Below are 113446 nucleotides of genomic sequence, written 5' to 3' on the forward strand. Positions count from 1 at the left end.
GTCAAGCCCGAGGATGACGGCGTTTGGAGGGCGGATAGCGTACCTGCGCGGGAAGCGCTCCGGTATGCCCGCGTCTTCCACCCCCTAGATGTTGTGGTGTTCGGCGGCGCGGCCTAGAAGGGAGCGCCGTTTCCGCCTTCAGCCTTCGGGATGCCTGCCTGTGACCGCCTTCACCCACGACTCCTACTTCTCCAAGAGCCTCGCCGACGCCGATCCGGCGATCTTCAAGGGCATCCAGGGCGAGCTTGGCCGCCAGAAGGAGCAGATTGAGCTGATCGCTTCGGAAAACATCGTCTCTCAGGCGGTGCTGGACGCGCAGGGTTCGGTCCTGACCAACAAATACGCCGAGGGCTATCCGGGCCGTCGCTACTATGGCGGCTGCGAATTCGTCGACATCACGGAAGATCTGGCCCGCGAGCGCGCCAAGGAGCTGTTCGGCGCCGCCTTCGTCAACGTCCAGCCCCACTCGGGCGCCCAGGCCAACCAGGCGGTCTTCTTCTCCCTGCTTCAGCCGGGCGACACCTTCCTGGGCATGGACCTGGCCTGCGGCGGGCACCTGACGCACGGCTCGCCCGCCAACCAGTCGGGCAAGTGGTTCCGTCCCGTCACCTATAAGGTGAACGAAGACGACCATCTGATTGATTATGATCACGTCGCCGAGATGGCCCAGAAGGAGAAGCCCAAGCTGATCCTGGCCGGCGCCTCGGCCTACAGCCGCCACATCGATTTCAAGCGCTTCCGCGAGATCGCGGATTCGGTCGGCGCCTATCTGATGGTCGACATGGCCCACTACGCCGGTCTGATCGCCGGCGGCGTCTATCCCGACCCGATCCCGCACGCCCACGTCGTCACCACCACGACGCACAAGACCCTGCGCGGCCCGCGCGGCGGCATGATCCTGTCCAACGACCTGGACCTGGGCAAGAAGATCAACTCGGCCGTCTTCCCCGGCCTGCAGGGCGGGCCGCTGGAGCACGTCATCGCCGCCAAGGCCGTGGCCTTCGGCGAGGCGCTGAAGCCCGAGTTCAAGCTCTACGCCCAGCAGGTCGTGAAGAACGCCCAGGCGCTGGCCGCCGTTCTGGTCGAGCGCGGCCTGGCCATCGTCTCGGGCGGCACGGACAGCCACCTGATGCTGGTCGATCTGCGTCCCAAGGGCGTGACCGGCAAGGCCACCGAGCATGAGCTCGAAAAGGCGCTGATGACCTGCAACAAGAACGGCGTGCCGTTCGACACCGCGCCCTTCACCGTCACCTCGGGCGTCCGTCTGGGCACGCCGGCGGGCACCACGCGCGGCTTCGGCGAGGAAGAGTTCAAGCAGATCGGTCACTGGATCGCCGACGTCGTCTCTTCGATGAACGGCGGCGACGAAGCCGATCCGGCCGTGGTCGCGGGTGTCGCCGCCCAGGTGCGCGAACTGACCGCGCGCTTCCCGATCTATCGCTAAGAGGCCCATCGGATGAAGTGCCCCTTCTGCGGAAACGCCGATACTCAGGTGAAGGACAGCCGCCCGTCTGATGACGGCGCGGCCATCCGGCGCCGTCGGTCCTGCCCGCAGTGCAACGGGCGCTTCACCACCTTCGAGCGGGTGCAGCTGCGCGAACTGGTCATCCTGAAACGGAACGGCCGCCGCACCCCCTTCGACCGGGACAAGCTGGAACGCTCGCTGGGCATCGCCCTGCGTAAACGCCCGGTCCAGCCCGATCAGGTCGAGCTGCTGGTCAGCCGCATCGTGCGTCAACTGGAAAGCCTGGGCGAGACCGAGATCCCGTCGCACATCGTCGGCGACTTCATCATGAAGGCGCTGAAGTCGGTCGATGAAGTGGCTTATGTCCGCTACGCTTCGGTCTACAAGGACTTCCGCCACACCAGCGACTTCGCCAAATTCCTCGGCGACGAGGGCTTCGACGAGACCAAGTCCGGCCAGGACTGATGCGCCCGCGCGTCACCCTTAAGCTGGCGACCTCTCTGGACGGCCGCATCGCCACGGCCACGGGCGAAAGCCAGTGGATCACCGGGCCGGAGGCGCGCCTTCAGGGCCACCGCCTGCGCGCGGCGCATGACGCCATCCTGGTCGGCGTCGAGACGGTGCTGGCCGATGATCCCGAACTGACAGTGCGCCTTCCTGATTACGAAGGTCCGCATCCTCTCAGGGTCGTCCTCGACAGCCGCTTGCGGACCCCCGTGATGGCCAAGGTCGCATCCGGCAACACCCTGATCTTCACAACAGCCCAACCCCGCGCCATCGGCCAGGCCGAGGTCGTCGCCGCCGCCGCCGATGACGGCCGTCCCGCCGTTTCCGCCGTCCTTGACGCGCTGACCGCCCGCAACATCGGCTCCATCCTGATCGAGGGCGGGGGCCGCGTCGCCGCCTCCTTCATCCAGGCGGGCGCGGTGGACGCGATCGAGTGGTTCCGCGCGCCGATGCTGCTGGGCGGGGAAGGGCGGCCCTGCATCGCCTCCCTGGCGCTTGCAAAGCTGGCCGACGCCCCCAAGTTCCGTCGTCTGGGCGTCGAGCCTGTTGGAGACGATCTGTGGGAACGCTACGCCCGCGACTGACGCCTCCTCTGGCGCGATTTCAGACGAATTAGACTAATTAGACTCTGTTTTTTGGGTCCGAAGGGACCGGAGCTTTCATGTTCACCGGCATCGTCACCGACATCGGCCGCGTCCGCAGCGTCCGTGAAACCAACCGCGACCGTCGCTATGAGGTCGAGACCGTGTGGGACACGGCGACCATCGACCTGGGCGCCTCCATCAGCCACGCGGGCTGCTGCCTGACCGTTACGGAGAAGGGGGAGGGCTGGTTCGCCGTCGAGGTCTCGGGCGAGACCCTGTCCAAGACCAAGCTGGGCGACTGGCGCGAGAACACCCGCGTCAACCTGGAGCGCGCCGCCAAACTCGGCGATGAACTGGGTGGACATATCGTCTCGGGCCACGTCGACGGTCTGGGCGAGGTCATGTCCATCACCCCCGAGGGCGGATCGCACCGCATCGTGATCGAGGCGCCCGCGCCCCTGCACAGATTCATCGCCCCAAAGGGCTCAATCACGGTCGATGGGGTTTCCCTGACGGTGAATGGGGTGCATGAGCGCCGCTTCGACGTGAACATCATCCCGCACACGTGGGATGCGACCACCCTCGGCGGCCTAAAGGTCGGCGAAAGGGTCAATCTGGAGATCGACATGCTGGCGCGTTACCTCGCGCGGTGGCAGGAGACCGCATGATGAAACTGGCCGTCCACAATACCGATAGCCCGATCAGCTCGATCGAGGACATTATCGAGGACGCCCGCAACGGCCGCCCCTACATCCTGGTGGACGCCGAGGATCGCGAGAACGAGGGCGACATCGTCATTCCGGCCCAGTTCGCCACGCCGGACCAGATCAATTTCATGATCCGCTATGCGCGGGGCCTGGTCTGCCTGGCCCTGACGTCCGAGCGCGCCAAGCAGCTGCGCCTGCCGCCGATGGCCGCCGAGAACCGCGAGAGCATGGGCACGGCCTTCACCATCTCGATCGAGGCCAAGGAAGGCGTGACGACCGGCATCTCGGCCGCCGATCGCGCCCATACGGTCCAGGTGGCGGCTGATCCGTCGCGCACGGCTGACGACATCGTCTCGCCGGGCCACATCTTCCCCCTGGTCGCGCGCGACGGCGGCGTCCTTGTCCGCACCGGCCACACCGAGGCGGCCGTCGATATCAGCCGCATGGCCGGCCTGATCCCGGCCGGGGTGATCTGCGAGATCATCAAGGACGACGGCGAGATGGCGCGGATGCCCGACCTGATCGCCTTCGCCCAGATGCACGGGCTGAAGATCGGCACCATCGCCGACCTGATCGCCTATCGCCGCCGCACCGAGCGCTTTGTCGAGCGCGTGATGGAGACGCCGTTCGAAAGCGTCCACGGCGGCGCGTTCAAGCTGATCCTGTACCGCAACACCATCGAGGGCGCGGAGCATGTCGCCCTGGTGCGCGGCGACATCGACCCGACCAAGCCGACCGTCGTGCGGATGCACCAGGTCGACTTCGCCGCTGATCTGCTGGGCCATGTCGAGGCCCGCCAGGACTATATTCCGAAGGCGATGCAGGCGCTGGCGGCCCAAGACGGGCCGGGCGTCGTCGTCTTCCTGCGCGATCCCGACCTGCATGGTCTGGCCGAGCGGCTGGGCGGCGTCGCCAAGCCCGCGGCCGTGGATCGTTCTCTGAAAGCCTATGGCGTCGGGGCGCAGATTCTGCTCGACCTCGGCGTCAAAGACATGATCGTGATGAGTTCGACGCGACCCAATCCGACGGCGCTTGAAGGCTACGGCCTGCGCATCGTCGGCTGGCGCGACATGGACGGAGAAGACCAATCTTGAACGACCCCACTCGCGTCCTCATCGTCGAGGCGCGCTTCTACGACGAACTGGCCGACGCCCTTCTGGAAGGGGCGAAGGACGCCCTGCGCGCGCAAGGCGTTCAGTATGACGTCGTGACCGTGCCCGGCGCCCTGGAAGTGCCGACCGTGATCGCCATGGCCGAGGAGGCCGGACGCTATCCGACCGCGCCGCGCTATGACGGCTATGTCGCCCTGGGCTGCATCATCCGCGGCGAGACCTATCATTTTGAGATCGTCTCGGATCAGTCGGCCGCCGGCATCACCCAACTGGGCCTCAAGGGCCTGGCCATCGGCAACGGCATCCTGACGACCGAGGACGAGGATCAGGCCTGGGCCCGCGCCCGCCTCAGCGAGGGCGACAAGGGCGGCTTCGCGGCCCGCGCCTGCCTGGACCTGATCGCCATCCGCAAGCGCCTGCGCGGAGGACTGGCTTCGTGAGCGAACCGACCAACACCACCCCGGCCACCGTCGCCGAAGTCATGGCTCAACTGGCTGAGGCTGACAAAGCCCGCGCTGAGCCCCAGCTGACCAGCCGTCAGCGTCGCGCCCGCACGGTCGCCCGTCTGGCTGCTGTTCAGGCCTTGTATCAGATGGAGCTGGCGGGCGAGGGCGTCGACAGCGTCGTGCGCGAGTTCCGCAATCACCGCTTCGACGCCGACATCGACGGCGCCCCCCTGGCCGAGGCGGACGAGGACTGGTTCGCCGCCGTCGTGCACGGCGTGGTCGAAGACCAGCGCGCGGTGGACGAGGCGGTCAAGGCGCGCCTGGCCTCCAACTGGCGGCTGGAGCGTCTGGACGCGACCCTGCGCGCCCTGCTGCGCTGCGGCGCGTGGGAGCTGAAGCACAAGCCCGACGTGCCGCGTGAAATCGTGATCGACGAATACGTCGAGCTGGCCAAGGCCTTCTTCGACGATGCGGAGGCGAAGTTCGTGAACGCGGCGCTTGACGGCGTGGCGCGTGATGCCCGCGATTGACGTCGCAGGCGAATTCGAGACCATCCAGCGGCTGCTGAAGCCGCTGGCGCACCCGGAATGGGCGCGGGGGCTGGCCGACGATGTGGCCGCGCTGCCCTCGCGTCCGGGGCACGACCTCATCCTGACCAAGGATGCGATCGTCGAGGGCGTCCACTTCCTGCCCGACGACCCGCTGGAAACGGTGGCGCAGAAGCTTTTGCGCGTGAACCTGTCCGACCTGGCCGCCAAGGGGGCCGAGCCGTTCGGCTATCTGCTGGCCTGCCACTGGTCCCCGCGCTGCGGCTGGCCCGAGCGCGAGGCCTTCGTCGCCGGGCTGCGGCGCGATCAGGCCATCTTCGACATTTCCCTGCTGGGCGGCGACACGGTGAAGACGCCGGGGCCGGCCAGCTTCTCGGCCACCCTGCTGGGCTGGGCGCCGTCGGGCGCAGCGGTCAGCCGGGCCGGGGCGCGGCCGGGCGATCTGGTCTTCGTCACCGGCACGATCGGCGACGGCTGGCTGGGCCTTCAGGCCGCTCAGGCGACGTTGAGCCTGGAGCCCGAGCGCATGGACGCGCTGGAGGCCGCCTATCGCACGCCTATGCCGCGCGTGGAGTTCGCACCCGTCGTTCTGGGGCTGGCGACCGCCAGCGCCGATGTCTCCGACGGCCTTCTGGCCGACGCCGCCCATATCGCCGAGGCCAGCGGCGTCTGCCTCGCGATCGACCTGGAGCGGCTGCCCATGTCGGCGGCGGCGCAGGCCTGGTTCGAGGGGCGCGTCGATCCGCAGGCGGCGCTGGAGCTGCTGGCCAGCGGCGGCGACGACTATGAGATTCTGCTGACCGTCCCGGCGGGCGCCGAAAACGCCCTGCGCCGTGAGGCCGAGCGCCGCCATCTGCGTCTGACCTGCGTCGGCCGGGTGGCCGAGGGCAGGGGGCTGTCGCCGCGCTATCTGGGCCAGGTCATCACCCCGACCCGCACGGGCTGGACCCACGGCTGAGGGCAACGGAATCCTAACGGGAGCAGGCCAGATTGCCATCATGAACCGCCGCGCCCTGATCCTCGCCGTCGCCGGCGCCGCCCTGTCGGGGACGGCCGCAGCAGCCTCGCCATCGGCGGAGACGCCCGCTCAGCCGGCGAGCATCAACCTGACCGGCGTCGGCCTACCGATCATCGTGGGCGGCCGGGTCCGGAACTACATCTTCGTGGTGCTGAAGCTGCATCTGGGTGAAGGCCACGCGCTGGATGCGGTAAAGGCCAAGGAGCCCTATCTGCGCGACGCGCTTGTCCGCGCCGGGCACCGCACGCCCTTCGTCCTGGCCGACGACTGGACCCAGTTGGACACCGCAGCCATGAGCGCCAGCCTGATCCGCTCGGCCGATACGCTGATCGGCAAGGGCGCTATCGCCCGCGTCGAGGTCGTCAGCCAGGCTGCGCGCCGCCGTACGGGCCTGCGCAGCGGCTGACCCGCCCGCTGAAGAGCAGTGTTGCGCCACGTCCCGGCATTTGGCACGATTTAGCCGCAATTCCCGAGGGGCGTGAATTTGCGTCCGTAAGCGCACGGGGGGACCGGAAGGCGGCCGAGAGGCGACAACGCCCGTAGCGCAGCCCATGGATCCGCGCGCCCAGTTGCATAGGGCTTGGAAACGCCATGACGTCATATCTTTGGCTGGTCATCGCGGCCGGCGCTTTGGGGGTGCTTTACGGCGCCGTCCAGACCGCCGCCCTGATGAAGGCCGACAGTGGTAATGAACGGATGCGTGAGATCGCCGCGGCGATCCAGGAAGGGGCATCCGCCTATCTGAAGCGTCAGTACACAACGATTGGCATTGTAGGGGTCGTGATCTTGGTCGCGGCCTATTTTCTTATCGGAACCTGGGCGGCGCTCGGCTTCCTGATCGGCGCGGTCCTGTCGGGCGCGGCGGGCTATGCGGGGATGCTGATCTCCGTGCGCGCCAACGTCCGCACGGCCCAGGCCGCGTCGCAGAGCCTATCCAAGGGTCTGGACCTGGCCTTCCGCTCGGGCGCCATCACCGGCATGTTCGTGGCGGGCGGCGCGCTTCTGGGCGTGTCCGGCTACTACGCCTTCATGACGCAGGGTCTGGGCCACGCCTCGACCAGCCGCGAGGTCATCGACGGCCTGGTGGCGCTGGGCTTCGGCGCCTCGTTGATCTCCATCTTCGCGCGACTGGGCGGCGGCATCTTCACCAAGGGGGCTGACGTCGGCGGCGACATGGTGGGCAAGGTCGAGGCGGGCATCCCTGAGGACGACCCTCGCAACGCCGCCACCATCGCGGACAATGTGGGCGACAATGTCGGCGACTGCGCCGGCATGGCCGCTGACCTGTTCGAGACCTATGCCGTCACCACGGTGGCGACCATGGTGCTGGCGGCCATCTTCTTCCGCAACCAGCCCTATGTGGACGTACTGATGCTGCTGCCTCTGGCGATCTGCGGCGTCTGCATCGTGACCTCGATCATCGGGACGTTCTTCGTCCGTCTGGGCAAGAGCGGCAACATCATGGGGGCCCTATATCAGGGGCTGATCGTGACCGGCCTGCTGTCATTGGTCGCCGTCTGGTGGGTGATCAACACCTTGTTGCCGGGCGCGGTCGAGACCTCAGGCGGCCTGCTGATCCAGCCCATGAACCTGTTCTGGGCGGGCGCTGTGGGTCTGGTGGTGACGGCGGCCATCGTGGTGATCACCGAATACTACACCGGCACGGGCTTCCGGCCGGTGAAGTCGGTGGCCAACGCCTCGGTCTCCGGGCACGGCACCAACGTCATCCAGGGCCTGGCCATGTCGCTGGAGGCCACGGCGCTTCCGGCCCTGACCATCATCGTCGGCATTGTCGCGGCCTATCAACTGGCGGGCCTGTTCGGCATCGCCATCGCCACCACCACCATGCTGGGCGTGGCGGGGATGATCGTGGCGCTGGACGCCTTCGGCCCGGTCACCGACAACGCGGGCGGCATCGCCGAAATGGCGGGCCTGCCGCCGGAAGTCCGCGTTTCGACCGACGCTCTGGACGCCGTGGGCAACACCACCAAGGCCGTGACCAAGGGCTACGCCATCGGTTCGGCGGGCCTGGGGGCGCTGGTTCTGTTCGCCGCCTATGTGGAGGACTTGAAGTTCTTCGCGGCCGAGGCGGCGCCGGGCAGCTTCTTCTACGGTCTGGGGACGGTCGCGTTTGATCTATCCAACCCCTATGTCGTGGTCGGGCTGTTGTTCGGCGGCTTGCTGCCCTTCCTGTTCGGAGGGCTGGCGATGACGGCGGTGGGGCGCGCAGCCGAGGCTGTCGTGGCCGAGGTCCGGCGTCAGTTCCGCGAAAACCCCGGCATCATGACGTTCGAGACCAAGCCGGAATACGGACGGGCCGTCGACATCCTGACCAGCGCGGCCATCCGCGAAATGATCGTGCCGTCGCTGCTGCCGGTGCTGTCGCCGATCGTCCTGTTCGTCGTCATCCTGTTCATCCAGCCGGACAAGGCCAACGCCTTCGCCGCCCTGGGGGCCATGCTGATGGGGGTGATCGTGACGGGCCTGTTCGTCGCCATCTCCATGACGTCGGGCGGCGGCGCCTGGGACAACGCCAAGAAGGTGATCGAGGAAGGCTTCACCGACAAGAACGGCGTGGTTCACGGCAAGGGGTCCGAAGCGCACAAGGCCGCCGTCACCGGCGACACTGTGGGCGATCCCTACAAGGACACCTCCGGTCCGGCGGTGAACCCGATGATCAAGATCACCAACATCGTCGCGCTTCTGCTGCTGGCGGTGTTGGCGAGCGGCAAGATCGTCTGACCGCGCGTCGCTGAAACTGAAAACGCCCCGGAGATCGCTCTCCGGGGCGTTATCTTTTTTGCGCCTATGCTCGCGACACGGTCGCTCGCGGCTTGAGGGCTTGTTTGCGCCCTACGTTCGCGACGCGGTCGCTCACGACTTGTGAGCGCCTGTTTGTAGGGGCCGTTAGTCCGGGCGGCGCTGGCCGGGGACATCGTCCTCGGTGCGCGGCAGTTGGCCGCGGCCGACGTTGCCGAGCAGCTGTTCGAGGATGGTCAGCTGGCGGCCGCGGGTCGGGGTCTCGCGGCGCTCCATGGCGATCTGGCGGCCATCTTCCAGGCCCAGATTACGAACAGAGGCGACCTTGCCGTCGGCTTCGCTGAAGGTGATCTCCGTCACGGTCCGCTGCGACACTTGGGGCTTGTTATAGGTGTAGCGCTGCGTTGTCTGGGTCAGGTAGTACCAGACGTTCTCCGACTCGAAGGTCGAGGTCGTGGACGGCGTCCCCAGCTTGGTCAGCACGGTTTCGCGGGTATCCACCCCGGACTGGATATCCTGGGGTTTGGCGTCCACCGCTTGGAAGCCTTGGGTGGCGACAACCGGCGCACAGGCGCCCGCAGCAGCAGCGAGCGAGGCGGCGATGATGAGCGACGTAAAACGGGGCATCGGCGATGGGCCTCTAGAAACAAGGTCTTTGACCTAACCGTCGCTGCGTCCTAGTGCAACGGCGCGGCGGAAAAGGGGCCGTAAAACCTATGTTCAAAACACTCTTCAAGCGACAGTTGCAAGACCGTCAGGTTCAGGCTCTGTACGCCCTGGCGGTCGAACAGGCGCGTCAGCCGGATTTCTACACCCATTTGGGCGTGGCGGACCGTATTGACGCGCGATTCGAACTTTACACCCTGCACGTGCTGCTGCTGTTCGTTCGGCTGAAGCAGGAGGGCGAGCGCGGCGCCGATTTTGCGCAAAAGCTGTTCGACGCCTACGTCTCATCGCTCGACAATGTTCTGCGCGAGCTCGGCGTGGGCGACGTTTCAGTGGGCAAAAAGATGCGCAAACTGGGCGAGGCCCTGTATGGCCGCATGAGCGCCTACGAGAAGGCGCTGAGGGCAGGGGACCGCGACAGCCTGCAAGCTTCGATCGCCCGTAACGTCTTCGAGAGCGAGGATGCCGCCGTCGGCGAAGCTCTTACCCGCTACGCCGTTGAGTCGCATGATCGGCTGACGCGCCAATCTTCGGCTGCCGTGGAAAAGGCGCCGGATTGGGCGAAGATCGCCGCATGACCATCCCCGCGATTCCCTACAGCGACCCCATCCGCCTGCATCAGATCGGCGCCGCCCTGACACGACGTCTGGAGCCCGACGTCGAAAGCCGCAGCCGTATCGCTCGCGCACTTGACCTGAAGTCGCTCGATCGATTCGTCGCTGATATCGAGATCGTTCCCACGGTTTCTGGATGGCGGATGTCAGGCCGCGTTCAGGCCGACGCCGTGCAGTCCTGCGTGCTAACGCTGGAGCCCCTGTCGGTGGCGATCAATGAACATTTTACCGTCAACCTGACCGAGACGCCGCCAGACGCGCCTGCAGACGAAGACGGCGAGATCGACCTGGAACTGGACGACAACTCGCCGGACGTGGTGGAGAACGGCCAGATCGACCTGGGCCAATACGCCGTGGAGCAACTGTCCCTGCACCTGGACCCTTACCCCCGCAAGGACGGCGCGGTTTTTGAACAGCCGCCAGAACCCGGTGAAATCTCGCCCTTCGGCGTGTTGAAAGCGCTGAAGCGGGCGGACGACGTCGACAAGAGTTGACCTAAGGTCGCTCAGGCGTCATCCACGGTGCGACATTTTCGTCCGACCGTCCTAAACTGAAGCGCCGCGGCAAGACGGCGACGGAGTCGATTTCACTTGGCATCACCGATACTGATCTCGCTCGACGCCATGGGCGGGGACCATGGGCCTTCCGTCGTGGTCGGCGGCGTGAAAGACTACATCGCCCGCTATGGCGGCGAAGGCGTGCGCTTCCAACTGCATGGCGACGAGGCCGCGATCCGCGTCGAAGTCGCGCGCAACGGACTGGCGTCCGGCGTCTGCGAGATCCGCCACACCGACAAGGTCGTCGGCATGGACGAGAAGCCCGCCCAGGCCATGCGCCGCGGCAAGGGCTCCAGTCTGTGGAACGCTGTCGAAACGGTTAAGCTCGGCGAGGCGCAGGCCGCGGTTTCAGCCGGCAACACCGGCGCCCTGATGGCCATTTCCAAGCTGTTGCTACGCATGGCCGTAGAGGGGCTGGAGCGGCCCGCCATCGTCGCCAGTTGGCCGACCAAGCGCGGATTCACCGCCGTTCTGGACGTTGGCGCCAACATCGGCAGCGATGCACGCCAGTTGCTCGAATTCGCCATCATGGGCGAGGCCTTCCAATCGGCTGTTCACGGCGTCGCCAGGCCCACCGTCGGCATCCTGAACGTCGGTTCCGAAGAAATGAAGGGCCATGACGAGGTGCGCGAAGCGCACGCCGTTCTGCGCACAGACGCCGTGCCCGTAAACTATAAGGGGTTTGTCGAAGGACACGACATTGCAGCCGGAACCGTGGATGTTGTCGTCACCGACGGCTTCACCGGCAACGTCGCCCTGAAGACGGCCGAGGGCACTGCGCGCTTCATCTCGGGCCTGTTGAAGGAGGCGCTGACCTCCGGGCCTCTGGCCAAGATGGGCGCCCTGATCGCCATGCCTGCGCTGAAGAAGATGGCGCGCCGGATTGACCCCAGCAGCGTCAACGGCGGTCCGTTGCTCGGCTTGAACGGGATCGTCGTCAAAAGCCACGGCGGAGCCACGGCTGAAGGTTATGGCAACGCCATCCGTGTGGCTGTCGATCTGGCCCGAAGCGACTATCTGACCAAGGTCAGCGCCAACTTCGCGCGTCTGTCGGCCGTCCTGGACAAGGGCGACTCCGCGTCCGACGAGGCCCAAATCGGAGAAGTCCAGCCGTGAGCATCATCCGCAGCGTCGTCACCGGGGTAGGATCATTCCTGCCCGAACAGGTCGTCACCAACGCCGACCTGACCAAGATCGTCGACACCTCCGACGAATGGATTGTCGAACGCACCGGCATCCGTCAGCGCCACAAGGCCCGCGACGACGAGCCGACCAGCGATCTGGCGGTCAAGGCCGCCGAGCGCGCCCTGGCGGACGCGGGCAAGACGGCGGCCGATGTCGATCTGATCATCGTCGCCACGACTACGCCAGACCAGACCTTCCCCGCGACGGCCGCCATCGTCCAGCGCAAGCTGGGCGCGCCGGTGGGCATCGCCTTCGACGTTCAGGCGGTCTGCTCGGGCTTCGTCTACGCCATGAGCGTGGCGGACGGCTTCGTCGCACGTGGTCAGGCCAAATGCGCCCTGGTCATCGGCGCCGAGGAAATGACCCGGCTGATGGACTGGACCGACCGCACGACCTGCGTCCTGTTCGGCGACGGCGCCGGCGCCTTCGTGCTGGAGCCGGGCGAGGGGCAGGGGACCAAGGATGATCGCGGCGTGCTGGGCTTCGCCCTGCGCTGCGAGGGCGCCAAGGCCGACATGCTCTATGTTGATGGCGGCCCGGCCACGACCGGCACGGTCGGCCATCTGCGGATGCTGGGCAATCAGGTCTTCCGCCACGCCGTGGTGAACATCGCCGAGGCCATCACCGCCGCGGCCGAGGTCGCGGGCGTCGATATCCCCGAGATCGACTGGTTCGTGCCCCATCAGGCTAACCAGCGCATCATCAAGGGCGTGGGAGATCGCCTGGGTCTGGACGAGGACAAGGTCATCTCGACCGTGGCCATGCACGCCAACACCTCGGCCGCCTCCATTCCCCTGGCGATGGACGTCGCGATCAAGGACGGGCGGATCAAGAAGGGCGATCTGGTGCTGGTCGAAGCCATGGGCGGCGGCCTGACGTGGGGCGCCTGCGCTTTCCGATTCTAGGTTCGCATTGAGGGCTTTGATTTTCTGTCATTTTGCCCTTCAATGCCCCGCCATTGGAAAGCGGGGAGATGTCAGTGTCCCAGACCCTTACTCGGGCTGATCTGTGCGAAGCCGTTCACGAGGAAGTCGGCCTGTCGCGCCAGGAATGTTCCGGCATGGTTGAACGGACGCTTGAACTGATCGTCGAGTCGCTTGAACGGAGCGAGACCGTCAAACTGTCTGGCTTCGGCGTCTTTCAGGTGCGCGAAAAACGCGCGCGTATGGGACGCAACCCCAAGACCGGGGAACCCGCCGCCATCAACCCCCGCCGCGTCATCAGCTTCCGGGCCTCCCAGATCATGAAGGGCCGGGTGCACGACGCCGTCGTAGAGACCTGAGTTCATTGGCCAAAAGCCCTAGCGCCTTTCGTACTATCTCCGAAGCCGCCGAAGAAGTCGGCGCGCCTCAGCACGTCCTGCGTTTCTGGGAGACGAAGTTCGATTTCATCGCTCCGGTGAAGCGCGCGGGCGGGCGGCGTTTTTACCGTCCTGACGACATTATGGTGCTGAAGGCCGTTCGTCGCCTGCTGCATGACGAGGGCCTGACGATCCGTGGCGTGCAGCGCTTGGTAAAGGATCAGGGGCTGACGCGCGTCGCGGCCTATGGGGATCCGACCGCCAGCCTCGAAATCGATTCGGGCCTACGAGCGGAAACTGCGGCTTCCGGCGCGACGCAGACCATCGACCACAACCGTCTGGTGCAGGTTTTGGCCGACTTGGAAGCGGCTCGCGCACGTCTGGAAGGTGTTCTTCGTCTTTAGGACGGAAGTTGTTGTCGATAATGCGTTTTAGGGTTTGCGGAGCGCGAAACCCCCGTCTATACGGAGCGCCTTCGGAGCGTGGCGCAGCCTGGTAGCGCACTTGACTGGGGGTCAAGGGGTCGCAGGTTCGAATCCTGTCGCTCCGACCATTTCAGGTTCTCGGACTTGATTTGCGAACTTGACGGGCGGCTTCGCAACAGCGAGGCCGCCCGTTCCGTATCTACTCCTCAAGCCATCCCGCTAGTCTTCCGTCTCGTCCGTTTGAAGCAGGCGGATCGCCATCGCGATCATGACGATGATGTGGACCGTTTCCAGCACGCGCTGCGCCGCGCCGTGCCAGAGAAAATCGGGTGAAACCAGTACGAAACTGAGCGCGGCGACGACCGCGCATGTTGCAAGCAGGGGGAATAGTCCAGACCAGCCTGCGAGATAACGCAGGCCCAACGCGAGAAAGAACAACCCGACGACGCCGCTAAAATACCCCAGCCCTCCGAATAGATCGTGCAGCAGTTGACTGGCGCTAGGCGCATCGCGTGCGCACTCGAGCTCACAGGGAAAGACGCCGGCGCCGAGCAAGCCAATTCCATTGGCGACCAACAGAAGAAAGCCGGCCGCTCTTCCTGGCGAGAATGGCACAACCGTCAGGCACAGCAGCCAGAAGCTGATCAGCAGTACGCTGCTGCCGACAATGCGACATTGACGATGACTGCGTTAGGCGCGCCATAAGCGCCCAGCTCGCTGATATGCTGACTCGGCGAATTGTAACCGGGGTAGCCGAATGGGGCGATCACGATGACGGCCGCCAACACGCACACATAGGTGATCGCGAATCCTGCGGTTATGCGCTTCAACTTCATCCCTCCGGTCACGCATGGATTCTCTAGCGTGGCGCGTGACGCTTCAAAGGCCAAAGGGCCGAAAGGCGTCATGGCGGCGCCGAACTGCAGACCATATATTTCGCAGACTGCACAGGTTCGCAAACTGTTGCAGTCATAAATTGCTGAATTAACACCCAAAATAATGCAATATGAGAGAAACGGCCGTTGCACCCGGCGACAGCGCTTCTGTTGCAAACCCCAACGCGCTCGGGGCGGCGGCAGAGGCGCGATGGGCACGAAAACACTAGACGTAGATAGGTTGTGGATAAACGCCAGAAGCGAAGACGGATGTCCGTTTCTGACTCGAAGCGGAAGTTCGAAGCGTCCTGCTATTGAGTACGGCGTCCGATCGGCCGTCATCTAAGGCGTTTTGATTCGTGATCACCTCGTTAAAGAAGCTGGCAGTCCGGCGGCGCGGATTTTCCGGGATCTGCTATGGCCCACCTTCGCTCGTTCGGACTTCCGTCGACCCTGCCGCAATCGACAAGTGTCCTCTCGCGGTGATCACCGGCTCTCGAAGTGCTATCCTCCGGCGAGAGCCAAGATGATTTTCGACCCGGGTGATCTAGCCGAGTCACTCCGCAAGAGACGCCCTCTCCGAATCGTTCGAATAACGATGTAACGAGAGAGAGGGGGCTGGGTCGGGGATGGAAGACTATAATCCGCTGACGGTGGCAGAATACGCTGCGGACGCTGCGCGAACGGATCGCGGGGTCGAGGGCCAGTCGTTGGCGTTTCCGCTTCTTGGGCTTGCGGGGGAGGTGGGAAGCCTCCTTAGCGAGCTGAAGAAAAAGCAGCGCGATCCGGCCTCCTATCGAAGCCATTCCGATGCCGTCACCGAAGAGCTGGGTGATGTCCTGTGGTATCTCGCGGCGGTGGCGCGACGCGGCGGTGTGGCCCTCAGCGCGGTCGCGGCCCATCTCTATCGGCGAGACGCAGAGTGGACCGGCCTCGATGATCCGCGCCTAACTTTCGAGGCGCTTCAGCCTCATCCGATTGCGCCCGGCGGCGAGCCGACGGTCAACTTCGAAGAGACCCTGCTCGATCTCGCTTCGGATGTCGGCCTCCTGATCGGGGATTTTCAGGCCGGCCGCCTCGAGGCGGATAAGGGACTCTTGCCTGTGCATCTGGCGGCCATCCTGACCCGGCTATTGCGGGCGTCGCGCGAAGCGCGTCTGACCCTAGAGGTGGCGGCGGTTAAGAACACCTACAAGATTTTTGACCGATGGCCGGAGACGCGGGATTACCCGGAGGCTTTCGACGCAGACGTGGACCCGGACGAGCAACTACCGCGTAGTCTTGAAGTGGAGGTCTACGAGAAGCGGGTGGGAGACAAGGACTATGTCTTCCAGCGCTGCAACGCACTGTTCATAGGCGATCGCCTGACCGACAATGCGCTGGAGCCGGATGACTACCGGTTTCATGACGTCTTCCACTATGCGTTTGTTGCCGTTCTTGGGTGGTCGCCGGTGACGAGGGCTTTGATGCGGTTGAAGCGCAAGAGCCAGCCGCAGATCGACGACGCGGAAGATGGCGCCCGCGCCATCCTCATTGAGGAGGGTGTCTCCACCTGGATCTTTGGCCAGGCACAGCGACTGAACTATTTCGAGGGGGTGGAGATCGGGAAGCTGCCCCTGGATCTGCTCAAACAGATTAAGCAGTTCGTGGCCGGCTACGAGGCCGATCGCCTCCCGCTGTGGCTCTGGGAGGAGGCGATCCTTCAGGGCTACACAGCCTTCCGATATCTGCGGGAGCACCGCCGCGGCCGGGTAATTCTGGATTTCAAGACTCGGTCTTTACGTGTAGAGGCCCTCGCATCATGACGCCCGCCGCCTTTGTCGATGCGCTCCAGAGCGCCTCCCTTCCCAATGTATTCAACCCCTGGCGCGACCAGTGCGCCGTCTGCGACCGGGCCGACGCCCCATCGCTCCGCCGCGATAACCTGCGCCTTTTCCTGGAGCGGGCCATCGATGTGGATGATGCCACCATGTGGATCGGGCGAGACCTCGGTTACCGGGGCGGCCGTCGGACCGGCGTGCCCCTCACTGATGAAGTCCACCTCGCCTCGGCGTCGGCCCTAATGGGCGATATCACCTTGGTCAGGGCCACCGAAGGACCTGTTGTCGCCGAGCGGACTGCCGCGGTCGTCTGGAGCGTCCTGCGGCGGGTGCAACGCCCTATCGTGCTCTGGAACGTCTTCCCCTTCCATCCGCATTTCGCGGAAGACCCGATGTCGAACCGCCCACACACCCGCGCCGAGCGGGCGGCCACATGGCCGTTGCTGGAAGCCCTGATCGATATGGTGCAACCGGCTCGGATCGTGGCCATCGGGCGTGACGCTAGTCAGGCCTTGGCGGATCTCGGCGTAGCGTCAGACGCGGTGCGCCACCCCAGCTATGGCGGGCAGGCGGAGTTCGTGGCGGGCATGCACGCATTGTACGAAGTGACTGAGACCCAACTCAGTTTCGCTGGGCTGGAGCCACCCTCAGTCCTAAACTAGGGCGTCGCAAGCCTCCAGCATGGTCTTGATGGCGGATCGCGGCGCGGTTTGCTTGGCGTCATTTTTGGGCTGATCGATGGTCGCGTGAGATGACACGACGGTCAGCGCGCCGACCTCAAGCTCCGCTTCATTGGCCACGAAAGCCATCAGCCGTCCCAAGCCGATCAGGTTTCCCAGAAGCTTCTCGATATAATAATGATTGCGGTACATCACGGTTAGATGCAGCCGGTCGCCGTCGGTGCTCCGCTCGGGCTTGAAGCTGGCGTGGCTCAGGCACTGGCCGCCGTAGGGCGAACGGTCGACATCGCGCAGAGGATCGAAGACTGAGAGCTCGAACTTGTTGAGCGCCTTGACCGACGGATCCTTGAGGCGGCCGATAATGTCGGCCAGCTGGTTAAATGCGACGCCTCCGCCAGGACGCGGAAGATTGATCATCCGCTCGAAATAGTAGCCGGACCAGCGATCTCCGCCGCGCGCGGCGGCGGGAAGAACTCGAGTGGTGAAACGGTCGTAGAAGGCCGGTGAGCCGTGTCGGCGATGCAGGGCCGCAGGAAATAGGGTATTGGCCACCGTCTCGATCGGCTTGGCGTCCCACTGCCGCAGGAAGTTGTCCACGATGGCGACCGCAGGGTCGGCGAGGGTGGAGCGCACGAGGGGATCAGCGACGTCTATGATGACGTTCTGGGCCTCGTGACCAGGACGATCGTCGACTGCCTGGACTGCCGCTCGCCAAGCGCTGACGCAATCAGGCTGCGGCGGAATGGGGAGATACATGATTGTCCTCTTCGAGAAGCGCGAACCCATAGAGACGAGGCTCGACGTATGACTGGGTCAGCCAAGCGTGGCCGGCGACACCCCAACCGAGGCCCCAGCTGTTTCGCACGAGGATCGCGGGATTGTTGTCGATCTCGCCATGGCCGACTGCCAACACGGCATGGCCCAGCGCCGGATCTCCGACTTCGCCGGGCTTCGGCCGCACAACGCCCTCGACGTCCGGTCGGTAGAAGCTGGCGGACAGCCTTAGCAGGATCAGCGCCGGCCGTCCGGCATGGATGGCGTCGATGATTGCCGCCCAGTCGAAGGGCAGAGCCTGTCCCTTGCGGGTGAACCAAGCGCCGCCTGTCGGCGGCGCGCTCCAGTCGTCGTTCACAGGGGGCGTTGGGACATAGGGCCAATCGTCCTCGGCGGGCTGGCCATCCTCGCGCAGGGCGTCCAGCATGAAGCCCAGACCTGCGCCAGTAGAGGGCGGTCGGCCCGCGCGCTTCTGGGCATGATGGAAGGCTGCCTCGCAGGACAGGGGAGTCCAGCCCGGGCGCATTGCCGCGTGAAGATCGGTGGCCGCGAAGGCCAGGCAGGTCGGGCGCTGGCCTTGGTCGCGGGCCGGTCCCAAGCGACCGCGCAGGTCGGTCTGTACGTCCACGGTCGACATCCTACGCCGCCGCCAGCCAACGGCGGCGTTCGGCGCGGGAGAGACCTGACGCCTCCGGTCCGGAGAGGTCGAAGGTGACGGCGAGGGCAGCGATGGGCGGTTCCTGCAGCCAGGGGCGGCTTTGGCGCAGATCGAGTGCGCCCTCGACGTCCTCACCGTCGGGACCCGCCAGAACCTCGCGCTCGACGGGGGCACCTACACTGTCGTGGGAGCCGGGAAGGCGCGTGTCGCGCAATACGACCAGACCGCTGGCATGAAGGGTATCGAAATCCCAGAGGTAACCGGCCGATCCCAGTTCTTCGACACGGATGACGAACAGGTCCTTGCGGCTGCCGTCGATCCTTCCGCCCTGATCCTTTTCCGTCAGAAGCCAGACGTCGCCGTGGTAGGACGGCGGCGTGAAGTCGCCGAGAAGGTCGATCTTCAAGGCTCGAGGTTTGGTCGCCAAAACGGTCTGGCGCCGGGCGGGGTCAAGCAGGTCGTAGAGCTCCAGGGTGCGCGTCATGGCCTCGAAGCTCACACCTAGGCGAAGCGCCAGCTGATAGACCACCTGCGGTCGGGCGAGATCGGCGGCCCGCCAGCCCTGACGGGCGCAGTGGGCGGTAATTAGCCAGCGGGGCATCAGAAGGGCGGCGGCGAAGGCGTCCGCCTCGGTTTCTTGGAAGCCGGGGCTGAGGTCGCGGCCGGGCGCACGTCGCAGAATCTGGTCCTCGTCGTCGAGGCTGGGCTGGTGACCCAAGGTCGAATGGCCGAGCTCATGTGCGGCTGTGAAGCGTTGGATACTGAGAGGACGCTCGGTGGTGATCATGATCCCTGGAATGGGGACGTTGACGAAGGCCCCCAGCAGCCCGTCCAGGGGGCGAACCATCAGGGGGGTGTCGAGCGCCGCGATCAGATCAAACACATCGACCGCGCCTGGCTTGGCTTCCAGCTGAGCTCGGAGGTCGAACCGGCGATGCAGCCGGCCGGCGGCCGCCACACCGTTTCGGACAGCCTCCTGATAGGTCCGCGCCATCCGTCAGTCCGTCTTCTTGGCGCGCGCCAGCAGAAACTCGGTGAACCGACCCAGTTCCTCCCGGTCTCTTTGCGACAGATCGGCCGCCTGGCGCGCCAGATGGGCCACGTCGGGCGGAAGATCGGGCGGCCCCTCGATCCCGGTCAGATAGCCAACCGATTGTCGGTACAGACGCGCAAGGCGGGTGAGTTCGATAGCCTCCACGCGCCGCTGGCCGCTTTCGATCCCAGTCAGGGCTGTGCGGGGCAGTTTGAGATGGGCCGCCACCTCTTCCTGCTTCAGCCCGAGATATTCCCTCGCCTCGCGAAGCCGTTCCCCCAGACTGCGCCGAGCCTGTTCATCATCGCCGGTCATGCGCCGGCCGGGTGAGTTTTCTTCCAAGCCGCTTCAAGCTTGGGCATCATGTGGTCAAGCGCGGCCTGAATGGAATCGTAGCCGCCGGTCTTGACGATATTCTTCGGCTCGAACCCGAGAATGTCTTCCAGCGCTAGGGTGACGTCGACGACCGTCAGGGAGTCCAGGCGGATCTTCGTGGTGAGGAGGGCACCCGGTGTGGCGGGGGGTGGCACGTCCTGCAGCGCAAGCTCGCTTTCCGCTAAAGATGTGAGTTCCGCCAGCAGGCAGGCGCTCACGTCCTTGACTGGAAAAGGCTTGATCTCCGGCTTTTCCTTGATCTGCATCACGGCCGATCCTCCAACATTCGATCAATGTAATGTCAGAATATCGAACATTCAACCCCTGCGTCTGGCCAGCCATCAACACCGGGGCTCTGGCAGGACACCTGCCGATGAGGCCCGATCAGGACGATCCGGCAAAAAATCTCCTGACGCATGGTCCAGTGTACAAACTTCGCCGCCAGTCGCTTCAGGGACGCTCGCAGCGAACGTTGATATGTTCAGTCTAAGGAGATGGCTTGAGGACGGGCGGCCCGGAACTGGGGCCACGCCTGCAGAAGCACCTTGATCGCCGACCGGAAGAAGAGGAGGGCGATCACGCCGCCGACCAGGATGTCAGGCCAGCCGGCGCTGAACAGATGCACGCCTCCGGCGGCGACGATGACGCCGGTATTGGCGATCACGTCGTTGCGCGAACACTCGAAGGTGCTGGACAGGTTCACGTCCCGGTTCCGGTGGCGATAGAGCAGCGCCAGGCAGACGAGATTGGCGACGAGGGCGATCACCCCGAACAGGCCCATGGTTGCAGCGGTCGGAGTGACGTCGCCCGCCACCTTGCGGACGACCTCCACGAAGACCCAGACGCCGAAGGCGGCGATGACGCCCGCCTTGACCAAGGCGGCGCCAGTGCGCCACCGCAGACTCCGGTTCAGGGCGTAGAGGCTCAGGCCGTAGACCAAGGCGTCGCCGAGCATGTCGATCGAATCAGCCATCAGGGCGGTGGACTGCGCGACGAGGCCGGCGCCGAATTCGGCGAAGAACATGACCAGGTTGATCGCCAGAACCAGGATCAGGACACGACGCACGTCGGCATGGGCGCCGAGGGCGGCGATCTCGTCCCCTTTGGCCGAACAACAGTCGTCGCCCGCGAAATGGGCAGTCGGCGCCGGTTCAGCCTGGTTGGTCGAGCCGCAGGCGGTCGGTCCAGAACAACAGTACTGGGCGTCTGTGGGGGCGGGAGAGGGTGGCCGGCTCGAGCAGACGGCCTTCTCCGGCGCATCGGAAGAGGGCTTTGCGAAGGATGGGCAGCAGTCGGACATGAGGAACCAGGGTTGCGAATAGGGTTCGCCGACCGATATGCGACCTATAGCGGGTATAGGTTCAAGGGCATGGCCGAGAATTTCTCCATTGGCGATCTGGGGCGGCGCACGGGGTGCAAGGTGGTCACCATCCGTTATTATGAGCGGATCGGCGTCCTCGAGGCACCCCGTCGTGGCGAAGGCGGTCATCGCATCTATGGCCAGGACCATCTGAACCGGCTCGCCTTTGTGCGGCGCGCGCGAGATCTCGGCTTCTCCCTGGATGCTGTCCGAAGCCTGTTGAGCCTGTCAGGAGAGCCCACCTCTGCACCTTGCGGGGCGGCCGACGCCGTCGCCACGGAGCATCTTGCAGAGGTGCGCGCCAAGATCATGGACCTGCGTCGGCTGGAGGACACCCTCGTCTCTGTCCTGGATCGCTGCGGCCGGACGACCGTCGAGGACTGTCGGGTGCTGGACGCCCTACGTGAGACGCCTCAGCCAGAGGACGCCGTCTCGGCGCCTTGAGCATGACCTGAGGGACCGGAGGCTTCGCTTGGGCGCGAAGCGCCGGCGTCGCCGTGAGCCTCGCCGGGCGGGCCGTGATAGTGGCGTAAAGGATTCAGGTCGTCGCGCACGGCGTAGAGAAAGCCGGAGCCTCCAAGCCAGAGCAGGCTGAACAGAAGGGTCAGGGCTAGGCCCGGACGGGCGCGTGGAGCGAGCCGCAGACCGGCCAGGGCAAGGAGGGGAAGGCCGACGCCGTATACCACGTGCACCGGCCATCCGAGCGTGCTGAAGCAGAAGATGGCGAAGGTGAGAACAGCGCCGGCGCTCACCAAGCTCGCCGTCAGGACAGCGAGCCCGTCAAGAAGCGGGTTCGGCCGGGGCGGCGGAGGGCGTCTGCCGCGACGCTTGCCGGGCCGGCCTTCCTTCCATCGAACGGTGCGCGCCATGTCAGGCGCCGCTCTCCGGCGCAGGCGGAGTTTCGCGTCGCGCCAGCCAGAGGCGCATTCGAAGGATTTCCGTGTCGCGCGCCCGGATGAGGTCCTGGGCCAGCCCACGAGCGTCCTTGTCGGAGCCGTGCTGCAACTGGATCCGGGCCAGGGCGATCTCGCCCTCATGATGAGCGATCATGGCGCGCATGAAGTCGACGTCGGCGTCGCCGGTCCAGCGAATGTCAGTGGCCTGGTGAAGACGTTCATTGGCCTCCTTGAAAGAGCGGGTCGAGGCCGCGTCTCCCGGGGCGTCGGCATGGCCGGCGTGCTCGTCGATCGGCTGGACGGCCGCAGCCGCCGGACGATCGGGCGGGGATTGACGCGACATCATGCCGAACAGAAAGGCTGCAGCCGCCAGGAAGGCTGCGACGAGGGTGAGCCAGCTAAGGCGTTTCATGGGCTTTATCCCGGATAGGATGCGGGCGCCTGGCGATCGCGGTAGGCGAGCAGGCGCAGGGCGTTGAACACCACTAAGAGGGTGGAGCCTTCGTGCAGGGCGACGGCCGGGCCGATGCCGAGACCGAGGATGGTGGCTGGCACGAGGAAGGCGACCACGCCGAGGCTGACGAACAGGTTCTGGCGGATGACGGTTCGGGTGCGACGGCTCAGGCCGACCGTGAAGGGAAGATTGGACAGATCATCGGCCATGAGGGCCACGTCGGCGGTTTCCAGAGCGACGTCGGAGCCCGCCGCGCCCATGGCCACGCCGACCGTGGCCGTGGCCATGGCGGGGGCGTCGTTGACCCCGTCGCCGACCATGGCGACCTTGGTCTCGGCGCGGAGGCGCTTGATCGCCTCGACCTTGTCGTCCGGCATGAGGTCGCCCCAGGCCTCCGTCAGGCCGACCTGGCCGGCGATGGCTTCGGCCGCCTTCTGGTGGTCACCCGAGATCATGATCATGCGCCGGACGCCCAGGGCTCTCAGTCTTGTCAGGGCGTCGCGCGCGGCCGCACGCGGCGTGTCCAACAGGCCGATCACGCCGAGATCGCGTTCGCCCTGGCGCACCACCATCAGGGTGCGGCCCTGGGCGCGGAGGCGATCGACCGCCTCGGTCGCCTGGACGCTCAGAACCGGCACGCCGTCCGATCCGAACATCTCGGGCTTGCCGATCTGGACCGTGACGCCCTCGAGCTCGGCGGCGACGCCCTTGCCGGTCAGGCTCTGCAGGCTTGAAGCGGCAGGGACGGCGGCGCCGTCGAGACGCGCCGCGCCGTCCCGGGCGATGGCTTCAGCCAAGGGGTGATCGCTGAGCCGTTCCACGGCGACCGCCACCGTCAGCAGGGCGCGTTCGTCGGCGCCGTCGACGGGGATAACGTCGGTGATCCGCGGGCGGCCTTCCGTCAGGGTACCGGTCTTGTCGAAGGCGATGGCGTCGACGGCGCCGAGGCTCTCAAGCGGCGCGCCGCCCTTGATCAGGACGCCGGCGCGAGCGGCGCGGGCGACGCCCGACAGGACGGCGCTCGGCGTGGCGATAGCCAGGGCGCAGGGGCTGGCGGCCACCAGGACCGCCATGGCGCGGTAGAAGCTGTCGCGGAAGGGTTCGTCGACCACCACCCAGGCGAAGAGCAGGATGAAGGCCAGGCCCAGGACGAGAGGGACGAAGACGCGCTCAAACCGGTCGGTGAACCTTTGTGTGGGCGACTTCTGGGTCTCCGCCTCGCTGACCATGCGCACGACCTTGGCCAAGGTGGTGTCGCTGGACTTGCGGGTGGTCTCGATCTCGATGGCGCCGGCGCCGTTGATCGTCCCGGCGAAAACGGCGGATGCGGCGAGGATGGAGGCGGGGCGGGCCCGGGCCTCGGCGAGATCATCGACCGGCTGCTTGTCGACCGGCATGCTCTCCCCAGTGACGGGGGCCTGATTGATGCTGGTGGCCCCCTTGATGACGAAGCCGTCGGCGGGCAGGCGTTCATTGGGCCTGACCACCACCACCTCGCCGACTTCAAGCGCCTCGACCGGTATCTCGATCACCTCGCCGTCACGCCGCACCCTGGCGGTGCGCGGGGCGAGTTCCGCCAAGGCCTCGATGGCGCGCTTGGCCCGGCCCATGGCGTAGTGCTCCAGGGCGTGGCCGAGGCTGAAGAGAAAGAGGAGCAGGGCGCCTTCCGCCCAGGCGCCGAGCGCCGCCGCCCCCGCCGCCGCCACCAGCATCAGGGTGTCGATCTCGAAGCGCTTGCGCCTGAGGTTGTCGATCGCTTCGCGCACGGTGAAGAAGCCGCCCAGGCCGTAAGCGCTGAGGAAGAGCGCGAGCGGGATCCAGCCCGGCAGGCCCGACGCCAGTTTTTCCAGGGCGAAGCCGAGGCCCAGGGTGCCGCCGGCGGCAAGGGCGAAGATCAGTTCGGTGTTGGCGCCGAAAATCCCTCCGTGGGCGTGATCATGGTCGGCGTGATCCTCCTTCCCGGGATCGTGGTCGTGGCCGGCGTGGTCGTCTGCGGCGTGTTCAGCCCTGGCCGGGAAGGGCTGGGGGGAGAAGGTCAGGCCGTGGCCGGCGAGCGTCTTGATCAGCTGGTCGCGGGTGATCCGGTTCTGGTCGAACTCGACGCGGACCGCGCCGGCGGCGTCGAGGCCGACCTCAAGGAGGCCGGGCTCCGCCTTGAGGTCGGCCTCGAGCGAACGGGCGTGCCGCGCATGGCGCACGCCTTGGGTCCAGCCGACCAGGTGGCCGAAGCGACGGCTGATCTCGACCCCGGCCTGGAGCGCCTTGCGGCGCACCTCGTCCGGCGACAGGAGTTCGGCGTCGTAGTGCAGGCAGAGCTGGGGCCCGGTCGGGGATTCCGTGACGTGGATCTGGGACAGGCCGGGCGCGCCGGTCAGGCGTTTGACGAGGCGCTCGACGCAGGCGTCCAAGGCGTCGGGCGCTTCGGGGAGAAGGACCGGTATGTCGAGTCTGACGGTGCTAGGCATGCTTGAACTCCTCGGATGCGGAAGAGGGGGCTGAAGGCGAGGGGGCGCGTGACTCGGCCTGGACGTCGCGCTCGTGCGAAGCGAGGCGAACGGCGGCGCCCGCAAGGAAGGCGAGGGCCGCAAGAAGCGCCGCGAGAGAGGTCACAAGACGCTGGCGTTCCATGCTCCGTCTCAGGGCAGTTGGAAGATGACGCTGAACCAGCCGAACTGTTGCAGGCCTTCCAGCAATTCGAACAGGGGCAGGGCGAGAAGAAAGACCAGGCCGTCTCTCAGGGTGCGAAGGAAGAAGGCGGGTCGGACGGTGAGTTCCGCCTCATCGCGCCACAGACGGAGATCCGGAAGGAAACGCGGCGTCCGGAGGCGGTACCGTTCATAGGTCGCGCCAAAGGCGCCGGCGAGGAAGCGCTCCTCCCTTTCGACGACCGCCCGGAAGACCCCCCAGCAGGCCAGGGCGAACACAAGGCCGATGGTCAGGCTGCCCGACATGGCGCCGACGCCGAAGGCGCCGATGAAGCTGAAGACGTAGAGCGGATTGCGACAGAGGGAATAGGGGCCGTTCGAGACGATCTCCTGTTTCTTGCGACCGCCGATGTAGAGGGAGCACCAGGCGCGGCCAAAGATGCAGATCATGATGGCGATAAGGCCGAGGTGTTCGACGGGGTGTTCAAATTCGGGGCGGGCCCTGACCAGGGGCGTCCATGCCAGGAGAGCGAAAAGGCCCGCCAGGATGAAGAGCTTGCGCCATTTCTGGACGCCCTGGATGTCGATCGGGACGGCGGTGCCGTCACGCCCGTGTTGTTCGGGAAGATTCACGAGATTGCTCCTTCAACTGCGACGCTGCGTGCGTCGCGGAGGATGTCCATTCCGCCCTTGAAGGCGATGCCGGCGACGATCAGGCCTACCGCCAGATCCGGCCAGGCCTGATCCATGACCATGACCAGTCCGCCGGCGACGAGGATGCCCCCGTTCGAGGCGAAGTCATTGAAGCTGAAGGTTCGCGCCGCCCGCAGGTTGACGTCGTCGCCGTCTTGACGCCTGAGCAAGGCGAGGCAGATCAGGTTCACGGCCGCCGCGATGACGGCCAGGCCCATCATGGTCCAGCCGACCGGTTCGGTCCCGACGATCCAGCGCCGTCCGACGTCCAGCAGGACGCCGGCGGCGAAGATCAGCAGCATGATCCCCGACAACCGGGCGGCGCGGGTTTTCCAGATCATCGCCCGACCGACGGCCAGGAAGCTGATCAGATAGACCGCGGCGTCGGAGCCGTTGTCGAGCGCGTTGGCGAGGAGGGCGCTGGAGTCGGCGAACAGGCCGCCGACTCCGAGACCCACGAACAGGAGGACGTTGAGCGCCAGCACGACGAGAAGCGTGCGACGTTGAAGCATCTCCTGTTCCTGGGATCCGCCCATCAGTCCTCGATCCCTTCTGCCTTGCGATGACGGACCGCCTTGGCGGCGAAGGTCGGCAGGACCAGCAGCGTCAGGGCCGTGGCCGTCAGAAGGCCGCCGATGACCACGGTGGCCAAGGGTTTCTGGACGTCAGCGCCGGCTCCCGAAGCGATCGCCATGGGAATGAAGCCGACGATGGCCACCAGGGCTGTGGTCAGGACCGCGCGCAGGCGGCTGAAGGCGCCGAAGAGGGCGGCGTCGTGCGGGTTCTGTCCCGTCTGAAGCCGCTCTCGAATGGCCTGCATCAGCACCAGACCGTTCAGGGTCGCGACGCCCGACACGGCGATAAAGCCGACCGCCGCCGAGACCGAGAAGGGCATGCCCCTGAGCAGGAGGGCGAGCGCCCCGCCGACCAGCGCCAGAGGCACGCAGGCGAACACCAGCCCTGCCTCCGCGAAGGATCCCAAGGCCATAAACAGCAGGATGCCGATCAGGACGAAGACCACAGGGATGACCAGGCCCAGCCGCTGTTCGGCCCGCTTCAGGTTCTCGAACTGCCCGCCCCATTTGAGCGAATAGCCGGTCGGAAGCTTGACCTGGGCGCCGACCCTGTCCTGGGCGTCCCCGACGAAGCCGCCCAGATCGCGGCCGCGCACATTGGCCTGGACCACCATGCGGCGGCTGCCGTCGTTGCGACTGATCTGGTTCTGACCCTCGGCCACCTGGATGCGGGCGACCGAGGACAGGGGCACCGTCAGGCCGGTCGAGGTCGTGACCGGCAGGGCGGCGAGGGCGGCGGGATCGTTCCGCTGGGCGTCGTCCAGACGGACCACGACGTCGAAACGGCGGTCGCCCTCGAAGATCTGCCCCGCCTCGGCGCCGCCGACAGCGGCCGAGACCGCTTCCGACACGTCCGCAGCCGCCAGGCCGTAGTTGGCCGCCGCGAAGCGGTCGACGCTGACCGTCAGGGTCGGCAGACCTGACGCCTGCTCCACGCGAACGTCCGCCGCGCCCGGTGTGGCGCGCAGCGCGTTGGCCACTTGGTCGGCCGTCGCCTGGAGCTGGGCGAAGTCGTCGCCATAGACCATGACGGCCAGATCGGTGCGGACCCCCGAGATCAGCTCGTTGAAGCGCAGCTCGATCGGCTGGCTGAACTCGAAGCTGTTGCCCAGCTGGGTCGAGGCGGCCTTTTCGATGCGGGCGATCAACTCCTCCTTCGGCAGTTTCGGATCAGGCCATTCCTTGCGGTTCTTCAGCACGATGACGGCGTCGGAGATGTTCGCCGGCATGGGGTCGACCGCCGCCTCCGCGGTCCCCGTTCGGGAGAACATGGTCTTGACCTCGGGTTGGGCCTTGATGACACGCTCCAGCGCCATCTGCATGGCTAGGGATTGCTCCAGCGAGGCCGAGGGCACGCGCAGGGCCTGCATGGCGATGTCGCCTTCGTCCAGGGTCGGGATGAACTCCCGGCCGAGCGTGGTGAAGGCGACGCCGCCGATCACGAGGGCGCCGACTGCGGCGGCGAGGACCACCTTGGGGCGATCGACGGCCGCACGGATGGCCGGTTCGATCCAGCGGCGCGCGTGGCGCAGCAGGAAGGTTTCATGCTCCAGGGCTTCTCCCTTGTCATCGACATGGACGGTCTTGGGTTCGCGCACGAGCAGGGCCGTCATGGCCGGGACGAAGGTGAAGGAGAAGATGAAGGCACCGACCAGGGCCAGCATGACCGTGGCGCCCATCGGGATGAAGGTCTTGCCCTCGACCCCTTCCAGCATCAGCAGGGGGGTGAAGACCAGCAGGATGATCAGCTGGCCGAAGGCGGCGGGCTTGACCATCTGGCGCGCGGCGCTGGCGGCGACGCCCAGACGTTCGTGGCGGGTCAGGGCGCGGCCCACATCCGCTCGGCGCTGGCTGAGCATGAGCAGGGTGTTCTCGACCACCACCACGGCGCCGTCGACCAGCAGGCCGAAATCGAGGGCGCCGAGGCTCATCAGGTTTCCGCTGATGCCGAAACGGTTCATGCCGATGACCGCGAAGAGGAAGCTGATCGGGATCATCAGGGCCGTGATGGTCGCCGCGCGGATGTTCCCCAGCAGCAGGAACAGCACGACGATGACCAGCAGCGCCCCTTCGGTCAGGTTCTTGGCCACCGTCTTGATGGTGGAGTTGACCAGGGCGCTGCGGTTCAGCACGGGTTCGGCCACGATGTCGGGCGGCAGGCTGGCGCCCACCTCCTGGAGCCGGTCCGCAGCCGACTGGGCCACGGTGCGGCTGTTTTCGCCCGCCAGCATCAGGGCCGTGCCGATGACCGCCTCATGGCCGTCGCGGCTGGCCCCGCCCAGACGCGGCGCCTGGCCGATCTCGACCACGGCCACGTCGGCGACGCGGACGACCAGGCCGTTGCGGTTGACCACGGGGGCCTGGGCCAGATCTTCGATGGTCTGGGCCAGGGCGTCGGTGCGGACGGTCAAGGCTTCGCCCGCCCGTTGCACATAGCCGGCCCCCGCCTGGTTGTTGGCACGGTCCAGGGCCTGGATCAGGTCGTTGAGGCCCAGGCCGTAGCCGGCCAGGCGCGCGGGGTCAGGACGGACAGCGTATTCCTTCACATACCCGCCGTTGACGTCCACGCCCGCCAGGCCCTTGGCCGTGCGCATGCGCGGCGCGATGATCCAGTCCTGCACGGTGCGAAGATAGGTCGCCCTCGCCTGGGGGGTCGCCAGCCGCTCGCCGTCGGGCGTCAGATAGGCCCCGTCGGGCTGCCAGCCGGGCTGGCCGACCCGCGCCTTTTTGGCGTCGAAAGGCTTGAAGTCGACCGTCCACATCAGGACCTCGCCCAAACCCGTAGTGATCGGGGCCAGACCGGGTTCGACGCCCTCGGGCAGGTTTTCGCGGGCTTGGGCCATCCGTTCGGCCACCTGCTGGCGGGCGAAATAGATGTCGGTCTGGTCGGTGAAGATGACCGTCACCTGGCTGAAACCGTTGCGGGTCAGGGAGCGGGTTGATTGCAGGCCGGGAATGCCGGCCATGGCCGTTTCCAGCGGATAGGTGACCTGGCGCTCCATCTGTTCGGGGGCCAGGGCCGGGGCCACGGTGTTGATCTGCACCTGGCGGTTGGTGATGTCGGGCACGGCGTCAATCGGCAGCTTAGTCAGCTGGAACAGGCCCCAGGCCGCGACCAGCGTCGTGGCGAGGACGATGAACCAGCGGAAGCGGACGGACGCCTCGATAATGGCTTTGAACATTGTCGCTCCCCCTAGTGGCCGTGCTCGGCTTCGCCCTTGGCCAGTTCGGCCTTGAGCAGGAAGGCGTTGGTCGAGGCGACGCGTTCGGCTCCGGTCAGGCCGCGCAGGATCTCGGTGGAGCCCCCGGCCTGACGGCCCGCGAGGACGGGCTGTGCGCGGAAGCCGTGATCATTCTGGACGAAGACCACGGTGGCGCCGTCGACTGTCTGCACCGCTTCGGACGGCACGGTCAGGGCGCCGCCGGCAGGATTTCCGGTGACCACGGCGCCGGTGACGGGCGAACCCGCCGGCGGCAGGCCGCCGCCGTCCGGACGGGCGCGGATCACGGTCGCGCCGCTGTCCTGCAAGCCGGCGTCGGCCGCGACCCCGACCACCAGGGCGTCGAACTCGCCCTGTGGGCCGGTGACGCGCATGTGTGAGCCGACACGGACCTGGGCCGCCAGTTGCGGCGGGGCGTTGAAGACGAGTTCGACGCGGGCCGGATTGGTCACCTCGGCGACCACACCGCCCTGGGCCACGAAGCCGCCCGGGCCCACCTGGACGTTGGTGACGACGCCCGAGATGGGGCTGACCACGCTCATCCGGCCCGAGGCGTTGGGCGAGCCGGCGGCCGTCGCCCGCGCCCGCGCGGCGCGGGCCATGGCCTCGGCGCTGGCGGCCTGGGCCTGGGAGGCCTCGACCTCCTGACGGGCGACAACGCCCTGGTCGGCCAGGTTGCGGTTGCGCTGGAAGGCCTGGCGGGCCGCCGTCGCCGCCGCCGAGGCGGCGTCGATATCGGCGCGCAGGGCGGCGCCTTCGCCGCTGACGAGGCTGGCCAGGGGCTGGCCCGCGCGGACCGCCTGACCGGGCGCCACCAGCACCCGCTCGACGGTGCCGCCGACCACGGCGCCGACCGCGGCGCGCGCGTCCGTCATGGCCTCGACCCGGCCGGACAGGCGCGTCTCGCCGCCGCCGCCGCGGGACACCGCCACGACGGAGATGCCGGCCGCCTTGAGCTGTTCGGCGCTGAGCTCGACCACGCCTTCCGGGGTCTCGCCTTCGTTGGCGTGGCCCGCTTCGCCCTCGGCCTGGTCCGCGGCCTTCGGCGGAGCGGCTTTTTCCGCCTGCGTCGCCGTCGGCTTCTGCAGGGTCATATAGAGCCCGCCGCCGCCCAGAAGGACCAGGGCGGCGACGCCGCCGATCAACAGGGTCTTGTTGGATGTCTTGAGGCGCATCAGGAGTTTCCTTGGAACGGGGCGCGGCCTTCCAGGCGCGCCAAATCGATTTCGGCGCGGACGCGCGAGAGGCGAGCGTCGACGGCGGCGGAGCGGGCGTTGATCAGGGCGGTGCGGCTGACGCGCAATTCGAGCTGGGAGATGCGTCCGGCGTCTGCGCCGAGCCGCGACAGGCGGTAGGCTTCTTCGGCCGCCTTCACCCCTGCGTCGGCCGCCGAGACACGGCTCCCGGAAGAGGCGAGGCGGGCCGTCGCGGCCGACCGGTCTGCATTGGCGTCCTGCCGCGCCTGGAGGACGCGGGCCTCGGCGGCGCGGAACTCGGCTCGGGCCGCATCAATATTGCCGCGGTTCCTGTTAAACAGGGGCAGGGGTAGGCTGAGGCCGACGGTCAAGGCGGTCTCGTCCTCCAGGCCGTACCGGGTCACGCCGACGCTGGCGGTGACGTCTGGTCGGCCGTTGATGCGCTCGACCTCGATGCGGCGCTCGGCGGCCGTGGCCTCCGATTCCGCCACCCGAACCGTCGGGGCGCTGTCGACCGGAGTCGGTTGGACGCTGACTGCGGCGTCGAGCAGGCTGGCCTCGATCGAGGTGGCCGGAGCGGGCAGCATGGCGACAGCAGTCAGTCGGGCGAGGGCGGCCTGGCGTTCGGCCTGGGCTTCGTCCAGGCGGGCCCGGGCGGCGGCGGCTTCGCTCTCGGCCTGGACCCCGCGCAGGAGAGGCTCGCGTCCTTCCTCGACAAGGGCCAGGGCGGCGCGCGCGTCCGCCAGGGCCAGGGAAAGACCTTCCTCGGCCAGTTGGGTCCGGCGCTGGGCCGCTTCGGCCTCGGCGTAGGTCAGGGCCAGTCGGCCGCCGGCGTCAATGAGGGTCAGGTCGCGACGAAGAGCCGCTGATCCTGCTTCGGCCCGGGCGACGTTCACTCGCGCCGGCCTGCGCCCCCACAGTTCGAGATCCTGGCTGAAGGAGAGGCTGAGATCAGCCGCGCCGAAACCAGAGTAGGGACCAGAGCCGCCGACATTCTCGGCGGTGAGGGAAAGATTGGGATTGGGCCGAACGCGGGCCTGTCGAACACGGGCCTCGGCGGCGTCGACCAGGGCGACCGCTTCGGATGCGGCCGGCGTCTGATCCAGGCGGGCAAGGAGTTCGGCATAGGCGGGCGCAGGCTCGGCCCAGGCCGGCCCGGCCGCAAGGGCGGCGAGCACGACCAGCGAGCAGCCGGCCGCGAGGCGCGGCCGACGACGAATTGTCGGAGACATGTTTGGACTTCCAGAATTGATTCAGAAGGAGGGCGCGCGAAGGCGCAGTCTTCTGATCAGGCTCTGGGAGGGCGCTTGAGGCCGTTGGGGGCGAAGGACACGGTCGTGTCGTCGCCGGGGATCAAGCGCGGGGCAGGCGCATGCGGCGCCGTCACGTCGACTTCAGGGATGGCGTGACGCTCGCTGGCCGTATGGTGGCAATGGCCGTGTGCGCAGGCCCCAGGTTCGGTGCCCTGGCCGTCATGCGTATCGCCGGGATGAGCATCGAGCACCTGCTCGAGAGCGGGGATCTCGGGGGCGCAGGCTGCGGCATCGGTCGCCGGAATCACGGCGAAGACGGCGATGACCAAGGTCAGCGCCGCAAAAATTTTCGCCAATCTGATTATCGACCGAGACATCAGGGCGTAGCTAACGGTGTCAGGCAACCATGGCAATCTGTTATAAGGTTCGCTTTGGAGCCGACTTATCTTGTTCGATACCTACGCATGAACAACCTCGGGCTGGGCAAGGCCCCAGCACAGCCCGTTCCAGTCTTCAACCGCGCTGAAATCCAAATCCAGACGGCTTGGCTGTGCCTTAAGCCCTGGTCGAATCATCCGCAGATCATTTCTGGCAGCGGTTATTAACGATGCTAGGACGCCAATCCCTGACAGGCGAGTGCGTCGGCTACCTTATTTACGGAAGTATCAACCTTCTCTTGTTGGTGCAGCTTTGAACGTGATCCGAAGCCCAGCCGCTTTCCATAGAGTAACGACTGTAACGAATGGTGGACTTCGCTTGCCGGAGAGGAGTCCTATAACTCTCTGTGGCGTCAACCCTGCTGCTTTCGCTACATCCCCCAGCAACCCAAACTCCTCTAAGTCCTCGATAAAACACAGCAGTGCGGCGCTTGGATCTTCTGAGGCAAGAGCTGCGTTCATTCGCGCGGCCATGTGAAGCTGAACGTCGTGAACCGGCGTCATTACAGGTTCTTATATGCTTCGGTGTCGATATCTTCATGCCACTCGCTGAAAGCTGCAAAAGGATCACCTCCGCGTGGTTGATGTGCAGGTTTCGAACCGGCGCGTCTAGGAACGCTGTTCTGATCGGCTTTTGAAGCCCCTTCAGTCTCGGATGCCGTTGAGGCCCGGCGCCCGGTCGTTGCCTTGCTTCGACCCGCCATCGTTACATCCCTAGGGGAAACGCTCCGCCGATTGGCGATCATGACGACTTTGGTAGCAAACTGCCGTGCGGCCTCGGAGATCGGCTCGTTCATGAATTTACCCGTGCTCGCGGCCTGCGAAGCCAACGCCAGAAATGCAGCATCCAACGCCTGGCTATTGCGAAACGCATCGCCCCCCAAATGGCGCATCAGCGAGTACTGGAATCCTGCAATCTCGAAATACATACCGAATATCCGTCCGCGCCCTGGATCCGTACGCAAATAGCCTAGTGGTAGTTGGGGCGGCGGCATGGGAGGACCTCCGCTAGCGAGATTACTAACTATGACGTCATGATGCTGGCCGGTGATTTGGCTGAGCGCTTCGATCCGTTCAGCTAGCTCGGGCGATGGCGTGAATTGTATGGCGGCCACATCGATCGGGATGGCCAACCATGTTGGGGATGGTGCGACTAGCTCGACTGCGGCGCGCATCGAGACTAGGTCCGCAACGTACTGGGGCAGCGAGATACCCTCATTACGCGCCATCGCAGACAATTCACCACAGGCCGAATTGGCCACCAGAACCGTCCAGGCTGGGGAGGTGTCGGCTTCAGAACCCGGAGCATCAGTGAGGACCATGGAATGCTACTTAACGTCTGTCGACGTAAAGTCATCATCCATCGACGTTCCCGCTCATGTCAGAGGGGAGAGGAGAGGGGCTTCGCAATATCGTAGCGGCTAACGTGCGCCGCTTGCGTCGCGCCAAGCAGCTAAGCCAGGAAGACTTGGGCGCGGCGTCGAACCTCCACAGAACCTATGTGGGCTCTGTCGAGCGATCAGAGCGCAATTTGTCGATCGACAGCATTGGCGCTTTGGCAGACGGCTTGGGCGTCGAAGCCTGGGTTCTGTTGCAGCCCCAATCTGACGATATGGCCGACGGAAGTTGAGCAACTTCGGCAGACGGAACTCCGCCCAACTCGCGTAGCTGCTTGAAGGCTTCGCTATAGACAGGGAAGTGCTCCTGCCATGCGGCGGCTCCCCCGAGGCGACCGATGGCGAGCAATGATGCCCGAAGCCCGGCAATGAGCAACTTGTTCTGATCCTCCAAGTCCCGGACACGGGCCTCGGCGGCGCTCAATCTTGCCGCGGTTACAAGTGGTCCAGACTTGCTTAGCTTTGAGGCGTGAACCCTCACCGCATTCTGCCGACGCCGGGCTTCTTCAACGGCATTCTTCAGCATTGAAGGCCTCGAAAGCGATGACGCAAAGGGGAAGTGACTTTGGGCCTTACGCGACACCGCGTTGAAGGTGATGGTCTCGTCGAGCAGAATCATCTCTTCGAGAATGCGGGCCAGCTCAACCTGCTTTGGATGTGGGGGCTTATTCATTCAGGTGGCAAATAGCGACTGTTAGAGCTAGGGAATACCTTCTCGCCAGGAGCTGCGTCCAACGCCGCATTCACTCCAGCGAGCCGTGATTCCGCATGCTGCATCTGTGTTTGAAAATGAGGGGCGCGGCTCTCAGTTTGCCTCAGCCTATCGATATGCACCTCAAATCGGCGCTTCAACGTCTGCAAGTTGTCCTGTTCCGCTGCCGCATCGGTCCGAACCAAGTGCGAGCAGCTATTGAAACACTCGAGATGCTTCAAACACGGACTGGCAGCGAAGCTATTAAGGCAAAATCCGTAAGGTGTAATATGTAGAGATCCAGCTTCAGCATTAAGGTATTCAAATGCCGCTTCATCGCCCATGATGGTTTGAAGCTCCAGAAACCGCTTAACGACAGGGCCCTGGATCTTTCTACTGCGTATCAGATCGAATGCCTTGCGCGCTTTCGGGCCTAACATTTCGTCCGCCAGACGTGACTGTCCCGGCTCCATCTCCTCGAGGCGTTCAGATACAGACCGATGGTCATAAGTGTAGCTCTGAGCCACCGAAGTGCGATTGAAGCGCTTCGTAATGATGGTGTCAGCCACGCCCAACTTGAACATTTCAGTGGTCTGAAAATGTCGCAACGAATGAGGGTTTACTGAGAACGATCTAGCCTGCTCGCTCTTGCCGTACTTTTTGAATATGAGGCCCGGATTCTTCCCGCCCAACTGTAGCTCTAGGTCTGCTTTGTCTGCCCTTTTGACCGAAAAATACCGGTCGATATCGACAATCGCATCGTACTTTTCTTCCGCGATGATCTTTCCAGGGAGCAGAAAAAGGAAAGCGTCGCTACGCAGATCTTTCTCGCCGAACTGCACTACCCTCTCGTCTGGCAATTTAAGTTGAAGATGATCGCGTGCGTAAACTTCCATGTCGCCTGCGCGAATATAAACACCTCGTCCGTCATTCCTCTCCCTCAGAGCGAAACTAAATAGTTCTCCTCGGCTGCGTCGGAGAATCGGTCTTTGCAACGCAGCTTCCATGCGACGGAAATATTCCCGGACCTGCTTGTGTTCTCCGCTCTGGTGAACGTGGTGGTCTTGATGATCGCGCATTTCGTTCAAAATTGCGGGATCATAGTTGGAGCGATATTTTGAGCGCAGGTCTGCTGGGATAGGCTCCTGGGACGTCTGCATAATACCAGACATTCGGCGATAAGCTTCAGCCCACGGGAGAAGATCGTCGTTAGACAGTCCGACAAAAAGCCGTTGTTCGGCGTGTTGGCGCTGCAACATGAGCCTTTGTGGCGCCGTTGCGCGAAGGACGGCTGCTACAGATTCTCGCACAATAGGAGCGAGCAGGCTCGGCGCGTGATGCAGAGCTTCGACGAATTCTTGTCCCGGTCCATCCTGATGCTGCTTCTCAGCAAAATGAAGCAAGCCGGTCCCTGGCTCCGGTGGGCCGTATATGCGCGGATGGGGCGGGGTGTCATTCCTGTTCACGAGTGTTTTTTCGGGCAGGAGAATTAACTCTCCAACTCTAAATCCAGTTACAATAAGTAACCTTGCTTGATGGAATCGAATGAAATCTGAAGTGGTGCGCGGAGTTTCGCTGAACACAATCCGAACTAGTTCCGCCAAATCTTCCTGTTCAGGAAGTTTGTCCTCAAAATGACGAATGCTTAGTTTTGATCTAAGGGAGTCAGGCCTCTTCGTGTCAATCTGACGCCGCGCCACCTGAACGAGCTTGGCCTCCTGTTCTTGAACGAGCGCCTTATCCGGATAGGCGGAACAATATTGGGCCAGAGGTCGGCGTTCGGCTAACTGAAAAGCATCAAACCAGCCCGATATCATCCCCTTTAACAAGCGAGCCCACTGCCCCGAAGTGCTCGCCATGAGCCCAACATTGTAGGCCAAACGCACCTGATCGGAGGTTATTTGCGAGGGCGATGCTGACCCTACGCAGCCAGCAAGAAGGCGGAAGGGGTTGCCTAGGTTAGAGATCCCGTTGCGGGGCTTGTTTCGCTTTACGAAAAGATCGTGCAGCAAAAGCGCCTTGTAGAGTTCGATCCAATCACGTCCCATGACGGCAGGCATAACCTCACCAGACAGCGTTTGGAGCGCCGCCGCACCCGACCCGAGAGTTCCGAATGTCGAGAGGAATGCGCGCTCTCCAGCGCCATGCTTCGCCGCAGCGCGCAAGTCCCACCAGCTCTCGCGAGGGATGCGCCCGTCCTCCAGATCGTATGGAACCTCCCAGTCCAACTGATGATCGATTGCAATCTGCTGCGCGCGAAGGATGAAAGAGTCCAGTTCAGACGGCATGTGATGCATTAGCACTCGCCATCCCGACGACCTCTTCTATGGCTTCGAGCGTGACACGGAGTTGCATCATCGCCGGACTAACGCGATCGATAAGTTGTGGTTGGTCAAATGAGCGCACGACATCCCGCATTTCGACCAGCAATGTTGCGTGCACTTCGGGCTCAGCCACAGGGAGAAACTTGTGGCAGGTATAGCAAGCTAGGACTGGGTTCCTCTGGCATGACGATTGCCCTGCTTGGCAGGCGCCGATCCCCGAAATCGGGACGCCATGAGGCATCCCTGAAACCTGCTGATCAAGTGGCCTTGAGAGAAGCTGTGCGGCCGAAATCATGTCGCCACGGGCCGCAGCAGCGACGCCTCGATATGTGGGCGAATAGCCCAACGCCATATTCACCAGTTTGGCCTGGTTCTGAGACGCTGCAAAATACACTTGGGCGGCTGTCGTATCTGTATGCCCAAGAAAATCGCTCAGAGACTCGTGTGAAATCCCAGCGTCGACAAGGCGTTGAGCGCTGGTGTGCCGAAGGGATTGGCTTGAGTAGCTGGTCCCTGTGATTTCCAGCAATGCGTCGGCGATCAAAGTGCCGATTCGCTCTGGTGCTACGCCAAAGAACTTGGCCTCATCAGCCGGACGGCAGGCAATCCATCGCCGGAGGATCGGTACCCAACTCGGCTGCATTCGCCGCGTCACCAACCTACCGACTTTCTGACCGCGCTGCTTCAGCAGCTCGACACGTATATGCAACGCGTCGTCGCTGTGAAAAGTAAAGTCAGACATCTCGAGCGATGCAATTTGAGTGCGCCGAAGACCGAACTGGAATGACAGGGCCAAAATGGCCGCAACCCGAATTCGATCTGAGTCCGCATTGTCTAGGTTACGAACCGTTTGGTCGATAAATTCTACTATCTGGCTTTGCGAAGCGGTGGGAAGAAAACTCGAGGCGTCTCGCACGCCCGCATATTTATCTAGATCGTGTCCAGGAAGCGCGCGAACAAAATCCAAATCGGCGGGATGCCAACGTCCAATTTCCCAAGCACACGCGAAACGTATCGCAGATCTTATCGCAACAGCGTCATGCCTAGATAGTTGATCTCGGAACTGGTCGATCCAGAGTTTTTGAAACTCGTTAGGGGTCGAAGTCGCAATCGCAAACACTATCGCGTGAAGCTTTCCTTCATCGCGCAAAGCTATATAGCGATGACCGTAGTTCATTACGGTTGCAACCGAACCTTCAGTTAACCTGTCAGCTAAATGCGCCCGGATAAACTGATCGATCCATGGGTGATCAAAGCTCAATCTGAGGTTTCTAATACCTCCATTAATGTGCAGTGACCACTCGCTCAGAGCGGGCTGCTTAAGCGTCACATCTTTGCGGCCGTAACGATCCCTGTACCTGACCAGGGGCGGCATGGCCGGCAAAGCAGGGAGGGGAGGGGGCTGTTGATCGAGCGGAAAAAGTGAATACTGCACCACTAGCTCCACACTCCGCTTCGCAACGCTGCCAGAGTGTCATCGAAACTTTCGTTCCACATCTTTGCGTAGCGTGGCTCGAAGAATGCGCGAGCATAGTGAAATGGCATTTCTGAACCTGGAGCCCACCCCATAAAGGGGCGAATCCTGCGCCCTATTTCCTCAAACTCCATCCCGCTATCCGAAAATCGTTGATACCTGACTACAGCTGCTGTGTGTCGAAGCGAGTGGGGCGAGAGTTGGTCATTAGCTCGCGCGGCCAAGGCATTGCGCGCCTGAGCAGAAAGACTCCGTTTGATCTTCAGGAATATCTCATTGAGAGACTGCTTGGATATCGGAGCCCCTTCCTGCGAAGAGAATAGGTACCCGTGCGCCGGGTCACCGCGATAATGAACGATATAGTTGTCAATCGCGGCTGTAAGTGCTCTCGACAGCGGCAGGTCGCGGCTTGCCCAATGGTTCTTCAGTTGTGGTGAACTGGATCGCCGATCTTCGTACTCTGGCGGGCGAATACTGACCCAAAAGACCTGTTCCCCCGTGCGAAAATCGAACTCATTCTGAAGGCTATCGGGTGTAAGAAGAAGCAATTCACTGCGACGCAAGCCAAGCTGGAATAGCATTAGGGCTATGGCATAGTTCCGCCACCGATTTGTCTCGGTGCGAAACGGATTTCTCTCGCTGTCGGGATTCACTATGTCAAACACATCTTCCAAGACAATGGCAGGCAAGGATTTTACTTGGAGCGATGCGGTCGCTGCTTTTGGCTGGGCGCGTAGCTGCGAATAGGAGCGCTGAAGACGCTGCAGGTCCTTCGATAGATCTCGAGGATCGGCCCCGTTAATCATGCTCAGGACACCGAACACGAAGCGCCTTTGGAGCGCCCATCGCTTCTCCGGTACCGCTCGAGACTGATGACCTATCAAGGCAGACGAGAGTACGCGTTGGATAGCGCTAAGATCCGCAGCAACCAGCGCTTGATCGAGGTCGACTGGCGGGATCAGGCGTTCGGCATCATGATAGAGCTGGGATATAGCTAAGGCATGTTTTTCGCGCGTTGCGATGGCCTGGTGGGCGTTGAGAAAATCAAGCCATATCGTTGCAGCATAGCGAGGTAGTCCGAGCGCATCGGTGCATACCGGACCGCGCAAGGATGCTGGGATCAAACTCATACGCAAAAACACACAACCAACCGTAGCTGTAGTAGCTTCAGCAGGATTAGATGGGAATGATCAAGGGCATACGTGTCGAATGGAGCCCGCCCAAACCCAAGCTGCTGCGCTGTTTGAATGGCTGCGCAGCTTGGGCTTGAGCTCGTGTTGCAACGGAAACGAACTTGGTCGGCCTTCGCATAATATATCTTAGGCGATAAATGCCAGTTCTCGCCCTAAAGGTCATCCACACCTGCCTCGGCCGCCGCATGGGCTTCTTCCTTCAACCAGGCGACAAAGGTTCGCGCGGCCGTCGTGGCGCCGCTGCGCTTGATCAGAACGTAGTATGCGAAGTCCGTGGTCAAGGCGCCGTCGGCGAATGGCGCGACCAGTCGACCCGCAGCCAGGTCGTCCGCCACGAAGGCGTACGGCGCCAAGGCGACGCCTTGACCGTGAGCAGCGGCTTCGATGGCCAGGGCCGTCTGGTCGAAGCGTGGTCCCGCCTGGGCGTCGATGTCGGTCAGATCGCGCGCCTTCAGCCAGGCGCCCCAGTCCGGTCGCGGCTCCTCCCATTCGCTGGGTCGCAAATGAATCAGCACGTGGTGCGCCAGGTCAGCGGGCTTTCGCAAAGGCTGGCGACCAACCAGCAGCCCCGGCGCGCAAACCGGCGTTACATCAGCGTTCAGCAAACGTTCCGATCGAACGCCGGGATAGTCGCCACGTCCATAGCGAACCGCCACATCGACACGGCCGCCGCTGACATCCGCCAGGCGCATATCGGCCGACATCCACACTTCGATCTCAGGATGGGCGGCGGAGAAGCGCGCGATGCGCGGCGCCAGCCACTTGGCTGCGAACGATGGAGGGACGCTGACCGCCAGGGCATGACGACGGTCCGGTCGATACAGCAGATCCCCTGCCCGTTTCAGGTGATCGAATCCGTCGCGCAGAAGCGGATAGAGTTCCGCTCCCAGGTCGGTCAGGGCGATCTGACGCCCTTCGCGATGAAACAGAGGCGCGCCGGCGTGCTGCTCCAGAATGCGTATCTGCTGACTGATGGCGCCTGGCGTGACCGACAATTCCTCGGCGGCGCGGGTGATGTTCAGTCGCCGAGCCGCCGCCTCGAAGGCCTTCAGCGCGTTCAACGGCGGGATGCGGCTTTCCAGCGCGGTCTCGGACTTGCAGCGGGTCATCAGCTCAGCCATTCCGGTGTCGGCAGGTTGCGGGCGGCCAGGAATGCCGGATCATAGATCTTGCTGCCATATCGTTGACCGGAGTCGCACAGTACGGTCACAATGGTGCGGCCAGGACCGATTTCGCGCGCCAGCCGCATCGCCCCGGCGATGTTGACCCCGCTGGACGGCCCCAGCGACAGTCCCTCTTCCTTCACCAGATCGAACAGGATGGGCAGGAACTCGGCGTCCTCGATGCGATAGGCGTGATCGACTGACAGCCCCTGCAGATTGCCCGTAATGCGATTGACGCCGATGCCTTCGGCGATCGAACCGCCCTCGCCTTTCAACACGCCTTCGGTGAACCAGCTGTAGAGGGAGGCGCCGGGCACGTCGGCCAGACCGATGCGAACATCCGGATTACGCTCGCGCAAATAGGCGCCCGTCCCGGCCAGGGTGCCGCCAGATCCAACGGCGCAGATGAAGCCGTCAATACCCCCCTCGGTCTGTCGCCAGATTTCCGGGCCGGTGGCTTCATAGTGAGCCAAGCGGTTGGCCTGATTGTCAAACTGGTCAGCGTAGAAGGCGCCGTTCGGCTCGCTTTCGTTCAGTTCTTCTGCGAGGCGGCGCGAGAAGTGAACGAAGTGGTTGGGGCTGGCGAAAGGCGCAGGGTCGACCTCGATCAGGCGGGCGCCGTGCAGGCGGACGGCGCGTTTCTTCTCTTCCGTCTGGGTGCGGGGCATGACGATGACGACCGGATGACCCAGCGCCGCGCCGACCAGCGCGAGGCCGATGCCGGTGTTGCCCGCCGTGCCCTCGACGATCGTCCCGCCGGGCTTCAGCGCGCCCGAGGCGCGCGCCGCGCGGATGATGCTGAGCGCGGCGCGATCCTTGATCGAGCCGCCCACGTTCAGAAACTCGGCCTTGCCCAGGATTTCACAGCCCGTGGCCTCAGAGGCGCGTTTCAGGCGCACCAAGGGCGTGTTGCCGATCAGGCCAAGGACATCAGGCGCGACAATCATGAAAAATCCGAACCATGGGGAGAAGCGACCCTCTTAGCCACAGTTCAGATTTTCTAACAACCGCCCTAGATGTGGATCACGCGGCCATAGGCGTCGAGAGCCGCCTCGTGCATGGCCTCGGACATGGTCGGGTGCGGATAGACGATGCCGTGGATGTCTTCCTCGGTCGCTTCCATGGTGATGGCGGTGACGTAACCCTGGATCATCTCGGTGACGTCGGCGCCGATCATGTGGGCGCCGATCAGGGCGCCGGTCTTGGCGTCGAAAATGACCTTGACGAAGCCTTCGGTCTCGCCCGCCGCGATGGCCTTGCCGTTCACCTTGAAGGGGAAGCGGCCGATCTTGACCTCGCGGCCCTCGGCCTTGGCGCCCTGCTCCGTCACCCCGACCGAGGCGACCTGCGGCTGGGCGTAGGTGCAGCCGGCGATGGGCGAGTTCACGTTCGGCGTCTTGTAGCCGGCGATGTGTTCGGCGGCGTGGATGCCTTCGTGCGAGGCCTTGTGCGCCAGCCAGGGCGCGCCGGCGCAGTCGCCGATGGCGTACAGGCCCTTCACATTGGTCTGGCAGTGGCTGTCGGTCTTGATGTGGCCGCGGTCCAGTTCGACGCCCAGCGCCTCCAGACCGATGCCGTCGGTGTTGGCGGTGATGCCGACGGCCGAGATGCATACCTCGGCCTCCAGGCTTTCAGCCTTGCCGTTGACTTCAAGATCGACCTTCACACCCTTGGAATCCTTGGAGACCTTCGTCACCTTGGCGCCGAGCTTGAACTTGATGCCGCGCTTCTCGAAGCCCTTCTGAGCAGCCTTGGAAACCTCTTCGTCCTCGACCGGCATGACGCGATCGACAGCTTCGACGACCGTCACCTCGGCGCCCAGGGCGCGGTAGAAGCTGGCGAATTCAATGCCGATGGCGCCTGAGCCAATGACCACGAAGGTCTTGGGCAGTTTCTTCGGCGCCAGGGCGTCGCGATAGGCCCAGATCTTGTCGCCGTCGGCCTCAAGCCCGATCTGCGGCAGGGCGCGTGCGCGGGCGCCGACGGCCAGCATGACCGTCTTGGCCTCAATGGTGCGCATACCGCCGGCCTTCAGATCCACGACGACCTTGGGCGCAGCGGCGCCTTTCTCAAGCTTGGCCGAACCTTCGATGACCTCGATCTTGTTCTTCTTCATCAGGAAGCCGACGCCCTGATTCAGCTGCTTGGCCACGCCGCGCGAGCGCTGGATGATGGCGTCGAAGTCGAACGTGGCGCCCGAGGCGGACAGGCCATAGTCCTTCAGGTGCGACAAGCTCTCGAACTTCTCGCCCGACTTCAGCAGGGCCTTGGTCGGGATGCAGCCCCAGTTCAGGCAGATGCCGCCCAGGTTCTCGCGCTCGACGATGGCGACCTTCAGGCCCAGTTGGCTGGCGCGGATGGCCGCGACGTAACCGCCGGGGCCCGAGCCGATGACGACGAGATCGAATTCAGCAGCCATGATCAGATCAACTTCTCGATGTCGGCCTTGATGGCCTCAGGTTCAGTCTGGGGCGAATAGCGCGCGACGACGCGGCCTTCGCGGTCGGTCAGGAACTTGGTGAAGTTCCATTTGATGGCTTGGGAGCCGAGGAATCCGCGCTTCTGCCGGGATAGCCACGCATAGAGGGGATGGCGGTTCGGTCCGTTGACCTCGATCTTGTCGAACAAGGGGAAGGTCACGTCGAAGCTGCTGGCGCAGAAGGCGGCGATTTCCGACGCCCTGCCCGGCTCCTGCTGACCGAACTGGTTACAGGGGAAACCCAGAACCTCGAACGGCGCATCGGCGAAGTCGCGGTGCAGCTTCTCGAGCCCGTCATATTGACCGGTGAAGCCGCACTTTGACGCCGTATTGACGATCAGCAAGGCCTGGCCACGAAAGCGGTCCAGCGACACGTCTGCGCCATCAATGGCCCGGGCGGAGAAGTCATAGACCGAGGTCATGACTTCACCCTCCCCCGCTTTTTTCAGCACATGATCTCATCCGAAAACCGCTGACACTTTTCGGGATCATGTGACTAGGCCAGCATCGCCACGGGATCTTCGATCAGCGGCTTGAATGCCTGCAGGAAGCGGGCGCCCGTCGCACCGTCGACCACGCGGTGATCGCAGGTCAGGGTCACGGTCATGACCGTGGCCACGGCCAGTTGCCCGTCCTTGACGACCGGACGTTGCTCGCCTGCGCCCACGCTCATGATGCAGCCCTGCGGCTCATTGATGATCGAGCTGAACGACTTGATGCCGAACATGCCCAGGTTGGACACCGAGAAGGTGCCGCCCTGGAACTCTTCGGGCTTCAGCTTGCGCTCGCGGGCGCGCTTGGCCAGATCCTTGGACTCGGTTGCTATCTGCGCCAAGCCCTTGGTCTCGGCCTTGCGGATGATCGGGGTGATCAGGCCGCCCTCGATCGCCACCGCCATGGAGACGTCGGCTTTGTGGTGCATGGCGATGCCTTCAGGGGTGTAGGAGGCGTTCGCCTCCGGCACCATCTTCAGAGCGAGCGCAGCGGCCTTGATGACAAAGTCGTTCACCGAGACCTTGATGCCCTGCGGCTCCAGCATCTTGTTCACCTTGGCGCGAACAGCCATCAGCTGGTCGATCTCGCAGTCGATGAAAAGCGGGAAGTGCGGCACGTTCTGGATGCTGTCGACCATGCGACGCGCCACGGCCTTCTTCATCCCGTCCAGCGGGATCAGGTCGTAGCTGCCGTCCGGAATGCCCATCTGGGCGAGAGACAGAACCTTGCGCGGCTCGGCGGCTGTGGCCGGGGCGGCAGAAGCGGTCGAGACGGCCGGCTTGGCGCCGCCCTTGCCAGCGGCTTCCACGTCGCGCTTGACGATACGGCCGTGCGGGCCGGTGCCGGTGATGCTCTTCAGGTCCAGGCCGGCCTGGGCGGCCAGGCGGCGCGCCAACGGCGAAGCGAAGATGCGGCCGCCGTCGTCCGATTTCGGTGCAGCAGGAGCGGCCGCCGCCACAGCCTTCGGAGCCTCTTCTGCCTTGGGCGCTTCGGCCTTCGGCGTGTCAGCCGGGGCGTCAGCCTTCTTCGGCGCGGGCGCTACGGCGTCGCCGGACAGGCGGGCGATCGGCGTATTGACCTTCACGCCCTCGGCGCCTTCCGGCACGAGGATTTCCAGCACTTCGCCTTCGTCCACGGCTTCGACTTCCATCGTCGCCTTGTCGGTTTCGATCTCGGCGATGACGTCGCCGGCCGAGACGGTATCGCCGACCTTGACGTGCCACTTGGCCAGGACGCCCTCTTCCATCGTCGGAGACAGGGCGGGCATCAGGATATCGGTCATCAGGCGTTCCCCGCTTGCGGTGAAACCGGCTCGGCGACGGTGCGAACGTTATCCGCCTTGATCACCTCGCTGAGCCCTTGAAGGATGCGGTCGTAGGCGGCCTTTTCATTGTGACCATGGCGCACGGCGTAGCCATGCGCCATGTGACGCGCCGCATAGGCCAGCAGTTCACCAAACTTGCTGGGATCAGCGAAAGCAGGCTTCACCGACATCACCGGCTCATTCTTCGACCACCACATGCGCAACAACTCTATTGCGTTCTCGTCTGCGGCGACGCTGTCCGGTACGGCCAGCTCAAACTCTGCGGACTCGCTCACGCCATCACCTTCTTCACAGCGGCGACGATCTTGTCGACGCCCGGCAGGGACAGGGCTTCCAGGTTGGCGGCGTAGGGCAGCGGCACGTCTTCCTGGTGCACGCGCACCGGCGGGGCGTCCAGGTAGTCGAAAGCGTGTTCAATCACGCGAGCGACCACTTCGGCGCCGACGCCCATCGGCCCCCAGCCCTCTTCGGCCGAGACCAGACGGTTGGTCTTCTTGACGCTCGCGACGATCGTTTCGTGATCCAGCGGACGCAGGGTGCGCAGGTCGACGACTTCGGCCGAGATGCCTTCTTCAGCCAGCTTTTCGGCGGCTTGAAGAGCGAAACCGACCATGCGGCTGTGCGCCGTGATGGTGACGTCCGTACCTTCACGGCGAACCTTGGCCTTGCCGATCGGCACGACGTAGTCCTCAACGTCCGGCACGTCGAACTCGTGGCCGTACATCATCTCGTGCTCGAGGAAGACGACCGGGTTCGGATCACGGATGGCGGCCTTCAGCAGGCCCTTCGCATCGGCGGCGTCATAGGGGGCGATGACCTTCAGACCCGGCACCTGAGCGTACCAGGCCGAATAGTCCTGGCTGTGCTGGGCGGCCACGCGGGCGGCGGCGCCGTTCGGGCCGCGGAACACGATCGGACAACGGATCTGGCCGCCCGACATGTACAGCGTCTTGGCCGCCGAGTTGATCACGTGGTCGATCGCCTGCATGCCGAAGTTCCACGTCATGAACTCGACGATGGGCTTCAGGCCCGCCATGGCGGCGCCGACGCCCAGGCCGGCGAAGCCGTGCTCGGTGATAGGGGTGTCGACTACGCGACGGTCGCCGAACTCCTGAAGTAGGTCGCGGCTGACCTTGTAGGCGCCCTGATACTGGGCGACTTCCTCGCCCATCAGGAAGACGGCCTCGTCGCGGCGCATTTCCTCGGCCATGGCGTCGCGCAGGGCGTCGCGAATGGTGGTCTTCACCAGCTTGGCGTCAGCGGGGATTTCCGGGTCGCGCAGTTCGACCTTAGGCTGAGCCGGAGCCGCGGCGGCCGTGACGGCGACAGGCGCTTCCGCTTCGACGGCGGTCATCGGTTCGGCGGCCTTGGGTGCGGGCGCAGCGGCGCCGTCTTCACCCGCCAGACGTGCGATCGGCGTGTTGACCTTCACGTTCTCAGCGCCTTCCGGCACCAGGATTTCCAGCACTTCGCCTTCATCGACGGCTTCGACTTCCATCGTCGCCTTGTCGGTCTCGATCTCAGCGATCACCTGGCCGGCCGACACGACGTCGCCCGCCTTGATGTGCCACTTGGTCAGCGTGCCCTCTTCCATCGTGGGGGACAGCGCCGGCATCAGAATGTCCGTCACGTATCAGGCCTCCACGTAGACGTCGGTGTAGAGCTCGGACGGATCCGGCTCAGGGCTCTCTTGAGCGAACTGCACGGCTTCGGCCACGATGGCCTTCACTTCGTTGTCGATCGCCTTCAGCTCGTCCTCGGTCGCCTTGGCGGCGGCGAGCAGCATCTTCAGGTGGTCGATCGGATCGCGGGTCTTCTTGACCTCGTCCACCTCTTCCTTCGTCCGGTATTTTGCAGGGTCGGACATGGAGTGGCCACGATAGCGGTAGGTCTTCACTTCGAGAATATAGGGGCCTTCGCCGGCACGGGCGCGGGCCACGGCGCGGGCGGCGGCGTCACGCACGGCCAGCACGTCCATGCCGTCGACCTGTTCGCCTGGAATGCCGAAGCTGGCGCCGCGCTGATACAGTTCGGTCGTGGACGACGAGCGTTCGATGCTCGTGCCCATGGCGTACTGGTTGTTCTCGATGATGTAGATGGCCGGCAGCTTCCACAGCTGGGCCATGTTGAAGCTCTCGTAAACCTGACCCTGGTTCGAGGCGCCGTCGCCGAAATAGACGAAGCTGACCGAGTCGTCGCCGCGGTACTTGCCCGCGAAAGCCAGGCCCGTGCCCAACGCCACTTGGGCGCCGACGATGCCGTGACCGCCGTAGAATCCGGTCGGCACGTCGAACATGTGCATCGACCCGCCCTTGCCCTTGGACGACCCGCCGATGCGGCCCGTCAGCTCGGCCATGACTTCCTTCGGGTCCATGCCCGCGACCAGCATGTGGCCGTGGTCGCGATAGCCCGTGATGATCTTGTCGTAGCCCTGCTTGACGCTCTCTTGAATGCCGACGGCCACGGCTTCCTGACCGATGTACAGGTGGCAGAAGCCCCCGATCAGGCCCATGCCGTACAGTTGACCCGCGCGCTCTTCAAAGCGGCGGATGAGGATCATCTCGCGATAGAAACGCAGCAGGTCTTCCTTGGAAGCCTGAGGCGTGTTCGGAATCTTGTCGCCCGTGCTGGGCGAGGTTTTCTGAGCGGCGGCTTTCGCCATCCGGCATCTCCCGGCTTACACCCCTGTTTCAGGGACTCTTATCGTTACAGAAAGGGGCTTTAGCAGCCTTCGTTCCCGAAACGCAAAGCGGCCAGCCAGGCTGTAACAATAGTTCAGGAGGCGCGTGTCGCGTCAGGGTTGTGGCCAGCGGGACCATTCAGCCGCACCACATAGTCGCGCGGGTCGGCGAAGCCGATCACCGCCCTCGCCCGCTCTTCCAGCAGATCCTTCGACAGGCTCTCTGTACGCAGATAGCGGACGCGGACTTCCAGATCCTGGCGCTGTTCGGCCAGACGGCTCAGTTGCGTCTGACGTTGCGCCAGCAAAGCGTCGCGTTCACCGCCACTTAGCAGGCCGCGTTCACCCGTCAGGGCTTGCACGCCCAGATAGACGATCAGCAGGAACAACAGGACGGACGGCAGGTAAGGCTTCATCTGCTCGGGCACGACGGACGCTCCTTCTGAGCGCGCATAAACACAGTGACCTATCAGTGACCGAAAATGCCTAACGAACTGTAGCTTGGCCGTAATTGCGAACGCCGCCCCCGAGGTTCGGAGGCGGCGCCCAGCACATCTTTGTGATGCGGCTTATTTCAGCAGCATGCCGTCGCCGAAATAGGCGGCCTGGTCACCCAGCATCTCTTCGATGCGCAGCAGCTGGTTGTACTTGGCCGTCCGGTCCGAACGGGCCAGCGAGCCGGTCTTGATCTGACCGCAGTTGGTGGCCACGGCCAGGTCGGCGATGGTGGAGTCCTCAGTCTCGCCCGAACGGTGCGACATGACGGCGGTGTAGCCCGCACGGTGCGCCATATCGACGGCGTCCAGGGTCTCGGACAGGGTGCCGATCTGGTTGACCTTGATCAGGATGGAGTTCGCCAGGCCTTCGCCGATGCCGGCGGCCAGACGACGCGGGTTGGTCACGAACAGGTCGTCGCCGACCAGCTGGACGCGGTCGCCCAAGCGATCCGTCAGCAGCTTCCAGCCGTCGAAATCATCCTCGGCGCAGCCGTCCTCGATCGAGACGATCGGGAAGCGTTCGACCAGGTCGGCCAGGTAGTTGACCATGCCCTCGGCGTCGAAGGACTTGCCCTCGCCCGCCAATTCATACTTGCCGTTCTTGAAGAACTCGGTCGAGGCGACGTCCAGCGCCAGGTGGAAATCCTCGCCCGCCAGGTAGCCGGCCGCCTGGCCCGCTTTGGTGATGAAGGTCAGGGCTTCGTCAGCCGAGGCCAGGTTCGGGGCGAAGCCGCCCTCGTCGCCGACGTTGGTGTTGTGACCGGCGTCTTTCAGCGCCTTCTTCAGGGCGTGGAAGATCTCGGCGCCCATGCGCAGGCCGTCCGAGAAGTTCTCGGCGCCCGTCGGCATGATCATGAATTCCTGAATGTCGATCGGGTTATCGGCGTGGGCGCCGCCGTTGATGATGTTCATCATCGGCGTCGGCAGGATGCGGGCCGAGACGCCGCCAATGTAGCGGTGGAGCGGCAGGCCGGCCGAGATGGCGCTGGCCTTGGCCACGGCGAGCGAGACGCCCAGCATGGCGTTGGCGCCCAGGCGCGACTTGTTCTCGGTGCCGTCCAGCTCGATCAGGGCCTCGTCGATGCGGCGCTGGTCTTCTGCGTCCATGCCGGACAGGGCGTCGAAGATCTCGCCGTTAACCGCGTCGACCGCCTTCTCGACACCCTTGCCGCCCCACATGTCCTTGTCGCCGTCACGCAGTTCGACGGCTTCGTGCGCGCCGGTCGAGGCGCCCGACGGCACCGCCGCGCGGCCGAAGCTGCCGTCTTCCAGGATCACGTCCACTTCGACCGTCGGATTGCCCCGGCTGTCGAGAATCTGGCGGGCGACGATGTCGACGATGTCGGTCATGAAAGACACTCTGTAGTGAATGGTAGGAGTTGTTCGAGGCGTTTAGCCCGAGCGTGCGGAATCTCCAACCGCCGCTCCGCGATCAGGAGCATCCCTCGACATACTGGATGCTGGGGCCGCCCGCATGGATGAAGGCGACCTTGCCGTCCTGACCGATCTCGAAGCGCAGGCCGCGCGCCGCCGGGTCCATGACGTGAGTGTTCTGCGGGCGGTCCGCCCCCGGCCAGATGGTGACATAGGCGGCCGGCGCATCCTGATATTTGTGCGGCGTGACCTCGGCGGCGGCGTAGTTGGTCTTCAGCCGCTCGCCGTCATAGCCGACGCCGACACCGTCCTCTGTCTTGACGACCGATCCCTTGATGGCGGTCAGGCGCGTCAAGACGCCCTTCTCCATCATGACCAGAACCCCCTTGGGGCCACGCGGCGGCTGATACTGGCGACACTCCGAAAATTCTGCGTCGGCGACGTTCGCAGGCGGCGGGCCTACGGCGGCGTCCACTTCGGCCTGCATCATGCCGATCCTCAACGGGCCATACCCCTGTGGCGTCAGCGCATCCGTTGCGACAGCCGGTGTCGACGACGCAAAGCCGACCGCTTCGGGAGACTGAGCCGCAGGCGCATTGGCGGACTCTGGGGCGTTGCAGGCCGCCAGGGCCATCATGGCGACTGAACTGAGGACGGCGTTTCGGATCATGGGGACGCTCCAGCTTCGGTTTCGCCACACATAACGCACGAAAACGGCGCGCGAAGACATCGCGCGCCGTTAAAACTCTCGTCCGGCAAGGCCGGTCACACCTTGAAGACTTAGTCTTCCTTGGGCGTCAGAACCTGGCGACCGCGGTACATGCCGGTCTTCAGGTCGACGTGGTGCGGACGACGCAGTTCGCCGGTGTCCTTGTCTTCGACATAGGTGTTGGCGCCCAGGGCGTCATGAGCACGACGCATGTTGCGACGCGAGGGGGATACTTTGCGCTTCGGAACGGCCATGTCCGTCTCAATCTCTAAGTCGGTGCGCCGGTGAAGACGCGAAAACAACAGCGGCGGCCCCCCGATAAGAGCCGCCACGCGAGGGCGGGCTTATGCATGAAGACGCAACCGATTTCAAGGGCGGCGGCGCACACGGATGCAATAGTCGTCAAACCCTTGCGGTAAGGCTTTCCGCCACAGCCTCGCCGATGGCCAGCGAACTGGTCAGGCCGGGACTTTCGATGCCGAACAGGGCCATCAGCCCCTCCATCCCGTGATTCGCGGCGCCGTGAAGCTGGAAGTCCGGCTGCGGCTCGCCCGGCCCATGCAGCTTGGGCCGAATGCCGGCGTAGTCGGGCGTCAGCCGCTCGACCGTCACGCCGGGCCAGAAACGGCGGATATAGCGCGCGAACTCTTCCGCCTTGGCCGGATCAACCGAATAGTCCTCGGCCTCGACGTAGGCCAGGTCGGGGCCGAACACGCCCTGCCCGCCCAGATCCTTGCGGTAATGGGTGCCCAGCGCGCCGGGAATCGGCGGCGGATAGATCAGACGGTTGAACGGCGCTGCCCCCGTCAGGCGGAAGTAGATTCCCTTGCCCAGATGGCGCGCCAGAATATCGACGGCCGGATAGCCTTCGATTCGCGCCGCAACGTCCTGAGACGACAACCCCGGCGCCGTGACCAGCAGGCGGCTGGTCAGGGTCATCGCCTCCTCGCCGCCCACGCGAATCGAAAAACCTCCGCCCGGCAGGGCCTCCGCTCCTTCGAACGGCGCCGAGATGACGACCGAGCCGCCCGCATCCTCGATCTCGCCCTGAAGGGCCAGCATGTAGCCGTGGCTGTCGAACACTCCGCTCTCGGGCGACAGGATGGCGGCGTGGGCGTTCAGCTCCGGCTCCAGCGCCCGCGCCTGGGCGCCGGTCAGGTGCTCCAGATTTTCGACGCCGTTGGTCGTAGCCTGCTCGAAGATGGCCTCGATACGTTCGACCTCGGCTTCCTCGGTCGCCACGACCAACTTGCCACACTTCCAATGGTCGACCTTGCGGCTTTCCAAGAAGTCATAGAGGGTGCGTCGCCCCTCGACGCAGAACTTCGCCTTCAGCGAGCCGGTCGGATAGTAGAGCCCGCCGTGGATCACCTCGGAATTGCGCGAGGAGACGCCCTGGCCGATGTGCGGCTCCTTCTCCAGCACCAGCACCGTCAGGCCACGCCGCGACAGCGCCCGGCCGCAGGCCAGCCCCACAGCCCCCGCGCCCACGACCGTCGCATCGAAGTCGAAAGGCGCGCCCATGGTCCTACCTCTTGCCGTAGAGAGCCTTGGCCCGGCTCTCGAAACACTGGATCAGCTTGTCGACCGCCCGGTCGAAGTTCGCCTGAAGCATCATGTCCAGCATGCGCGACTTGAAGGCGAAGTCGATGGAGAATTCCAGGCGCGTTCCCTGCGGATGCGGATGAAACTCCCAGCGGTTCTTCAGATGCTTGAACGGCCCGCGGATCAGGCCGACCTCGACCTTGGGCGCGTGCACGTCATGACGCACCCAGGTCGCGAACTTCTCGGTCAGGAAGGCGAAGCCGACGCCTGCCTCCGCATCCAGCAGGTGCACGCCCGGCGCCTCGTCCCGCACGTTCCAGACGCGCATGGAGGTGATCCACGGCACGAAGTCGGGATAGGCGCGCACGTCCGCCACCATGGCAGCGAGTTGTTCCGGCGCATAGGGCAGGATGCGCGTTACGCGATGGACGGCCAAGGGTTCAGCGGCCGTTCCAGGACGACAACTGGGCCTCGCGCGCCGCCCGCAACCGGGCGAAGTCGTCGCCCGCGTGGTGCGACGATCGCGTCAGCGGGGACGACGACACCGTCAGGAAGCCCTTGGCCCGGGCGATCGCCTCATAGGCCTTGAACTCTTCGGGGGTGACGAAGCGGTCGATGGCAGCGTGCTTGCGCGTCGGCTGCAGATACTGGCCGATGGTGATGAAGTCGACGCCGGCGGAGCGCATGTCGTCCATCACCTGCATGACCTCTTCCTTGGTCTCGCCCAGGCCGACCATGATACCGGACTTGGTGAATTGGTTCGGGTCACGCTCCTTGACCATCTGCAGCAGACGCAAGCTGTGGAAGTAGCGGGCGCCGGGGCGGATCTTCAGATAGAGGCGCGGAACCGTCTCGAGGTTGTGATTGAAGACGTCGGGCGTGGCGTCGATCATCACCTCAGCCGCGCCATCCTTGCGCAGGAAGTCGGGCGTCAAAATCTCGATGGTGGTGTTCGGCGCCTGGATGCGAATCTGGCGCACCACTTCGGCGAAGTGGGCGGCGCCGCCATCCGACACGTCGTCGCGGTCCACCGAGGTGATGACGACGTGGTTCAGCCCCATCTGGGCTACGGCCAGACCGACCTTGCCCGGCTCTTCCGGGTCCAGCGGCTGCGGCAAGCCGGTCTTCACGTTGCAGAAGGCGCAGGCCCGCGTGCAGGTGTCGCCCATGATCATCAGGGTCGCGTGCTTCTGGCTCCAGCACTCGCCGATGTTCGGGCAGGCCGCTTCCTCGCAGACCGTCACCAGCCCCTTGGAGCGGACGATGTCCTTGGTCGCATTGTACTGGCCCGAGCCGGGCGCCTTCACGCGCAGCCAGTCAGGCTTCTTCAGCACCGCCGATTCCGGGCGGTTCTGCTTTTCCGGGTGACGAAGCTCGGACGGCTTCTTCTGCAGGGTGTCGATCAGCGTGACCATCGCCGGCGGTCTGGCTCCTGTTTATGAAGGCGGCCCAATTCTTGAGGCTATGTCGGCTTTCCGATGTACAAAGGCAAGGCACAGACGGTTTCAGTCCGACAACAGAACGCCATCACGCGACGTTACGCATCTTTTCAAGGCGACCTTACGTCACTAGGTTCCGGCCTCTTGTAACCGAGAGGGCCGTCTGAGAGCCCTCCGAAGGAGGACGTGCTTGCTGCGGGCAGCCCTGGACCCCAAGGTCTATGAAGAGACCCTGTTCGACGCGCTGATCGATGCGCGCGCCCGCTACGGCGACAAGGAGATTCTGGAAGACCAGGATCGCCACCCCCTAACCTACACGGGCCTGATCCGCGCCGCCTTCGTGCTGGGCCGCAAGATCGCCAAACTGACCCAACCGGGCGAGCGCGTCGGCGTGCTGCTGCCGTCCAGCGCGGGCGTGGTGGTGACCTTCTTCGCCCTGCACGCCTTCGGGCGCGTGCCCGTCATGCTGAACTTCACCTCAGGCGAGGCCAATTTGAAGGCTGCGCTGAAAACAGCGGGCGTGAAGAAGATCCTGTCGGCCAAGCGCTTCGTCACCCAGGCCAAGCTGGACGATCTGATGGAGGCCCTGGGCGAGGTTTCCGAGATCGTCTGGCTGGACGACATCCGGAAGAGCATCGGCTTCGCCGACAAGATGTTCGGCCTCAGCGCCGGCATCGCCCCCAAGCGGTTCCGCGTGAAGACCGATCCGGATTCGGCGGGCGTGGTCCTGTTCACCTCGGGCAGCTTCGGCGCGCCCAAGGGGGTGGTGCTCAGTCAGAAGAACCTGGTCGCCAATGCGCGCCAGGTGGCGGCGCACATCGACCTGGATCCCGATTGGGTCATGTTCAATCCGCTGCCGACCTTCCACTGCTTCGGCCTGACCGGCGGGGTGCTGCTGCCTCTGTTGCAAGGTTTGAAGGCGTTCGAATATCCGTCGCCGCTGCACGCCAAGCAGATCACCGACCTGCTGCCCCAGGTGAAGGCGTCGATCCTGTTCGCGACCGACACCTTCCTGAACCAGTACGCCCGCGTGGCCGAACCGGGCGACTTCGCCACCCTGCAGTTCGCCGTGGCGGGCGCGGAGAAGGTCCGCGACGAAACGCGCCAGATGTTCAACACCAAGTTCGGCGGCGTCGAACTGCTGGAAGGCTATGGCGCCACCGAGGCGGCGCCCGTGGTGGCGGTGAACCATCCCGACCGCAACCGGCCGGGCACGGTGGGCCAGATCCTGCCGGGCATGGAATACCGGATCGAACCGGTCGAGGGCATCGAGGTCGGCGGTCGCCTTTACCTGCGCGGGCCGAACGTGATGGAAGGCTATATCTCGCCGAACGACCCCGACAATCTGGAGCCGCTGGCCGGCGGCTGGCACGACACCGGCGACATCGTCGATATCGACGCCGAGGGCTACATCACCATTCTGGGGCGGGCGAAGCGCTTCGCCAAGATCGGCGGTGAGATGGTGTCTCTGACGGCGGTCGAGGGCATGGCCGGCGGCGTCTGGCCGACCGGTCACCACGCCGTCGTCGCCGTGCCCGACAGCAAGAAGGGCGAGCGTCTGGTCCTGGTCACAGACGTCGCAGGCGCCGAAAGCGCCCGTCTGACGGAGTGGGCCCGCGACAACGGCGCGCCCGAACTGGCCGTGCCGAAGAAGATCATCAAGGTCGAGACCATCCCGGTCCTGGGCACCGGCAAGACCGACTATGTGACCATCCAGAAGATGGTTGAGGATGAACTGAAGCGCGCCTGACAAGGCGCTTGCCGTTCGGCGCAAGTGTCATAACCTCGGCCGTCCAGCTCCGTTCGCGGGGCGCCACGGCTGAGGAGACTTCATGGCCCGACGTTCGACATCCCTGGCCAATTGGGAACCGCATTTTCTCAGCATCCTGAGAATTGTCTCCGGCCTGCTGCTGCTCCAGCACGGCGCGCAGAAAATCCTGGGCTTCCCGCCAGGCGGGCGCGGCGGCGTGGTCGATCTGTCGACGCTAGCGGGCTGGTCCGGCCCGATCGAACTGGTCGGCGGCGTTCTGCTGGTGCTGGGCCTGTTCAGCCGCCCGACTGCCTTCATCCTGTCGGGCTTCACCGCCGCGGCCTATTGGATGGTCCACGCGCCGCAGAGCCCCTACCCCATCAACAACGGCGGGGAGCTGGCGGCCCTCTACTGCTTCGTCTTCCTGTATCTGGTCTTCGCCGGGCCGGGGCCGTGGTCGCTGGACAACGCCCTGCGCGGCAGCCGTCGCTAAGAGACGTGAGGCGGCGTCCGGTCAGCCGATCCGGACGCCCGTCATCGAGATCGAACCGCCCTCGATCACATCGTTGAAGAAGCTCAAGGGCTCGTCCGGCGTCTGTTGGGCGGCGACATAGAGCAGCGGCAGATAATGTTCGTCCGTCGGCACGCTGAGTTGCGCCTGCTCGGCCAGGTGGATCCAGTCGATCAGGGCGTCATGGTCGCCCGCCGTAAAGGCGCGCTTGACCGCCTCGTTGAAGTCGACGGCCCAATCATAGGGCTCGCCGCCCGCCCGTTTCCACGTCCGCAGATTGTGCACGAAGTCACCTGAACCGGCGACGATGACGCCTTCCTCCCGCAAGGGGCGCATGCGCTTGGCCAGTTCGTAGTGGGCGCGGGCGTCGATGGTGCGATCCAGCGACAACTGCACCACGGGCACGTCGGCGTCCGGCCAGACATGGGCCAGCACGGACCAGGTTCCGTGATCCAGTCCCCACTGCGTCGTCTCGACGGCGCCGGTCAGCTCCGCCACCCGGTTCGCCAGCGAAGGCGAGCCGGGCGCGGGATACTGCATGGCGTGAAGTTCAGGCGGGAAACCTCCGAAATCATGGATGGTTTCCGGCTGCTCCTGCGCCGTCACGCCCAGCCCGCGCGTCTCCCAGTGGGCCGAGACCATGACGACGCCTTTCGGCTTGCCGATCTCCTCTCCCAGCGCGCGCCAGGCGTCCGCGAAGGGACCGCCCAGGGCGTTCATGGGGGAGCCGTGACCAAAGAAGAGTGCGGGCTGGCGCATGATCTTAACCGTGAAGTTTCTTGGCGATCTCAGCGATATGCTTGCCCTGGAAGCGGGCGCCGTCCAGTTCGGTTTCGCTGGGCATCCGCGAGCCGTCCGGGGCCGAGATGGTTGTGGCGCCGTAAGGCGAGCCGCCCGTGATCTCGTCCAGACGCATCTGACCGGCGAAGGCGTAGGGCAGGCCCGCGACCACCATGCCGTGGTGCAGGAAGTAGTTGTGCAGACCGGCGAAAGTCGTCTCCTGGCCGCCGTGCTGAGTGGCCGAGCCGGTGAAGGCGCCGCCGACCTTGCCCAGCAGCGTCCCTTGCGCCCACAGGCCGCCGGTCTGATCCAGGAAGGCGCGCATCTGCGAGGCGGCCGTGCCGAAGCGGGTGCCGGCGCCGATGATGATGGCGTCATAGTTCGCCAGATCGGCCACGACGGCGACCGGCGCGGCCTGATCCATCTTGTAGCCCGAGTTGCGGGCCAGATCTTCCGGCACGGTTTCCGGCACACGCTTGATGTCCACCACGGCCCCTTCGACCTGGCGCGCGCCTTCGGCGACGGCCTCGGCCATGCGTTCGATGTGGCCGTAGGTCGAGTGGTAAAGGACGAGAATCTTGGGCATCACGGCTCCGGTTGAATCTGAAACGATGCATACGGTAACTGCATCAGTATCTGATTTAGCGTCATGCTGCGGCGCCGCAAGCCCCTCCTCTCAAAAATCCGACAACCCGATGGGACAAACCCGCGCGTAGAAGGCGGGATCAGCTGGAACCCGTGCGCCCCGTGACTGCAAAAAGCGGTGCTCGACCACCATGGCCTGCTGTTCGATGTTCAGGGCGATCCAATCGCAGCGCTCATCCACTGGATAGGCGTAGGCGCCCGGTCCGTCGCCCGCTTTCAGCTTTCCGGTCAGCAGGTTGACGCCGTTCTGAGCCTGCCAGACGTGAACCAGTTCGTGAATGAAGACGGCCTGGCTCCGCAGCGGCGCCTGCGACAAATCCGGCGCTAGGCTCGCCTTGGGCCAGACGATCCAGTCGCGCCCAAACCAGCGCCCCGGCACGAAGGCGCGGTCGAACGGCCAGGGCGAGCCCAGAAAGCGGATGTCGTCCAGCTGCAGGTCGCGCCCGAACACCTCGCGCGCCAGCGCCGCCTCGCCATACGCCAGCGGTCGGATCATCGACCGACCCACTCCCAGTGCCAGGGCTCATAGACGTAGGGCACGAAGCCGAACCGCCCGGCGTTCTTGACCAGCCAACGATAGGTCGGGGTCTGGCTCATATGGCGACGGCTGTGAACGTCGGTGGAATCGACCCCCATGCCCTGCAGGTGGCCGACATACAGATCGACCGCCGTCCCCGTCCGGTGCGGTGAACAGACGGCGCGGCGCAGGCCGTCGCAATTGCCGTCGCGCGCGCATCGCGCCGCGTCAGCCTCGGGATCGCGGAAGGAGGAGAAGACCCGCAGCAGTTCCGGCTCGGCGGCGATCTCAGGAACTTCGGCGCGGGCCGCCGCCGCCATGGCGCGATAGGCGTCGAGCACGTCGCGACGCAGCAGGCGCGTCAGGCGCTCGGCGTGCTCCTCGCCCGTCGTCAGATAGGCCAGGTCGCCGACGGGCGGCGGATCGGGGCATTCTCCCCTCACTCGCGCCATGACGAATGGCCGCCGCTCCTGCCACAGGCCGCGCAGCACCTGGAAGGTCGCCTGATCGAACCGCCCGCTGGCCGTCAGCCCATACCGTCCCTGAAACGCCGCCAGGGCCTCTGCGAAACCCGCCGACGTCGGATCGCAGGGCGAGCCCACCTCTTGCTGCATCAGCGGCACATAGGCTTCCCAACCCAGTTCCGAAGGCCCAAACGGCGTCCACTCCAAGGCGTAGAGCGATATGGCGTTCGCCTCGGCCGTGTCGTCCCATGCGCCCGGCGCGCGGTCGCAGATCTGGGCCGTCGGAACCGGCTCCGGCGCCTCAGCGCGCGCCTGCCCGGCTAGGGCGACGGCGGTCAGGGCGGCGAAGAGAGAGGCGGACGCTTTCCACATGATCGCAACAGGCCTCAGGATGAGAGTCGCCGCAACCCCTTCCGCCGGTCTTCGCGCCTGCGTCGAAAACCTGCATGGTGACGGTTGCGGCCGACTCGCGCCGCGATCGGGCCGTGACCGCATGACCGCAACCGCCGCGCCTTCATCCGCCATCGCCGCGCCCGACGCGCCGCGCCGGTCCAACGCCATCCTGGCCGCCTTCTCAGGCCCGTGCCTGCCGTTGGCGGCCTTCGGCGTGGCGCTGCCCGTCACCTTGCCAGAGTTCTACGCCACCCATGTCGGCATAGAGATGGGCATGGTCGCCGCCGTCTTCATGGCCGTGCGGCTGATCGACATCCTGTTCGATCCCTTCATCGGCTGGGGCATGGACAAGACGCGCACGCGCCTGGGCCGCTATCGCCCGTGGATGGCCGTGGCGACGCCGATCCTGATGCTGGCGGCGCTGATGATGTTCGTGACGGTCCAGCCGGGCGCCGGGCCGGTCTATCTGTTCGCCTGGCTGCTGGTCCTCTACCTCGGCTTCTCCATGGGGACGTTGGGCCAACTGGGTTGGGCCGCCGTCCTGGCGCCGCAGTATGACCAGCGCAGCCGGGTCTACGGCTGGTGGCAGGTGTTCAACATCATCGGCGTGATCCTGATTCTGATCCTGCCGACCATCGTGGTGAAGACGGGTATCGGCGATTACGCCGACGGCGTGCGGATCATGGGCTGGGCCATCATCATCGCCCTGCCGCTGACCATCGGTCTGGCCATGATCGTCGTGCCTGAGCCCGTCAACGCCGGCGCCGCGCCGCATGGAGGCCCCAGCGCCTACCTGGCCCTGTTCAAGATGAAGACGGTGCGCAAGCTGCTGATCGCCGACCTGCTGCTGGGCATCGCGCCGGGCATCACGGGGTCGCTGCTGTTCTTCTTCTTCGGTCAAATCAAGGGCTACGACCACACCCAGGCGTCGCTGTTCATGCTGATCTACTTCATGGCGGGCCTGGTCGGGGCGCCCATCTGGGCCTGGCTGGCGACCAAGATCGGCAAGGACCGCGCCCTGGCCGCGGCCAGCCTGATCTTCGCCGTCTTCTATGTCGGCGCGACCCTGGTTCCCGGCGGCAACTTCGCCCTGACGGCGGTCGCCATGTTCATCGCCGGCCTGCCCTATGCGGCGGGCCTGTTCCTGCTGCGCGCCATGATGGCGGACGCGGGCGACGAGGTGCGGCTGGAGACGGGCGTGGACCGCACCGGCCTGATGTTCTCCATCCTGTCGGCCACGACCAAGATGGGTCACGTCTTCGCCCTGATCCCCTACGCCATCCTGCCTTTGGTCGGGTTCAAGGCCCTGCCCGGGCCGGAGGGGAACAGCGAGTTCTCGCTACTGATCCTGCAGATCCTGTTCATCGCCGTGCCGGGCCTGCTATTGGCGGCCACCGCCTGGGTGCTGAAGGGCTATCCCCTGACGCCGCAGCGGCATGATGAAATCCGCGCCGCCCTGGCGCAAAGAGACGCCGGACACGCCTGAATGACCCACCCCGTCGACCGCCTGAAGGACATCATGGTTCGCCTGCGCGATCCGAACGGCGGCTGTCCCTGGGACGTGGAGCAAACCTTCCAGACCATCGCTCCCTATACGATCGAGGAAGCCTATGAGGTCGCCGACGCCATCGAGCGCGGCGACATGGACGAGCTGAGGGTCGAGCTGGGCGACCTGCTGTTCCAGGTCGTCTTCCACTCGCGCATGGCTGAGGAAGCTGGTCATTTCCGCCTGGAAGACGTGGCCGAGGCCATGGCCGACAAGCTGGTTCGCCGCCACCCGCACGTTTTCGGCGACGAGGCCGCCAAGGCCAGCGGTCCCGCCCAGAAGGCGCGCTGGGAAGACATCAAGGCCGCCGAGCGCAAGGCCAAGGAACAGCATGGCGTTCTGGACGACGTCCCGGTCGGCCTCCCCGCCCTGACCCGCGCGGCCAAGCTGACCAAGCGCGCGGGCCGCGTCGGCTTCGACTGGCCCTCGACCGACGAGGTCTTCGACAAGCTGGCCGAAGAGGTCGAGGAACTGCGCGTCGAGATCGCCGCCGGCGACAAGGACAAGGCCCGCGAGGAGTTGGGCGACCTGCTGTTCGTCGTCGCCAACCTGGCCCGCAAGCTGGAGGTCGAGCCGGAGGACGCCCTGCGCGCCGCCAACGCCAAATTCGTGCGCCGCTTCGAATTCATCGAGGCCGAACTGAAGAAGGACGGCCGCACGCCGGAACAGTCCGACCTGCCCGAGATGGACGCCCTGTGGGACGCCGCCAAGGCGGCCGAGCGAGCGTGAACCGGGGGCCGTTCGACCTCATCATCTTCGACTACGACGGGGTTATCGCCGACAGCGAGCTGTTGAATAATGCGGTGATGGCCGAACTGCTCAGCGAAATCGGCCTGCCGACCACGCTGGACGACGCCCTGGCGACCTATCTGGGCAAGCGCTGGCTGGACTGCGAGCCGATCATTTCGGAACGACTGGGCGCGCCCTGCCCGCCCGGCGTTCAGGCCGAGTGGACCCGTCGCTGTCATGACCGCGCCCGACGCGACCTGACGGCCGTCGCGGGGTTCGACGCCTTCCTGGCCGGACGCAACGAGCGGCGCTGCATCGCCTCGTCCAGCCCGCCCGACTGGATCGAACTGGGCCTACGCCATTTCGGCGCTCATAACGTCTTCGCCGGACCGATCTTCAGCGCCGCAGTCCACGTCAGCCGGGGCAAGCCGCATCCGGACCTGTTCCTGTACGCCGCTGAGGCCATGAAGGCCGCGCCGGAACGCACCCTGGTGATCGAGGACAGCCCTACCGGCGTCCTGGCCGGATCCGCAGCGGGCATGACGGTCGTCGGCCTGTGCGCGGGCGGTCATATCCGCGGCGATCACCCTCAGCGTCTGAAACAGGCCGGGGCGCATCAGGTGTTCGGAAGTTACGCCGACCTGGCCGCCTGGATCGCCTCGACGGCCTAGGCGTAGCGCAATTCCTGCAGGTCGATTTCGCGGATCAGCTTGCGCGCCGTCTCTTCGTCGATCAGCCGCTGCCGGCCCAGACGCACCAGTTCCTCACGCTCCGCCGCTAGGCCGGTCAGGCGCAGGCGGCGCTCGATCTCGTCGGCGCGGCGGGCCTGGACCACGGCGTCGGCCTCCATGCTCGCGCGCATGTCGATGCGGTGGCGATAGACCTCCATCACCCGCGTCGCCGTCTCAGCATAGAAGTCCGGGTCCAGCTTGCCTTCGGCCATGGCGTGCTGAGCGTCTTCGATGGCGCGGATCGCGGCCCACGCGGCGGCGACGCGGGATCGGTTCTCCTCGGCCTGATGATCGTCCTCGGGCGGAAGCTGCACGCCTTTCAGCAGGCGCGGCAGGGCGACCGTCGCCAGCACCAGGGAAACGATGATCACCCCCGCCGCCAAGAAGATCGCCAGATTTCGCGCCGGCATGGCCGAACCGTCGCTCAGATAAAACGGCAGCGTCAGTATGCCCGCCAGGGTGATCGCCCCCCGCACCCCGGCCAGCGACATGACGGCCACCAGCCGCAGACCCACCTTGGGCGGCGCGCTACGGCCCTTGCGACGGAACAGGGTCAGCTTCAGCGACGTCCACACCCAGACAAAGCGCAGAACCGCCAATGCCGCGACGATGGCGAAGACATAGACGGCCAGCCACCAGACCTCGCTGTGCTGGGTGGAGCGGATCACCTCGGCCGCGCGGGCCATGATGGACGGCATCTGCTCGCCCAGGATGACGAAGATCAGGCCGTTGGCGACGAACTGCACCGTGTCCCACACCACGGCGCGCCGGATGCGGGTCGCGGCCAACGCCGAGCCTTGGCGTTCGGTGAAGCTCATGGTCACGCCGGCCGCCACCGCCGCCAGAATGCCCGAGGCGTGGATCGCTTCGGCCGCCAGATAGGCTGCGAACGGCATCAGCAGACTGATCAGGATCTGGCCGCCGACGTCCTCGCCCCAGCGACGGCTGATGAAGGCCTTCACCAGGCCGATGGACAGGGTGACGGCGATGCCCACCGCCACGCCCGCCAGCGCAAGCCAGGCGAAGGTTCCGAAGGCGCTGGATAGAGAAAAGGCGCCTGTGGTCGCCGCGATCACCGCGATCCGCATGCAGGTCAGGCCCGTCGCGTCGTTCAACAGCGACTCGCCCTCTAAGATGTGCATCAGTCGCTTGGGGATCGGCGCGCGCCCGGCGATGGCCTGGACCGCAATCGGGTCCGTCGGCGACAGGATCGCCGCCAAGGCGAAAGCTACTGCCAGCGGCATGCCTGGGATCATCCAGTGGATCAGGAAGCCCAGGCCGACGACGGTGAAGACCACCAGTCCCAGCGCCAACTCCAGGATCACCACCTTGTCCCGAAACAGGGCCTCCTTGGGGATGCGCCAGCCGTCCACGAACAACAGCGGCGGCAGGAACAACAGGAAGAAGACATCCGGCCTCAGATCAACCGACTGCCCCGTGATCAGCACCACCCCCGCCCCCAGGGCGATCTGCACCAGCGGCAGGGCGATGCGCGTGATGCGAGCCACCCATCCCGACAGCACCACGGCCAGCAGCAGGAAGAGGATGGTCTCGATCAGATGCATGATAGGATCAGTCGATCACGTCCGGATACAGCCGCTCAAGCCGCCCCAGCGCGGCGGGATGCAGACGGACCGCCAGGTGAACCCGGCCCTCATCATCCGTCTCGCGCCCCGTCACCCGGCCGTTGGCGTAGAGCCAGGCCAGCAGGTCGCCGCGGTGCGGCTCAACCGTCAGATGGGTCTCTGGATCATCATCGATCAGGCCCGCGATGATCTCACGCAGGGTCTCGATCCCCTCGCCGGTCCAGGCGGACACGGCCACGGCCTGTCCATCGCGCGCCAGGCGTTCGGCCTGGCCGACCACGGCCTCGCGGGTTTCGGGCTCCAGCAGGTCGATCTTGTTCCAGACTTCCAGGATGTGGCGCGTCTTGCCTTCGGGCGTGGGTATTTGCTCCAGCACCGCCTCGACGTCCTTGGCCTGGGCGGCGCTGTCAGGCGAGGCGATGTCGCGCACGTGCAGGATCAGATCGGCCTCGCCGACCTCTTCCAGCGTGGCGCGGAAGCTCTCGACCAGTTCGTGCGGCAGGTCCGAGACGAAGCCGACGGTGTCGGCGATGATGGCTGGTCGCCCCTGCGGCAGGCGAATGGTGCGCTGGGTGGTGTCGAGGGTGGCGAACAGCAGATCCTTGGCCATCACCTCGGCTCCGGTCAGCCGGTTGAACAGCGTCGACTTGCCCGCATTGGTGTAGCCGACCAGGGCGACCGACGGGAACGGAACCTGTTTGCGCGCCTTGCGGTGCAGGCCGCGCGTACGACGCACCTCTTCCAGTTCGGCCTTCAGGCGCACGATGCGGTCGGCGATCATCCGCCGGTCCAGCTCGATCTGGGTTTCGCCGGGGCCGCCGGTGCCGCCGGTGCCGCCGCGCTGGCGCTCCAGGTGGGTCCACGTGCGGACCAGACGGGATCGCTCGTATTCCAAGCGGGCCAGTTCGACCTGCAGCCGCCCCTCGCGAGTGCGGGCGCGGCGGCCGAAGATTTCTAGGATCAAGCCCGTCCGGTCGATGACCTTGATATCCCAGAAGCGTTCCAGGTTACGCTGCTGCACCGGCGTCAGCTGATCGTCGACGACGACCGCCTCGGCGTCAGCCGCCAGGATCAGGGCCGAAATCTCTTCCAGCTTGCCTCGACCGATCAGGGTGGCGGGCGTGACCGAGCGCAGGCGCACGATTTCCTGCGCCCGCACATCGAGGTCCAGCGCCTGGGCCAGGCCCACGGCTTCTTCCAGGCGTTCGGTCGCGTGGCGGGCATTGTCGCCGCGGCGGTCGGGGTGGATGACGACGGCCCGGATCAGCGGGACGGCGTGGTCAATGAGTTTGGAGGTCAATCAGTCTTCTTCGGCGTCGGGCTCGTACAGTTGCACGGGCGCGGACGGCATGATGGTCGAGATGGCGTGCTTGTAGACCAGCTGCGATTGGCCATCGCGACGCAGCAGCACACAGAAGTTGTCGAACCAGGTGACGATGCCCTGAAGCTTGACGCCGTTCACCAGGAAGATGGTCAGCGGGGTCTTCGTCTTGCGGACGCTGTTCAGGAAGGTGTCCTGGAGGTTCTGTCGTTTGTCTTGCGACATGGCAGGTTGATCCTGTTCTTGGTCTTTTCATCAACGGCGGAATGGCCGCGTGGCGAGACGCGGCCCGCGTTCGCGACCTTAGCCACGCCCCCGCCGGTGCGGCAACGCCTTAAATGGCCTCGCGGCGCGCCTGTTCCAGATAAATCTCGCGCAGGCGGGTCGCCACCGGGCCGGGCTTGCCGTCGCCGATGCGGGTTCCGTCCAACGAAACGATCGGCATGACGAAGGAACTGGCCGCCGTGACGAAGACTTCGCGGGCGCGCTTGGCTTCCTCGACACTGAAGGCGCGTTCGTCCAGTTCGATCCCCTCGGCCTCGACCAGCTTCAGAATCGCCGCGCGGGTGATGCCGCGCAGGATGTTGGCCTGGGTGTCGCGGGTCCGCAGCTTGCCGTTCTCATCGATGATCCAGGCGTTGGTCGATGAGCCTTCCGTCACCATACCCATTTCATCGAACAGGATGGCCTCATAGGCGCCGCGCTCGCGCGCCGCCTGCTTGGCCAGAGCGTTGGGCAAAAGGCCGACCGTCTTGATGTCGCAACGGCCCCAGCGCATGTCGGGGTGGGTGACGCCGGCGGCGCCCTTGGCGGCCAGGGCCTCGCCTTTCCGCAAGTCGATCGACTTGGCGGTGATGATCACGCTGGGCGCCACGTCCTGGGGGAAGGCGTGGTCTCGCGGCGCCGTGCCACGCGTGATCTGGATATAGACGATGCCGTTGCGCACCCGGTTCCGGCGGATCGTCTCGCGCAGCACGATGCCCAGAGAGTCGGCCGACATGGGAATGTCGATCCGCAGTTCCGTCAGACTACGGGCCAATCGGCTCAGGTGACCCTGATAGTCAGCCAGCTTGCCGTCGAAGACCGACCAGACCTCATAGACGCCGTCGGCGAACTGGAACCCGCGATCCTCGATATGGACGACGGCCTGACCGTGCGGCTGATAGATGCCGTTTACATAGGCGACCCTGGACATCAGGCGCCCTCTCCTTCTTCGTCTCCGCCACGTGCGGGCGACACGCCCAGCGACTTCAGCTTGCGATGCAATGCAGATCTTTCCATGCCGATGAAGGCCGCTGTGCGCGAGATGTTTCCGCCGAACCGCATGATCTGGGCCGACAGATATTCCCGCTCGAACACCTCTCGCGCCTCACGCAACGGCAGGGCGATGATCCGGTCGGCGCCCAGGGAGGTCGGACTGGCGGACGACGCTACCTCCTGCGGCAGCATGTCCGCCGTGATAGGTTCGTCCGGACCGCCGGTCGCCAGGATCAGCAGGCGTTCGATGTTGTTGCGCAACTGGCGCACATTGCCCGGCCAGGGATGGACCTGAAGCACAGCCAGGGCGTCATCGGCGATACGACGGTGCGGCAGCCCCTGGGACGCCGACAGGCTGTCGATGAAATACTCCACCAGTTCAGCGATATCCTCGCGTCGTTCAGACAGCGGCGGCACGCGGATCGGCACGACGTTCAGACGATGGAACAGATCCTCGCGGAAGCGGCCTTCGCTGATCTCGACGCGCAGATCGCGCGAAGTCGAACTGATGACCCGCACATCGACCTGGACGTCCTGTTCGCCGCCGACCCTGCGGAAGCGCTGTTCGACCAGGACGCGCAGGATGCGGCTCTGGCTTTCGCGCGGCATGTCGGCCACGTCATCCAGGAACAGGGTGCCGTTGTGAGCCTGCTCGAAGACGCCGATCTTGCGCGGTCGGCCGTCGCCGCCTTCTTCGCCGAACAGTTCAACATCCAGACGTTCGGGCGTCATACCGGCGGCCGAGATGGCGACAAACTCGGCCCTAGCGCGCGGGCTGGCCTCGTGAATCTGACGCGCCGCTAGTTCTTTGCCGGACCCCGGCGGACCCGCGATCAGGATACGGCTGTTTGCAGCCGCCACCTTGGATATGGTGCTGCGCAGCGCCTGCGCCGCCACCGACTTGCCGATCAGGCCGCTGGGCGTCAGCGTCTGGGCGCGTAGGCGGCGGTTCTCCCGCCTCAGAGAAGCGGCTTCCAACGCGCGCTCGACCACCACCACCAGGCGATCAGACTTGAAAGGCTTTTCGATGAAGTCATAGGCGCCGCGTTTCAGCGCGCTGACCGCCGTCTCGATATTGCCGTGGCCCGAGATCATTACGACGGGAAGATCCGCATCCAGTTCGCGCACCACGTCCAGCAACTCAAGGCCGTCCAGGCCACCGCCCTGCATCCAGATATCGAGGACCGCGAGGGACGGCTTGCGTGCCTTGATCGCAGCCAGGGCCTCGTCCGAGTTGGCGGCCGTTCGGACGGCATGACCTTCATCCTCAAGCAAGCCTGAGACCAGTTCGCGGATATCGGCCTCGTCGTCGACGACCAGAATGTCGGCACCGGTGCTTTTCATGACGCCTCTCTTACTCCGCCGTGCGCGTCGCGCCAGAGGCGCGGGCGACAGCCTTATGATCCTGGCTCAGGGGGAAGGTCAGGCACACGCGCGCGCCTGACAATGTTTCGGCGTCGGCCAGCTTCAGCTCTCCGCCGTGGTCTTCACAGATGCGCTTGACGATGGCCAGGCCCAGGCCAGTCCCCTTCTCGCGCGTCGTCACATAGGGTTCGGTCAGCCGATCCCTGTCCTTGGCCGGCAAACCGACCCCGTCGTCCTCGATGACGAAGGCGGCGACCCCGTTCTCGACGGTCAGTTGGGCGATGATGCCCAGTCCAGGCTTCGTCGTCGCGTCCCGCTCGCGTCGAGCCGCGACCGCCTCGCCCGCGTTCTTCAGGATGTTGGCCAACGCCTGGCGGACCATGCGGCCGTCGGCCTGCATCGTCACGTCCGGCAACGGCTCGATCAGATCGACACCGATGTCGCCGGCCGCCACTCGCTGGGCGAACACCGCCTCACGCAACATCTCGGCCGGGTTTTCATGAGAAAAACGAGGCGCCGGCATACGGGCGAAGGACGAGAATTCATCCACCATCCGGCCGATATCGCCGACTTGGCGGATAATGGTTTCCGTACAGCGATCGAACACTTCCACGTCGTCGCCGACCTGATCGCGATACCGGCGGCGCAGACGTTCGGCCGATAGCTGGATCGGCGTCAGCGGGTTCTTGATCTCGTGAGCGATGCGTCGCGCTACGTCGCGCCATGCCGCGTTCCGCTGAGCCGTGACCAGCCGTGTGATGTCGTCAAAAGTCAGCACCATCTCGCCGCCCTGCCCGCCCTCGATACGAACACGCAAACGCAGAGCCTCGCCGTTGCGGCTGACATCAATATCTTCCTCGATATGAGCCTCGCCCCGCTCGGACAATTCGCCCAGTTCAGGGGCGACCTCGGCCAGACGGCGTCCCTGAACCTGCTCCGGGTCCAGTCCCAGCAAGAAACTTGCGCTGTCATTGATGGCCGAGATTCGTCTTGTTCGGTCCAGACCGATCACCCCCGCGCTCACGCCAGACAGAACGGTTTCGATGAACAGGCTTCGTCCCTGCGCCTCGTCCGAAGCCGTCTTCAGCGCCGCCTGCTGGGTCTTGATGTCCTGCGTCATGCGGTTGAACGCCTCGGACAATACTATGAGTTCCGCAGGCGCACCCATGTTGTCGACGCGAGCGTCCAGATCACCGCCCGCCACCTGATCGGCCGCCTTCACCAGCCGCCCGATCGGCGCCGAAATCGAACTGGCCGCCGACATGGCCAGCCAGACTGCCCCGACCAGGACCAGCAGGGCCGTCTCCAGGTAGCTGAGAGCGAAAGCCGCCTGGATGCGGGCGCGGCTTTCCTCCGCAGCGCGATAGGCGGTGATTGATTCCTCGCCGTTACGCATCCGCTGGATCAGGCCCGGCGCCAACGGACGCACGACATAGAGATAGGCGTTTCCGTAATCCGGCAGGGGGTAGAGCGCCCGAACGGTGTCCGGATTTTCGGTCACCGTGGTCGGCGCGACCTCGCCGCCTGCGACAGTTTCAAAAGCCTCGCGGGGAGGCGCGACATAGGGAGGCGCTGCGGGCTGCTCGCCGCTGGCCATCACGCGTCCGTTCTCGTCGAGGATATAGAGCGCCGGATAGCCGAAGAAGTCGCCGATCTGGGACAGGGCGCGCGAAAACTGGATGCGGTTGTCGAAGAGCCCCCGCACGCCGCCGAGCTCAGTCGACATGGTCTCCATATCAACCTCCAGCCCGGCGCCGACGTCGGCAACATAGGCGCGGCCGATTTCCGCTCCGTTCTCGACCGCGGAACGGACGTTCGTGCTGAACCACTGATCCACGCCCCGGTTGACCAAAACGCCGAACACCAGGGCGATCAACACGGCCGGCACGACCGAGACCAGCGAAAACAGCGTCACGAACCGCAGATGCAGACGCGCGCCCGGGTCGTAACGGTTACGGAACAGACGCAGCACCCGCACGCCGATGACAAAGGCCAGCCCGAAAATCAGGATCAGATTGGCCAGCAGGATGAACAGCACCGCCTGACTGGCCGCCGTACGTGCATCTCCGCCTGCCGCGGCGCCGGGGGCGATGGCGACCAGCCAGATCGCCGCCGCCGTGACGCTGAATGCGACGGCGTAGGCCGTTCCGAACAGGGCTCGCGCCCGACCGCCAGCCAACCGCCCCCAGAGCGATGGCTCTGAGCCGTGTTGATCAGCCTGGGCGGCGGGGTCCGACATCAGGCGACAGCTTTGACTACCTGTGGCTCGTTTTCAACATCGAAGTTGCGAGAATGCTTCACATCAAGCCAGAGCGCGGCCAGAGCCTCCTCCACCGCCTCGGGCGTCTCCAGGCGGCACAGACGCGCCTTGGCCGCGCGCCGCTCGCCCGGATCAGCCGGCCAAGGCGCCTGTTCGATGTACCAGCCCAAGTGCTTGCGGAACATCTTAAGCCCCAAAGGCAGGCCATAGAAGGCGGTGGACGCCCGCATATGCTCGATGACGATGGCCAGACGCTCCTCGCGATCCGGCTCGCTGAGTCGCGTGCCGTCCATCAAGGCGCGTTCCAGATGCGCCGCCAACCATGGGCGGCCATAGACGCCTCGACCCAGCATCAGGCCGTCGGCGCCCGAACGCCTCAACGCCTCGCGCGCCTCTTCGGCGGTGATGATGTCGCCGTTGACGATAACCGGGATGGCGACAGCCTGCTTCACCTCGGCCACAGCGTCCCAGTCGGCGACCCCGGTGTAGAACTGCTTGCGGGTGCGTCCGTGCACCGTCACCGCCGCCACGCCCAGCGCCTCGGCCCGGCGCGCCAGATCAGCCGCGTTCAGGCTGTTCTCATCCCAGCCCAGACGCATCTTGACCGTCACCGGCCGGCTGACCGCCTGGACGACCGCTTCCATGATCCGCGCCGCCTGATCCGGCGTCCGCATCAAGGCTGAACCACAGGCCGCACCGGTCACTTCCTTGGCGGGACAGCCGAAGTTCAGATCGACAATGTCAGCGCCCGCCTTCTCGGCCATGCGCGCGCCCTCGGCCATAGCCTCAGCGTTGCCGCCAACCAACTGGATCACCGTTAGCGGCAACCCTCCGCCTACAGCTGCACGGCGCACCACGTCGGGTCGGGCGCGCGCCAGCTCGGCAGCGGCCACCATCTCTGTCGCCACATAGGCGGCTCCCAGCTTTGACGCCAGCACCCGGAACGGCAGGTCGGTGATCCCGGTCATGGGCGCCATCAGCACCCGCCCGTCGATCTGCACATCCCCAATTTTCAGGCCAGTCTTCATCCGGCTTCCTTAGCACCGAAGGCACCCCCTCTCGTCAAGCGATACCGGGACGCCTAGAAGGCCGTCATGGGATTCTCAGCGATTGTCGTGGCCGCCGGTTCAGGCTCGCGGGCCGGAGGCGCCAAGCAGTGGCGCGTCGTCGCCGGACGTCCGGTGATCGCCTGGTCCGTCGAGGCGCTCTTGAAGGCCGGCGCTCGGGAGGTTGTGGTAGTGATCGCCGCCGACGCCGAAGCGACGGCGCAAGCGGCCCTGGCCGGGTTGTCCGGCTGGCGCGCCGTGCCCGGCGGCGCGACCCGGGCCGCCTCGGTTCGGGCTGGTCTGGCGGCGCTGACGGCGGATGGCGCTGAGCCTGTGATGATCCACGACGCCGCCCGGCCTTTCCTGAGCGCCGACATCATAGAGGCGCTGCTGCAGGGCCTTAAGGACGCTGACGGCGCCCTGCCCGCACTCGCCGTCGCCGACAGTCTGCGCCGCACCGAGGGCGATTTCATTGTCGGCGGCGTCGATCGCGACCGCCTCTGGCACGCCCAGACGCCTCAGGCCTTCCGCCTGAAGACCATCCGCGACGCCTATGCCGCCTGGCCGAACGATGAGACGGCGACCGACGAAGCCGCCGTCGTCGAGCGCACAGGCGGCCGTGTCCGACGGATCCCCGGCGATCCCCGCCTTCTGAAACTGACCTATCCTGAGGATTTCGCCATGGCCGAGGCGCTCGCCGCCCCCCGCACCGTCGTTCGCATCGGACAAGGTTTCGATGTTCATCGCTGGGGCCCCGGTTCGTCAGTCTGGCTGTGCGGGGTCGAGATTCCGCACGACCAGACCCTGATCGGCCATTCGGACGCCGATGCGGGCCTGCACGCCCTGACCGACGCCATCCTGGGCGCCATCGCTGACGGCGACATCGGCGACCATTTCCCACCCAGCGACCCGCAATGGAAGGGCGCGTCCTCCGATCGGTTTTTGGTATATGCAGCAGAGCGGGTGGCCGCGCGCGGCGGACGTATCATCAACGTGGACGTCACACTGATCTGCGAACATCCTAAGGTAAAGCCGCACCGTCTGGCGATGCGCGAACGACTGGCGAAACTACTAAATCTGCCCCTGGACGCCGTCAGCGTGAAGGCCACCACAAGCGAGGGGCTTGGCTTCACCGGCCGCGGTGAAGGCCTGGCGGCCCAGGCCGCCGTCTCGGTCGAACTGCCCTCCTGACGCCCGGTCAGGCGCGCGGCAATCCGGCCGAGGCCCGTTCCAGCAAAGTCAGCGCCGTGTCTTCGGCGGTCAGTTGCGCCACTCCGACGTCCAGTTCGACGACGAAGGGCGAGCGGTCTTTGCCGGCATCAAAGGCCGTACAGGCGATCACGGCCGCGATCCGTTCAGCGGTGATGCGTGCTGAGGGTTCGTCCGTTGCAGGCAAGGCCAGGGCGAAGGTCTCGCTCGACAGGCGCGCAGCGGTATCTTCGACCCGCACCAGACGCGACACCATGGCTCCTACCTGCGGCATGGCCTTCTCCAACCAACCTCCAGGCCTGGCTGCCGCAACAGCCTCGCGATCCGCCACGCGCAGAACGCACACGGAAAGCGTACGCGACCGCATCCTCGCCCCGCCGACCAGACGATTCAGGTGGGAAGCGAAAAGCTCCCGACTGAACAGGCCCGTCGCCTCATCCATCAGATCGCTGCCTCGAACGGCGTCCAGGGCGCGGCGAAGCCCCCGTTGACGGCGATGATTGCGCGCCAGCGCCATGACGCGCGCAGCCGCGTCGCCCTCCGACGTTTCGGGATCGGCCACATCGGCGAATCCTCGACGATACAGATCGTCCAGGTCCGGCCCAGTCTCCTCGTCCCATAGGTAAAGGGTCAACGGAATGTGGTAGAGGCGGGTGTTCCGGCGCATCCCCGCCGCAATCGCCAATGCGGGCGCGTGCGATCGGTCGCCCCACAGAACAGCGCCGTCGAATGCGCGCTCATGCAGATAGTCGAAGGCCGTGTAGGGCGTCGGCGCCGCCACGACCTCGGCTCCAAGCTCCGTCAAGGCGTTGGAAAGAGCCAGAAACCGGCGATCGGCGGCGCCGGCGGTCAAGATGTTCAGTCGAACGTTCTCAACGTCGGGCGCAGCCAGCGTGACGCCATGCTGACCAAGAGTGGCCTGACGCAGGACGAACTCCTCCTCTGCCACCGCGGCGCGAGTCATCTGCTCCAGTCGCAACGCCGCCTGCGCCGGGTGCGGCGCCTTGGACAACGTCAAATCGCACCCGTTCACGCCGGATCGAGTGGGCTCACCTACGCCCAGGATCGTCAGATAGCGAGCGTCCGCCGAGCGCCGCAGTCGCTCGATCTCCTGAGCGTCGAACTGATCCACATCGACCACTGCGGCATCGATCGACATGTCCGCGAGCACCAACAAGGCCGCATCGAGATCCCGGGCGGTCACGGTCCGCCACCCCAGCCGATCCAACCCCTCGCACAGGGGATCCAGAGCGTCATCAAGGCTGGCGACGACCAGAACGCGCGGGTTGGAAAGCAAGCAAAATCTCCTGGATTCGGCCGGCCGCCCCCGCCGCCTTGCCCGAACCATCCGGCATGATACCGGGGTCTTTGCGCCCCGCAATGGGCAAGAACGCGTAGCGTGACATGGCGCTCAGGGGTTTTCACCTCGTGCCAAATGGGGTTAATCCCCCCGCTTGTTCGACGACGAGGCTTCGGATTGACCCAGCCCTTACCGCTCGCGGACCTGCCCATGCGTGGGGCGCGCCTGGCGGGCCGCGCTTTCGCTAGGAGTTGGGGCCGGGACGTCATGCTTTATACCGGCGGGGTCTCGTTCTTCGCCCTGCTGGCCCTGTTTCCGGCAATCGCCATCCTGATCGGTTTCTACAAGGCCGTGCTGACGATCGGTCAGGTCAGCGAACAGGCGGCCGCCTTGGCGGACGTCATACCGTCGGCCGCGCGCACCCTGTTCCTGAATGAGATCGACCGCCTGGCCAACGCCTCGGCCCGAACCGTGTCGTTCCAGAGCGCGATCGCCCTGGTCATCGGCGCCTATGCCGCGCATCGAGGTTTCAAGGCGTTGCTGGCGGGTCTGAACCTGATCCATGACGAAACGAACCCGCTTGGCTTCTTCAAGTTCAACATGTTGGCCTTCCTCGTCGCACTGGCCGCCTTCGCCCTGTTCACCGTAGTGTCAGGCGCCGTGGTCACGTCGCGCCTGATGGAGCACGCCTATGCTGATCAGCCCGGCGGCTGGCTGACTCTCCCTCTGGACGGCTTGTGGCCCGCTCTTGGCTTATGGCTGGGGCTGACCATGCTCTATCGATACGCCATGGCGCACGCCAAACGCGTAGCGTGGAAGGCGGCGATCGTCGGCGGTCTGGTCGCCACGATCATGTCCACCTTCTTCTCCTGGCTGTGCACCATCTATGTCGAGCAAATCGTGCATCTGGGCGCGACCTACGGCTCGGTCGGCGCCGTGGTGGTGCTGCTGATCTGGCTGTCGTGGAACGTCAATGCCGTCTTCTACGGCGGCGCCTTCGCCACGGAACTGGAGATCGACTGGGAAAAGCGCGCCGCCCTACCCTCGCCGGAAACCTATTCCGATACGGTGGTCAGCCTGTCCGAGCGCCGCCGCTCTCGACAGTGATTTCCAGGACGCCGTCTGCTTCTTCGATCTGAATGACCTGCCCGCCCAGTTCCTGCATCAGAAAGGGCACGTCGATCCGCGCCATGGGATCGGTCGCCAACAACGTCAGCCGCTCGCCCGCGCGGCGCCCGTCCATCGCCTTGCGCAAGCGCAGACTGGGCACAGGGCATTTGTGACCACGCGCATCGACGACAACAGGCTTCATCGCGATACGACCTCCAGCAACAAGTTCAGGGCGACGCGCACGCTTTCCAACCGAACCTTGTCCCGCCCGGCGGCGCCGAACCGCTTTTCGACATGAATGATGGTTCCATCCGCCGCCGTGACGGCGAAATGGACCAGCCCCACCGGCTTCTCATCTGATCCTCCGCCAGGCCCGGCGATCCCGGTGATCGACACCGCCGCCTGGGCTCGGGAATGCGTTATCGCGCCTTCGGCCATGGCCCGCGCCGTCGGCTCGGACACTGCGCCGAAACGCGCCAGCACGTCCTGAGATACGCCCAGCATCTCTGTCTTGGCCTCATTGCTGTAGGTGACGAAGCCGCGATCAACGACGGCCGATGAGCCCGCAATCGCCGTCAACGCGCCCGCCACCAGGCCGCCGGTGCAACTCTCAGCCGTGGCGATCATCAGGCCGGCCTCGATCGCGCAGCGGATCACACTTTCAGCAGTCGCCTCGATATCCTGCGGCAACATGGGAATTCGCTCCATCATCGAGTCGTCATAGCCTCGCCTAGACCGAATCATCCGCCCGAGGTCGAAAGCAGCGCATGACCGAACACGTCCTGTCTCCGGCCCAAAGCAAGGTCGATGCGATAACACCTGCGGCCTTCGCCGTCGCCATCTTCACTTCGGCCAGCCTGGTCTTCATCGTTCAGCCCATGGCGACCAAGCTGGTGCTGCCGTTGCTGGGCGGATCGCCATCGGTGTGGAACACCGCCATGGTATTCTTCCAGGCGGCGCTTCTCGCAGGCTATCTCTACGCTCACCTGCTGCAGCGGATACCGTCTGTGCGATTGCAGGCCGTGGTGCATCTGGTCCTGCTGGCGGCAGCGGCTGTCTTCCTGCCGCTCAGCATCACACAGGCCCTGGGCGATCCCGACCCGGCCGCGCCGATCGGCTGGCTGCTAGGCGCCCTAGCCCTATCCGTGGGCGCGCCGTTCGCCATCCTGTCGGCCACGGCGCCCCTGCTTCAGGCCTGGTACGCCCGAGCGCGGGCCGGCCGCCCCGACGGGGCCAATCCCTATGTTCTCTACGCCGCCTCCAACCTCGGCAGCTTTCTGGCCCTGCTGGCCTACCCCGCTCTTCTAGAGCCGCTGGCGTCCCTGTCCGCGCAGACGATCGGCTGGACGGTCGGGTACGGCGCCTTCGCGTTGATGATCGTGGGTCTGGCCATCATCATGCCGCGCGGCCTCGGCGCCGCACGCGTCGCCGCGTCGGGCAAGCGCAGTCCGACGATCCCCTGGTCCCGCAAGATCATCCTGATTCTGCTTGCTGCAGCCCCCTCCAGCCTGATGTTGGGCGTCACGGCGCATGTGTCGACCGATGTGGCCTCAGCGCCCTTCCTGTGGGTCGCGCCCCTGGCCCTATACCTGCTGACCTTCGTCATCGCCTTCCAGGCCAAGCCCTGGATACCCCTGCCCGTCACCCTCGTTTTACAGGCGACATTCACCATCATGGTCGCCGCACTGGTCGGCATGACGACCGGGCAGTGGCTGATGCTGCTGGGCCTGCATCTGCTCGCCTTCTTCTTCACCACCCTGATGTGCCACCAGCAGCTGGCCGCGCGTCGTCCCGCGCCGGACCGTCTGACCGAGTTCTATCTGTTGATGTCGTTGGGCGGGGTGCTGGGGGGCGCGTTCACCGCCCTGCTGGCGCCGGTCCTGTTCGAGACGGTGCTGGAATACCCATTGGTCATGGTGCTGGTCTGCCTGGCGCGCCCGTGGCTGGGCGACCGCCCGGCCAAGCGCGAGGTCTGGCTGATGACAGCGGGTCTAGTGATCGCGGTCTCGGTTCCGCTGCTGTTCGAGATGATGCGCTACAATCCGTCGATGCGGGCCACGTTCAGCGATTTCGGACTGACCGCGACGGCGCAGATCATCCTGGGCGTCGCCGCCATCTGCGCCTTCCTGATCCGCGACCGCGCACTGATGTTCACCGCCGTCGTCGCCGCTATGACTTCTGTCAGCCCACTACATCGGCCGAGGCTACGACTGGAGCCTTTCCGAGCGCAGCTTCTTCGGCGTCATGCGCGTGGCCGTCACGCCGGACCCCAAGATGGGCGGCGACGTCCATGTATTGATGCACGGCACCACCCTGCACGGCGCCCAGGCGCGCAACCCCGACTTCGCCTGCGCCCCGACCATGTACTATGCGCAAACCACGCCGCTGGGGCAGGCGGCCGAACTGATCCAGGCGCGCGGCCCCGACGCCGTCATCGGCGTGGTGGGTCAGGGCTCGGGCGCCATGGCGGCCTACAAGCGCGCCTCGGACCAGATGACCTTCTTCGAGATCGACCCCATGGTCGACCGCCTGTCGCGCGATCCCAAGTGGTTCACCTTCATCTCAGACTGCGCCGACGGCCCGATCCGCACCGTTCTGGGCGATGCGCGGCTGACGCTGAACAAGGAGGCCGCCGGATCCTATGACCTGCTGATCATCGACGCCTTCTCGTCCGACGCCGTGCCGACTCATTTGCTGACCCGCGAGGCGATCGCGGGTTATCTCAAGCTGCTGAAGCCCAAGGGCGTGGTGGTGTTGCACCTGTCGAACCGCAATCTGGAGATCACCCTGCCCGCCGTCGCAGCAGCCCGGGAACTGGACGCGACCGAATTGCACCAGATCTATATCGAGCACCCGGAAGCCGCCCTGATGGCCGAAGCCTCGACCGAGGCCCTGGCCATTTCGCCGACGCCCGAAGGCCTGGCGGACTTCAAGGCCGACGGCCGCTGGCGCAAGCTGGAGCCGACCGAAGTACGGCCGTGGACCGATGACTACGTCAATCTGTTCGGCGCCCTGATCCGCAGCATGCAATCAAGGGCCGGCTAGGCCGCTCCCGCCACCCGCGCCAGATCGGCGGTGATGCGCTCGGCGACCTTCAGTCGATCCTCCGGCGTGGGCCAGTCGCCCTTCACCACGATCTTCTGATCCGGGCGGATCTTCCAGAAGGCGTGGTTCTTCTGGATCAGGCCCACCAGCCCCATCGGGTTGGGGAAGGTGTTGTTGCGCAGGGTCAGCACCGCGCCCTTCGGCCCGATGTCGATCTTCTCGATCATGGCCGTGCGGCAGTTGGCCTTGATCCCGACGATCCGCAGAAGCTGCTGCGCCTCGTCCGGCAGCGGACCGAACCGGTCGATCAGTTCGGCGGCCATGGCCTCGCGGTCCTCCATCTTCTCGGCGTCGGACAGGCGGCGATACAGGCTCAGACGAACGTTCAGGTCTGGAACGTAATCCTCTGAAATCAGTACGGCCGCGCCGACATTGATCGAAGGCGACCAACCGCGATCCGGCGCCGCCTCGCCCTGCTCGCGCAGTTCGGCGACGGCGTCTTCCAGCATCTGCTGGTACAGTTCGACGCCGACCTCGCGGATGTGGCCCGACTGTTCGTCGCCCAGCAGATTGCCGCCGCCGCGCTGGTCCAGATCGTGGCTCGCCAACTGGAAGCCCGCGCCCAGATTATCCAGCGACTGCAGCACCTGGAGGCGCCGCTCGGCCGACAGGCTCAGCGGCTTGGTCGGATCAGTTGTCAGATAGGCGAAGGCCCGCGCCTTGGACCGGCCGATCCGGCCCCTGATCTGGTGCAACTGGGCCAGGCCGAACATGTCGGCGCGATGCACGACCAGGGTGTTGGCCGTTGGAATGTCGATGCCGCTTTCGACGATGGTGGTCGAGACAAGCACGTCATATTCGCCGTCGTAGAAGGCGCTCATGACCGCTTCCAGCTGGGTCGGGCTCATCTGGCCGTGACCGACGACGAACTTCACCTCTGGAACCTGTTCGCGCAGGAACCGCTCGATGTCGGGCAGGTCTTTCAGGCGCGGCGCGACATAATAGGCCTGACCGCCGCGATATTTCTCGCGCAGCAGGGCCTCGCGCACCAGCACCGGATCCCACGGCGTCACATAGGTCCGCACCGCCAGACGGTCGACCGGCGGCGTGGCGATGATCGACATCTCGCGGATGCCCGACAGCGCCATCTGCAGCGTGCGCGGGATCGGCGTCGCCGTCAGCGTCAGCAGGTGAACATCGGCCCGCAGGGACTTCAGCTTCTCCTTGTGCTTGACGCCGAAGTGCTGCTCCTCGTCGACGATGACGAGGCCCAGATCCTTGAAGCCGACCTGATCGGCCAACACGGCGTGGGTGCCGACGACGATCTCGAAGCTGCCGTCCTTCAGACCTGCGCGCGTCTCGTTGGCGTCCTTGGCCGTGACCATGCGCGACAGGTGACGCACCTTGATCGGCCAGCCGGCGAAGCGCTCGCTGAAGGTCTTGAAGTGCTGGCGCGCCAACAGGGTCGTCGGGCAGACGATGGCGACCTGTTGGCCCGTCATGGCCACTACGAAGGCGGCGCGCAGAGCGACCTCCGTCTTGCCGAAACCGACGTCGCCGCAGATCAGGCGATCCATCGGCGTGCCCTTGCCCAGGTCCTCCAGCACGTCGCCGATGGCGTTCAGCTGATCGTCCGTCTCCTCATAGGGGAAGCGGGCGCAGAACTCGTCGAACAGCCCCGCAGGCGGCGTGATGGCGTCGGACACCCGCAGCGCCCGCTTGGCGGCCAGGGCGATCAGCCCCTCGGCCATGGCGCGCAGGCGCTCCTTGGCCTTGGCCTTGCGCGCCTGCCAGCCCGCGCCGCCCAGACGGTCGAGTTGAACCCCTTCGGCGTCCGTGCCGTATCGGGTCAGAAGATCAATGTTTTCAACCGGCAGATAGAGCTTGCTCTCACCGGCGTAGAGGAGTTCGAGGCAGTCGTGCGGCGCTTCCTGAATCTCCAGCGTCCGCAGGCCTTCATAACGGCCGATGCCGTGATCCAGGTGCACCACCAGATCGCCCGCCGTCAGGGCCGACGCTTCCGCCAGGAAGTTCGACGCCCGCCGCTTGCGCTTAGGCCGCGCCAAACGGTCGCCCAGAATGTCGGTCTCGGAGATGACGGCCAGATCGTCGGTGGCGAAGCCATGCTCGACCGGCAGCACCGCGCGCAGATAGATCCCGTCCGGCGCGCCTTGCACATCGTCCCAGTCGCGCACAGCCACGACGTGCGTCAGGCCGTGATCGCCCAGCATGGCGGCCAGACGCTCGGCCGAGCCTTCGGACCATGAGGCGAACAGGACGCGCTTACCCTGCCCTTTCAGCGCCTCGGCGTGCTGAGCAACGGCGGCGAACAGGTTGACGCTGTCCTGCGACCGCTCGGCCGCGAAGCTGCGGCCCAGTCGACCGCCAGCGTCCTCGCCCGAACCGGCGGCCAGCGGCGACAGACGGCGCACAGCGCGACCGGCCAGGGCGCTGTTCCAGTCGCCGTCGTCCAGATAGAGCCGCGCAGGCGGCAGGGCGCGATAGGCCGTCCCGCCCTTGCCGCGCGCCGCCTCCCGACGCGCCTCATAGGCGTCGACGGTCAGATTCAAACGCTCGCCGCGCGCCTGTTCCGTCTGGCTGTCGAGGAAGACCGGCGCCGTGTCCGGCAGGTAGTCGAACAGCGTGTCCAGCCGGTCATAGAACAGCGGCAGCCAGTGCTCGACGCCCTGACGGCGCGCGCCCTCGCTGACCGCGGCGTACATGGGCTCGTCGCCCGGTGCGCCGAACAGGTTCAGATAGCCGCTGCGGAAGCGTGAGATCGAATCTGCGTCCATCAGCACTTCGGACACCGGCGATAGAGAGACGGCCTTCAACTGGCGCGTCGAGCGCTGGGTCTCAGGATCGAAGGCGCGGATCGATTCCAGCTCGGAGCCGAACATGTCGAGGCGCACCGGCTCATCGAAGCCCGGCGGGAAGACGTCGATTACCCCGCCCCGAATGGCGTATTCGCCGCGCTCCGACACGGTCGAGGCGCGCACATAGCCGTTGGCCGCGACGTAGCGTTCCAGAGCCGCCGTATCGAGATCGGCGCCGACCTTGGCCGCAAACCCGGCGCCGGTCACGGCGCTGCGCGGCGGCGTGTGCTGGGCGGCGGCGGCCACGGTGGCGACCACCAGCAGCGGCGTCCGGTCCGCCGGATCGCGCGTCGCCAGCCGCGTCAGCGTCGCCATGCGCTGCGCCGCGACCGAGGCCGTCGGGCTCAGCCGGTCATAGGGCAGACAGTCCCACGACGGATATTCAAGAACTTCAACATCCTTGGCGAAGAAGCGGAATGCCTGGATGAAATTGCCTGTGCGCTGATAGTCGCGCGCGATAAACAGAGCGGTCCCGCCCTGGGCCTTGATCCGCTCGGCGACGATCAGGGCGTCCAGCCCCTCCGGCGCGCCGCCCAATTCTGCGTCGGTCCGCGCCAGCGCCGCGTCCATCAACCGATACCCTTGGCCACTTCGGCCGCAACATGTTCGCGCATGAAGGCGCGAATGCGGGCCAGCATGGGCCCTTCGAACTCGGGCGGCGTCGGTTCGCGCTCGATGATCCAAGCGTAGAGGTACTGGTCTTCTTCATCCAGCAGGCGCTCGAACTCAGTCAGTTCAGCGTCGTCCAGTGTCGGTGCGATCTGATCGGCGAACGGCCCCAGCACCATGTCCGCCTCGCGGAAGCCCCGGCGCCAGGCGCGGAAGGCGATGCGGCCCAGTCGCGTCTTGCGGTCATCAGAATTCAGGGCGTCCTCGGGACGTGCGTCGATATCGGCCACGCGGTTTCCTTGCCTGTCCGTTCACTTCGGTAAGAGGCCGATCAGATAGCGTTCCAGACGCCGCTTCGCCAGCTATGCTGTCCAATGATGAGGCCCGAGATTCTCTTTCCCCTGTTCGCCGACGTCTCCACGCTGAAAGGCGTGGGGCCACGCAGCGCGCCGCTGGTGCAGAAGGTGGCGGGTCCGCTCGTGCGCGACGTGCTGTTTCTGTCGCCCAGCGGCGTGATCCAGCGGCGGCGCACCACGGCGATGGAGGCCGTCGATGGCGAGATCGGCGTCTTCGAGGTGACGATCGACCGCCTGATCCCGCCGCACAAGCACGGCGCGCCGATCAAGGTGCGGGCCATCGACGACACCGGATTCATCCACCTGATTTGGTTCGCCGGTTCGCCGCGCCATATCGAGAGCCTGGCTCCACGCGGTTCGCGCCGTCTGGTGACGGGCAAGGTCGAGCGCTTCAACAGCGAAGTCCAGATCGCCCACCCCGACTACATCCTGCCGGTCGAGAAGGCGGATGAGATTCCGCTGTCCGAACCCGTCTATCCGGCGACGCAGGGGCTGACCTCGCGCCAGATCCGCAAACTGGCGCAGGGTGCGCTGGCCCTCGCGCCTGAGTTGCCGGAATGGCAGGAGCCGAACTGGCTGGCGGCCCGGCGCTGGGTCGGCTGGCGCGCGGCGTTGGAGGCCCTGCACGCCCCGACGAACGAAGCCGACCTGACGCCCGACACGCCGGTGCGTCAGCGTCTGGCCTATGATGAACTGTTCGCCCACCAACTGGCTCTGGCCCGTCGTCGCCGCGCTCGCCAGATCACGCACGCTGCCCGTATTGCGCCGGGCGAGGCGTCCGCCCGGTTGCTGGCCGCCCTGCCCTTCACTCTGACCGGCGCGCAGGAGCAGGCCGTCGTGGAAATCCGCGCCGACTTGAGCTCCGGCGAGCAGATGGGGCGGCTGCTGCAGGGCGATGTCGGGTCGGGCAAAACCGCCGTCGCGGCCCTGGCCCTCGCCGATGCGACGTCCAATGGGTTCCAGGCCGCCCTGATGGCGCCGACCGAAATCCTGGCGCGCCAGCACTACGACAAGCTGTCGCCCCTGTTGGATCAGGCGGGCGTGCACAGCCTGCTGCTGACCGGCCGCGACACAACGGCCGAACGGCGCTGCAAGCTGGCGGCCCTCGCGTCCGGCGAAGCTCAGGTCGCCATCGGCACCCATGCCCTATTCCAGGACGCAGTGCAGTTCAACCGGCTGGCCCTGGCCGTCATCGACGAGCAGCACCGCTTCGGCGTGCGCGAGCGTCAGCGCTTGCAAGCCAAGGGCGATCCGGCTCTGGGCGGCGTCCATCTACTGACCATGTCGGCGACGCCCATTCCCCGCACGCTGGAGCTGACCCAATACGGCGAACTGGAGGTCAGCCGCCTGATGGAGAAGCCGCCCGGCCGTACGCCTGTGACCACAGCCGTCCTGCCGCTGGCGCGCATCGGCGAGGTCGCGAAACGGCTGAAGGCGGCAGTCGAGGTGGGCGCCCAAGCCTATTGGATCTGTCCTCTGGTCGCGGAATCAGAAGCCATCGACCTGGCCGCCGCCGAGGACCGGGCCAATGACCTGCGCAAATATCTGGGGACCGAGGTCGGCCTGGCCCATGGTCAGATGCCGGGCGCGGAGCGCGAAGCGGTGATGGCCGAGTTCGCGGCGGGCCGCCTGCCCGTTCTGGTCGCGACGACCGTGGTCGAGGTCGGCGTCGACGTGCCCAACGCCTCCATCATGGTGATCGAGCATGCCGACCGCTTCGGCCTGGCGCAATTGCATCAGCTTCGCGGGCGCGTGGGGCGCGGCGCCAAGGCCAGTTCCTGCATCCTGCTGTACGGCGGCGAGGACGGCGCCCTGGGCGAGACGGCGAAAGAACGACTTGAGACCCTGCGCCGTACCGAGGATGGCTTCGTCATCGCCGAGGAAGACTTCCGCCTGCGCGGCGGCGGCGATCCGCTGGGGCTGAAGCAGAGCGGTTTCCCCGCCTATCGTTTCGCCGACCCGATCCGCCATCGCTCGCTGCTGCTGGCGGCGGCGGACGATGCGCGTCTTCTGCTGGGCCGGGATCCCGAGCTGACCAGCGAGCGCGGTCAGGCCGTGCGTCTGCTGGAATCCCTGTTCGACTGGAAAAACGAACGCCCCTCAGCGGACTGAAAGGCGTCGTAAAAAACTCAGCGAGGTTTTGAAGCGATCAGCCTGCGTTGCGGGCGATGCGTTCGACTTCCTTGCGGACCTGAGCCTCGACGATGGCGGGCAGATTGGCGTCCAGCCAATCCTTCAGCATCGGGCGCAACATCTCGCGGACCATGGCCTCGACCGTATTGCCGCTCATGAAGTTCATGTCGGCGGCCGAGGCGACCGGCGCGGGTTCCGGCTTCTGGAAGCTGGCGGCCAGACCGGCGAAGGCCGAAGCCGCGCTGGCCGCAGCGGTTTCGCCGACCAGGGTTTCGACCTCTGCCGCGGCGACGACGGGCTGCGGCGCCGCCGGCGCGGGCTCGGTCGGGAACGGCGCAGCGTCCGCCACGTCCAGATCGCCGATGGCTTCGGCGGCCGGCGCCTCATAAGGCTCGGTCAGCTCCAGCACTTCGTCCTCCACGGGAGCGGGCTCCGGCTCGGCGACGACGGGTTCTGGCTCCGGCGCGGGCTCTGGAGCCGCTTCCGCCACAGGAGCGGTTTCAGCCGGAGCGTCGTCTTCAGAGATAATCCGGCGAATCGACGCCAGAATCTCTTCCATCGTCGGTTCCTGGGCGGCTTGTTCGGTCATGTCGGAACCTCAACCTGGGCGCTCGAACGGGGACACTCGCCAACCGATGCGGACTAGGCAGGCGACGATGGGGACCGAGCTTTCAGACTCGCCTCCCCTTGAATCCTGTCGTCGCATCAACGCCCGTCGGAATCAACGAACGTTTTGTCGTTCAGTCTTCAGCCCTGGGGAGCAGTGCGAACGACTTCGCCCTTCAACTGACGATCAACCGGCGCATCTTCCACATCGACGGCGGGCGTCGTGGCCGGGGCGGCGACGCGGTCGATGGCCTCGATCACGCCATCCCAAGGCAGGGCGCCGCGATTGCGCACCGCACGATAGTTGTCGGACGGGTCATAGGCCTCGATCGTCGGATCCAGGTTGGGACCGCCCAGACGGCCCATGGCCGCCAGAAGCTGGGCCTGGGCCACATATTCATTGCGGCGAGCGCTGGTCAGGGCGACTTCCGCGCTTCGCAGTTCAAGCTCCTGGTTCAGCACGTCCAGGGTGGTGCGCAGGCCGACCTGAGCTTCCTGGCGCACGCCTTCAGCGGCGACCGAAGCGGCCCGCACCGCCTGTTCGCCGGCCTGAACGCTGGAACGCGCAGAAGTGCTCTGAGCATAGGCCGAGCTGACCGACTGCAGAACCGTGCGACGTTCACCCTCTACATTGATCTGTGCGGCGTTGGCGCGCTCCAGAGCCTGGGCGACGCGCGAACGATTCAGGCCGCCCGTGAACAAGGGCACGGAGACCGTGGCGCCCGCCGTAAAGCTGGTGCGATCGCCCAGGTCCAAGCCCGACAGATCATTGGCCGTCCCGCCATAGGAGGCGTTCAGGCGCGCCGAAGGCAGATACTCCGCTCGCGCCGCCGCCACATTGGCCTCGGCCGCGCGCTGAGCGTGAACGGCGGAAAGCACGCCGGGGTTCTCGGCAAGGCCGACGTCCATGGCGCTGTCGAAATCGGTCGGCAGACCCGGCAGCGTAGGCAGGGTCTGCAGGTTGGACGGCGCCTGTCCCACAACGGCGGCGTAGGCCGCGCGCGACACCGACAGTTGCGCCTGAGCGCTGGCGAGATCGGATTCGGACTGCGCCAGACGGGCTTCGGACTGAGCGACGTCTGTGCGGGTGATCTCGCCGACCTCGAATCGAGCGTTCGATTCATCCAACTGGCGACGCAGCACCTTCAGGTTCTCCTGGCGGATGCGCAGGATTTCCAGATCGCGGGTGACGTCGGCGTAGGCCTGAATGACCGTCACCATGACCTGCTGCTCGACCTGACGCAGGTTCTCGCGACCGGCCAGCACATTGGCTTCGGCCGCAGAAATGCCGTGCGACACGCGCCCAGCCGTCCAGATATTCTGCGTCAGGCTGACGCTGGCGCTGGCGCCGTCGCTTTCGATCGTCCCGCCGCTGGTGCTGCTGCTGCCCGGCAGCGTGCCGGTGGCCTCGGGCACGCCGTCGCCGTTGGTGTCGATCGAGAAGGTCTGACCGGGGATCGTCGTCGTCACACGATCGGTGCGCGTGCGGCTGTAATCGACACCCGCCGAAGCGTTGACGGTCGGGCGCAGACCCGCGCGCGCCTGGACGATGCTCTCATCCAGGGCCCGTTGATTCGCCCGTTGCGCCAACAGGGTCGGATTGGTGCGATAGGCCAGACCGATGGCTTCCTGGAGCGACTCGGCGAAGACCGGCGTCGCCCCCATCGTCAATGCGACCAGTGCGACCGAAGCGAGCGCGCGCGAGCGTTTCAACATGAACCTGTCCCTGCCTGACGCCCCCATCCGGCGCGCCTGTAGTGCCTTGTAGCGGCGTAGTTGGGGGCTAGCCGCGTCCGACGCCAGTTAAGTTTTTTTCACGCAGCGCGACGCCCTTTCCGTCGCCGCCAATAGCCTTAAAGCGCAAACGCAGGCGCGGGGACCATTTCCGCCAGCAACTCAGGCGCAGCGTCGAACAATTCGCGCCGCGAAACACCTTCGCGACCACGCACATAGAGGATCGCCGCGCCGCTGGCGCCGTCGCGCTCCACCACAGCCAGACGGCCGCCCGGGCGCAGGGCCGCAATCCACGATTCGGGGCGCTCAATGACCGCGCCTTCACTGATGATCAGGTCGTAGCCCTCGCCCTGCGGCTGGCTTAGCGGCGCCACGACGGTCTCGACCCCGGCCTCGGCCAGGGCGGCGCCGACCACGTCGAACACGGCCGCGTCGGATTCCTGAGCCGTAACCGACAGGCCCATGTGCGCCAGGACGGCGGCGGCGTACGGCGCGGCGATCGCCAGGGCTTTTTCACCGGCGCGGGCGTCCAACCCTTGCAGCAGCTTGGCCACATCGCGCGGCAGCATCAGACGACGGTCGCCCGCGATTTCCGGCTCGACGTCGGCATAGGCCGAGAAGGCGCGGTCGGCGGCGCAGAATCGCTCGCGCTCCACAGCGCCGACGGCGGCGTGCAGTTGGCGGTCGGTGACGTCGTTCACGCGGACCTGCGAGTCCAGCATCACCTTGCGGGCGGCGGCGAAATCCATAATCCGAAGTCCTTCAGGTCGGCTCAGGCGAAGAAATGTGACGCGCTTATAGGTCCGTGCGTTGCAGCGGACAATCCGATCTGATAGCTGACGGCCCTCGCGATGGCGGGGCCCATGAAATACGGGGTCACGGCCTGATGGCGGAGTGGTGACGCAGAGGACTGCAAATCCTTGCACCCGGGTTCGATTCCCGGTCAGGCCTCCATCGCGATGAACATCGAGAAAGCCGCCCTTCGGGGCGGCTTTCTTGTTTTCTGAGCTACCCGGCTCCCGCTGTCGTCAGATGGTGCAGGGCGACGGCGCTGGTCGCTGCCACGTTCAGCGAATCGAATCCGCCCGCCATCCGGATACCGACCGGACGACAACGCGCGATCAGGTCTCGCGGCAGACCAGGCCCTTCGCTGCCCAATAGAAGGGCCGTGCGCCTGCCTGGCCTCAGCTCCGCCAGCGTCTGGTCCGCAGAGGGCGTCAGGGCCAAAACCTCAAAGCCCTTGCCCTGCAACAGCTCGATCATCGCTTCGGCCTCCAGCTCCGTCGCCATAGGCGTCCGCAGCACGGCTCCGACCGAGACCCTGATCGCCTTGCGATAAAAAGGATCGCAACAGGTCCGATCCAGCAGCACGGCTCCGGCGCCAAAGGCGGCGGCGTTGCGGAACAGCCCGCCCATGTTGTCGTGATTGCCGATTCCACACGCCACGACCACCACGGCCCGCTCTGGCAGGCTGTCCAGCAGAGCGCCCGGATCGACGACCTCAGGCTTGCGCCCCAGAGCCAGAATGCCGCGATGCAGGTCGAACCCCGCCACGGCGTTCAGGACCGCCTGCGACGCCACATGAACCGGCACGTCGCCCGGCAGGCGCTCCAGCACCCCTCGCAGGCTCTCCACGCGCTTCTCAGCGATCAGAACGGACACCGGCGAGCAGCGCGACGCCTCGGACGCCAGCACGCGCAACACCACCTCGCCTTCAGCGACGAACAGGCCATGCCGCCCGGTCAGGTCGCGCTCCTTCACATTGCGGAAGGCGGCGATGCGCGGATCATCGGGGTCGTTCACATGGGTCGGCGTCATGCGGAGCCTTGTAGCGCAGGGCATTGCGAAAAATTTGGCGATTTCTGCCTTTTACCCGTTGCATGAATTGAAAAGGCGCTGCTATACGCCGGCCTCCCCCGAGGGGATGTTCCGCGGTAGCTCAGTGGTAGAGCAGCCGACTGTTAATCGGCTGGTCGTAGGTTCGAATCCTACCCGCGGAGCCATTTCTCATTTTCGGGCAAATCGCCCGTTTCCCCCTTCTTTGGGAGGGTGGATTGGGCGATGGTTTCCGACAATAAATCAAATGGTTGACGGAACTTTGCTGTAAGCTCTCCATGGGCCCAGGAGCAGTTCGAAAGTACGAGATTCAGCACCCTTCGCTTCTCTGAAGCGGAGGCCCGCTCGAAGAGATCGTGTGCTTCCCGTCCGAGACGGATCAGCGCAATCCCGTTATCGATATACTCGTCATCAGCGCTATGGTGCCGCTCAATGTCCTTCAGGCAACGATCCCGCTCCTCGCGCCACACGATTTGCATCCGGCGATAGAAGTCGTCGGAGATCACCCCGTCGAGTTTGTCTTCGTACATTCGCTCGATGCGAGCCTGTAGCCGATCGGCCTCGCCGCGGAGCCGCTCAATCGCCGCCCTACGCTCGCGGGTTTCATCCTGGAGACTTTCGCGCAAGGCGCGTTGGATCAGTTCAAAAGCAGCATCATCGAATCGCAGTTGCCGCAACAGTCCGGCGAATCGCTGCTCCAGCACCTCCTCGCGGACATACGGCTCGCCGCATTTTCCTTTGAAGCCCGTGCAGTGGTAATAAATGTATCGCTGCTTTTTGATCTCAGCGACCATCGCGCAACCACAATGACCGCACGTCATCATGCCGGTGAACGGAAAGTCGTTTGCGCTGGCGCGAATGTTGGCCGCCTTGCGCCCGTCTAGGACATCCTGGACCGCGCCCCAAAGGTCCTCGGAAATCAACGGCGCGTGGGAGCCCTGATAGACCTTGTCCAGCCATTCGAAGGCGCCGGTATAGATTCGGTTCCGCAGGATCGTATGGACCGTGCTTACGCCTATGGGAGCGCCACTCTTCCGGTAGGTCAGGCCAGCCTGCCGAGCCTTCTTGGAAACGTCCTTTAGCGAGTATTGGCCTGTAGAATACCACTCATATAGGCGCTGAACGAGCGGACCGAGCGCCGGATCGATGGTGATGATCTTCTTACCGTTCGGACCTTCGACGTTCAGATAGCCGATCGGTGCGACTGTCGGCCACAGGCCCTGCTCCGCCTTCTCCAACATGCCCTTTCGGGTTTCTTCCGACAGATTGTCGATATAGTTTTTCGCCATCAGCACCTTGATGCCGTGCATGAACTTTTCGGAAGAGCGGGAGTCCTGCGAGAGGACGACGCCCTCTTTTACGAAATGAATTTCGATGTCGAGGTCGTCGACCGTCACCCAATCCTTGAGATTGCGATAGAGTTGGTCGGTCTTTTCGACCAGAAGCGTCCGAACTGTAGGGTGCCGGCGAATGTATTGCAGCATTTCGTTGAAGCTGGTGCGCCCGCTCTTCTTGGCGGTTTCAACGTCGACAAATTCCCGCGCCACCTGAATATCGTTGGCATCGGCGTAGTCTTTCATCAGCTTGGTTTGAGCCGGGATGGAAAATCCTTCCCGATCCTGCTCCTTCGATGAAACACGAGCATACATAACAGCCCGTCTTATCTCGATAACTGGTGCAGAACGCGCGACTTTCCGACTGGCCATATCTGTCTCCCGCTAAGGTCGCCGAGCAAAGGCGATAACGGCGCGGCAACGGCTCAATCCAGAAAAGAGCATCGACAACGCCGGACGCAGAATCCTAGCGAACCAGCAGAACCAATCAAGCAAATAACTCGCAAAGTTGAGAATGTTGCTATATATTTCAATTACATACGAAAATTTACTGCAACGCGACACCAAGGCGTGATCTGTCTCATCACTCCTTCTTGCGTGACTTTGGAGTAGACCGTCCAGGCTTTGCTCTACGCTTCGAATCCCATTCGATGAGGATACGAAAGAAGTCCGTCAGATCGGCGAGCATCGCCCGCGCCTCGACTTCTGAAACTTCCCCTATCGACTGCTTCTGGAAGTGCGCTTGCGCGTCACGCGCGAGATCCGCGGAAAAGTGGCCGCCGCGCCGCGACGGACGAACGTCTTTCTTCGGGATGGACGACCCAGAGCGGCGGTCAGGGTTCATCGTCCCAATCCCGCATCCGGTGCTGGCGGCTCCAGACCAGCTCGGCTGTGGCGCCGTCCGGCGCTGGAAACAGGGTCGCACGCTTCGGCTCCGACCAGGGGTCGTTCAACCGAACGCGGAGATAGTCTCGCGGATTCTCTCCCGCGACGTCGCTTTCCAGGCCTCGCCGACGCGCGACCAGCCGAGCATGACGACATAGTCCGGCGAGTTGTCGTTTCGACGGTCGTCGTTCGGAACGAACCTGATTTTCCGGTCGATGAGGAGGGTTTCGATGCGGCCTTCCCAGCCGCCCTGCTTGGTCGGCTTGAACTTTCCGATGACGCCCATCTCAGCCTCCCTTCGCCTTCAGCGCCTTGGCGAACTCCCTGTCGCCGGCGAGGAAGACTTCGAGCATCGCCGGGATAAGGTCCGCGGTTTCGGCTTTGTCCCCGTATGCCTCGCGATAAACGGCGGCGTAGTCGGCCAGCGACCGATGAAGGTCCGGCGTCACGGTGATGGTGAGCTTGATCGGCGTCCGATCAGGCAGTTTGCCGAGCTTCAGCATTGGGTCTCTCCTCTCAGCGGGCCCACGGACGCAGCACGAGATCCTTGTGGACGATCACGCGCAGCGGAAATCCGGGGCGGATGGTGATGGTGGGTTGGACGTCGAGGTTCCGGGTGACGATCTGTTGCCCGGCTTGGCTGCTGGATTGTTGGGTCGACTCGCGGACGGCCCGGACGAGGTCGCTTTCTCCGTCGACAGTCAGTTCTGTTCCGACCCCGAGCAGGGTGGAAAGCGCGACGCCCTTGAGGAGTCGCCAAGTATGGAAATCCACCTTGTCGGCGAGCCCCGCGTAGCCCGAAGCATCGGTCGCCGGGAGGTTGTCGAGCTGAATCGAAGCGCCGTCAGGCAGGATGATGCGCTGCCAGACTAGAAGCGCTCGGCTCTGACCGAAGGCCACGACGCTGTCATAGCTGCCGATCAGCCGCGCGCCTTGCGGGATTAGCAGGATGCGGCCCGTCGCGGAGTCGTAGACGTTCTCCGTGACCTGGGCGGTGACGAAGCCGGGCAGATCAGATCGCAGACCCGTCATCAGGCTGGCCGCGATGACGCTGCCGGCCATGACCTGATACGGCGAAGCCGGCTCCTGAATGCGATGCGGGTTGATCGTCGAGGACGGCCCTTGCGCCACGAAATCGATCTTGCGCTGCTGGCCGTTCGGATCGCGTTGGGGATCGATGCCAGGCTGCCCCTCCTCTGCCCCGGCGGGCGCGACCGCCGCGACCGCCCCCATCGAGGCAGCTTCGGCTGTGGGGGAAGCCTGACGGGCGAGTTGCACCATCACGCTGGACTCCCGCGCCTGTCCCGCCTGCGCCGCCTGACGCTGGCGTTCCGCCTCAAGCGCCTGTTCCTCCGCTGACAGCGGCGGCGCTCCCGCATCGAGGGAAGCGCCGTCTCCTCCGCGCTCTTCATCCAGGATCGCCCGTCCGAGGTCGCCCGGAAGCCGCGGCCCCAGTTGCGGTACGGAGCCGTAGTCGCCGGGGAGGTCCGCGACGGCGTCGGCGGTTGCGCGGCGATCCGTCACGACCGGCTCGTCGGCGGGCTCTGCGATCCGGAGCGTCGCTGGCGCCAGCGCGAGCCAGGCGACGCCGGCGATCGCCGCCGCCCCGGCCGCAGCGCCGCCGATGACGACGCTGCGCTTGAACCGGACGATGCGGCGCGGCGCGGCGCGCAGGGTAAAGGCGTCGGGGGACGACTTGGGAGTACCCTCGCGTGGCGGGGTCTCGCGGGGCGTGTCGGGCTCGTCGATCATCGCGACGCCCTCCGGCCGCGCCGCTGATCACCATCGGTTCGGGTGATCCGCACGACCTGCTGCGGCGCTTCGCCCATGCGCAGTTCCGCCGCGGCGAACAGCCGGTCGACGATGTAATGGTGTCCGCTGACCCGATAGTTCACGAGGTGGGCGTCGCCGAGCGGGCCGACGACGAACAGCGGCGGCGCCTCCCCCTGATCGAGCCGGGCCGGAAACTCGATATAGACCTTCGCCCCGTCATCCCAGGCGCGAAGCGGCCGCCACGGCGGCGCATCGCCGGTGATCGCATAGCGGAAGCGCAGGTTCTCGACGGCGACGGCGGGCGCGATCGTCTGCGTCGCCGCGGCTCCATCATTTCGCCTTTGCAGCGCCAGCAACCGGTCCTGCGGATAGGTCCAGGAGATCGCCGCCATCGCGGTCGTATCGGTGCTTTCGAGCGCGAGGTGATAGGCGCGACGCGTCGTGGTGATGACCATGTTGGTATGCAGTCCCGCCGCGAAGGGCTTGACCAGGACATGCACCCGCCGATGGTCGCCGGCCCCGCTCACCGTATCGCCGATGACCCAGCGCACAGTGTCGCCGGCGGATACCGCGATCAGTTCCTCGCCCGGCTGAAGCGCAATGTCGCTGACTCGTTCCGGCGCGGCGTAGAGCCGGTAGAGCGCGCCTTCGGTCCAGGGGTAGACCTGCACGGCGTTGACGTAGCCCGCGCGCGACGGCTCCTGCGTCGCGGCGCGGTTTGCGGCCTCGACGCTGGCCGTGGGCGAGCCGGTCTCGCGGCGCGCGGAAGGCACCGGCTGGAGTTGGCCCGGCAGCGGCAACGGAACCGGGGTTTCTACGATCTCGACCGGGATCGGCGGTTCCGCCGCGACGACGGCGGGCTGAAAATCGACGGGGTCGTAGGCGATGGCGGGCGGCGGTGTTTTTCCCGCGCACGCGGCGAGCGCCAGGGCGGAGACCCCGGCAAGCGGCAAACGGATCACGGCGTATCTCCTTCAGGGGCGGCGATGGACGGGTTGGGAAACGGCGCCGCTCCGACCGGCGGCTGCGCCGGCACGGTCGTGTCGAGTTCGCGGGACCAGTCGATCGCGTTGACGAACAGACCAAGAGGGTTTTTGCGAAGCGCGTCCGCCGTCTTCGGCGCGCGAAAGACCGTCGTCAGGATCGCCGTCCAGCGCTCGGTCCTGGCAAGACTGCCGCGCTCGTAGGTCTGCTCGACCCATTTCACCTGGAACGACGAATCCGAGGCGCGCACGACGCTCGTGACCTGCACCGACACGCTGCGCTCGCCGATCATGGCGAACGGGTCGTTGGTGCGGGCGTATTCATTGAGGAAGCGCGCTCCGCGGTCCGTGGCGAAGTCATAGGCCTCCAGCCAGTTCTGCTTGACCAGCACGGGGTCGGTCGAGACGGACCGGACGTTGGCGACGAAGCGCGCGAGGTGCCAGATGATCTGGCCGTCGGTCGGACGATAGTTCTGGATGGCGGGCGCGACCGACCGCGCGTCGCCGAGCCGATCGACCTCGACCACATAGGGCGCCACGCGGCTCTGGGTCGACTGCCAGACATTGCCAGCCGCGAGCCCGCCGCTGATGATGAGGCAGCCGAAGGCCATCAACCGCCAATTGCGAGCCTGAACGCGGGCGGAGCCGATCCGGTCGTCCCACATCTGACCGGCCCGCTGATAGGGTGTTTCCGGCTGCGGCGTCCGGCCATAGCGTTGGATGGGTCGCTTGAATTTCATGCTAGTCGTCCTTCTGACTGAGGTCGGGATTGGCGGGCGCGCCTGGACGGTCGCCATCCTTCACGGTCTGAGCGGCCATGTGCATTCGGTGGCGGGACGTCTGTTCGCCGCGCATCCGCTGGGCCCACGCCGGGGCGGCCGCCGCGTCGGGACGCGCGCCAGGTGCAGGCGGCGGCGCGCCGTTCACGGCGTTCCAGGCGGCGTCCCGTCCCTTCTGGGCGCTCTCGCGAAACGGCTGGGAAAGGCGCGATGCGGCGGATCGCGCGCTCTGCCGCATCGCTCCGCCTGCGGCGCGCGCCATGCCCGCGGCGCCCGCGCCCACCGTGGATTTGCCGGCCGCTTCCTGACCAAGCTGATAGGACGCCCGCGCGGCGGACCCCATCGCCGTTCCCGCGCGCAAGCTCGCCATTCCGCCGGATGCGACCGCGCCCAAGGCGCGCGCGCCGATCGCTGCGCCTCCTGCACCGAGGATGGCGGCGCCCGCGACCGTGCCGACCGCCGCGCCCGCCCCGAGTTGCGGCGCGCCGGACACGAGGCCTGAGGCGACGCCGGGACCAAAGATGGCGAGACCGAGCAGGGAAAGGGACGCGAGGACCAGCGTCATCGCGGCGGCCGTATCCGGCTCGCCAGAACCAGCCGCGAGAAACATCTCGAAGAAGCCGGCGCCGATGCCGACAATGACGGCGAGCACCATGACCTTCAGGCCCGACGAGACGACGTTGCCCAGCACCCGTTCGGCGAGGAAGCTCGTCTTGTTGAACAGGGCGAAAGGGACGAGCACGAAGCCCGCCAGCGTCGTCAGCTTGAACTCGACGACCGTCAGGAAGATCTGGATCGCGAGGATGAAGAAGGCGAGCACCACGATCAGCCAGGCGACAAACAGCACGAGAATCGACAGGGCGTTGCCGAACACCTCGGGGAAGCCGACCATGTCCTCGATCGCCGTCAGCATCGGCTTGGCTGCGTCGAACCCGACGGAGGCGAGCTTGCCCGGCTTCAGCAAGTCGTCAGGGCCGATCGCGCCGCCGCCCGCGGTGAGGCCGAGTCCGGCGAAACTGCGAAAGACGATGTCGCCGAGTTGCTGGAAGTTGCCGAGAATGAAGGCGAAGATTCCGACATAGAGAATCTTCTTCAGGAACCGGCCCAGGACGTCCTTGTCCGCGTCCATCGCCCACCACAGACCGGCCAGCGTGATGTCGAGACCGATCAGGATGGTGGTGAGAAACGCTACGTCGCCGCCGAGCAGGCCGAACCCGCTGTCGATGTATTGCGAGAAGGCCGCCAGGAAGCGGTCAATGATGTTGAGGTCCGGGGCCGGGTCCATTGTGCGCGGCCTATTCCGGCGTATAGGCGGGGCGGGTCCCGATGAACCGCCGGGTTCGCTCGCGGGCCGCTTCCATAACCTGACGCTGGCGCGCCTGTTCGATCGCGTCGGCGCGGTACTGCGCGACCATCATCGACTGAAGCTGAAGCTGCTGACGGGCGACGAGCGCCATCAGTTGATTGCCGGCCTGCTGCGCTTGCAAGCCGCCGGTCGCGGCCTGGCTTTGCGCGACGAGATCGGTGAGCAAGGCGCCGTCGGCCCGGACGTTCTCGACGACCTGGGCCTGAACGCGCATCGTCTGGCGATAGCCCTGCAAGGACGACTGGAGCCGGGCGCGCGCCTGCTGGACGATCTGGTCAGTGCTGAGGCTTCGATCGAACGTTTGGGGAAACTGGTCGCGCAGCGCCGCATCGGTGGCGGCGACGTCGAAGGCGATGCCTTCGGCGCGAGCCATCAAGCCGTCGATCCGCTCGATGGAGCGCGTGAGCTGGTCCAGCGAGGAGAAGTCCAGACGCTGAAGCTGGCGCGCCTGATTCTGCAACATGGTCGCCTGGTTCTGGAGCGCCGTGATCTGGTTGTTGATCTGCTGGAGGGTGCGCGCGGCCGTCAGGACGTTCTGGCTGTAGTTGGTGACGTCGAAGACCTTGAGCTGGGCGTGGGCCGGCGAAACGGGCGCGAGCGCGCCGGCGGCGACGGTCGAGGCCAGAACGGCGGCGATGAGGATGCGGGGATTCATGAGGTCGGCTCCTTCTGCTGGTTGAATGGCTCGGCTGAAGCCGCGCCGGGAAAATCGCTGAGGAGGTCGGCGGCCCAGGGAAGGCCGCGCTCGCGCAGGAAGGCCGCGCCGAAAGCGTCGGCCCTCGGTGCTTTCAGAAGGTCGTCGATCAAGGCCTGCGTCACGGGGGCGGACGCGCCGCAAAGCGCGAGCGCAACCGGGCCGAGCGCGAGTTCGAACAGTCGGTTTCCGCCGCGCGACTGGAGGTAATAGTGCCGCTTGGGCGTCGCCCGGGCGATGAGTTCGACCTGACGCTCGTTCAGGCCGAAGCGTTCATAGGCGGCGCGTGACTGCGGCTCGACGGCCCGGTCGTTCGCAAGGAAGATGCGTTGCGGGCAGCTTTCGATGATGGCCGGCGCAATGCTGCTGTCGGCGATGTCGGCCAGCGACTGCGTCGCGAAGACGACGCTGACGTTCTTCTTTCGGAGCGTCTTGAGCCATTCGCGGATGCGTTGGGCGAAGGTCGGATTATCGAGATAGACCCACGCTTCGTCGAGGATGAGCAGGGTCGGACGACCGTCGAACCGGGCCTCCAGGCGATGGAAGAGATAGCTCAGCACAGGCAGGACAAGGCTGGGCGTGTCCATCAGGGTTTCGGTCTCGAAACACAGCACGTCGGTGAGGGTCAGTCGGTTTTCGGCGGCATCCAGCAATCGTCCGAACGGCCCTTCCAGCGTCCATGGCGCGAGCGCGGATTTCAGCGCCTGCGATTGCAGCAGCACGGACAACCCGGTCAGGGTGCGCTCCTCGGGCGGCGCGCTGGAAAGGCTCGTCAACGCCGACCAGAGCATCTCCTTCAGCTCGGGCGTCACGATCAGCTTCTCATGGCCGAGAAGTTCGGCGATCCAGTCGGCGGCCCACGCGCGTTCAGCGTCGTCGTCGATGTCGCGGAGCGGCTGGAACGCCAGCGCGTCCCCCTCCCCGAGCGCGATATGGTCGCCGCCCATCGCCAGAGTCGCCGCCCGCGCCGACAGCCCCTTGTCGAAGATATACACCTGCGATCCGGCGTAGCGGCGAAACTGTAGGGCGAGCAGCGCCAACAGCACCGACTTGCCCGCGCCGGTCGGCCCGACGATGAGCATGTGGCCGACATCGCCGACATGGGTCGACAGCCTGAACGGCGTTGCCCCACTCGTATCCGCATAAAGAAGCGGCGGGCCGGCGAGATGGACGTTTCGAACGGGACCGGCCCAGACCGCCGACAACGGCATGAGGTGGGCGAGGTTCAACGTGTGGACGAGCGGCTGACGGACGTTGGCGTAGACATGGCCGGGGAGGCTTCCGAGCCAGGCTTCGACCGCATTGACGGACTCGCGAATGCAGGTGAAGCCGAGCCCGTTGACGATCCGCTCGACGATCCGGACCTTCTCTTCGGCCGCGCCGCGATCGACGTCCGACACGGTGACGGTCGTGGTCAGATAGCCGAAGGCGACATGGTCGCCGCCGAGCGCCTGCAAGGCGAGATCCGCATCGACCACCTTGTTGTCGGCGTCAGTGTCGGTCAGCGGGACCGGCTCGTTGGTCATCACTTCGCGCATCAACTGCGCGATCGACTTCCGCTTGTTGAACCATTGGCGACGGATCTTGGTCAGCGCCTTGTTCGCCTCCGTCTTGTCGAGACAGAGGAAGCGGGTTGCCCAGCGATAGGCGAAGTCCTGATGATTGAGCGCGTCGAGCAGACCGGGACGGGTCGCGTTGGGAAAGCCCAGGATAGTGACGGTCCGCAGATGCTCGTCGCCGAGCATCGGTTCGATGCCGCCCGACAGGGGGGTGTCGACGAGAAGGCCATCCAGATGCATCGGCGTCGGCGGCGCGGCGACCGGATGGCGTCGCGTCGAGATCGTCGCATGAAGAAATGACAGCGTCTCCGCGTCATCAAGGCCGCGCACGACCGGCATGAAATCGGCAAGAAGGTCTAGGACGCGATCCGTCTCGGCGACGAACGCCCGCAGCTCCTGACGCCAGTCACGACCGACATCTGGGGTGTCCCGCTCCAGAAGCGCGCGCTCCGCGCGATTGACCTGATCGGCGGGCGGCAAGTGGCAGAGCGTGAGGTGAAAGCGGCTCTCGAAATGCTGCCCGCGCCGTCCATCGAAATGCGCCCGCCGCTCTTCATCCACCAGCCAGGACGCCGCATCGGGAAAGGCGCTTTCGGGGTAGCCGAGCGCTTCGGCGCGGACCGCATCGAAGAACAGCGCCCAGCCTGAGCCAAGACGGCGCAACGCGTTGTTCGCCCGCGCACAGACCGAAACCAATTCGGTCTCCGTCGCGGATTCGAGATCGGGACCTCGAAAGCGCAAGGTGCGCTGGAACGCCCCATCCTTGTTGAGAACCACGCCGGGCGCGACCAGGGCCGCCCAGGGCAGATGATCGGCGAGAACGTCGGCGGTGCGGCGGTATTCTCCCAGGTTCAGCATGACCACCACCCCTTCTGCCGGAGGTGGCGGACGCCGACGGCGGCGAAGTCCGGGTCCCGCTTGGCGGCGAAGACGGCGAGGCTGTGTCCGACGAGCCAGATGATGAGGCCGGCGATCCACTGCTGGAGACCGAGTCCGATCGCAGCGGTGAGCGTTCCGTTGAGGATCGCCACGCCGCGCGGCGCGCCGCCGAGCAGGATCGGTTCGGTCAGCGCGCGATGCAGCGGAACCTCGAAGCCCTCGACGCTCATGCGATGAGCGCTCCGCCGCCGAAGGAGAAGAAGGACAGGAAGAAGCTCGAGGCGGCGAAGGCGATCGACAGGCCGAACACGATCTGGATCAGCTTGCGGAAACCGCCCGAGGTTTCTCCGAACGCCAGGGCGAGGCCGGTTGTGATGATGATCAGAACCGCGACGATCTTGGCGACCGGCCCCTGAACCGACTCCAGCACCTTCTGGAGCGGTTCTTCCCAGGGCATACCGGAGCCTGCCGCGAGAGCGACGACCGGGATCATGACCCCGGCCAGGACGACCCAGGCGGACAGGCGCGGATGCACGGTAGGCGTCATGGGAGTTCTCCTCTGAGAAGGGCTTTGAGCTGAGGGGGATTGAGGTCGGTCACGGCGTAGGCGCCGTCGCTGTCGAGGCCCGTCACCTCGGCGACTGTCTCGATCCGCCGCCCGACCCCGCGACCGCGGATGAAGACGACGAGATCGATCGCTTCGGCGATCAGGCGGCGCGGCACGGTGACGACGCCTTCGGCGACGAGCTGTTCGAGCCGGTAAAGCGCGGCGTGCGCCGAGTTGGCGTGCAGCGTGGCGATCCCCCCCGGATGGCCGGTGTTCCAGGCCTTGAGCATGTCGAGCGCTTCAGCCCCCCGCACCTCCCCGACCACGATCCGGTCGGGCCGAAGGCGAAGGGTCGAGCGCACGAGGTCTGCCATGCCGACGACGCCGGGCCGCGTGCGCAGCGGGACGGTGTCCGCCGCCGCGCATTGCAACTCGCGGGTGTCCTCGATGAGGATGATCCGCTCGTCGTGCCCGGCCATTTCGGCGAGCAGCGCGTTCGCGAAAGTCGTCTTTCCGGACGAGGTGCCGCCGGCGATCAGGATATTCTTGCGGTCCACGACCGCACGCCGAAGGGCGTCGGCCTGAACCGGCGCGAGCATCCCGTCAGCGATATAGTCGATGAGGCGATGGACCTTCACGGCAGGCTTACGGATCGCGAAGCAGGGCGCCGTGGCGATCGGAGGGAGAAGGCCTTCGAACCGTTCGCCGCCGCTCCCGTCGGGCGACGTCGGAAGTTCGGCCGAGACGATGGGCGCGTTAGGATGGACCTCCGCACGGACATGGTCGGCGACGAGGCGAACGATCCGCTCGACGTCCTGCGGGGTCATCCTCACGCCGGTATCGGTGCGCCCTTCGCCGAGCCGGTCCAGCCGAAGCGCGCCGTCCGGATTGACCATGATCTCGATGACCGCAGGATCGCTCAGAGCCTCGGCGATCGCCGGCCCCATCGCCGTGCGCAGCATGGCGCGGCGTCGACCGAAGGCGACGGAGTTGGCGCCGGTCACGCCGCGTCCTCCTGGACGTTCGGCATGTCGCTCATCTCAGTCCCGGCGATCCGTCGCCCGACCTGATCGATGAATTTCTGAAAGCGTTCGCGCCCAACGGCGCGGGCGGCCGCGTCCGGCTCGGGAATCTGTGCGGTAAGGCTGAACTGGAAGCTGAGGAAGAGCGAGACGCTTTCCAGCAGCACGTTCATATCGCGGGCGAGACGCCGCTGATCGGCCGACATCCGGTCGAGGCGCGCCTTCAGCAGGTCGTCGACCTCGCGCATTCCACGGCGGCGAAAATGTTCGCGCAGCGCGCCCCCGACGATCGCCGATTTCGACGTCCCCGGTCCGCGCGCCAGCCGATCGAGCTCGGCGGTGAGTTCTTCGTCGAGATAAACGTGGTGGCGCGGCTTCATGCCCGTTCCACCGGGGCAGGAAACCGGCTGACTTGGCCGCCTTTGGCACGATTGTTCATGAGCCTCGTCCGTCGGCCGTCGCGACGCGCGACGGGTCGACAGCGAAGATCAGGCGAGGCGGCTCAGGCCGTTACCCCCGTTATTCTCACGCAAATGCACGGACGCAGTCGATGACGGCGCTTGTCTTCATCCGCATTACTCAACCCTGGCAGCGCATCGCCAAGCGTGGCGCATCGCGTCGTCCCCTTGGGATCGAAGTACGCCAGGAAAAGCACGACCTAGAAATCGGGCAGCAGGTCGTCTCCCTTGCCTGTCGCCTCATTCATCGCGTGAGCGCGCGCGACATTGCTCAGCGCCGTCATCGCGCGCCGATCCAGCGCCGGATCGCCGTCCTCCTCGCCGGGCGCAGCCGCATCGTGAAGGTCGCGCTCCCGCGTCGCGTCGGCGCCTTCCTCGGCAAGGCCCGGATGCCGTTGCTGTTGAAGACCGCCCTCCTCTGCGATCGCCGCGATCAGGTCGTCCTCATCCGGCGCGGCGAGCGCGCCATGCGGTTCGCGCACCTGACCGCCCCAATCATCGGAACGCGCAGCGGGGCGGTCGGCATATCCATCGTCCGCAAGTTCGGGAGGGCGCTGAACCCGCGACTTGAAGTTCCGGTCCTCATAGTAGCGCAGCTTCTTCGCCCGGATCGGCGCGAGCCCGGACACCATCACCAGCTCGTCGGCGGGCGGAAGCTGCATGATTTCGCCGGGCGTCAACAGCGGGCGGGCCGTCTCCTGCCGACTGACCATCACGTGGCTGAGCCAGGGCGCGAGGCGGTGGCCGGCGTAATTGCGCTGGGCGCGCAGCTCCGTAGCGGTGCCGAGCGCGTCGGATATCCGCTTGGCGGTCCGCTCGTCGTTCGAACTGAAGGCGATGCGGACATGGCAGTTGTCGAGGATGGCGTTGTTCTCGCCATAGGCCTTTGAAATCTGGTTGAGACTCTGCGCAATCAGATACGCGCGAATGCCGTATCCGGCCATGAAGGCGAGCGCGGTCTCGAAGAAGTCCAGCCGGCCCAGGGCGGGAAACTCGTCGAGCATCATCAGCAGGTCGTGCCGCCGGCTCTTCTTCGGATCGCCTTCCAGCCGTTCGGTCAGGCGCCGTCCGATCTGGTTGAGGATCAGGCGGACAAGGGGCTTGGTGCGGCTGATGTCCGACGGCGGGATGACGAGGTAGAGCGAGACCGGCGCGGCCGCATCGACCAGGTCGGCGATGCGCCAATCGCAGGCCGAGGTCGTCTCCGCCACGACCGGATCGCGGTAGAGACCGAGGAACGACATGGCCGTGGACAGAACGCCGGACCGCTCGTTCTCCGATTTGTTCAGCACCTCCCGCGCCGCCGACGCGACGACGGGATGAACCATCGGATTTTCAGGGGCGCCGAGATGGTTGGTCTCCATCATCCGGCGCAGGGTGTGAGCGAAGCTGCGCTGAGGATCGGACAGGAAGCTAGCGACACGCGCGAGCGTTTTCTCCTCCTCCGCATAGAGGACGTGGAGGATCGCCCCGACCAGCAGGGAGTGGCTGGTTTTCTCCCAGTGGCTGCGCCGTTCGAGCGCTCCTTCCGGATCGACCAGGATGTCGGCGATGTTTTGGACGTCGCGCACCTCGTCGGGACCTTTGCGGACCTCCAGCAGCGGATTGTAGCGCGCCGAGCGCGGGTCGGTCGGATTGAATAGGAGGCAATGCGAAAAGCGGACCCGCCAGCCTGCGGTCAACGTCCAGTTCTCGCCCTTGATGTCGTGGATCACTGCCGAACCCGTCCACGACAGCAGGGTGGGTACGACCAGGCCGACGCCCTTGCCCGAACGGGTGGGCGCAAAGGCCATCACATGCTCGGGACCGTCGTGGCGCAGATAGTCGCCGTCCTTGACGCCGAGGAAGACGCCGGAGGGCCGCATCAATCCGGCACGCGCGATCTCTGCATGCGTAGCCCATCGCGACGAGCCGTAGGTCGTCACCTTTCGGTTCTGCCGCGCGCGCCACAACGATCCGACAATGGCAGCGGCGCAGGCCATGAAGCCGGAAGCGCCCGCCAGCATCCCGGCTTTGTCGAAGACCTCGGGTGCATAAGCCTCGAAATGAAACCACCAGCCGAACAGCGCCCACGGCTGATAGACCGGCTGGCCGAAGAGGGTGAATAGGGGCGCACCGAGCTGCGGCTGATAGCCCAGCATCGCTGCCGCCCATTGTGTCGCCGCCCAGACCCCGAAGATCACGATCGCGAAGCAGACAAGAATTTGCCCTAACAGAAGCTTGGTCGGTGTCATGGCTTTGTCTCCGTCCGGCGCGGGCGCGCACAGTCGGAACGAAGGTCAAGATGACGCTGGGAAGCGGTAAGATCGTTTAACTGCCCGCAAATGCACGGAAAGCATCCTCGTGTGATCGAAAAGGGGTGCCGTTGCCGCAAGGCGGCGTTACCGCATTCATGTCCGCGCTCCTTGCACGGCCCAAGCTCCGGGCCGTCATGATCGCGCGCTGTCCGATTCTGCTGATCAATGGAGTATGAGGACGCCGACGCCCGCTTCGAGAATGCCTCGAAGCAATACTTCCTCGACATAGGCAGGCGCAGCAAACGACCCTGATTAGGTTCCGTTGGCGCAATCAGGAACCCGAATGGTGTCGAGGGACGCCTCCTCGGAGGGCGGCCTTTGTCCGCGTCAGGTCGCGGACGGCAGACTCGCTCTCCTGCCGACCCGCCCGAACAGCACAGCGATGATCACTGAAAAGGGGACAATCGTGAGCCCTGCGACCTGAACCAGCATATGGGGATCGCCTGTCCAGATCGCCCAGTGGGGCAATGCTGACTGTTGCGCCGTTATGAAAGCCAGGTGCAGTCCGACCGACGCCCAGACCGTGCCCGTGACGGCGCGGACGATTCCGAGCACCAGACCAAAACAAGCGATGAAGCTGACATCGTCCAACGACGCCACGGCGCCTACGGCCCAGGCGAAGAGGGTGAAGATCGCCGTTTGACCTAAAACCGGCGTCCAGGGCGAACGGCGGGCTTCAAACACCTGCATCAACCAGCCTCGGAATAGGAGTTCTTCCGGAAGGGCTTCGCTGAGCAAAACGAGGAGCACCAGGTAGGCGACGCCGAGCGCCGCATCCGGCGAGTTGGTGAAGGTGATGTCGACAAGGCCTGTTACTAGCAGCGCCCCGACCGCCACAAGAGCGACGCCCGCATATGCCGCAAAGCCAAAGCAGGTCTGGACGACGGCTACCCTGTTCAACGGAGCAAACGGGACCCGCCGTGATTGAAGGCGCGCCATGACGGCGGTGAATCCCGCGACGCCCCCCGCTACGATCAGCGCGAAGGTCAATCGTTCTCCATGCGCAAATGGAAAGGGCGCTATAGGGCTCAGCATCATCGCCACGCGCCAGAAGACGATGGCGCCTGCAATCAGCAGAAGTGTTCCGAACAAATCGCTGACGAGTTTGCGCATTCGCCCATTCGCCCCAGAAGAAGCGCTCAGCTTGCCCGTCCATTGAGACAGGGCGCAACAGTCGCGCCCCGGTCCGCCGCGCCGTTAGACTGCGGCCTATCGTCGCCAACGCTGCGCGTCCACCCCAAGGTCTCGATCAAACCGCGTTGACACCTGACCGACCGGCCATCTCGGTTACGAAACCGACGGCCCGTTCCGTCCATGCCCGATCGTCCAGTTGACGCCGTCGCCCTTTATCACGCCCGACACCGCGCGGCCGATCTGGCGATCGAGAATCGGCCGCCAGGGCACGAGGGTGAACTCCCGGGACTTTTCGATCAGCGCGACCCGCCCCGAGGCCAGGTCGACCGGACGGCGATAGACGCCCTCGATCCGGTCGCCGGATCGGCTCTCGACATAGTCGAGACCGAGTTCGTCCGAGAGGGCCCCGGCGACGCGGCTCATCTCGCGCCCCCTGAGCTGGGCGAGCATGTCGCGGCGATAGACGATCTTGCCCTGATCCTCCTCGGCCAACTGCTGGCCCACTAGCCAGCGCATCCGGCGGGCCTTCGCCGCTGCGACCTCCTGCCCGAACCCCGCGTCGCGCCTCGCCTCGGGCGCGGACGCAATCAGTTCGCGGTCGAGCCAGGTCGCGCCGTCGAAGCCGGCCTGCCGTTCGAGCGAGATGGCGGAAAGCGTATCGACGACCACCGGCGCGGCCTTGGCGCGCTCCGCCTCGAACGCCGCCGCACGCGCGACATGATCGGGCGCGATCACCCAGCGGCCGTCGGGTTTGCGGGCGACCCCGGCGCCGGCCTTGCGCAGGACTTCGAGCCGGCGAACATGCGTCTCGGCGAAATCCTGCGTCGCGGACGCGTCGTGACGGAGATGAAGATCGATGCTGTAGCGGCCTCCGTTCGCCGCCGCGATCTCGGCGACGGTGCGGTCGGCGGCGCGGGCGTCCGTGGGCGTCGCTCGGATGCGCACGACCGCGCCCGCTGGAAGTCTCTCCGTCGTCTCGCCCCGTCCGATGTCGACATAGTGGATGCGGCCGTCGGCGGCGTCGACGATCAGGTAGTGACGATCATTGAGTTCGTCGGACAGGCCGCGCTCGATCACCCGTCCGACGATCGGCTGCATCGAGGACGGATCGGCGATCACCGCGTCCAGGCCCGGACGTTCGACGCCATGGGCGGTGAAGGCGCGCTGCATCGTGCGGATGATGTCGCCGCGTTCGCCCATACGCCGCAGCGTATCCTCGAAGTCCGGCGCAAGCGTCCAGCGCCCTGCCCCCAGCTCGCGCGCCAGGCCGAGACGGCCGAGCGTCTGTAATCGGCCCGCCCGCAAGGTCTGCTGGAATGGATCGCGTTCGAACGCGACGACGACGCTCCCGGCGTCGAGGTCGCGAAGGAGCCGCCGGTCGAGGCTCGTCAGCCGCTCCTGCGACACCTCCGCACGAAGCCGGTCGGCGATCTCGATGTCGCTGCGCGGACCTAGGTCGAGCGAGACGAGTTCGGCGGCGCGCTCACGCATTCCCTGCGAGAGATAGTCGCGCGCGATGACGAGGTCCTTCCCGCGATCGTCCTTTCCGCGCACGATGATATGGGTGTGCGGATGGGCGGTGTTGAAGTGATCGACCGCGACCCAATCGAGCTTCGTCCCGAGATCCATTTCGACCTGCGTCATCAGGCGGCGCGTCAGGGATTTGAGATCGTCGTAGGATGCGCCGTCCTCGGGCGAGACGATGAAGCGCATGTGGTGGCGGTCGCCGTCCTGACGGTCGAGAAAGGCCCGGCGGTCGACACTGTCCGCGGCCGCCGAATAGAGACGGCCCTGTCCCCCGTCCCGCGTGGTTCCGTCGCGTTCGACGTAGCGCAGGTGCGCGAGCGCCGGAGCGAGCCCCTTGGGACCGTCGAGGCGCGCGATGCGCGACTTGATGATGACCCGGCGCTGACGCAGCGCCGAGAAGCGGTCGCGTGAGGCGAGGACGCGGCCGACGCCTGCGCCGCGTCCGATCCGCCCGCCGGAGAAACCGCGCCCGCCCCGCCCTGATGCTGCGCCGCCGCGCGCCAGGTTCGCCGCCTTCACGACGCGGCCGACATAGCTACGCGCCCGTGCCTTCCCGAGCGAGCGGATGCGGCCGAGGCGCGGTTCAAGATCGTCGTCGTCCGACACGGCGGCTCCTTTCGGCGGGCGCGAAACTTCGCCCGAAACCCCGACATGGCGCGGCCGAACGCCCTTGCCTATTGGCGCCATCGCAAAGCCCGGATTTGCGAGCTTTCATCGCCCTATGGCGCCATCGCGCCGGACATGGCGCTACTCGATCTTAGAGAAAACGATGTGCAGACAATCACTTGCATCGCCATCCCGGAAAGATGGCGCTGTTGTTTTATCTTGCCATGCACGCCTTGATGCACCCCGCGGAGATGAATACCGATGCCCCGCCTCCGAAATTCTGGGCGATTCCGCCCGCTTGCCCGAATCCGGCCTTCGCCCCTACGAGGGTTGCAGCATCCTAGGAGGGCAGGACATTTTTACGCGACGCGAGACATCCTTTGGGCTCCTGGCGACGGGCATCGCTTCACTGGCCTGGCCTGCATCAGCTCACGACGGCGGAGTGGCGTCGCGGCTTGCCGAAGCCGCCCTGCCCTTCGATGCGGCCCAAGATCTCGGGCAGGATGCGAAGCTTGTAGAGGCTCTCGCTGCGGTCATCGGGGATCGCGATATCGTCATGCTGGGGGAGCCAAGCCATGGCGACGGCAGTTCAATCCGGCTGCGGGGCCGTCTGGTTGAGCTCCTGCATCGTCGCTTCGGCTTCGACGTCCTCGCATTCGAGGCCGACTTCTGGTCGCTCACCCGCGGCTGGGAAGCGATAAGCGAGCCGGCGCAAATCCGGCCGTTCGCGGACGGCAACCTCTACGATTTCTGGGGCCGCGCCCCGGCCGTCGACGGGCTTTGGACCTATGTGGAAGCCGTATTCGCCAAGGGCGGCCGCCTCGATGTGTGCGGTTTCGACTGCCGCTTGAAAGGCGAAATGGCCCGCGAAAACCTGACGGCGACTCTCCGTTCCACCGTCGGGGCGAACCTCTCCGACGAACAGTTCAAGGCCTTCGCCGACGGGTATGCGGCGCTGCAAACCGCCGAGTTCGCGGCGCCTCCGCAAAAGGAATTGCAGGAGGGCTATTTCGCCTCGATCGATCGGATGATCGCTTCGCTTAAGCAGGAAAATGTCTCGACCGATGCGGTTAAACAGGCCCAAGCCGAGTTGTCCAGTCTGGCGGCCTGGGCCGGGGTGGCTTGGAAGGGGAGCTCAAGAGACGAGGCGATGGCCGCCAATCTTGAATGGCTGGTCACGCAGAAATTCCCCGGCCGCAAGGTCATTGTCTGGGCGCACAACAACCACATCCTTAAGAACCCCACGGTCTACCTGGACATTCGCGACCCCGGCCCCGCTCAACAGATCGCGGCGATGAGCGAAGCGCAGAAGGCCGCCCTTTCCTATGTCGGCAGCGTCTCTTCCCGAACCTTTCCCGGCAGGGTCTGCGCCATCGCCACGACCCTGGGACGAGGTGAAACCAGCGCCCTGTTCTACAAGGCGCTGGACGGCTCGCAGATCGATTTCACCGTGACCCGCCCCGTGCCCGCCCATGCGTCGGATTCGATAGAGGCCCTGCTTTTGGAAAAGAACGCGGAGGCGGCCCTCCTCGACCTGCGCGACCTGTCGCACGCAGACTTCTTCCGATCGCGCCTGATCGATCTGAGCTATCCCGCCGACGCGCCATTTGGGCGCGGCTATGACGCTGCCATCTATCTGAGAGATGGGCGCGGGCTCGCCTGACCGGCCATTTCCACGACCGGGGACCGCGCCGGTCGTCGGCGCGGTCGTAGCGGCTCATCTCCCCTGCTCCAGAAGCTCGAGCGACGCCGTTTCGAGCATCGCCCGCTGGGCTTCGGCGGCCTTCAGTTCGGCTGCGATCTGACGCAGTTCGCGCGGATCGAGGACGCCCCGAAGCTCGGCGCGCAGTTCTTCGATATGCTGTTCCAAGGTCATTTGAGCCTCCTGTCGAGTGAAAGACAGGGGTCGTTTCCGGCGCGGGGCGGGCCGGGTCAGGGACCGCGAAGCGGCCGCGCAGCGGCGATGGGGGAAACGATTTTTCCCGGCGCGCCCGGCGTTCGATCGGGAGGGCCGTCGTCTGTCCGCCGGGAAAAATGGTGGGGCCCCGCCGTCCTTGAGGCGGCCCGCCCCGCGCCGGATGATGGGGGAGTCTGAGCGGACATCCCCCGCTCCAGCACGGGCGCCGCCGCCCTGCTTTATGCGCCGCCCTGCTTTATGCGCCGCCCTGCTTTATGCGCCGCGCCGAACCACTGCGGCCGTCGAGCCATCCAGCAGCGCGAGGTTCTCGTAGCCGAGCCGCTGACAATGCGGCAGGAGTAGTTCGAAGACGGCGAGCGCCTTCTCGAAGGCGCCGGTGCAGCACCACATCATCACCTCCCCCGGCTCATCGATGACGGTTGAAAGCACCTCGAAACGATCGCCCGGCCCCTCTTCGTCGGCATAGAAATATTCTTCAGACTTCGGCATCTCCGTCTCCCTTCGCCGATTGACGGATGCAGCGACCGGAGCGGAAGGGCCGGGTCAGGGACCGCGCAGCGGCCGCGAAGCGGCGATGGGGGAAACGATTTTTTCCGGCGCGCTCCGCGCTCTACGGATGCGCGCCGACGCCTGCCCGCCGGGAAAAATGGTGGGGCCCCGTCGTTCTTGAGGCGGCTCGCCCCGCGCCGGAGGCTGCATCCCATTGTCGACAACCCGATAGCGACGAGGCGCGCCGACCGACGCGAATGGCGTCGCAGTTAAATTCGCGCGCCACCGCGCCCTCCCCTTACGGAGGGTCGCCTAGCGGCCGTCGCACCGCGAACAGACTGTCGGACGCCGTCGCCTCCGGCGGGGCGGAGGTCGACGCCTCAGGCCGGACGAGCGCGAAGAACAGGCTCTCGCCGGACAGAACGGCGGGCGGCATCTCGCGTGTCGCAGGCGCGCGGGCGAGCTGGGCGATATAGGCGCGCGTCTCGCCGGGAAGCGGCCGCCCCGTGGCCAGATGCTCCGCGTAGCGGCCAGGACCGGCGTTGTAGGCGGCGAACAGACCGGGATAGCCGAAGCGGTCGTGCATCAGCTTCAGATAGGCGGTCCCCGCCATGATGTTGTCGCGCGGATCGTGCGGATCGGCCCCGAGACCGTAGCGACGGCGCATCGCGGCGTAGGTGCCGGGCATCACCTGCATCAGGCCCATCGCGCCCGCGCGCGAGACGATCGGCCGCCCGTCGAGATGGGTCCGGCCGCCGCTTTCGGCGCGCATCACAGCGGCGATCCACGCCTCGGGGATGCCGAACCGGCGCGAGGCTTCGCGGATCAGCGGCGTCCAGCGCGCGACGGCGGGCGACATCACGACAACCGCGTCCCGGACGGCGGGCGCAGCGTCGGCGACGGCGGGCGCCCCCGTCATTCCGAGAGCGAGCGCGACCGCGGCGAGCCTCAGCGCAGCCACAGCGGGGTCGCCTTTCCGATCACGGCGGCGCGCGGGACGGGTCCGAAATATCGGCCGTCGAAGGAGCCCGGCGCGTCCATCAGCAGGAGGACCGCGCCGTTCTTGAGGCGGCGACATCCGCGCCACCAGGGCAGCGGGCGGCCGAGCCGGTCCGCCTCGCGGCGGGTCGCGACGAGGCGGGCGTTCACGTAAATCCACGGCCCGAGCGCGCAGACGAGGTCGCCGTCGGCGGCGACCACGCGCTTGAGCAGCGGCACGTTCGTCGGCAGGTAGCGGCGCTCGGCGGCGAGGCGACGAACGTTCGCGGGCGGCGACGCCAGCACCATGTCGCCGACGCCATTGGCGGCGTGCGGATCGATGCGCCATAAGCCGATCGGCGCGCTGGCCGAGGCGTTCCAGACGAGGCGGGGCGCGGGGCGAACGCCGAAGTCGAGCGCGGCGGTGACGCCGATGAGCGCCGCCCCGGCGGCGGCCGCGCCGAGCCAACGGCGCGCGCGGCGGTCGACGGCGCGGCTTCGCGCCAGCCAGCGGACGAACGGGAGCGGGGCGCGATCACACATCGAACCGCCCCCGCACCTTGCTGCGGTTGGTCAGCGACCAGCCGTCGAGATCGTCGATGTGATAGCGGACATAACGTCCGTGGCGGCGGGCGCGCGGCCCCTCGCCGCGCCCGCGCATATTGTCGAGGGTGCGGCTGTCGAGGCCGAGATACCAGGCCGCCTGCGCGGTCGAGAGAAAGGGGCTGCCCTTGCGGGCGCGCGCGGCGCGCGCCACGGCGTCGTCGTCATCCTTGTCGATCATGTCTGTCTCCTTTCGCGGGCCGGACCGGCTCAAGGCGGGTCCGGCTGCGCGCGAATGGAGACGGGACCGACGCCCTGCGGCAGGCCCGTTCTGGCGGACCCGCCGAAACGTCCGGGGTGCAGACCGAACGTGAAAAGAGACCCCCGCGCCGGCGAGGCGCGGGGGCTGCGACGTTCAGACGACGCTGTTGGGGATGATGGCGAAGACGTCCTCGTCATCCTGCCCGGCGGCCTTGCCGAGGGTGGCGTAGATGGGCTGGTCGCCGATCTGCGGGTGGAAGATGCGGACCGAGACATAGGGGCGTTTCGATTCGCGCCCTTCCCTCACCCACGCCCCGCCGAGTTCGCTGGGGCCGGACCAGATGCGGTAGTCCGGCTGGTTCTCGCGCTTCTTCTCCTCGTTGGGAACGATGGCGATGGGAAGCGGCTGGCGGCGGCCCAGGAGGGCGAGTCCGCCGGCGTAGCTGTTGGTTTCGGGGTTCAAGACGACGGTTCCGAGCGACATGATGCGGTTCCTTTCCGATCGTGCGTCGGGGCCGATCCCCGACGACAGGCGAACCGTTTCGGACGGGCGGGGCCGCACGAACCCCTTGGGCCGGAGCGAAGCGGCGGACCGGAGGCGCGGGCCTGTTTTGGAGCGAAGCGGCCGCGAGGAGGCCGCGCAGCCGCCGGGGAAAAGAGGCCCGAGCCCCGGTTTCGGGCGGCACGGCGCGGACGTAGGTTCAAGCCCAAGTCGGATGGATCGGCTCGCCGCGCATGGTCGGGGCTACCGCCATCGCGCCGGATGACGGCGCATGACACGCCCCGCCAACGCTTCACAGCGCGCACATCGCCGGGCCGGCGCACCTTCACTCCATGACAGGCTTCCCCCGAGGGGCGACGCGGCGTTCCGGTCAGCCGCTCGTCTTGGCCCCGCGCGGCTTGCGGCCGGGTTTGGCGGGCGCCGGCGACGCGACCCTCTTCGCCGGCCGGCCCGCGCGCTTCGGCGTTTGGCCGGACTTGCCGCCGAGGCCGATGGCCATGGCGGCGACGCGACGCTTCTCCGAATAGCCCGGCGCGACCATCGGATAGTCGGCGGCGAGGCCGTAGCGGGCGCGGTAGTCGTCCGGCGTCAGATCGTGGGCGCGAAGGTGGCGCTTGAGGCTGGCGTAGGGCTTGCCGTCGATCATCGAGAGGATGCGGTCGGGGTTCGCAAGAGACTTGCGGACCGTGACGGCGCGGACCGGCGCGGGCGCGTCGGCGACCGTTTCATCCGGCGCGGCGGCCCCGGCGAGCGCGCCGTGAACCGAGGCGATCAGGCGCGGCAGTTCGGCGGCGGCGACCGTGTTGTTGGCGACATAGGCGGCGACGACATCGGCCGTCAGGTCGATGAGGCTGGCGGTCGGCGCAGCGTCGTCGGTCATGAACATTCCCCTTCCCAGCGTTCGGAAGGGCGGACGCTAGACGAACGACGCGAGGGATCAAACAGAATCCCGACGACGCCGGGCGCCTCCCGCCGTGGCGAGGGAACCCGACCCCGCGCCTGAACGCTTAGCGGCTGCAATTCCGCGCTCGGAAATGCATTGCGGCCCGGCGTGTCATCTCGCACCCCCTGCGGCGCACCGGGCCGCTTCCCCATGGACCTCGTGACGATTCCCGCTAGGCTCCGCGCGCCGCTGTTCCGGTGCCGCGGCCGGCGGCTCGGGGCGTCCCCGCAGGACCCGCACTCCGAGCCGCCACCGGCCCGAGCGAACGCCTCGCGGCGCGCTACATTCGTTTGCAGTCTCGCGGCGCATCCTGACCTAGGGTCATGGCGAGCGGGGAAGCATCGACGTGACGGAAACCTCGGATTTTGAAATAATCGCGGCGGCGTGGCTCGAGCGGTTCGGGTCGCCCATGCCGGTCGCAGGCGAGATCGAACTCGCCTGGCGCATTCTCACAGAGAGCGGCGTCGACCTGCCTCCCCCTGCGCCCCCGCCTCCGCCGTCCCCGGAGAGCGATCATGACGATCCGGCCTGCGGGGATTGACAAAAGACATGCGCCGCCCGTCGCCCCGTAGGGGCGCGGGCGGCGCGCGATTTTCGGCCGCTGAAACGGGCGGCGGCGACCGCCGCCCGTCCCGTTGCTATTCCGCCGCGATGGCGTAGGGCTCCGGTTCGAGCGCCTGCGGCGGCGGCAGACGCCGCATGGCGGACTTGACCGCGCCCCACCGATCGACCGGAGCGTAAATCCGATCGGTGTAGCGGGCGGGCGGAAAGGCCATCCATTTGGGCGTCCAGCCGTCGACCTTGGCGCGTCCACCCGTCCCGGCGAGGAAGTCCTGCAGGATGGTCTTCTGCGTCTTCACCTTCTCGGCGACATTGGCGTCGGCGATCCGCTTGCCGCCGACGTCGCGCAAGAGAGCGTTGGCGACGGCGCGGTCCCGCAGCAGGGAGAAGAAGGCGTCGTCGGGGGTCCACCAATCGGCCATATCGACCTTGAGATAGGCCCCGACCGCCTCGACCAGCGGGCCGCCGACCGCCAGCGTCTCGCCCATGACCACGGCGGCGACGGCCAACACCTCGTCATCGGCCAGCTTCACCAGCCGCGCGAACAGTTCGACGACCGGCGTCTCGCGCGCCTGCGCGCGGGCGACGGTTTCGTCCTCGGCGTCGAAACCGAGCAGGGCGAGGACGGCGCGGCGCCTGGCGTCGAAGACGGTTTCGGCGTTCGCCGTCTCGACGCTGTCGGCCGTGGCCTCGTTGCGGACCTTGCAGTCCGCCGTGCGGACGGTCCACAGCGACGACCCGGCGACGGCGTGGGCGACGAGCAGGCGGAAGGCGACGGCGGGATGGTCCGCCAGCACCGCGCGCACGGCGGCATGAAGGTGCAGGTCGATATAGTCCTGCATGACGCCGGTCGTCTCGGGCTTGCCCGCGCCGGGGGGCAGGCCTTGCGCCTGCGCTTCGGCCTTGGCGGCGGCGGCGCGGGCGCGCCGGGCCTCCTTGCCCGAAAGATAGCCTTCATGCACGGTCACGTCGCCGCGCCCGCTGACCGCAATGATCACCTTGCCGCCCTTGTCCTTGGGCGTCTTCTCATGGTCGTAGCTGTAGAAATGCTCGTCCGTATCCATGATCTCGACGACGGACCAGCCGTCCTCAAGGTAGCGGTCGCGTAGCGCCGCCACCGCCTCGTTCTGCATCGTCCAGAACAGGTCGGCGTCCTCGAAAATGCCGTCCTCCCCGAACAGGTCGGCCTTGATCCGGCCGGGATAGGCGTCGAGGTCGAAGATGGCGACCTTGGTCGGGATCGACTGACCGCCGAACAGCCACGCCTTCAACGACTGACCGGTCGGCGCATATTGCTCGGGGTCGTCGTAGAGGGCGAGCCAGTCCTTCTGCTGACTGCGGCTGGCGAGCGTCAGGTGCCGAACGGTGGCCGCGTCGATCTCGTCGGCGGCGTAGAGGGCGCGGATGCGCGGCAGGAGATTGCCGAGCGCGAGAATGCGCCGCACGTAGAGCAGGGTCAGGCCGAAGGTCTGGCCGATCTGTTCGGGCGTGCGCCCCTTTCGGATCAGTCCGGCGAAGGTTTCCCACTGGTTCACCTCGTCGGGGTCTAGGCGGGCGATGTTCTCGATCAGCGAGGCCTCGAGCGCGGCGGCGTCGTCGCTGGGCTCCATGATGGCGCACGGCAGCGGTTCGACCTCGCCGCCCTCTTCAAGGACCGTGCGGGCCGCGAAGTAGCGGCGACGCCCCGCGACGATCTCGAGGGTTTCGCCTTCGCCAGAGGGTCGGACGAGAAGCGGCACGAGGACGCCGCGCGCGCGGACGGTCGGCAGGATGTCCGACACGTCGGGCGGTGCCTTGCCGTAGCGCATGTTGAGCTTGGACACGCTGAGCTTGCCAAGGTCGATGTTTGCGAGTTGCATGACAGTCTCTCCTTCGGGAGTGACCGGCCCCGTCCGTTCGATCTTTCTGACGGACGACGGGCGGGGCCGGGATACGCGGGAAGAGCCGCGCGCTCATCCTTGGCCGGGGTCGGCGTCCGGATCGGGGGACGCGCCGGGCGGACTGGCCCGGCGCAGAAGGGCTTCGGCGCGGATGATCGACCCGGCGCAGCGCGCCCAGGCGGACCAGACC

Annotated in this window: 112 protein-coding genes and 3 tRNA genes (1 of these 115 running past the window's edge); 33 read left to right on the forward strand and 82 right to left on the reverse strand. The window is 65.7% G+C overall.

The annotated features are described in order from the left end of the window. The first annotated feature begins 160 nt into the window (after positions 1-160). From glyA to ABC419_RS09215, 10 genes are all read left to right on the forward strand, one after another. A complete protein-coding gene (gene glyA / locus ABC419_RS09170) occupies positions 161-1444 on the forward strand; it encodes a serine hydroxymethyltransferase (RefSeq protein ID WP_412877643.1) in 1284 nt (427 codons plus the stop codon). A 12-nt stretch (positions 1445-1456) separates the two neighbouring features. After that, entirely contained in the window at positions 1457-1930 is a 474-nt protein-coding gene (gene nrdR / locus ABC419_RS09175) for a transcriptional regulator NrdR (RefSeq protein WP_003164743.1), read from the forward strand. Further along, on the forward strand, positions 1930-2556 hold the full coding sequence (locus ABC419_RS09180) for a RibD family protein (RefSeq protein ID WP_412877642.1): 627 nt from the start codon (positions 1930-1932) through the stop codon (positions 2554-2556). Before nrdR ends, ABC419_RS09180 begins: the two co-directional genes overlap by 1 nt. 77 nt (positions 2557-2633) lie before the next feature. Then, on the forward strand, positions 2634-3224 hold the full coding sequence (locus tag ABC419_RS09185) for a riboflavin synthase (protein WP_412877641.1): 591 nt from the start codon (positions 2634-2636) through the stop codon (positions 3222-3224). Then, positions 3221-4357 (forward strand): 3,4-dihydroxy-2-butanone-4-phosphate synthase, encoded by a 1137-nt coding sequence (gene ribB, locus ABC419_RS09190; RefSeq protein WP_412877640.1) that lies wholly within the window; start codon positions 3221-3223, stop codon positions 4355-4357. The genes ABC419_RS09185 and ribB overlap by 4 nt, the downstream gene beginning before the upstream one ends. Beyond that, positions 4354-4815 carry a 6,7-dimethyl-8-ribityllumazine synthase gene (ribH, locus tag ABC419_RS09195; RefSeq protein ID WP_040345280.1) on the forward strand — a complete coding sequence of 154 codons (462 nt, stop codon included), beginning with the start codon at positions 4354-4356 and terminating at the stop codon, positions 4813-4815. The genes ribB and ribH overlap by 4 nt, the downstream gene beginning before the upstream one ends. Positions 4816-4856: 41 nt before the next feature. Continuing rightward, a complete protein-coding gene (gene nusB / locus ABC419_RS09200) occupies positions 4857-5351 on the forward strand; it encodes a transcription antitermination factor NusB (RefSeq protein ID WP_087141445.1) in 495 nt (164 codons plus the stop codon). Then, positions 5338-6327 carry a thiamine-phosphate kinase gene (gene thiL / locus ABC419_RS09205; protein ID WP_412877639.1) on the forward strand — a complete coding sequence of 330 codons (990 nt, stop codon included), beginning with the start codon at positions 5338-5340 and terminating at the stop codon, positions 6325-6327. Before nusB ends, thiL begins: the two co-directional genes overlap by 14 nt. A 40-nt stretch (positions 6328-6367) precedes the next feature. Further along, positions 6368-6793: a hypothetical protein gene (locus ABC419_RS09210; protein WP_412877638.1), complete on the forward strand. Its 426-nt coding sequence runs from the start codon at positions 6368-6370 to the stop codon at positions 6791-6793. Between the two features lie 185 nt (positions 6794-6978). Next, positions 6979-9129 (forward strand): sodium-translocating pyrophosphatase, encoded by a 2151-nt coding sequence (locus tag ABC419_RS09215; RefSeq protein ID WP_087141417.1) that lies wholly within the window; start codon positions 6979-6981, stop codon positions 9127-9129. 165 nt (positions 9130-9294) lie between these two features. On the opposite strand, the gene bamE is transcribed toward ABC419_RS09215, so the two are convergent. Continuing rightward, the gene (gene bamE / locus ABC419_RS09220) at positions 9295-9774 is read right to left on the reverse strand and encodes an outer membrane protein assembly factor BamE domain-containing protein (protein WP_125901400.1); all 480 of its coding nucleotides are present in this window, start codon (positions 9772-9774) and stop codon (positions 9295-9297) included. A 53-nt stretch (positions 9775-9827) separates the two neighbouring features. Here bamE and ABC419_RS09225 point away from each other — a divergent pair, with 53 nt between their 5' ends. The 7 genes from ABC419_RS09225 to ABC419_RS09255 all read left to right on the forward strand — a co-directional run bounded on the left by ABC419_RS09225 (position 9828) and on the right by ABC419_RS09255 (position 14022). Further along, positions 9828-10391: a ubiquinol-cytochrome C chaperone family protein gene (locus ABC419_RS09225; RefSeq protein ID WP_412877637.1), complete on the forward strand. Its 564-nt coding sequence runs from the start codon at positions 9828-9830 to the stop codon at positions 10389-10391. Then, complete coding sequence (locus tag ABC419_RS09230) at positions 10388-10921, forward strand: YceD family protein (RefSeq protein WP_412877636.1); 534 nt, start codon at positions 10388-10390, stop codon at positions 10919-10921. Before ABC419_RS09225 ends, ABC419_RS09230 begins: the two co-directional genes overlap by 4 nt. Positions 10922-11017: 96 nt before the next feature. After that, the gene (plsX, locus tag ABC419_RS09235; protein ID WP_412877635.1) at positions 11018-12100 is read left to right on the forward strand and encodes a phosphate acyltransferase PlsX; all 1083 of its coding nucleotides are present in this window, start codon (positions 11018-11020) and stop codon (positions 12098-12100) included. Continuing rightward, a complete protein-coding gene (locus ABC419_RS09240; RefSeq protein ID WP_412877634.1) occupies positions 12097-13074 on the forward strand; it encodes a beta-ketoacyl-ACP synthase III in 978 nt (325 codons plus the stop codon). Before plsX ends, ABC419_RS09240 begins: the two co-directional genes overlap by 4 nt. A 68-nt stretch (positions 13075-13142) precedes the next feature. Then, positions 13143-13451 (forward strand): integration host factor subunit alpha, encoded by a 309-nt coding sequence (locus tag ABC419_RS09245; protein ID WP_125901406.1) that lies wholly within the window; start codon positions 13143-13145, stop codon positions 13449-13451. Positions 13452-13456: 5 nt separating this feature from the next. Beyond that, positions 13457-13873, forward strand: a complete 417-nt coding sequence (locus tag ABC419_RS09250) for a MerR family transcriptional regulator (protein WP_412877633.1) — start codon at positions 13457-13459, stop codon at positions 13871-13873. Between the two features lie 72 nt (positions 13874-13945). Continuing rightward, positions 13946-14022, forward strand: a tRNA-Pro gene (locus ABC419_RS09255). Between the two features lie 91 nt (positions 14023-14113). Here ABC419_RS09255 and ABC419_RS09260 read toward each other — a convergent pair. Together ABC419_RS09260 and ABC419_RS09265 are read right to left on the reverse strand one after the other, a co-directional pair. Beyond that, the gene (locus ABC419_RS09260; RefSeq protein WP_412877632.1) at positions 14114-14509 is read right to left on the reverse strand and encodes a DUF998 domain-containing protein; all 396 of its coding nucleotides are present in this window, start codon (positions 14507-14509) and stop codon (positions 14114-14116) included. Positions 14510-14538: 29 nt separating this feature from the next. Then, entirely contained in the window at positions 14539-14802 is a 264-nt protein-coding gene (locus ABC419_RS09265) for a hypothetical protein (protein ID WP_412877631.1), read from the reverse strand. Between the two features lie 596 nt (positions 14803-15398). Here ABC419_RS09265 and ABC419_RS09270 point away from each other — a divergent pair. Beyond that, positions 15399-16574, forward strand: coding sequence for a nucleoside triphosphate pyrophosphohydrolase family protein (locus ABC419_RS09270; RefSeq protein ID WP_312164811.1), 1176 nt, complete (start codon positions 15399-15401; stop codon positions 16572-16574). Next, positions 16571-17251, forward strand: a complete 681-nt coding sequence (locus tag ABC419_RS09275; RefSeq protein ID WP_312164809.1) for a uracil-DNA glycosylase — start codon at positions 16571-16573, stop codon at positions 17249-17251. Before ABC419_RS09270 ends, ABC419_RS09275 begins: the two co-directional genes overlap by 4 nt. Here ABC419_RS09275 and ABC419_RS09280 read toward each other — a convergent pair. From ABC419_RS09280 to ABC419_RS09305, 6 genes are all read right to left on the reverse strand, one after another. After that, a complete protein-coding gene (locus ABC419_RS09280; protein WP_313428171.1) occupies positions 17243-18055 on the reverse strand; it encodes a thymidylate synthase family protein in 813 nt (270 codons plus the stop codon). The genes ABC419_RS09275 and ABC419_RS09280 overlap by 9 nt on opposite strands. After that, a complete protein-coding gene (locus tag ABC419_RS09285; RefSeq protein ID WP_325148026.1) occupies positions 17997-18671 on the reverse strand; it encodes a C1 family peptidase in 675 nt (224 codons plus the stop codon). The genes ABC419_RS09280 and ABC419_RS09285 overlap by 59 nt, the downstream gene beginning before the upstream one ends. Before the next feature lie 10 nt (positions 18672-18681). Continuing rightward, positions 18682-19695: an ImmA/IrrE family metallo-endopeptidase gene (locus tag ABC419_RS09290; RefSeq protein ID WP_312164803.1), complete on the reverse strand. Its 1014-nt coding sequence runs from the start codon at positions 19693-19695 to the stop codon at positions 18682-18684. Between the two features lie 3 nt (positions 19696-19698). Then, entirely contained in the window at positions 19699-20049 is a 351-nt protein-coding gene (locus ABC419_RS09295; RefSeq protein ID WP_200165064.1) for a helix-turn-helix domain-containing protein, read from the reverse strand. Beyond that, positions 20046-20378 (reverse strand): hypothetical protein, encoded by a 333-nt coding sequence (locus tag ABC419_RS09300; protein ID WP_200165065.1) that lies wholly within the window; start codon positions 20376-20378, stop codon positions 20046-20048. Before ABC419_RS09300 ends, ABC419_RS09295 begins: the two co-directional genes overlap by 4 nt. Positions 20379-20590: 212 nt before the next feature. Further along, positions 20591-21409: a cation efflux transmembrane domain-containing protein gene (locus ABC419_RS09305; RefSeq protein WP_312164797.1), complete on the reverse strand. Its 819-nt coding sequence runs from the start codon at positions 21407-21409 to the stop codon at positions 20591-20593. Between the two features lie 69 nt (positions 21410-21478). Between ABC419_RS09305 and ABC419_RS09310 the strand changes: the two genes are divergently transcribed. Continuing rightward, positions 21479-21913 (forward strand): MerR family transcriptional regulator, encoded by a 435-nt coding sequence (locus ABC419_RS09310; RefSeq protein ID WP_312164794.1) that lies wholly within the window; start codon positions 21479-21481, stop codon positions 21911-21913. 426 nt (positions 21914-22339) lie between these two features. Here ABC419_RS09310 and ABC419_RS09315 read toward each other — a convergent pair whose 3' ends face one another. From ABC419_RS09315 to ABC419_RS09355, 9 genes are all read right to left on the reverse strand, one after another. Beyond that, on the reverse strand, positions 22340-22777 hold the full coding sequence (locus tag ABC419_RS09315) for a DUF305 domain-containing protein (protein WP_312164789.1): 438 nt from the start codon (positions 22775-22777) through the stop codon (positions 22340-22342). Between the two features lie 5 nt (positions 22778-22782). Beyond that, entirely contained in the window at positions 22783-25284 is a 2502-nt protein-coding gene (locus ABC419_RS09320) for a heavy metal translocating P-type ATPase (protein WP_312164786.1), read from the reverse strand. 171 nt (positions 25285-25455) lie between these two features. Next, entirely contained in the window at positions 25456-26097 is a 642-nt protein-coding gene (locus ABC419_RS09325; protein ID WP_025977020.1) for a methyltransferase family protein, read from the reverse strand. Further along, positions 26094-26669 (reverse strand): cation efflux transmembrane domain-containing protein, encoded by a 576-nt coding sequence (locus tag ABC419_RS09330; protein ID WP_234288684.1) that lies wholly within the window; start codon positions 26667-26669, stop codon positions 26094-26096. The genes ABC419_RS09325 and ABC419_RS09330 overlap by 4 nt, the downstream gene beginning before the upstream one ends. 23 nt (positions 26670-26692) lie before the next feature. Then, positions 26693-29914 (reverse strand): efflux RND transporter permease subunit, encoded by a 3222-nt coding sequence (locus ABC419_RS09335; protein WP_025977018.1) that lies wholly within the window; start codon positions 29912-29914, stop codon positions 26693-26695. Between the two features lie 11 nt (positions 29915-29925). Next, positions 29926-31128, reverse strand: coding sequence for an efflux RND transporter periplasmic adaptor subunit (locus ABC419_RS09340; protein ID WP_312164783.1), 1203 nt, complete (start codon positions 31126-31128; stop codon positions 29926-29928). Continuing rightward, positions 31128-32381: a TolC family protein gene (locus tag ABC419_RS09345; RefSeq protein WP_312164780.1), complete on the reverse strand. Its 1254-nt coding sequence runs from the start codon at positions 32379-32381 to the stop codon at positions 31128-31130. Before ABC419_RS09345 ends, ABC419_RS09340 begins: the two co-directional genes overlap by 1 nt. A 56-nt stretch (positions 32382-32437) precedes the next feature. Continuing rightward, positions 32438-32731: a hypothetical protein gene (locus tag ABC419_RS09350; protein WP_312164776.1), complete on the reverse strand. Its 294-nt coding sequence runs from the start codon at positions 32729-32731 to the stop codon at positions 32438-32440. A gap of 611 nt (positions 32732-33342) precedes the next feature. Next, positions 33343-34161, reverse strand: coding sequence for a hypothetical protein (locus tag ABC419_RS09355; protein WP_312164773.1), 819 nt, complete (start codon positions 34159-34161; stop codon positions 33343-33345). 56 nt (positions 34162-34217) lie between these two features. Here ABC419_RS09355 and ABC419_RS09360 point away from each other — a divergent pair, with 56 nt between their 5' ends. Next, entirely contained in the window at positions 34218-34469 is a 252-nt protein-coding gene (locus tag ABC419_RS09360; protein ID WP_312164770.1) for a helix-turn-helix domain-containing protein, read from the forward strand. 436 nt (positions 34470-34905) lie between these two features. Here the strand turns inward: ABC419_RS09360 and ABC419_RS09365 are convergent, their stop codons facing one another. The 18 genes from ABC419_RS09365 to lipA form a co-directional block, all read right to left on the reverse strand. Then, positions 34906-37215 carry a hypothetical protein gene (locus ABC419_RS09365; protein ID WP_412877628.1) on the reverse strand — a complete coding sequence of 770 codons (2310 nt, stop codon included), beginning with the start codon at positions 37213-37215 and terminating at the stop codon, positions 34906-34908. Beyond that, on the reverse strand, positions 37205-38686 hold the full coding sequence (locus ABC419_RS09370; RefSeq protein WP_412877627.1) for a tyrosine-type recombinase/integrase: 1482 nt from the start codon (positions 38684-38686) through the stop codon (positions 37205-37207). The genes ABC419_RS09365 and ABC419_RS09370 overlap by 11 nt, the downstream gene beginning before the upstream one ends. Positions 38687-38688: 2 nt before the next feature. Further along, positions 38689-39855, reverse strand: a complete 1167-nt coding sequence (locus ABC419_RS09375) for a tyrosine-type recombinase/integrase (protein WP_412877626.1) — start codon at positions 39853-39855, stop codon at positions 38689-38691. Between the two features lie 215 nt (positions 39856-40070). Then, positions 40071-41027, reverse strand: a complete 957-nt coding sequence (gene gcvA / locus ABC419_RS09380) for a transcriptional regulator GcvA (RefSeq protein ID WP_412878163.1) — start codon at positions 41025-41027, stop codon at positions 40071-40073. Continuing rightward, complete coding sequence (locus ABC419_RS09385; protein ID WP_200165079.1) at positions 41027-42028, reverse strand: cysteine synthase A; 1002 nt, start codon at positions 42026-42028, stop codon at positions 41027-41029. The genes gcvA and ABC419_RS09385 overlap by 1 nt, the downstream gene beginning before the upstream one ends. Before the next feature lie 65 nt (positions 42029-42093). Continuing rightward, positions 42094-43500, reverse strand: a complete 1407-nt coding sequence (gene lpdA / locus ABC419_RS09390; protein ID WP_412877624.1) for a dihydrolipoyl dehydrogenase — start codon at positions 43498-43500, stop codon at positions 42094-42096. A gap of 2 nt (positions 43501-43502) precedes the next feature. After that, the gene (locus ABC419_RS09395; RefSeq protein WP_200165081.1) at positions 43503-43982 is read right to left on the reverse strand and encodes a glutathione peroxidase; all 480 of its coding nucleotides are present in this window, start codon (positions 43980-43982) and stop codon (positions 43503-43505) included. Between the two features lie 74 nt (positions 43983-44056). After that, a complete protein-coding gene (locus ABC419_RS09400) occupies positions 44057-45337 on the reverse strand; it encodes a pyruvate dehydrogenase complex dihydrolipoamide acetyltransferase (RefSeq protein ID WP_412877623.1) in 1281 nt (426 codons plus the stop codon). Next, a complete protein-coding gene (locus tag ABC419_RS09405) occupies positions 45337-45654 on the reverse strand; it encodes a DUF5076 domain-containing protein (protein WP_125900304.1) in 318 nt (105 codons plus the stop codon). The genes ABC419_RS09400 and ABC419_RS09405 overlap by 1 nt, the downstream gene beginning before the upstream one ends. Continuing rightward, the gene (locus ABC419_RS09410; RefSeq protein ID WP_200165083.1) at positions 45651-47009 is read right to left on the reverse strand and encodes a pyruvate dehydrogenase complex E1 component subunit beta; all 1359 of its coding nucleotides are present in this window, start codon (positions 47007-47009) and stop codon (positions 45651-45653) included. Before ABC419_RS09410 ends, ABC419_RS09405 begins: the two co-directional genes overlap by 4 nt. A 3-nt stretch (positions 47010-47012) precedes the next feature. Beyond that, entirely contained in the window at positions 47013-48041 is a 1029-nt protein-coding gene (gene pdhA, locus ABC419_RS09415; RefSeq protein ID WP_125900302.1) for a pyruvate dehydrogenase (acetyl-transferring) E1 component subunit alpha, read from the reverse strand. A gap of 113 nt (positions 48042-48154) precedes the next feature. Beyond that, a complete protein-coding gene (locus tag ABC419_RS09420) occupies positions 48155-48475 on the reverse strand; it encodes an FtsB family cell division protein (protein WP_412878016.1) in 321 nt (106 codons plus the stop codon). Positions 48476-48628: 153 nt separating this feature from the next. Then, the gene (eno, locus tag ABC419_RS09425) at positions 48629-49906 is read right to left on the reverse strand and encodes a phosphopyruvate hydratase (protein WP_412877622.1); all 1278 of its coding nucleotides are present in this window, start codon (positions 49904-49906) and stop codon (positions 48629-48631) included. 82 nt (positions 49907-49988) lie between these two features. After that, positions 49989-50600 (reverse strand): hypothetical protein, encoded by a 612-nt coding sequence (locus tag ABC419_RS09430; RefSeq protein WP_412877621.1) that lies wholly within the window; start codon positions 50598-50600, stop codon positions 49989-49991. 110 nt (positions 50601-50710) lie between these two features. Next, positions 50711-50893: a 50S ribosomal protein L32 gene (rpmF, locus tag ABC419_RS09435; protein WP_327446456.1), complete on the reverse strand. Its 183-nt coding sequence runs from the start codon at positions 50891-50893 to the stop codon at positions 50711-50713. Positions 50894-51041: 148 nt separating this feature from the next. After that, positions 51042-52163, reverse strand: a complete 1122-nt coding sequence (locus tag ABC419_RS09440; protein ID WP_412877620.1) for an NAD(P)/FAD-dependent oxidoreductase — start codon at positions 52161-52163, stop codon at positions 51042-51044. 4 nt (positions 52164-52167) lie between these two features. Beyond that, positions 52168-52620, reverse strand: coding sequence for a type II toxin-antitoxin system RatA family toxin (locus ABC419_RS09445; protein ID WP_412877619.1), 453 nt, complete (start codon positions 52618-52620; stop codon positions 52168-52170). Positions 52621-52624: 4 nt separating this feature from the next. Then, positions 52625-53599, reverse strand: a complete 975-nt coding sequence (gene lipA, locus ABC419_RS09450; RefSeq protein ID WP_412877618.1) for a lipoyl synthase — start codon at positions 53597-53599, stop codon at positions 52625-52627. 217 nt (positions 53600-53816) lie between these two features. On the opposite strand from lipA, the gene ABC419_RS09455 reads away from it, so the two are divergent. Further along, positions 53817-55373, forward strand: coding sequence for an AMP-binding protein (locus ABC419_RS09455; RefSeq protein WP_371412928.1), 1557 nt, complete (start codon positions 53817-53819; stop codon positions 55371-55373). Between the two features lie 82 nt (positions 55374-55455). Continuing rightward, positions 55456-55866: a DoxX family protein gene (locus tag ABC419_RS09460; RefSeq protein ID WP_412877617.1), complete on the forward strand. Its 411-nt coding sequence runs from the start codon at positions 55456-55458 to the stop codon at positions 55864-55866. A 21-nt stretch (positions 55867-55887) separates the two neighbouring features. Here the strand turns inward: ABC419_RS09460 and ygiD are convergent, their stop codons facing one another. The 4 genes from ygiD to ABC419_RS09480 form a co-directional block, all read right to left on the reverse strand. Beyond that, a complete protein-coding gene (gene ygiD / locus ABC419_RS09465) occupies positions 55888-56643 on the reverse strand; it encodes a 4,5-DOPA-extradiol-dioxygenase (RefSeq protein ID WP_412877616.1) in 756 nt (251 codons plus the stop codon). A 4-nt stretch (positions 56644-56647) separates the two neighbouring features. Beyond that, positions 56648-57250 carry an NAD(P)H:quinone oxidoreductase gene (gene wrbA / locus ABC419_RS09470; RefSeq protein ID WP_412877615.1) on the reverse strand — a complete coding sequence of 201 codons (603 nt, stop codon included), beginning with the start codon at positions 57248-57250 and terminating at the stop codon, positions 56648-56650. 90 nt (positions 57251-57340) lie between these two features. Beyond that, positions 57341-57805, reverse strand: coding sequence for a hypothetical protein (locus ABC419_RS09475; RefSeq protein WP_412877614.1), 465 nt, complete (start codon positions 57803-57805; stop codon positions 57341-57343). Beyond that, a complete protein-coding gene (locus ABC419_RS09480) occupies positions 57802-58662 on the reverse strand; it encodes a D-alanyl-D-alanine carboxypeptidase family protein (RefSeq protein ID WP_412877613.1) in 861 nt (286 codons plus the stop codon). The genes ABC419_RS09475 and ABC419_RS09480 overlap by 4 nt, the downstream gene beginning before the upstream one ends. 121 nt (positions 58663-58783) lie before the next feature. Here ABC419_RS09480 and ABC419_RS09485 point away from each other — a divergent pair, with 121 nt between their 5' ends. The 3 genes from ABC419_RS09485 to ABC419_RS09495 are packed head-to-tail and all read left to right on the forward strand — an operon-like array spanning position 58784 to position 61629. After that, complete coding sequence (locus ABC419_RS09485) at positions 58784-60169, forward strand: MFS transporter (RefSeq protein ID WP_412877612.1); 1386 nt, start codon at positions 58784-58786, stop codon at positions 60167-60169. Continuing rightward, positions 60170-60958, forward strand: a complete 789-nt coding sequence (gene mazG, locus ABC419_RS09490; RefSeq protein ID WP_200165095.1) for a nucleoside triphosphate pyrophosphohydrolase — start codon at positions 60170-60172, stop codon at positions 60956-60958. Then, positions 60955-61629 (forward strand): HAD family hydrolase, encoded by a 675-nt coding sequence (locus ABC419_RS09495; protein ID WP_412877611.1) that lies wholly within the window; start codon positions 60955-60957, stop codon positions 61627-61629. Before mazG ends, ABC419_RS09495 begins: the two co-directional genes overlap by 4 nt. Here ABC419_RS09495 and ABC419_RS09500 read toward each other — a convergent pair. From ABC419_RS09500 to dusB, 7 genes are all read right to left on the reverse strand, one after another. Next, a complete protein-coding gene (locus ABC419_RS09500; protein ID WP_368922695.1) occupies positions 61626-63254 on the reverse strand; it encodes a Na+/H+ antiporter in 1629 nt (542 codons plus the stop codon). The two genes, ABC419_RS09495 and ABC419_RS09500, sit on opposite strands and share 4 nt — an antisense overlap. A 7-nt stretch (positions 63255-63261) precedes the next feature. Next, positions 63262-64575, reverse strand: a complete 1314-nt coding sequence (gene hflX / locus ABC419_RS09505; RefSeq protein ID WP_412877610.1) for a GTPase HflX — start codon at positions 64573-64575, stop codon at positions 63262-63264. Next, a complete protein-coding gene (hfq, locus tag ABC419_RS09510; RefSeq protein WP_003164861.1) occupies positions 64576-64821 on the reverse strand; it encodes an RNA chaperone Hfq in 246 nt (81 codons plus the stop codon). Between the two features lie 109 nt (positions 64822-64930). Continuing rightward, a complete protein-coding gene (locus ABC419_RS09515) occupies positions 64931-65791 on the reverse strand; it encodes a D-amino-acid transaminase (protein WP_412877609.1) in 861 nt (286 codons plus the stop codon). Further along, on the reverse strand, positions 65791-67197 hold the full coding sequence (gene ntrX, locus ABC419_RS09520) for a nitrogen assimilation response regulator NtrX (RefSeq protein ID WP_200165099.1): 1407 nt from the start codon (positions 67195-67197) through the stop codon (positions 65791-65793). Before ntrX ends, ABC419_RS09515 begins: the two co-directional genes overlap by 1 nt. Positions 67198-67207: 10 nt before the next feature. Beyond that, positions 67208-69457, reverse strand: coding sequence for a sensor histidine kinase NtrY-like (locus tag ABC419_RS09525; protein ID WP_125900284.1), 2250 nt, complete (start codon positions 69455-69457; stop codon positions 67208-67210). Further along, complete coding sequence (gene dusB, locus ABC419_RS09530; RefSeq protein ID WP_412877608.1) at positions 69457-70506, reverse strand: tRNA dihydrouridine synthase DusB; 1050 nt, start codon at positions 70504-70506, stop codon at positions 69457-69459. The genes ABC419_RS09525 and dusB overlap by 1 nt, the downstream gene beginning before the upstream one ends. Before the next feature lie 66 nt (positions 70507-70572). On the opposite strand from dusB, the gene ABC419_RS09535 reads away from it, so the two are divergent. Continuing rightward, positions 70573-71715 carry a bifunctional 2-C-methyl-D-erythritol 4-phosphate cytidylyltransferase/2-C-methyl-D-erythritol 2,4-cyclodiphosphate synthase gene (locus ABC419_RS09535; RefSeq protein WP_412877607.1) on the forward strand — a complete coding sequence of 381 codons (1143 nt, stop codon included), beginning with the start codon at positions 70573-70575 and terminating at the stop codon, positions 71713-71715. A gap of 7 nt (positions 71716-71722) precedes the next feature. Here ABC419_RS09535 and ABC419_RS09540 read toward each other — a convergent pair whose 3' ends face one another. Next, positions 71723-73030, reverse strand: a complete 1308-nt coding sequence (locus ABC419_RS09540) for a diguanylate cyclase domain-containing protein (RefSeq protein ID WP_412877606.1) — start codon at positions 73028-73030, stop codon at positions 71723-71725. Positions 73031-73243: 213 nt separating this feature from the next. On the opposite strand from ABC419_RS09540, the gene ABC419_RS09545 reads away from it, so the two are divergent. Then, the gene (locus tag ABC419_RS09545; protein WP_200165103.1) at positions 73244-74140 is read left to right on the forward strand and encodes a YihY/virulence factor BrkB family protein; all 897 of its coding nucleotides are present in this window, start codon (positions 73244-73246) and stop codon (positions 74138-74140) included. Here ABC419_RS09545 and ABC419_RS09550 read toward each other — a convergent pair. Further along, a complete protein-coding gene (locus ABC419_RS09550; RefSeq protein WP_125900280.1) occupies positions 74106-74345 on the reverse strand; it encodes a sulfurtransferase TusA family protein in 240 nt (79 codons plus the stop codon). The two genes, ABC419_RS09545 and ABC419_RS09550, sit on opposite strands and share 35 nt — an antisense overlap. Next, positions 74342-74836 (reverse strand): CinA family protein, encoded by a 495-nt coding sequence (locus tag ABC419_RS09555; protein ID WP_412877604.1) that lies wholly within the window; start codon positions 74834-74836, stop codon positions 74342-74344. The genes ABC419_RS09550 and ABC419_RS09555 overlap by 4 nt, the downstream gene beginning before the upstream one ends. A gap of 1581 nt (positions 74837-76417) precedes the next feature. Here ABC419_RS09555 and ABC419_RS09560 point away from each other — a divergent pair. Further along, complete coding sequence (locus ABC419_RS09560; RefSeq protein WP_412878776.1) at positions 76418-77188, forward strand: spermidine synthase; 771 nt, start codon at positions 76418-76420, stop codon at positions 77186-77188. On the opposite strand, the gene mfd is transcribed toward ABC419_RS09560, so the two are convergent. Continuing rightward, on the reverse strand, positions 77185-80634 hold the full coding sequence (gene mfd, locus ABC419_RS09565) for a transcription-repair coupling factor (RefSeq protein ID WP_412877602.1): 3450 nt from the start codon (positions 80632-80634) through the stop codon (positions 77185-77187). The genes ABC419_RS09560 and mfd overlap by 4 nt on opposite strands. Further along, positions 80634-80963, reverse strand: a complete 330-nt coding sequence (locus ABC419_RS09570; protein ID WP_412877601.1) for an FAD assembly factor SdhE — start codon at positions 80961-80963, stop codon at positions 80634-80636. Before ABC419_RS09570 ends, mfd begins: the two co-directional genes overlap by 1 nt. Before the next feature lie 87 nt (positions 80964-81050). Here ABC419_RS09570 and recG point away from each other — a divergent pair, with 87 nt between their 5' ends. Then, positions 81051-83141, forward strand: coding sequence for an ATP-dependent DNA helicase RecG (gene recG, locus ABC419_RS09575; RefSeq protein WP_412878015.1), 2091 nt, complete (start codon positions 81051-81053; stop codon positions 83139-83141). Positions 83142-83178: 37 nt separating this feature from the next. Here recG and ABC419_RS09580 read toward each other — a convergent pair whose 3' ends face one another. The 3 genes from ABC419_RS09580 to ABC419_RS09590 all read right to left on the reverse strand — a co-directional run bounded on the left by ABC419_RS09580 (position 83179) and on the right by ABC419_RS09590 (position 86251). Next, positions 83179-83751: a DUF2497 domain-containing protein gene (locus tag ABC419_RS09580; protein ID WP_412877600.1), complete on the reverse strand. Its 573-nt coding sequence runs from the start codon at positions 83749-83751 to the stop codon at positions 83179-83181. A 158-nt stretch (positions 83752-83909) separates the two neighbouring features. Then, entirely contained in the window at positions 83910-85484 is a 1575-nt protein-coding gene (locus tag ABC419_RS09585; RefSeq protein WP_412877599.1) for a TolC family outer membrane protein, read from the reverse strand. A 137-nt stretch (positions 85485-85621) separates the two neighbouring features. After that, entirely contained in the window at positions 85622-86251 is a 630-nt protein-coding gene (locus ABC419_RS09590) for a protein-L-isoaspartate O-methyltransferase family protein (protein WP_412877598.1), read from the reverse strand. 131 nt (positions 86252-86382) lie between these two features. On the opposite strand from ABC419_RS09590, the gene ABC419_RS09595 reads away from it, so the two are divergent. Further along, a tRNA-Cys gene (locus ABC419_RS09595) sits at positions 86383-86456 on the forward strand. A gap of 54 nt (positions 86457-86510) precedes the next feature. Here ABC419_RS09595 and ABC419_RS09600 read toward each other — a convergent pair. Next, positions 86511-87320 (reverse strand): TrmH family RNA methyltransferase, encoded by an 810-nt coding sequence (locus ABC419_RS09600; protein ID WP_412877597.1) that lies wholly within the window; start codon positions 87318-87320, stop codon positions 86511-86513. Between the two features lie 110 nt (positions 87321-87430). Here ABC419_RS09600 and ABC419_RS09605 point away from each other — a divergent pair. Next, positions 87431-87505, forward strand: a tRNA-Asn gene (locus ABC419_RS09605). Here ABC419_RS09605 and ABC419_RS09610 read toward each other — a convergent pair. From ABC419_RS09610 to rlxS, 17 genes are all read right to left on the reverse strand, one after another. Then, complete coding sequence (locus ABC419_RS09610; protein WP_412878777.1) at positions 87491-89044, reverse strand: recombinase family protein; 1554 nt, start codon at positions 89042-89044, stop codon at positions 87491-87493. The genes ABC419_RS09605 and ABC419_RS09610 overlap by 15 nt on opposite strands. Positions 89045-89255: 211 nt before the next feature. Beyond that, the gene (locus tag ABC419_RS09615; RefSeq protein ID WP_200165113.1) at positions 89256-89516 is read right to left on the reverse strand and encodes a hypothetical protein; all 261 of its coding nucleotides are present in this window, start codon (positions 89514-89516) and stop codon (positions 89256-89258) included. Between the two features lie 105 nt (positions 89517-89621). Continuing rightward, a complete protein-coding gene (locus ABC419_RS09620; RefSeq protein ID WP_412877596.1) occupies positions 89622-89843 on the reverse strand; it encodes a DUF736 family protein in 222 nt (73 codons plus the stop codon). A gap of 1 nt (position 89844) precedes the next feature. Continuing rightward, positions 89845-90060: a DUF2274 domain-containing protein gene (locus ABC419_RS09625; protein WP_200165115.1), complete on the reverse strand. Its 216-nt coding sequence runs from the start codon at positions 90058-90060 to the stop codon at positions 89845-89847. Positions 90061-90073: 13 nt separating this feature from the next. Continuing rightward, complete coding sequence (locus ABC419_RS09630; protein ID WP_200165116.1) at positions 90074-91309, reverse strand: TraB/TrbI/VirB10 family type IV secretion system protein; 1236 nt, start codon at positions 91307-91309, stop codon at positions 90074-90076. Next, on the reverse strand, positions 91306-92292 hold the full coding sequence (gene trbG, locus ABC419_RS09635) for a P-type conjugative transfer protein TrbG (RefSeq protein WP_200165117.1): 987 nt from the start codon (positions 92290-92292) through the stop codon (positions 91306-91308). Before trbG ends, ABC419_RS09630 begins: the two co-directional genes overlap by 4 nt. Next, positions 92289-93053, reverse strand: a complete 765-nt coding sequence (gene trbF / locus ABC419_RS09640; protein ID WP_200165118.1) for a conjugal transfer protein TrbF — start codon at positions 93051-93053, stop codon at positions 92289-92291. The genes trbG and trbF overlap by 4 nt, the downstream gene beginning before the upstream one ends. Position 93054: 1 nt before the next feature. Then, the gene (gene trbL, locus ABC419_RS09645; protein WP_200165119.1) at positions 93055-94377 is read right to left on the reverse strand and encodes a P-type conjugative transfer protein TrbL; all 1323 of its coding nucleotides are present in this window, start codon (positions 94375-94377) and stop codon (positions 93055-93057) included. A gap of 10 nt (positions 94378-94387) precedes the next feature. Continuing rightward, complete coding sequence (trbJ, locus tag ABC419_RS09650; protein WP_200165120.1) at positions 94388-95113, reverse strand: P-type conjugative transfer protein TrbJ; 726 nt, start codon at positions 95111-95113, stop codon at positions 94388-94390. Continuing rightward, entirely contained in the window at positions 95110-97569 is a 2460-nt protein-coding gene (gene trbE, locus ABC419_RS09655) for a conjugal transfer protein TrbE (protein WP_200165121.1), read from the reverse strand. The genes trbJ and trbE overlap by 4 nt, the downstream gene beginning before the upstream one ends. Continuing rightward, positions 97563-97820, reverse strand: a complete 258-nt coding sequence (locus tag ABC419_RS09660) for a VirB3 family type IV secretion system protein (RefSeq protein ID WP_200165122.1) — start codon at positions 97818-97820, stop codon at positions 97563-97565. The genes trbE and ABC419_RS09660 overlap by 7 nt, the downstream gene beginning before the upstream one ends. Beyond that, positions 97817-98137, reverse strand: coding sequence for a TrbC/VirB2 family type IV secretion system protein (locus ABC419_RS09665; RefSeq protein ID WP_200165123.1), 321 nt, complete (start codon positions 98135-98137; stop codon positions 97817-97819). Before ABC419_RS09665 ends, ABC419_RS09660 begins: the two co-directional genes overlap by 4 nt. Then, positions 98134-99099 carry a P-type conjugative transfer ATPase TrbB gene (gene trbB, locus ABC419_RS09670; protein ID WP_200165503.1) on the reverse strand — a complete coding sequence of 322 codons (966 nt, stop codon included), beginning with the start codon at positions 99097-99099 and terminating at the stop codon, positions 98134-98136. The genes ABC419_RS09665 and trbB overlap by 4 nt, the downstream gene beginning before the upstream one ends. Positions 99100-99137: 38 nt before the next feature. Further along, positions 99138-99539: a ribbon-helix-helix domain-containing protein gene (locus ABC419_RS09675; RefSeq protein WP_200165124.1), complete on the reverse strand. Its 402-nt coding sequence runs from the start codon at positions 99537-99539 to the stop codon at positions 99138-99140. 278 nt (positions 99540-99817) lie between these two features. Then, positions 99818-101851, reverse strand: a complete 2034-nt coding sequence (locus ABC419_RS09680; RefSeq protein ID WP_200165125.1) for a conjugal transfer protein TraG — start codon at positions 101849-101851, stop codon at positions 99818-99820. 390 nt (positions 101852-102241) lie between these two features. Beyond that, positions 102242-103027, reverse strand: coding sequence for a CPBP family intramembrane glutamic endopeptidase (locus tag ABC419_RS09685; RefSeq protein WP_200165126.1), 786 nt, complete (start codon positions 103025-103027; stop codon positions 102242-102244). A 174-nt stretch (positions 103028-103201) separates the two neighbouring features. Beyond that, positions 103202-105181, reverse strand: coding sequence for a relaxase/mobilization nuclease RlxS (gene rlxS, locus ABC419_RS09690; RefSeq protein ID WP_200165127.1), 1980 nt, complete (start codon positions 105179-105181; stop codon positions 103202-103204). 442 nt (positions 105182-105623) lie between these two features. On the opposite strand from rlxS, the gene ABC419_RS09695 reads away from it, so the two are divergent. Next, positions 105624-106844, forward strand: coding sequence for an erythromycin esterase family protein (locus ABC419_RS09695; RefSeq protein WP_200165128.1), 1221 nt, complete (start codon positions 105624-105626; stop codon positions 106842-106844). A 54-nt stretch (positions 106845-106898) separates the two neighbouring features. Here the strand turns inward: ABC419_RS09695 and ABC419_RS09700 are convergent, their stop codons facing one another. From ABC419_RS09700 to ABC419_RS09740, 9 genes are all read right to left on the reverse strand, one after another. Further along, positions 106899-107057 (reverse strand): hypothetical protein, encoded by a 159-nt coding sequence (locus ABC419_RS09700; protein WP_200165129.1) that lies wholly within the window; start codon positions 107055-107057, stop codon positions 106899-106901. A 294-nt stretch (positions 107058-107351) separates the two neighbouring features. After that, on the reverse strand, positions 107352-107588 hold the full coding sequence (locus ABC419_RS09705) for a hypothetical protein (RefSeq protein ID WP_253107896.1): 237 nt from the start codon (positions 107586-107588) through the stop codon (positions 107352-107354). Positions 107589-107886: 298 nt separating this feature from the next. Further along, positions 107887-108507 (reverse strand): lytic transglycosylase domain-containing protein, encoded by a 621-nt coding sequence (locus ABC419_RS09710; RefSeq protein WP_412877594.1) that lies wholly within the window; start codon positions 108505-108507, stop codon positions 107887-107889. A gap of 29 nt (positions 108508-108536) precedes the next feature. Beyond that, positions 108537-109109, reverse strand: coding sequence for a S26 family signal peptidase (locus tag ABC419_RS09715; RefSeq protein ID WP_200165132.1), 573 nt, complete (start codon positions 109107-109109; stop codon positions 108537-108539). Continuing rightward, positions 109102-109350 (reverse strand): helix-turn-helix domain-containing protein, encoded by a 249-nt coding sequence (locus ABC419_RS09720; protein WP_200165133.1) that lies wholly within the window; start codon positions 109348-109350, stop codon positions 109102-109104. The genes ABC419_RS09715 and ABC419_RS09720 overlap by 8 nt, the downstream gene beginning before the upstream one ends. A 174-nt stretch (positions 109351-109524) precedes the next feature. Continuing rightward, a complete protein-coding gene (locus tag ABC419_RS09725) occupies positions 109525-109854 on the reverse strand; it encodes a DUF736 domain-containing protein (RefSeq protein WP_200165134.1) in 330 nt (109 codons plus the stop codon). Positions 109855-110242: 388 nt separating this feature from the next. After that, positions 110243-110752 (reverse strand): Ros/MucR family transcriptional regulator, encoded by a 510-nt coding sequence (locus ABC419_RS09730; protein WP_234287783.1) that lies wholly within the window; start codon positions 110750-110752, stop codon positions 110243-110245. A gap of 701 nt (positions 110753-111453) precedes the next feature. Further along, positions 111454-113235: a ParB/RepB/Spo0J family partition protein gene (locus ABC419_RS09735; protein ID WP_200165136.1), complete on the reverse strand. Its 1782-nt coding sequence runs from the start codon at positions 113233-113235 to the stop codon at positions 111454-111456. 93 nt (positions 113236-113328) lie between these two features. After that, positions 113329-113446, reverse strand: the 3' end of a protein-coding gene (locus ABC419_RS09740; RefSeq protein WP_200165137.1) for a DUF2958 domain-containing protein. It continues 311 nt past the right edge of the window; only the last 118 of its 429 coding nucleotides appear in the window; its start codon lies off the right edge, out of view — the gene reads right to left on this strand; the stop codon is at positions 113329-113331.

This window comes from Brevundimonas phoenicis (genome assembly GCF_047237745.1).
Lineage (GTDB): Bacteria > Pseudomonadota > Alphaproteobacteria > Caulobacterales > Caulobacteraceae > Brevundimonas.

Coding starts and splice junctions, on each gene's coding strand:
- nrdR (WP_003164743.1), top strand. CDS start 1,457: ATGAAGTGCCCCTTCTGCGGAAACGCCGATACTCAGGTGAAGGACAGC.
- ABC419_RS09180 (WP_412877642.1), top strand. CDS start 1,930: ATGCGCCCGCGCGTCACCCTTAAGCTGGCGACCTCTCTGGACGGCCGC.
- ABC419_RS09185 (WP_412877641.1), top strand. CDS start 2,634: ATGTTCACCGGCATCGTCACCGACATCGGCCGCGTCCGCAGCGTCCGT.
- ribB (WP_412877640.1), top strand. CDS start 3,221: ATGATGAAACTGGCCGTCCACAATACCGATAGCCCGATCAGCTCGATC.
- nusB (WP_087141445.1), top strand. CDS start 4,857: ATGGCTCAACTGGCTGAGGCTGACAAAGCCCGCGCTGAGCCCCAGCTG.
- thiL (WP_412877639.1), top strand. CDS start 5,338: ATGCCCGCGATTGACGTCGCAGGCGAATTCGAGACCATCCAGCGGCTG.
- ABC419_RS09210 (WP_412877638.1), top strand. CDS start 6,368: ATGAACCGCCGCGCCCTGATCCTCGCCGTCGCCGGCGCCGCCCTGTCG.
- ABC419_RS09215 (WP_087141417.1), top strand. CDS start 6,979: ATGACGTCATATCTTTGGCTGGTCATCGCGGCCGGCGCTTTGGGGGTG.
- bamE (WP_125901400.1), bottom strand. CDS start 9,774: ATGCCCCGTTTTACGTCGCTCATCATCGCCGCCTCGCTCGCTGCTGCT.
- ABC419_RS09230 (WP_412877636.1), top strand. CDS start 10,388: ATGACCATCCCCGCGATTCCCTACAGCGACCCCATCCGCCTGCATCAG.
- ABC419_RS09245 (WP_125901406.1), top strand. CDS start 13,143: ATGTCAGTGTCCCAGACCCTTACTCGGGCTGATCTGTGCGAAGCCGTT.
- ABC419_RS09265 (WP_412877631.1), bottom strand. CDS start 14,802: ATGACGCCTTTCGGCCCTTTGGCCTTTGAAGCGTCACGCGCCACGCTA.
- ABC419_RS09270 (WP_312164811.1), top strand. CDS start 15,399: ATGGAAGACTATAATCCGCTGACGGTGGCAGAATACGCTGCGGACGCT.
- ABC419_RS09275 (WP_312164809.1), top strand. CDS start 16,571: ATGACGCCCGCCGCCTTTGTCGATGCGCTCCAGAGCGCCTCCCTTCCC.
- ABC419_RS09280 (WP_313428171.1), bottom strand. CDS start 18,055: ATGGGTTCGCGCTTCTCGAAGAGGACAATCATGTATCTCCCCATTCCG.
- ABC419_RS09290 (WP_312164803.1), bottom strand. CDS start 19,695: ATGGCGCGGACCTATCAGGAGGCTGTCCGAAACGGTGTGGCGGCCGCC.
- ABC419_RS09295 (WP_200165064.1), bottom strand. CDS start 20,049: ATGACCGGCGATGATGAACAGGCTCGGCGCAGTCTGGGGGAACGGCTT.
- ABC419_RS09305 (WP_312164797.1), bottom strand. CDS start 21,409: ATGTCCGACTGCTGCCCATCCTTCGCAAAGCCCTCTTCCGATGCGCCG.
- ABC419_RS09310 (WP_312164794.1), top strand. CDS start 21,479: ATGGCCGAGAATTTCTCCATTGGCGATCTGGGGCGGCGCACGGGGTGC.
- ABC419_RS09315 (WP_312164789.1), bottom strand. CDS start 22,777: ATGAAACGCCTTAGCTGGCTCACCCTCGTCGCAGCCTTCCTGGCGGCT.
- ABC419_RS09320 (WP_312164786.1), bottom strand. CDS start 25,284: ATGCCTAGCACCGTCAGACTCGACATACCGGTCCTTCTCCCCGAAGCG.
- ABC419_RS09330 (WP_234288684.1), bottom strand. CDS start 26,669: ATGCTTCAACGTCGCACGCTTCTCGTCGTGCTGGCGCTCAACGTCCTC.
- ABC419_RS09335 (WP_025977018.1), bottom strand. CDS start 29,914: ATGTTCAAAGCCATTATCGAGGCGTCCGTCCGCTTCCGCTGGTTCATC.
- ABC419_RS09340 (WP_312164783.1), bottom strand. CDS start 31,128: ATGCGCCTCAAGACATCCAACAAGACCCTGTTGATCGGCGGCGTCGCC.
- ABC419_RS09345 (WP_312164780.1), bottom strand. CDS start 32,381: ATGTCTCCGACAATTCGTCGTCGGCCGCGCCTCGCGGCCGGCTGCTCG.
- ABC419_RS09355 (WP_312164773.1), bottom strand. CDS start 34,161: ATGGTCCTCACTGATGCTCCGGGTTCTGAAGCCGACACCTCCCCAGCC.
- ABC419_RS09360 (WP_312164770.1), top strand. CDS start 34,218: ATGTCAGAGGGGAGAGGAGAGGGGCTTCGCAATATCGTAGCGGCTAAC.
- ABC419_RS09365 (WP_412877628.1), bottom strand. CDS start 37,215: ATGCCGTCTGAACTGGACTCTTTCATCCTTCGCGCGCAGCAGATTGCA.
- ABC419_RS09375 (WP_412877626.1), bottom strand. CDS start 39,855: ATGAGTTTGATCCCAGCATCCTTGCGCGGTCCGGTATGCACCGATGCG.
- gcvA (WP_412878163.1), bottom strand. CDS start 41,027: ATGACCCGCTGCAAGTCCGAGACCGCGCTGGAAAGCCGCATCCCGCCG.
- ABC419_RS09385 (WP_200165079.1), bottom strand. CDS start 42,028: ATGATTGTCGCGCCTGATGTCCTTGGCCTGATCGGCAACACGCCCTTG.
- lpdA (WP_412877624.1), bottom strand. CDS start 43,500: ATGGCTGCTGAATTCGATCTCGTCGTCATCGGCTCGGGCCCCGGCGGT.
- ABC419_RS09395 (WP_200165081.1), bottom strand. CDS start 43,982: ATGACCTCGGTCTATGACTTCTCCGCCCGGGCCATTGATGGCGCAGAC.
- ABC419_RS09400 (WP_412877623.1), bottom strand. CDS start 45,337: ATGACCGATATCCTGATGCCCGCCCTGTCTCCGACGATGGAAGAGGGC.
- pdhA (WP_125900302.1), bottom strand. CDS start 48,041: ATGGCGAAAGCCGCCGCTCAGAAAACCTCGCCCAGCACGGGCGACAAG.
- ABC419_RS09420 (WP_412878016.1), bottom strand. CDS start 48,475: ATGAAGCCTTACCTGCCGTCCGTCCTGTTGTTCCTGCTGATCGTCTAT.
- eno (WP_412877622.1), bottom strand. CDS start 49,906: ATGACCGACATCGTCGACATCGTCGCCCGCCAGATTCTCGACAGCCGG.
- ABC419_RS09430 (WP_412877621.1), bottom strand. CDS start 50,600: ATGATCCGAAACGCCGTCCTCAGTTCAGTCGCCATGATGGCCCTGGCG.
- rpmF (WP_327446456.1), bottom strand. CDS start 50,893: ATGGCCGTTCCGAAGCGCAAAGTATCCCCCTCGCGTCGCAACATGCGT.
- ABC419_RS09440 (WP_412877620.1), bottom strand. CDS start 52,163: ATGGGCGCGCCTTTCGACTTCGATGCGACGGTCGTGGGCGCGGGGGCT.
- lipA (WP_412877618.1), bottom strand. CDS start 53,599: ATGGTCACGCTGATCGACACCCTGCAGAAGAAGCCGTCCGAGCTTCGT.
- ABC419_RS09460 (WP_412877617.1), top strand. CDS start 55,456: ATGGCCCGACGTTCGACATCCCTGGCCAATTGGGAACCGCATTTTCTC.
- ygiD (WP_412877616.1), bottom strand. CDS start 56,643: ATGCGCCAGCCCGCACTCTTCTTTGGTCACGGCTCCCCCATGAACGCC.
- wrbA (WP_412877615.1), bottom strand. CDS start 57,250: ATGCCCAAGATTCTCGTCCTTTACCACTCGACCTACGGCCACATCGAA.
- ABC419_RS09475 (WP_412877614.1), bottom strand. CDS start 57,805: ATGATCCGACCGCTGGCGTATGGCGAGGCGGCGCTGGCGCGCGAGGTG.
- ABC419_RS09480 (WP_412877613.1), bottom strand. CDS start 58,662: ATGTGGAAAGCGTCCGCCTCTCTCTTCGCCGCCCTGACCGCCGTCGCC.
- ABC419_RS09485 (WP_412877612.1), top strand. CDS start 58,784: ATGACCGCAACCGCCGCGCCTTCATCCGCCATCGCCGCGCCCGACGCG.
- mazG (WP_200165095.1), top strand. CDS start 60,170: ATGACCCACCCCGTCGACCGCCTGAAGGACATCATGGTTCGCCTGCGC.
- ABC419_RS09500 (WP_368922695.1), bottom strand. CDS start 63,254: ATGCATCTGATCGAGACCATCCTCTTCCTGCTGCTGGCCGTGGTGCTG.
- hfq (WP_003164861.1), bottom strand. CDS start 64,821: ATGTCGCAAGACAAACGACAGAACCTCCAGGACACCTTCCTGAACAGC.
- ABC419_RS09515 (WP_412877609.1), bottom strand. CDS start 65,791: ATGTCCAGGGTCGCCTATGTAAACGGCATCTATCAGCCGCACGGTCAG.
- ntrX (WP_200165099.1), bottom strand. CDS start 67,197: ATGAAAAGCACCGGTGCCGACATTCTGGTCGTCGACGACGAGGCCGAT.
- ABC419_RS09525 (WP_125900284.1), bottom strand. CDS start 69,457: ATGTCGGACCCCGCCGCCCAGGCTGATCAACACGGCTCAGAGCCATCG.
- dusB (WP_412877608.1), bottom strand. CDS start 70,506: ATGAAGACTGGCCTGAAAATTGGGGATGTGCAGATCGACGGGCGGGTG.
- ABC419_RS09535 (WP_412877607.1), top strand. CDS start 70,573: ATGGGATTCTCAGCGATTGTCGTGGCCGCCGGTTCAGGCTCGCGGGCC.
- ABC419_RS09545 (WP_200165103.1), top strand. CDS start 73,244: ATGCGTGGGGCGCGCCTGGCGGGCCGCGCTTTCGCTAGGAGTTGGGGC.
- ABC419_RS09550 (WP_125900280.1), bottom strand. CDS start 74,345: ATGAAGCCTGTTGTCGTCGATGCGCGTGGTCACAAATGCCCTGTGCCC.
- ABC419_RS09555 (WP_412877604.1), bottom strand. CDS start 74,836: ATGTTGCCGCAGGATATCGAGGCGACTGCTGAAAGTGTGATCCGCTGC.
- ABC419_RS09560 (WP_412878776.1), top strand. CDS start 76,418: ATGGGCGGCGACGTCCATGTATTGATGCACGGCACCACCCTGCACGGC.
- mfd (WP_412877602.1), bottom strand. CDS start 80,634: ATGGACGCGGCGCTGGCGCGGACCGACGCAGAATTGGGCGGCGCGCCG.
- recG (WP_412878015.1), top strand. CDS start 81,051: ATGAGGCCCGAGATTCTCTTTCCCCTGTTCGCCGACGTCTCCACGCTG.
- ABC419_RS09580 (WP_412877600.1), bottom strand. CDS start 83,751: ATGACCGAACAAGCCGCCCAGGAACCGACGATGGAAGAGATTCTGGCG.
- ABC419_RS09585 (WP_412877599.1), bottom strand. CDS start 85,484: ATGTTGAAACGCTCGCGCGCGCTCGCTTCGGTCGCACTGGTCGCATTG.
- ABC419_RS09590 (WP_412877598.1), bottom strand. CDS start 86,251: ATGGATTTCGCCGCCGCCCGCAAGGTGATGCTGGACTCGCAGGTCCGC.
- ABC419_RS09600 (WP_412877597.1), bottom strand. CDS start 87,320: ATGACGCCGACCCATGTGAACGACCCCGATGATCCGCGCATCGCCGCC.
- ABC419_RS09610 (WP_412878777.1), bottom strand. CDS start 89,044: ATGGCCAGTCGGAAAGTCGCGCGTTCTGCACCAGTTATCGAGATAAGA.
- ABC419_RS09615 (WP_200165113.1), bottom strand. CDS start 89,516: ATGAACCCTGACCGCCGCTCTGGGTCGTCCATCCCGAAGAAAGACGTT.
- ABC419_RS09620 (WP_412877596.1), bottom strand. CDS start 89,843: ATGGGCGTCATCGGAAAGTTCAAGCCGACCAAGCAGGGCGGCTGGGAA.
- ABC419_RS09625 (WP_200165115.1), bottom strand. CDS start 90,060: ATGCTGAAGCTCGGCAAACTGCCTGATCGGACGCCGATCAAGCTCACC.
- ABC419_RS09630 (WP_200165116.1), bottom strand. CDS start 91,309: ATGATCGACGAGCCCGACACGCCCCGCGAGACCCCGCCACGCGAGGGT.
- trbF (WP_200165118.1), bottom strand. CDS start 93,053: ATGAAATTCAAGCGACCCATCCAACGCTATGGCCGGACGCCGCAGCCG.
- trbL (WP_200165119.1), bottom strand. CDS start 94,377: ATGGACCCGGCCCCGGACCTCAACATCATTGACCGCTTCCTGGCGGCC.
- trbJ (WP_200165120.1), bottom strand. CDS start 95,113: ATGAATCCCCGCATCCTCATCGCCGCCGTTCTGGCCTCGACCGTCGCC.
- trbE (WP_200165121.1), bottom strand. CDS start 97,569: ATGCTGAACCTGGGAGAATACCGCCGCACCGCCGACGTTCTCGCCGAT.
- ABC419_RS09660 (WP_200165122.1), bottom strand. CDS start 97,820: ATGAGCGTCGAGGGCTTCGAGGTTCCGCTGCATCGCGCGCTGACCGAA.
- ABC419_RS09665 (WP_200165123.1), bottom strand. CDS start 98,137: ATGACGCCTACCGTGCATCCGCGCCTGTCCGCCTGGGTCGTCCTGGCC.
- trbB (WP_200165503.1), bottom strand. CDS start 99,099: ATGCTGCGCACGGCGATGGGGCCGGCGATCGCCGAGGCTCTGAGCGAT.
- ABC419_RS09675 (WP_200165124.1), bottom strand. CDS start 99,539: ATGAAGCCGCGCCACCACGTTTATCTCGACGAAGAACTCACCGCCGAG.
- ABC419_RS09680 (WP_200165125.1), bottom strand. CDS start 101,851: ATGACACCGACCAAGCTTCTGTTAGGGCAAATTCTTGTCTGCTTCGCG.
- ABC419_RS09685 (WP_200165126.1), bottom strand. CDS start 103,027: ATGCGCAAACTCGTCAGCGATTTGTTCGGAACACTTCTGCTGATTGCA.
- ABC419_RS09700 (WP_200165129.1), bottom strand. CDS start 107,057: ATGACCTTGGAACAGCATATCGAAGAACTGCGCGCCGAGCTTCGGGGC.
- ABC419_RS09705 (WP_253107896.1), bottom strand. CDS start 107,588: ATGCCGAAGTCTGAAGAATATTTCTATGCCGACGAAGAGGGGCCGGGC.
- ABC419_RS09710 (WP_412877594.1), bottom strand. CDS start 108,507: ATGACGGGGGCGCCCGCCGTCGCCGACGCTGCGCCCGCCGTCCGGGAC.
- ABC419_RS09715 (WP_200165132.1), bottom strand. CDS start 109,109: ATGTGTGATCGCGCCCCGCTCCCGTTCGTCCGCTGGCTGGCGCGAAGC.
- ABC419_RS09720 (WP_200165133.1), bottom strand. CDS start 109,350: ATGATCGACAAGGATGACGACGACGCCGTGGCGCGCGCCGCGCGCGCC.
- ABC419_RS09725 (WP_200165134.1), bottom strand. CDS start 109,854: ATGTCGCTCGGAACCGTCGTCTTGAACCCCGAAACCAACAGCTACGCC.
- ABC419_RS09730 (WP_234287783.1), bottom strand. CDS start 110,752: ATGACCGACGACGCTGCGCCGACCGCCAGCCTCATCGACCTGACGGCC.
- ABC419_RS09735 (WP_200165136.1), bottom strand. CDS start 113,235: ATGCAACTCGCAAACATCGACCTTGGCAAGCTCAGCGTGTCCAAGCTC.